Annotated in this window: 88 protein-coding genes, 1 tRNA gene, 1 rRNA gene, 1 other RNA gene and 4 pseudogenes (1 of these 95 running past the window's edge); 60 read left to right on the forward strand and 35 right to left on the reverse strand. The window is 70.7% G+C overall.

The window, feature by feature from the left end; all coding sequences use genetic code 11:
- Window positions 1–87, forward strand: a 5S ribosomal RNA gene (rrf, locus tag ABZT17_RS13815); the annotation flags it as partial.
- A gap of 103 nt (window positions 88–190) precedes the next feature.
- Here the strand turns inward: rrf and ABZT17_RS13820 are convergent.
- The 5 genes from ABZT17_RS13820 to ABZT17_RS13840 all read right to left on the reverse strand — a co-directional run bounded on the left by ABZT17_RS13820 (window position 191) and on the right by ABZT17_RS13840 (window position 5,825).
- On the reverse strand, window positions 191–1,501 hold the full coding sequence (locus ABZT17_RS13820) for a DUF58 domain-containing protein (RefSeq protein WP_356347883.1): 1,311 nt from the start codon (window positions 1,499–1,501) through the stop codon (window positions 191–193).
- Complete coding sequence (locus ABZT17_RS13825; RefSeq protein ID WP_356347885.1) at window positions 1,501–2,490, reverse strand: MoxR family ATPase; 990 nt, start codon at window positions 2,488–2,490, stop codon at window positions 1,501–1,503. Before ABZT17_RS13825 ends, ABZT17_RS13820 begins: the two co-directional genes overlap by 1 nt.
- Window positions 2,490–3,686 (reverse strand): DUF4350 domain-containing protein, encoded by a 1,197-nt coding sequence (locus ABZT17_RS13830; RefSeq protein WP_356347887.1) that lies wholly within the window; start codon window positions 3,684–3,686, stop codon window positions 2,490–2,492. Before ABZT17_RS13830 ends, ABZT17_RS13825 begins: the two co-directional genes overlap by 1 nt.
- On the reverse strand, window positions 3,683–4,393 hold the full coding sequence (locus ABZT17_RS13835; RefSeq protein ID WP_356348078.1) for a DUF4129 domain-containing protein: 711 nt from the start codon (window positions 4,391–4,393) through the stop codon (window positions 3,683–3,685). The genes ABZT17_RS13830 and ABZT17_RS13835 overlap by 4 nt, the downstream gene beginning before the upstream one ends.
- Window positions 4,394–4,469: 76 nt before the next feature.
- Window positions 4,470–5,825 (reverse strand): hypothetical protein, encoded by a 1,356-nt coding sequence (locus ABZT17_RS13840; RefSeq protein WP_356347889.1) that lies wholly within the window; start codon window positions 5,823–5,825, stop codon window positions 4,470–4,472.
- A gap of 140 nt (window positions 5,826–5,965) precedes the next feature.
- Here ABZT17_RS13840 and mtnA point away from each other — a divergent pair, with 140 nt between their 5' ends.
- Entirely contained in the window at window positions 5,966–7,114 is a 1,149-nt protein-coding gene (gene mtnA, locus ABZT17_RS13845; protein ID WP_356347892.1) for an S-methyl-5-thioribose-1-phosphate isomerase, read from the forward strand.
- Window positions 7,115–7,174: 60 nt separating this feature from the next.
- Here mtnA and ABZT17_RS13850 read toward each other — a convergent pair.
- Window positions 7,175–7,603 (reverse strand): annotated as a pseudogene (locus ABZT17_RS13850) (hypothetical protein); the annotation flags it as partial.
- A 358-nt stretch (window positions 7,604–7,961) separates the two neighbouring features.
- On the opposite strand from ABZT17_RS13850, the gene mtrA reads away from it, so the two are divergent.
- The 6 genes from mtrA to ABZT17_RS13880 all read left to right on the forward strand — a co-directional run bounded on the left by mtrA (window position 7,962) and on the right by ABZT17_RS13880 (window position 15,603).
- A complete protein-coding gene (mtrA, locus tag ABZT17_RS13855; RefSeq protein WP_187281934.1) occupies window positions 7,962–8,651 on the forward strand; it encodes a two-component system response regulator MtrA in 690 nt (229 codons plus the stop codon).
- Between the two features lies 1 nt (window position 8,652).
- A complete protein-coding gene (gene mtrB / locus ABZT17_RS13860) occupies window positions 8,653–10,716 on the forward strand; it encodes an MtrAB system histidine kinase MtrB (protein WP_356347894.1) in 2,064 nt (687 codons plus the stop codon).
- Entirely contained in the window at window positions 10,706–12,520 is a 1,815-nt protein-coding gene (locus ABZT17_RS13865) for an LpqB family beta-propeller domain-containing protein (RefSeq protein WP_356347897.1), read from the forward strand. The genes mtrB and ABZT17_RS13865 overlap by 11 nt, the downstream gene beginning before the upstream one ends.
- Window positions 12,521–12,659: 139 nt before the next feature.
- Window positions 12,660–13,649, forward strand: a complete 990-nt coding sequence (locus ABZT17_RS13870) for a ComF family protein (RefSeq protein WP_356347899.1) — start codon at window positions 12,660–12,662, stop codon at window positions 13,647–13,649.
- A 309-nt stretch (window positions 13,650–13,958) separates the two neighbouring features.
- Window positions 13,959–14,651, forward strand: coding sequence for a ribosome-associated translation inhibitor RaiA (gene raiA, locus ABZT17_RS13875; RefSeq protein WP_356347901.1), 693 nt, complete (start codon window positions 13,959–13,961; stop codon window positions 14,649–14,651).
- Between the two features lie 205 nt (window positions 14,652–14,856).
- The gene (locus tag ABZT17_RS13880) at window positions 14,857–15,603 is read left to right on the forward strand and encodes a response regulator transcription factor (protein WP_356347904.1); all 747 of its coding nucleotides are present in this window, start codon (window positions 14,857–14,859) and stop codon (window positions 15,601–15,603) included.
- 6 nt (window positions 15,604–15,609) lie between these two features.
- Here ABZT17_RS13880 and ABZT17_RS13885 read toward each other — a convergent pair whose 3' ends face one another.
- A complete protein-coding gene (locus ABZT17_RS13885; protein WP_356347906.1) occupies window positions 15,610–16,806 on the reverse strand; it encodes a crosslink repair DNA glycosylase YcaQ family protein in 1,197 nt (398 codons plus the stop codon).
- A gap of 86 nt (window positions 16,807–16,892) precedes the next feature.
- On the reverse strand, window positions 16,893–17,477 hold the full coding sequence (locus ABZT17_RS13890) for a GNAT family N-acetyltransferase (protein WP_356347909.1): 585 nt from the start codon (window positions 17,475–17,477) through the stop codon (window positions 16,893–16,895).
- Window positions 17,478–17,758: 281 nt separating this feature from the next.
- Here ABZT17_RS13890 and secA point away from each other — a divergent pair, with 281 nt between their 5' ends.
- Window positions 17,759–20,602, forward strand: coding sequence for a preprotein translocase subunit SecA (gene secA / locus ABZT17_RS13895; protein WP_356347911.1), 2,844 nt, complete (start codon window positions 17,759–17,761; stop codon window positions 20,600–20,602).
- A gap of 121 nt (window positions 20,603–20,723) precedes the next feature.
- On the opposite strand, the gene ABZT17_RS13900 is transcribed toward secA, so the two are convergent.
- Window positions 20,724–21,614 (reverse strand): Rv3235 family protein, encoded by an 891-nt coding sequence (locus tag ABZT17_RS13900; protein ID WP_356347914.1) that lies wholly within the window; start codon window positions 21,612–21,614, stop codon window positions 20,724–20,726.
- A 327-nt stretch (window positions 21,615–21,941) separates the two neighbouring features.
- Here ABZT17_RS13900 and ABZT17_RS13905 point away from each other — a divergent pair, with 327 nt between their 5' ends.
- The 3 genes from ABZT17_RS13905 (at window position 21,942) to ABZT17_RS13915 (ending at window position 28,628) form a co-directional block, all read left to right on the forward strand.
- Window positions 21,942–22,457: a hypothetical protein gene (locus ABZT17_RS13905; protein ID WP_356347916.1), complete on the forward strand. Its 516-nt coding sequence runs from the start codon at window positions 21,942–21,944 to the stop codon at window positions 22,455–22,457.
- A gap of 58 nt (window positions 22,458–22,515) precedes the next feature.
- Window positions 22,516–23,181 carry an HAD family hydrolase gene (locus ABZT17_RS13910; RefSeq protein ID WP_356347919.1) on the forward strand — a complete coding sequence of 222 codons (666 nt, stop codon included), beginning with the start codon at window positions 22,516–22,518 and terminating at the stop codon, window positions 23,179–23,181.
- A 506-nt stretch (window positions 23,182–23,687) separates the two neighbouring features.
- A complete protein-coding gene (locus ABZT17_RS13915; protein WP_356347922.1) occupies window positions 23,688–28,628 on the forward strand; it encodes an NAD-glutamate dehydrogenase in 4,941 nt (1,646 codons plus the stop codon).
- Between the two features lie 64 nt (window positions 28,629–28,692).
- Here the strand turns inward: ABZT17_RS13915 and ABZT17_RS13920 are convergent, their stop codons facing one another.
- Together ABZT17_RS13920 and ABZT17_RS13925 are read right to left on the reverse strand one after the other, a co-directional pair.
- Complete coding sequence (locus tag ABZT17_RS13920; RefSeq protein WP_356347925.1) at window positions 28,693–29,523, reverse strand: ABC transporter ATP-binding protein; 831 nt, start codon at window positions 29,521–29,523, stop codon at window positions 28,693–28,695.
- Window positions 29,516–30,433 carry an ABC transporter permease gene (locus ABZT17_RS13925; RefSeq protein ID WP_356347929.1) on the reverse strand — a complete coding sequence of 306 codons (918 nt, stop codon included), beginning with the start codon at window positions 30,431–30,433 and terminating at the stop codon, window positions 29,516–29,518. Before ABZT17_RS13925 ends, ABZT17_RS13920 begins: the two co-directional genes overlap by 8 nt.
- A gap of 278 nt (window positions 30,434–30,711) precedes the next feature.
- Here ABZT17_RS13925 and ABZT17_RS13930 point away from each other — a divergent pair, with 278 nt between their 5' ends.
- Both ABZT17_RS13930 and ABZT17_RS13935 read left to right on the forward strand, forming a co-directional pair.
- Window positions 30,712–31,338 carry a TetR/AcrR family transcriptional regulator gene (locus ABZT17_RS13930; protein WP_356347931.1) on the forward strand — a complete coding sequence of 209 codons (627 nt, stop codon included), beginning with the start codon at window positions 30,712–30,714 and terminating at the stop codon, window positions 31,336–31,338.
- A 78-nt stretch (window positions 31,339–31,416) separates the two neighbouring features.
- Entirely contained in the window at window positions 31,417–32,061 is a 645-nt protein-coding gene (locus ABZT17_RS13935; protein WP_356347933.1) for a response regulator transcription factor, read from the forward strand.
- A 50-nt stretch (window positions 32,062–32,111) separates the two neighbouring features.
- Here ABZT17_RS13935 and galE read toward each other — a convergent pair whose 3' ends face one another.
- Window positions 32,112–33,092, reverse strand: coding sequence for a UDP-glucose 4-epimerase GalE (gene galE / locus ABZT17_RS13940; RefSeq protein WP_356347935.1), 981 nt, complete (start codon window positions 33,090–33,092; stop codon window positions 32,112–32,114).
- 72 nt (window positions 33,093–33,164) lie between these two features.
- The gene (locus ABZT17_RS13945; RefSeq protein ID WP_356347938.1) at window positions 33,165–34,424 is read right to left on the reverse strand and encodes a glycosyltransferase family 87 protein; all 1,260 of its coding nucleotides are present in this window, start codon (window positions 34,422–34,424) and stop codon (window positions 33,165–33,167) included.
- Window positions 34,425–34,516: 92 nt separating this feature from the next.
- Here ABZT17_RS13945 and ABZT17_RS13950 point away from each other — a divergent pair, with 92 nt between their 5' ends.
- The gene (locus ABZT17_RS13950) at window positions 34,517–36,034 is read left to right on the forward strand and encodes a glycosyltransferase family 39 protein (RefSeq protein WP_356347940.1); all 1,518 of its coding nucleotides are present in this window, start codon (window positions 34,517–34,519) and stop codon (window positions 36,032–36,034) included.
- 32 nt (window positions 36,035–36,066) lie between these two features.
- Here ABZT17_RS13950 and ABZT17_RS13955 read toward each other — a convergent pair whose 3' ends face one another.
- Entirely contained in the window at window positions 36,067–36,576 is a 510-nt protein-coding gene (locus tag ABZT17_RS13955; RefSeq protein WP_356347943.1) for a MarR family transcriptional regulator, read from the reverse strand.
- Window positions 36,577–36,700: 124 nt separating this feature from the next.
- Here ABZT17_RS13955 and ABZT17_RS13960 point away from each other — a divergent pair, with 124 nt between their 5' ends.
- Window positions 36,701–37,114, forward strand: a complete 414-nt coding sequence (locus tag ABZT17_RS13960; RefSeq protein WP_356347946.1) for an organic hydroperoxide resistance protein — start codon at window positions 36,701–36,703, stop codon at window positions 37,112–37,114.
- 72 nt (window positions 37,115–37,186) lie between these two features.
- A complete protein-coding gene (locus ABZT17_RS13965) occupies window positions 37,187–38,491 on the forward strand; it encodes a hypothetical protein (protein WP_356347948.1) in 1,305 nt (434 codons plus the stop codon).
- Here the strand turns inward: ABZT17_RS13965 and ABZT17_RS13970 are convergent.
- The 7 genes from ABZT17_RS13970 to ABZT17_RS14000 form a co-directional block, all read right to left on the reverse strand.
- Entirely contained in the window at window positions 38,479–40,719 is a 2,241-nt protein-coding gene (locus tag ABZT17_RS13970; protein ID WP_356347950.1) for a bifunctional glycosyltransferase family 2 protein/CDP-glycerol:glycerophosphate glycerophosphotransferase, read from the reverse strand. The genes ABZT17_RS13965 and ABZT17_RS13970 overlap by 13 nt on opposite strands.
- Before the next feature lies 1 nt (window position 40,720).
- Window positions 40,721–42,922, reverse strand: coding sequence for a CDP-glycerol glycerophosphotransferase family protein (locus ABZT17_RS13975; RefSeq protein ID WP_356347952.1), 2,202 nt, complete (start codon window positions 42,920–42,922; stop codon window positions 40,721–40,723).
- 157 nt (window positions 42,923–43,079) lie between these two features.
- Complete coding sequence (locus tag ABZT17_RS13980) at window positions 43,080–45,263, reverse strand: bifunctional glycosyltransferase family 2 protein/CDP-glycerol:glycerophosphate glycerophosphotransferase (RefSeq protein ID WP_356347954.1); 2,184 nt, start codon at window positions 45,261–45,263, stop codon at window positions 43,080–43,082.
- A 134-nt stretch (window positions 45,264–45,397) separates the two neighbouring features.
- Complete coding sequence (locus ABZT17_RS13985) at window positions 45,398–46,279, reverse strand: carbohydrate ABC transporter permease (protein WP_356347957.1); 882 nt, start codon at window positions 46,277–46,279, stop codon at window positions 45,398–45,400.
- Window positions 46,276–47,628 carry a sugar ABC transporter permease gene (locus tag ABZT17_RS13990; RefSeq protein WP_356347960.1) on the reverse strand — a complete coding sequence of 451 codons (1,353 nt, stop codon included), beginning with the start codon at window positions 47,626–47,628 and terminating at the stop codon, window positions 46,276–46,278. The genes ABZT17_RS13985 and ABZT17_RS13990 overlap by 4 nt, the downstream gene beginning before the upstream one ends.
- Before the next feature lie 9 nt (window positions 47,629–47,637).
- Window positions 47,638–49,005 carry an ABC transporter substrate-binding protein gene (locus ABZT17_RS13995; RefSeq protein ID WP_356347962.1) on the reverse strand — a complete coding sequence of 456 codons (1,368 nt, stop codon included), beginning with the start codon at window positions 49,003–49,005 and terminating at the stop codon, window positions 47,638–47,640.
- A 220-nt stretch (window positions 49,006–49,225) separates the two neighbouring features.
- Entirely contained in the window at window positions 49,226–53,188 is a 3,963-nt protein-coding gene (locus ABZT17_RS14000) for an FHA domain-containing protein (RefSeq protein ID WP_356348081.1), read from the reverse strand.
- Window positions 53,189–53,607: 419 nt separating this feature from the next.
- Here ABZT17_RS14000 and ABZT17_RS14005 point away from each other — a divergent pair, with 419 nt between their 5' ends.
- The 4 genes from ABZT17_RS14005 (at window position 53,608) to ABZT17_RS14020 (ending at window position 58,763) form a co-directional block, all read left to right on the forward strand.
- Window positions 53,608–55,281: a serine/threonine-protein kinase gene (locus ABZT17_RS14005; protein WP_356347965.1), complete on the forward strand. Its 1,674-nt coding sequence runs from the start codon at window positions 53,608–53,610 to the stop codon at window positions 55,279–55,281.
- 121 nt (window positions 55,282–55,402) lie between these two features.
- Window positions 55,403–56,647 carry a serine/threonine-protein kinase gene (locus ABZT17_RS14010; RefSeq protein ID WP_356347967.1) on the forward strand — a complete coding sequence of 415 codons (1,245 nt, stop codon included), beginning with the start codon at window positions 55,403–55,405 and terminating at the stop codon, window positions 56,645–56,647.
- A 100-nt stretch (window positions 56,648–56,747) separates the two neighbouring features.
- Window positions 56,748–57,851 (forward strand): peptide chain release factor 2, encoded by a 1,104-nt coding sequence (gene prfB, locus ABZT17_RS14015; RefSeq protein ID WP_356347970.1) that lies wholly within the window; start codon window positions 56,748–56,750, stop codon window positions 57,849–57,851.
- Window positions 57,852–58,145: 294 nt separating this feature from the next.
- Window positions 58,146–58,763 carry a hypothetical protein gene (locus ABZT17_RS14020; protein WP_356347972.1) on the forward strand — a complete coding sequence of 206 codons (618 nt, stop codon included), beginning with the start codon at window positions 58,146–58,148 and terminating at the stop codon, window positions 58,761–58,763.
- A 114-nt stretch (window positions 58,764–58,877) separates the two neighbouring features.
- Here the strand turns inward: ABZT17_RS14020 and ABZT17_RS14025 are convergent, their stop codons facing one another.
- Window positions 58,878–59,069, reverse strand: coding sequence for a hypothetical protein (locus ABZT17_RS14025; protein WP_356347974.1), 192 nt, complete (start codon window positions 59,067–59,069; stop codon window positions 58,878–58,880).
- Window positions 59,070–59,310: 241 nt separating this feature from the next.
- Between ABZT17_RS14025 and ftsE the strand changes: the two genes are divergently transcribed.
- The 5 genes from ftsE (at window position 59,311) to ssrA (ending at window position 63,335) form a co-directional block, all read left to right on the forward strand.
- On the forward strand, window positions 59,311–60,000 hold the full coding sequence (gene ftsE, locus ABZT17_RS14030; protein ID WP_030943440.1) for a cell division ATP-binding protein FtsE: 690 nt from the start codon (window positions 59,311–59,313) through the stop codon (window positions 59,998–60,000).
- Between the two features lie 45 nt (window positions 60,001–60,045).
- Window positions 60,046–60,963, forward strand: coding sequence for a permease-like cell division protein FtsX (gene ftsX / locus ABZT17_RS14035; protein ID WP_356347978.1), 918 nt, complete (start codon window positions 60,046–60,048; stop codon window positions 60,961–60,963).
- 67 nt (window positions 60,964–61,030) lie between these two features.
- Window positions 61,031–62,221: a S41 family peptidase gene (locus ABZT17_RS14040; protein ID WP_356347980.1), complete on the forward strand. Its 1,191-nt coding sequence runs from the start codon at window positions 61,031–61,033 to the stop codon at window positions 62,219–62,221.
- Window positions 62,222–62,295: 74 nt separating this feature from the next.
- Window positions 62,296–62,838 (forward strand): SsrA-binding protein SmpB, encoded by a 543-nt coding sequence (smpB, locus tag ABZT17_RS14045; protein ID WP_356348083.1) that lies wholly within the window; start codon window positions 62,296–62,298, stop codon window positions 62,836–62,838.
- Window positions 62,839–62,940: 102 nt separating this feature from the next.
- Window positions 62,941–63,335: a transfer-messenger RNA gene (ssrA, locus tag ABZT17_RS14050) on the forward strand.
- A 66-nt stretch (window positions 63,336–63,401) separates the two neighbouring features.
- Here ssrA and ABZT17_RS14055 read toward each other — a convergent pair.
- The 5 genes from ABZT17_RS14055 to ABZT17_RS14075 are packed head-to-tail and all read right to left on the reverse strand — an operon-like array spanning window position 63,402 to window position 69,718.
- A complete protein-coding gene (locus ABZT17_RS14055; protein WP_356347982.1) occupies window positions 63,402–64,412 on the reverse strand; it encodes a LacI family DNA-binding transcriptional regulator in 1,011 nt (336 codons plus the stop codon).
- Window positions 64,406–66,661 (reverse strand): alpha-xylosidase, encoded by a 2,256-nt coding sequence (yicI, locus tag ABZT17_RS14060; RefSeq protein ID WP_356347985.1) that lies wholly within the window; start codon window positions 66,659–66,661, stop codon window positions 64,406–64,408. Before yicI ends, ABZT17_RS14055 begins: the two co-directional genes overlap by 7 nt.
- Window positions 66,662–66,672: 11 nt before the next feature.
- Window positions 66,673–67,497, reverse strand: coding sequence for a carbohydrate ABC transporter permease (locus ABZT17_RS14065; protein WP_356347987.1), 825 nt, complete (start codon window positions 67,495–67,497; stop codon window positions 66,673–66,675).
- On the reverse strand, window positions 67,494–68,447 hold the full coding sequence (locus ABZT17_RS14070; protein WP_356347990.1) for a sugar ABC transporter permease: 954 nt from the start codon (window positions 68,445–68,447) through the stop codon (window positions 67,494–67,496). The genes ABZT17_RS14065 and ABZT17_RS14070 overlap by 4 nt, the downstream gene beginning before the upstream one ends.
- Complete coding sequence (locus tag ABZT17_RS14075) at window positions 68,444–69,718, reverse strand: extracellular solute-binding protein (protein WP_356348086.1); 1,275 nt, start codon at window positions 69,716–69,718, stop codon at window positions 68,444–68,446. Before ABZT17_RS14075 ends, ABZT17_RS14070 begins: the two co-directional genes overlap by 4 nt.
- Before the next feature lie 283 nt (window positions 69,719–70,001).
- Here ABZT17_RS14075 and ABZT17_RS14080 point away from each other — a divergent pair, with 283 nt between their 5' ends.
- The 9 genes from ABZT17_RS14080 (at window position 70,002) to ABZT17_RS14120 (ending at window position 81,080) form a co-directional block, all read left to right on the forward strand.
- Window positions 70,002–70,616, forward strand: a complete 615-nt coding sequence (locus ABZT17_RS14080) for a Uma2 family endonuclease (protein ID WP_356347992.1) — start codon at window positions 70,002–70,004, stop codon at window positions 70,614–70,616.
- A 238-nt stretch (window positions 70,617–70,854) separates the two neighbouring features.
- The gene (locus ABZT17_RS14085) at window positions 70,855–72,207 is read left to right on the forward strand and encodes a nitrate/nitrite transporter (protein WP_356347994.1); all 1,353 of its coding nucleotides are present in this window, start codon (window positions 70,855–70,857) and stop codon (window positions 72,205–72,207) included.
- A 117-nt stretch (window positions 72,208–72,324) separates the two neighbouring features.
- Complete coding sequence (locus ABZT17_RS14090; RefSeq protein ID WP_356347997.1) at window positions 72,325–73,485, forward strand: uroporphyrinogen-III synthase; 1,161 nt, start codon at window positions 72,325–72,327, stop codon at window positions 73,483–73,485.
- Window positions 73,486–73,780: 295 nt separating this feature from the next.
- Window positions 73,781–74,380: an ABATE domain-containing protein gene (locus ABZT17_RS14095; protein WP_356347999.1), complete on the forward strand. Its 600-nt coding sequence runs from the start codon at window positions 73,781–73,783 to the stop codon at window positions 74,378–74,380.
- Window positions 74,381–74,719: 339 nt separating this feature from the next.
- Window positions 74,720–75,241 (forward strand): sigma-70 family RNA polymerase sigma factor, encoded by a 522-nt coding sequence (locus tag ABZT17_RS14100; RefSeq protein ID WP_010039908.1) that lies wholly within the window; start codon window positions 74,720–74,722, stop codon window positions 75,239–75,241.
- Between the two features lie 59 nt (window positions 75,242–75,300).
- Window positions 75,301–76,068: a zf-HC2 domain-containing protein gene (locus ABZT17_RS14105; RefSeq protein ID WP_356348002.1), complete on the forward strand. Its 768-nt coding sequence runs from the start codon at window positions 75,301–75,303 to the stop codon at window positions 76,066–76,068.
- 69 nt (window positions 76,069–76,137) lie between these two features.
- A complete protein-coding gene (locus ABZT17_RS14110; RefSeq protein ID WP_356348005.1) occupies window positions 76,138–78,762 on the forward strand; it encodes a UvrD-helicase domain-containing protein in 2,625 nt (874 codons plus the stop codon).
- Between the two features lie 303 nt (window positions 78,763–79,065).
- On the forward strand, window positions 79,066–80,478 hold the full coding sequence (locus ABZT17_RS14115; protein WP_356348007.1) for an NAD-dependent malic enzyme: 1,413 nt from the start codon (window positions 79,066–79,068) through the stop codon (window positions 80,476–80,478).
- 320 nt (window positions 80,479–80,798) lie between these two features.
- Complete coding sequence (locus ABZT17_RS14120; protein WP_004000874.1) at window positions 80,799–81,080, forward strand: HU family DNA-binding protein; 282 nt, start codon at window positions 80,799–80,801, stop codon at window positions 81,078–81,080.
- Window positions 81,081–81,635: 555 nt separating this feature from the next.
- Here ABZT17_RS14120 and murA read toward each other — a convergent pair.
- Window positions 81,636–82,982 carry a UDP-N-acetylglucosamine 1-carboxyvinyltransferase gene (gene murA, locus ABZT17_RS14125; RefSeq protein WP_356348011.1) on the reverse strand — a complete coding sequence of 449 codons (1,347 nt, stop codon included), beginning with the start codon at window positions 82,980–82,982 and terminating at the stop codon, window positions 81,636–81,638.
- 253 nt (window positions 82,983–83,235) lie between these two features.
- On the opposite strand from murA, the gene ABZT17_RS14130 reads away from it, so the two are divergent.
- From ABZT17_RS14130 to ABZT17_RS14175, 10 genes and pseudogenes are all read left to right on the forward strand, one after another.
- Window positions 83,236–83,808, forward strand: a complete 573-nt coding sequence (locus ABZT17_RS14130) for a YqgE/AlgH family protein (RefSeq protein ID WP_356348014.1) — start codon at window positions 83,236–83,238, stop codon at window positions 83,806–83,808.
- Window positions 83,809–83,837: 29 nt separating this feature from the next.
- Window positions 83,838–84,116: a DUF3039 domain-containing protein gene (locus tag ABZT17_RS14135; RefSeq protein WP_356348016.1), complete on the forward strand. Its 279-nt coding sequence runs from the start codon at window positions 83,838–83,840 to the stop codon at window positions 84,114–84,116.
- A complete protein-coding gene (locus ABZT17_RS14140) occupies window positions 84,091–84,696 on the forward strand; it encodes an RNA-guided endonuclease TnpB family protein (protein ID WP_356348019.1) in 606 nt (201 codons plus the stop codon). The genes ABZT17_RS14135 and ABZT17_RS14140 overlap by 26 nt, the downstream gene beginning before the upstream one ends.
- A 61-nt stretch (window positions 84,697–84,757) precedes the next feature.
- A pseudogene (locus tag ABZT17_RS14145) lies at window positions 84,758–84,962 on the forward strand (carbohydrate ABC transporter permease); the annotation flags it as partial.
- Between the two features lies 1 nt (window position 84,963).
- The gene (locus ABZT17_RS14150; protein WP_356348021.1) at window positions 84,964–86,604 is read left to right on the forward strand and encodes a beta-N-acetylhexosaminidase; all 1,641 of its coding nucleotides are present in this window, start codon (window positions 84,964–84,966) and stop codon (window positions 86,602–86,604) included.
- Window positions 86,605–86,894: 290 nt separating this feature from the next.
- The gene (locus tag ABZT17_RS14155; RefSeq protein ID WP_356348024.1) at window positions 86,895–87,788 is read left to right on the forward strand and encodes an FAD binding domain-containing protein; all 894 of its coding nucleotides are present in this window, start codon (window positions 86,895–86,897) and stop codon (window positions 87,786–87,788) included.
- Window positions 87,785–90,052, forward strand: a complete 2,268-nt coding sequence (locus tag ABZT17_RS14160) for a 2Fe-2S iron-sulfur cluster-binding protein (protein ID WP_356348026.1) — start codon at window positions 87,785–87,787, stop codon at window positions 90,050–90,052. Before ABZT17_RS14155 ends, ABZT17_RS14160 begins: the two co-directional genes overlap by 4 nt.
- The gene (locus tag ABZT17_RS14165) at window positions 90,049–92,361 is read left to right on the forward strand and encodes a molybdopterin cofactor-binding domain-containing protein (RefSeq protein ID WP_356348029.1); all 2,313 of its coding nucleotides are present in this window, start codon (window positions 90,049–90,051) and stop codon (window positions 92,359–92,361) included. The genes ABZT17_RS14160 and ABZT17_RS14165 overlap by 4 nt, the downstream gene beginning before the upstream one ends.
- Window positions 92,361–92,926, forward strand: a pseudogene (locus ABZT17_RS14170) (AAA family ATPase). Before ABZT17_RS14165 ends, ABZT17_RS14170 begins: the two are co-directional and overlap by 1 nt.
- A gap of 143 nt (window positions 92,927–93,069) precedes the next feature.
- Window positions 93,070–94,230 (forward strand): SUKH-4 family immunity protein, encoded by a 1,161-nt coding sequence (locus ABZT17_RS14175; RefSeq protein WP_356348032.1) that lies wholly within the window; start codon window positions 93,070–93,072, stop codon window positions 94,228–94,230.
- Between the two features lie 101 nt (window positions 94,231–94,331).
- Here ABZT17_RS14175 and ABZT17_RS14180 read toward each other — a convergent pair.
- Window positions 94,332–94,403, reverse strand: a tRNA-Cys gene (locus ABZT17_RS14180).
- Between the two features lie 216 nt (window positions 94,404–94,619).
- On the opposite strand from ABZT17_RS14180, the gene ABZT17_RS14185 reads away from it, so the two are divergent.
- The 6 genes from ABZT17_RS14185 (at window position 94,620) to ABZT17_RS14210 (ending at window position 101,081) form a co-directional block, all read left to right on the forward strand.
- Window positions 94,620–96,110, forward strand: a complete 1,491-nt coding sequence (locus tag ABZT17_RS14185; RefSeq protein WP_356348035.1) for an MFS transporter — start codon at window positions 94,620–94,622, stop codon at window positions 96,108–96,110.
- A 79-nt stretch (window positions 96,111–96,189) separates the two neighbouring features.
- Complete coding sequence (locus ABZT17_RS14190; RefSeq protein WP_356348037.1) at window positions 96,190–96,432, forward strand: hypothetical protein; 243 nt, start codon at window positions 96,190–96,192, stop codon at window positions 96,430–96,432.
- Between the two features lie 17 nt (window positions 96,433–96,449).
- Window positions 96,450–96,824, forward strand: a complete 375-nt coding sequence (locus tag ABZT17_RS14195; RefSeq protein WP_356348089.1) for a type II toxin-antitoxin system death-on-curing family toxin — start codon at window positions 96,450–96,452, stop codon at window positions 96,822–96,824.
- Between the two features lie 138 nt (window positions 96,825–96,962).
- Complete coding sequence (locus ABZT17_RS14200; protein WP_356348040.1) at window positions 96,963–98,762, forward strand: DEAD/DEAH box helicase; 1,800 nt, start codon at window positions 96,963–96,965, stop codon at window positions 98,760–98,762.
- 342 nt (window positions 98,763–99,104) lie between these two features.
- Window positions 99,105–99,746, forward strand: a complete 642-nt coding sequence (locus tag ABZT17_RS14205) for a helix-turn-helix domain-containing protein (protein WP_356348042.1) — start codon at window positions 99,105–99,107, stop codon at window positions 99,744–99,746.
- A 543-nt stretch (window positions 99,747–100,289) separates the two neighbouring features.
- Complete coding sequence (locus ABZT17_RS14210; RefSeq protein WP_356348044.1) at window positions 100,290–101,081, forward strand: S16 family serine protease; 792 nt, start codon at window positions 100,290–100,292, stop codon at window positions 101,079–101,081.
- A gap of 61 nt (window positions 101,082–101,142) precedes the next feature.
- Here ABZT17_RS14210 and ABZT17_RS14215 read toward each other — a convergent pair whose 3' ends face one another.
- The 6 genes and pseudogenes from ABZT17_RS14215 to ABZT17_RS14240 form a co-directional block, all read right to left on the reverse strand.
- Complete coding sequence (locus ABZT17_RS14215; protein ID WP_356348046.1) at window positions 101,143–102,087, reverse strand: ABC transporter permease; 945 nt, start codon at window positions 102,085–102,087, stop codon at window positions 101,143–101,145.
- Entirely contained in the window at window positions 102,084–103,325 is a 1,242-nt protein-coding gene (locus ABZT17_RS14220) for an ATP-binding cassette domain-containing protein (protein ID WP_356348091.1), read from the reverse strand. The genes ABZT17_RS14215 and ABZT17_RS14220 overlap by 4 nt, the downstream gene beginning before the upstream one ends.
- Window positions 103,326–103,341: 16 nt before the next feature.
- Window positions 103,342–103,719 (reverse strand): annotated as a pseudogene (locus ABZT17_RS14225) (ABC transporter permease subunit); the annotation flags it as partial.
- A gap of 21 nt (window positions 103,720–103,740) precedes the next feature.
- Window positions 103,741–105,195, reverse strand: a complete 1,455-nt coding sequence (locus ABZT17_RS14230) for an IS4 family transposase (protein ID WP_356348048.1) — start codon at window positions 105,193–105,195, stop codon at window positions 103,741–103,743.
- 330 nt (window positions 105,196–105,525) lie between these two features.
- On the reverse strand, window positions 105,526–106,137 hold the full coding sequence (locus tag ABZT17_RS14235; protein ID WP_356348050.1) for a TetR/AcrR family transcriptional regulator: 612 nt from the start codon (window positions 106,135–106,137) through the stop codon (window positions 105,526–105,528).
- A gap of 9 nt (window positions 106,138–106,146) precedes the next feature.
- Entirely contained in the window at window positions 106,147–106,956 is an 810-nt protein-coding gene (locus ABZT17_RS14240; RefSeq protein ID WP_356348052.1) for an IclR family transcriptional regulator, read from the reverse strand.
- 259 nt (window positions 106,957–107,215) lie between these two features.
- Here ABZT17_RS14240 and ABZT17_RS14245 point away from each other — a divergent pair, with 259 nt between their 5' ends.
- The 9 genes from ABZT17_RS14245 to ABZT17_RS14285 all read left to right on the forward strand — a co-directional run.
- Complete coding sequence (locus ABZT17_RS14245) at window positions 107,216–108,454, forward strand: FAD-dependent oxidoreductase (RefSeq protein ID WP_356348055.1); 1,239 nt, start codon at window positions 107,216–107,218, stop codon at window positions 108,452–108,454.
- Between the two features lie 93 nt (window positions 108,455–108,547).
- Window positions 108,548–109,396 (forward strand): alpha/beta hydrolase, encoded by an 849-nt coding sequence (locus ABZT17_RS14250; protein ID WP_356348057.1) that lies wholly within the window; start codon window positions 108,548–108,550, stop codon window positions 109,394–109,396.
- Window positions 109,397–109,411: 15 nt separating this feature from the next.
- Window positions 109,412–110,314 carry a VOC family protein gene (locus tag ABZT17_RS14255; protein ID WP_356348060.1) on the forward strand — a complete coding sequence of 301 codons (903 nt, stop codon included), beginning with the start codon at window positions 109,412–109,414 and terminating at the stop codon, window positions 110,312–110,314.
- An 18-nt stretch (window positions 110,315–110,332) separates the two neighbouring features.
- Window positions 110,333–111,661 (forward strand): aromatic ring-hydroxylating dioxygenase subunit alpha, encoded by a 1,329-nt coding sequence (locus tag ABZT17_RS14260; protein ID WP_356348062.1) that lies wholly within the window; start codon window positions 110,333–110,335, stop codon window positions 111,659–111,661.
- A complete protein-coding gene (locus ABZT17_RS14265; protein ID WP_356348065.1) occupies window positions 111,658–112,200 on the forward strand; it encodes an aromatic-ring-hydroxylating dioxygenase subunit beta in 543 nt (180 codons plus the stop codon). The genes ABZT17_RS14260 and ABZT17_RS14265 overlap by 4 nt, the downstream gene beginning before the upstream one ends.
- On the forward strand, window positions 112,197–112,568 hold the full coding sequence (locus ABZT17_RS14270; RefSeq protein WP_356348068.1) for a bifunctional 3-phenylpropionate/cinnamic acid dioxygenase ferredoxin subunit: 372 nt from the start codon (window positions 112,197–112,199) through the stop codon (window positions 112,566–112,568). The genes ABZT17_RS14265 and ABZT17_RS14270 overlap by 4 nt, the downstream gene beginning before the upstream one ends.
- Window positions 112,555–113,343 (forward strand): 3-(cis-5,6-dihydroxycyclohexa-1,3-dien-1-yl)propanoate dehydrogenase, encoded by a 789-nt coding sequence (gene hcaB, locus ABZT17_RS14275; RefSeq protein ID WP_356348070.1) that lies wholly within the window; start codon window positions 112,555–112,557, stop codon window positions 113,341–113,343. The genes ABZT17_RS14270 and hcaB overlap by 14 nt, the downstream gene beginning before the upstream one ends.
- A gap of 75 nt (window positions 113,344–113,418) precedes the next feature.
- A complete protein-coding gene (locus ABZT17_RS14280) occupies window positions 113,419–114,855 on the forward strand; it encodes an MFS transporter (RefSeq protein WP_356348073.1) in 1,437 nt (478 codons plus the stop codon).
- 432 nt (window positions 114,856–115,287) lie between these two features.
- Window positions 115,288–115,343 carry the beginning of a fumarylacetoacetate hydrolase family protein gene (locus ABZT17_RS14285; RefSeq protein WP_356348075.1) on the forward strand. It continues 748 nt past the right edge of the window, so the window shows 56 of its 804 coding nt (coding positions 1–56); it begins with the start codon at window positions 115,288–115,290; its stop codon lies beyond the right edge, outside the window.

Raw genomic sequence — 115,343 nt, forward strand, 5'->3', positions numbered from 1 at the left:
GGTTACATTCCGAACCCGGAAGCTAAGCCTTACAGCGCCGATGGTACTGCAGGGGGGACCCTGTGGGAGAGTAGGACGCCGCCGAACAATCATTGCGAAAACCCCCGGCCGGGGATACCGGTCGGGGGTTTTCTGCGTTTTAAGGGAGTGCGCTCAGGGGCCGCGTTGAAAGCCCCCTCGGGCCGCCTGATTACAGGCGGCCCGCCGTCTTGAGTGCCAGATAGGCGTCCGCCAGCGCCGGCGCCAGTTCGTCCGGGGTCTCGTCGACGACCGTAACCCCGTGTCGGCGGAGTTGATCCGCTGTGCGATGGCGTTCGTTCTGGGCCTGAGCGGCTGCCGCGGCCTCGTACACCGCGTCCGCGTTGCCGCGAGCGGTGGCCATGCGGGCGATGTAAGGGTCCGCCACCGAGGCCACGAGCACTGTGTGGCGCTGGGTGAGTTGGGAGAGGACGGGCAGCAGGCCTTCCTCCACAGGTGCCGCGTCGAGGCTGGTGAGCAGGACGATCAGGGAGCGGCGTGGTGCCGTACGGAGGGCTGTGGCTGTCAGGCCTCGGGCGTCCAGTTCCACCAGTTCGGGTTCGAGTGTTGCCATCGCGTTGACCAGGGAGGGGAGTACGTCGCGTGCGGTTCGGCCCTGGACCAGGGCGCGGACGCGGCGGTCGTATGCGAGAAGGTCCACGCGGTCGCCGGCGCGGGAAGCGAGGGCGGCCAGGAGCAGGGCCGCGTCCATGGAGGCGTCGAGGCGGGGCGCGTCGCCCACACGGCCTGCCGCGGTGCGCCCGGTGTCGAGGATGACGAGGATGTGACGGTCGCGTTCGGGACGCCAGGTGCGTACGGCGACGGCGGACTGGCGTGCGGTTGCCCGCCAGTCGATGGAGCGGGTGTCGTCCCCAGGGACGTACTCGCGCAGGCTGTCGAATTCTGTGCCCTCGCCGCGGATGAGGACGCTGGTGCGGCCGTCGAGTTCGCGCAGGCGGGCCAGTTTGGAGGGCAGGTGCTTGCGGCTGGTGAAGGGCGGCAGGACGCGGACCGTCCAGGGGACTCTGTGGGTGCCTTGGCGGGTGAACAGGCCGAGGGGGCCGTAGGAGCGGATCGTCACTCGGTCTGCCTGGCGGTCGCCTCGTCGGGTGGGGCGTAGGCGGGTGGTGAGGCGTCGGCGTTCGCCCGCGGGGACCGTGAGGTGGTGGCGTGAGGCTTCCACTTCCGTGCCGGGATGCCAGCTGCTGGGTGGCCAGGCGTCACGCAGACGGGCGCGGAGGGGGCGGCCCGACGGGTTGGTGACCGTGAGGATGACGTCGGCGGATTCGCCCAGGCGTACGGAGGTGTCGCCGGAGCGGGTCAGGCCGAGGCGTCGTACGGGAGCCGCGAGGGCGAAGTCGCAGGCGCAGGCCACGGCCAGGGGGGCGTTCACGGCGAGGATGCCCGTCCAGCCCGGGTCCCAGATACCGACGGGGAGGGAGCCGAGGGCCGCGAGGAGTGCGGCGCGTCCGGTGAGGGCCATCAGCGGGGGACGGGGACGTGGGCGAGGATCGCGTTGATGACGGAGTCGGCCGTCACGCCTTCCATTTCCGCCTCCGGGCGCAGCTGTACGCGGTGGCGGAGGGCGGGGAGGGCCAGGGCCTTGACGTCGTCGGGGATGACGTAGTCGCGGCCGGTGAGCCATGCCCACGCGCGTGAGGTGGCCAGGAGGGCTGTCGCGCCGCGCGGGGAGACGCCCAGGGTGAGGGACGGGGATTCGCGGGTGGCGCGGCAGATGTCGACGACGTAGGCCGTGATCTCGGGGGAGACCGTTGTCTTGGCGACTGCCGCGCGGGCCGCTTCGAGATCGGCGGGGCCCGCGACCGGGCGTACGCCGGCGGCGTGCAGGTCGCGAGGGTTGAAGCCTTCGGCGTGTCGGGTGAGGACGTCGATCTCGTCCTGCCGGGAGGGCAGAGGGATCGTCAGTTTGAGGAGGAAGCGGTCGAGTTGGGCTTCGGGGAGGGGGTACGTGCCCTCGTACTCGACCGGGTTCTGGGTCGCGGCGACCAGGAAGGGGTCGGGGAGGGCGCGGGGGGTGCCGTCGACCGTGACCTGGCGCTCCTCCATCGCTTCCAGGAGGGACGACTGGGTCTTCGGCGGGGTGCGGTTGATCTCGTCCGCGAGGAGGAGGTTGGTGAAGACCGGGCCGGGCTGGAAGCGGAACTCGGCGGTGCGGGTGTCGTAGACGAGGGAGCCCGTCACATCGCTCGGCATGAGGTCGGGGGTGAACTGGACGCGCTTGGTCTCCAGTTCGAGTGCGGATGCGAGGGCGCGGACGAGCAACGTTTTGGCGACCCCAGGGACTCCTTCCAGTAGTACGTGTCCGCGGCAGAGGAGGGCGACGACGAGGCCGGTCACGGCGGGGTCCTGGCCGACCACGGCTTTGGCGATCTCGGCGCGCAGGGCCTCCAGCGAGGCCCGGGCCTTGCCCGGGTCCCCGGTGTACCCGGCGTTGTCAGTGGTCGGGTCCATCATGGACGGCGTACCTCTCTTTCGAGGGCGTCGAGTTGGTCGGCGAGGCTGATGAGGGCCGCGTCGTCGCCGGGCGGCGGGCCGAAGAGGAGGGGTTGCAGGGCCTGGCCGTCGCCGTGGAGGTGGGCGGACAGGGCGGGGAGCAGGGCCTCGGGCGCGTGCGCCTGGGCTACGGGGACGCCTACGAGGGGGGCGAGGCGGGTGCGGGTGGTGGAGCGAAGAGCGGCGGCGGCGCGGTCGCGGGCGTTGGCCTTGCGGTAGAGGCGGGCGCGGCCTTCGACGGCTTCGGAGGCGCGGATCGCGACGGGGAGTCTTTCGGGCACGAGGGGGCCGAGTCGGCGTGCCCGCCAGAGGGCGGCGAGGGCCGCCGCGATGAAGAGCTGCAGCGTGCCCCAGCGCCAGCCGGACGGCAGCAGTTCGAAGAAGCCCTTCTTGCCGCTCGTGTCGGCGGCCGAGGAGTCGGAGAGCGAGGGGAGGTACCAGACCAGATGGGGGCGGGAGCCGAGGAGTTGGAGGGCGAGCGAGGCGTTGCCCTGCTTGTCGAGGCGCTTGTTGAAGAGGATGTCCGGCGCGCCGAGGACGATCGTGTCGCCGTCCCCGGAGGTCTCGGGGATGCGCAGCAGGGTGGCCAGGCGTTCGCTCGGGTAGCACTTGTCGGCGTCGAGGTGGGTGGTGGTGTAGCGGATGCCGCCGGTGTCCGCGGTCCCGGCGCGCCGGGCGGCTGGCAGTGCGCAGTCGGGGGCGAGGGTCGAGTCGAAGCTGGTGGCGGGGTCCGCGGTGACTCCGGGGGCGAGCTTCTCGACGGAGGAGCTGCCGGGGGCGACGAGGACGGTACGGCCCCCGGAGCGGGCGGTCGCCGTGTGCAGGCTGGACTGTTGACGGTCCGTCAACAGGTCTGGGACGGCGACCAGGAGAGTGGTGTCCGGGGCGGCCGCGGCGCGTGCCTCGCCGAGGGTGGTGACCACACGTGTGGACACGCCCCGGTCGGCGAGGAGCTCCGCGACGGCACGGCTGCCGTAGGGGTCGACGGAGCGCGGATCGAGTTCGCCGTGCCGGGTGTCCGAGCGGACCACCGCGATGGCGACGGCTGCCACCAGGAGGAGCACGAGAGCGAGGGCGATGCCGCGCGCGCGGGTCCACAGCTGGCGGGCGGTGGGCGAGGCCGAGGTGGACGGGAGCGTGGCCTCGGTGGTCATTCGGCGGCTCCCTGGCGGGCGGCGCGGGCCGTGCTGGGGGTGCTGTCCGCGAGTTGGGGCTTGGCCCGTTCCACGTCGCGGTCGAGTTCGGCGATGCGGTGGTACGACATCTCGCTCGCCCTGCGGCCGCCGTATGTGACGTCGTCGAAGTCCCGGGCGGCGGTGCGCAGTCGGTCCGTGTGGGAAGGCAGGGCGCGGCCGGCGTCCGCGGCCGCCTCGTCGGCGGTGCGGCCGGGGCGGACGTCGAGGAGCGCGCGTTCCTCCAGGGAGCGGACGATGGCGCGCATCCGTTCCTGGACGGCCTGGTTCCAGTGGCCCTGGGCGGCGTGTGCCTCGGCGGCGGCCCGGTGTTCCGCCGCGCTGCGAGGGCGGTCGTCGAACAGGGCGGCTGAGGAGACGGGTTGGCGGCGCGGGGAGCCCAGGCGCCACCACAGGGCGCCCAGGACGGCGAGGACCGCGACGAGGACGACCACCAGGCCGACCGTGCCTCCGGGGGTCGCGGAAGCCGCGGAGCTGAACAGCTTGTCGATCCAGTCCCAGAACGCGTTGAGAGCGCGCTGGAACCAACTGGGGTCGTTCTCGTGGTACATGCGCTTGGACAGCTCGCGCCGGGCGGCCTCCCGCGCGGGATCGCGCGGGATGGTCACCGGCGGTTCGTCGCCGGAGCGCGCCGTCGACAGTGCGGATGGGCCGTCGGCGCGCAGCAGGGCCCGTACGGCCGATTCGGTGGCGCGCGGGAGCGCCGGCACCGCTGTGAGAACTCCCCCCGTCGGACTCACGGCATCAGCCTCCGGAGCCGGTGTCGCTGCCGTAGCCCTGGACACCGGCGGCGCGGGCCAGGTCGAGGTCGAGGGCCTCGCGGCGGATGCGCTGGTCGATGTAGAGGAGCACGGTCACGCCGGCGGTGATCGGGAACGTGATCATGGAGCCGATCACCGAGCCGATGCCGCTGATGATGAGGAAGGCCCAGCCGACGTCGCCGCTCTCGGTGTTGAAGAGGCCGACGATGCCGTCGCCGCCGACCGCGGCGGCGATGAAGGTGAACGGGATCACGACGATGGACGCGACGATGTTCGCGATGACCGCGGCGAGCAGCTGGATGCCGAAGACCCTCCACCAGGAGCCGCGGACCAGCTTCGCGGAGCGGCTCATGGACTTGGTGATGCCCTGTTTCTCCAGCATCAGCGCGGGCGAGGCGAGGGAGAAGCGGACCATCAGCCATACGGCGAAGACGCCCGCGGCGGCACCTCCGAGGACACCGAGGGCGACTCCCCCCGTGGTGCTGCCGAAGACGCCCACCAGGATGCCGGGCGTCGCGCCGGCGAGGATGATCGCGGCGGCGATGAGCGGCAGCAGGCAGATCAGACCGAACAGCTTCAGGACCTGGGGGCGAGCGTCGCGCCAGGCCTCGCCCGCGGTGACCGGCTTGCCCAGGACGGCACGGCTGGTGACCGTGGTCAGCAGGGCGGTCGCGGCGACGCTGGCGATCAGTGTGATCAGGGCGACGGCACCCGAGCCGGCCATGACCTCGCCGAGGGCGCGGGTCACGTCGTCGAGGGAGGCGCTCGGGTCACCGAGGGCCGCGGTGCCGGTGTCGTTGAGGACGAGGCCCTGGAGCAGGACGACCAGAACCTGGGTGATCACGGCGACGGTCAGCGAGATGCCGAGGACCGTGCGCCAGTAGGTGCGCATGGTGGAGACCGCGCCGTCGAGGATCTCGCCGACGCCGAGGGGGCGCAGCGGGATCACGCCGGGCTTGGCCGCGGGCGGGGGGCCGCCCCAGGCGCCGCCACCCCAACCGCCGTAGGGACCGGGAGCGCCGTAACCGCCGGGTCCGCCCGGGCCGCCGTAGCCGCCGCCGGGGGGTCGGCCGCCCCAGCCGGGGCCGGGCGGTGGTGGGGGCGGTGGGGCCTGGCCGGGACTGGCGGGGCCGGTGGGCGCGGACCACTGGCCGGGCGCCGGCTGCTCCTTGGACCACTTCACGCCTGGGCCCTGCGGGTCGGTACCCGACTGGTTCGGCTGGTCGGCGGGCTCCGTGGTGCTCGGGCGGTCGGTGGGCTCGGCGGGGCCGGACGCGCCGGGCTCCTGCCCGTCGGACGGGGCAGATCCGGGCGAGGCCCAGCCCGGAGTGTCTTTCATCGTCGCTCCTTCACGGTGCCCGTCCGCGGTCGCGGCGGCAGGTTGGCAGCCATCGTGCCATGGGGTGGTCGCCCCGGTACCGGCCGCGGTATGGGCTGCGCACCTTCAATTGTCCGCGGAATAACGGGCAGACTGATCTCATGGCTGATCAGCACGCGCAATCCGGCGAGGACAGCAGGCCGACCGAGGTACCGGCGATCCGTTGGGAGGAGCCGCCCGAAGGTCCCGTACTGGTGCTTCTCGACCAGACGAGGCTGCCGGCCGAGGAGGTCGAACTGGTCTGTACGGACGCACCCGCGCTGGTGGAGGCGATCCGTTCGCTCGCCGTGCGCGGGGCACCGCTGCTCGGGATCGCGGGGGCGTACGGGGTCGCGCTCGCCGCCGCGCGCGGCTTCGACGTGGACGACGCCGCGGCGGCCCTGGCGGGCGCCCGTCCTACGGCGGTGAACCTTGCCGTCGGGGTGCGCAGGGCGCAGTCCGCCTACCGGGCCGCGTTCGCCAAGGGGGGCGGCGCGGTGCAGGCCGCGGCGGCTGCTCTGGCCGCCGCGCGGGCGCTGCACGAGGAAGACGCCGAGGCCAGTGCTCGGATGGCCGAGCGGGGGCTGGCGCTTCTGGACGAGTTGCTGCCCGGCGGTGGGTATCGGGTTCTGACGCACTGCAATACCGGTGCGCTGGTGTCGGGAGGGGAGGGGACGGCGTTCGCCGTGGCGCTCGCGGCGCATCGGAGCGGGCAGCTCCGGCGGCTCTGGGTGGACGAGACGCGTCCGTTGCTGCAGGGTGCCCGCCTCACGGCCTATGAGGCGGCGCGCAACGCGATGGCGTACACGCTGCTCACGGACAACGCGGCGGGCTCGCTCTTCGCGGCCGGTGAGGTGGACGCGGTGCTGATCGGGGCGGACCGGATCGCGGCCGACGGTTCGGTGGCGAACAAGGTGGGGAGCTATCCGCTCGCGGTGCTCGCGCGGTACCACCACGTGCCTTTCATCGTGGTGGCACCGCTGACGACGGTGGACCCCGACACCCCCGACGGGGCGTCCATCGAGGTCGAGCAGCGTCCCGGACATGAGGTGACCGAGGTCACGGCGCCTCAGGTGCCCGTGGTGGGAGCGGAAATGGGCGGCGGGGTACCGGTGGCTCCTCTGGGGACCCAGGCGTACAACCCGGCGTTCGATGTGACTCCGCCCGAGCTGGTGACCGCGATCGTCACGGAGGAGGGTGTCGTCTCGCCCGTGACCGCGGAGGCGCTCGCCGAGCTGTACGCCAAGTCCCGCCGGGTGGCGGCCGGTTGACGGGAGCTCGTGGGGGCGCCGGCCGGCCGGTGCTGGGCGGACCGTGTCGTCGGTGGCGGTCCGTGGACGGTTCCGTGCGAACACGACGAGGCGCAGCACCGCGAACCGGGCGACGCCGGCGAGTGCGGAGGCGAACAGGTAGACGGCCTGTTCCAGTGCCGCACCGGGCGCCGTGGCCAGTTGGTGCAGGGTCAGCATCGCGGCGCAGGTCGCCGCGTACGCGGCGACCGCGGACCCGGCCGACTGCGCGTGCTGACGCCAGGTCGCGTGGCCGCCCGCGCCGAAGGTGAAGCGGGCGTGCAGGTCGGTGGCGAGGAGCGTGGAGGCCACGGTGATCAGAGCGTTGGCCAGACCCCAGGGGATCCAGGAGGCGAGGGCCGCCACGGCGAAGCTGGAGACGACCCCCACTCCGCCGCCGCAGAGCACGAAGCGGGCGAAAGCGGCGAAGGCGCCGGGCCCTGCCTGCTGACGTTTCTCCGCCGACTCCATGATCAGGCCCCCCATTGACCCCCGCTTGTTTCTGATGGCGGAAACGCTACGTTGCGTTCATTGGTGAGGCAACTGATTTATTGCTGACTTCCAGTATTCGTGCACTTCAAGCCGTATAAATCGTTGCAATCGGATCTCGGATAACGCAATGATCGTGATCGAGGTCGTTGCAATTGAGTGAAGGTTAACGCACCGGGGCGGTGATCTGTGGTGTCAGGTGATCGACAACTTCGCCGACCTTCAGGTCGGTGGCCCCCTACTCTGGGTAGCTGGGGCAGACAGTGACGCCTCCGTACGACTATCGTCACGGCCCAGTGACGCTGCTCACCTGCACCTTCGCCACCGTTATGAGAATGGGATGATGTCGTTTATGAAGGGACGAGTCCTTGTCGTCGACGACGACACCGCACTGGCCGAGATGCTCGGCATCGTGCTGCGTGGTGAAGGTTTTGAGCCGTCTTTCGTAGCCGACGGGGACAAGGCGCTGGCCGCGTTTCGGGAGGCCAAGCCTGATCTCGTACTGCTCGATCTGATGCTTCCGGGGCGGGACGGCATCGAGGTGTGCCGGCTGATCAGGGCCGAGTCCGGTGTGCCGATCGTGATGCTCACGGCCAAGAGCGACACCGTCGACGTGGTGGTCGGGCTGGAGTCCGGGGCCGACGACTACATCGTGAAGCCGTTCAAGCCGAAGGAGCTCGTCGCGCGGATCCGGGCGCGGCTGAGGCGGTCGGAGGAGCCGGCGCCCGAGCAGCTCGCCATCGGTGACCTGGTCATCGACGTGGCGGGGCACTCCGTGAAGCGGGAGGGGCAGTCAATCGCCCTGACGCCGCTGGAGTTCGATCTGCTGGTGGCCCTCGCCCGCAAGCCGTGGCAGGTGTTCACGCGTGAGGTGCTCCTCGAGCAGGTCTGGGGCTACCGGCACGCCGCCGACACCCGGCTTGTGAATGTTCACGTGCAGCGGCTTCGTTCCAAGGTCGAGAAGGACCCCGAGCGCCCGGAGATCGTGGTGACCGTCCGGGGCGTGGGATACAAGGCGGGACCCAGCTGAGATGACCGGTGACAGTGCCGCTTCGGCGAACGGGTCGGCGGGGGCCCGTGCGGGGCGGCCTGTCGACCGGAAGACGGCGGGCTCCCGCTGGGGGCGCCTGCTGGAGGGCGGGCTGCTGCAGGGCGGAGTCCAGGGCAGCCCGGTGCTCCGGTTGTTCATGCGGTGGATACGACGGCCCGTGCTGCCCGTCATGCGGCTGTGGCGGCGGAACATCCAGCTGAAGGTCGTCGTCACGACCCTGCTGATGTCCCTGGGCGTCGTGCTGCTGCTCGGCTTCGTCGTCATCGGGCAGGTCCGCAACGGTCTGCTGGACGCCAAGGTGAAGGCCTCGCAGAGCCAGGCGACCGGCGGGTTCGCGGTCGCCAAGCAGACGGCCGACGAGGCCGCCGCCGGGACCGCGAACGACGGTACGTCGGCGGACGGCCGGCCCTCCCAGAACGCCAGCCAGTGGATGAGCGATCTGGTGTCGTCGCTGTCCAGCGGCGGCCAGGGCGCCTTCGACGTCGTGACACTGCCCGCCGGTGACGACGGCGGCGGTGTGCGCGGGTCGCGCGGCTCCGGATGGGTCGACCCCTCGGCGAGTGTGCCCGAGGACCTGCGCGCGAAGATCAGCGACAGCACGACGGCCGCCCAGAGCTACACCCGCATCATCTACAGCAACAACAAGGAGTCCCAGCCGGCCCTGGTCATCGGCAAGGAGATCAACGACCCGAACGGGGACCCGTACCAGCTCTACTACCTCTTCCCGCTCACCCAGGAGGAGAAGTCGCTCAGCCTCGTCAAGGGCACGCTGGCGACCGCCGGGCTGTTCGTCGTCGTCCTTCTCGGGGCCATCGCGTGGCTCGTGGTGCGGCAGGTCGTCACCCCCGTGCGGATGGCGGCCGGGATCGCCGAGCGGCTCTCCGCGGGCCGGCTGCAGGAGCGGATGAAGGTCACCGGCGAGGACGACATCGCGCGGCTCGGCGAGGCCTTCAACAAGATGGCGCAGAACCTCCAGTTGAAGATCCAGCAGCTGGAGGACCTCTCGCGGATGCAGCGGCGGTTCGTGTCCGACGTGTCGCACGAACTGCGGACACCGCTGACCACCGTGCGGATGGCCGCGGACGTCATCCACGAGGCGCGCGAGGACTTCGATCCGGTGACCGCGCGGTCGGCCGAGCTGCTCGCCGACCAGCTGGACCGGTTCGAGTCGCTCCTCGCCGACCTGCTGGAGATCAGCCGGTTCGACGCGGGCGCGGCGGCCCTGGAGGCGGAGCCGATAGACCTCCGGGAGGTCGTACGCCGGGTCGTGAGCGGCGCCGAGCCGCTCGCCGAGCGCAAGGGGACGACGATACGGGTCGTCGGCGACCAGCAGCCCGTCGTCGCCGAGGCGGACGCCCGGCGCGTGGAGCGGGTGCTGCGCAACCTCGTCGTCAACGCCGTCGAGCACGGCGAGGGCAAGGACGTCGTCGTCAAGCTCGCCGCGGCGGGCGGCGCGGTCGCCGTCGCGGTCCGCGACTACGGGGTCGGGCTCAAGCCCGGCGAGGCCACGCGCGTGTTCAGCCGCTTCTGGCGGGCCGACCCGGCACGGGCGCGTACCACGGGCGGCACCGGTCTCGGACTGTCGATCGCCCTGGAGGACGCCCGGCTGCACGGGGGCTGGCTGCAGGCCTGGGGAGAGCCGGGCGGCGGCTCGCAGTTCCGGCTGACACTCCCGCGGACCGCGGACGAGCCGTTGCGGGGTTCGCCGATACCGCTGGAACCGAAGGACTCGCGCCGTAACCGCGGTCTCGACGACGCCGGCCTGCCGCGTGGAGGGGGCGAGAAGGCCGCCACCGTGCCCGTACAGCCCGCCGGAGAGCAGATACCCCCCATTGCCCCGAGGCTGACCGGAGCGGCCCCCACGGCCGATCCGACGGCGCTTCCCGGCAACGGCGCGCGCGTGGTGCCCCGGCCCGCCTCCGGCGTACGGCGACAGCAGGACGAGACGCCCCCCGTGGACGGGGCACGGAGCGAGACCTCGCGCCACCCGGGTGCCGGGGCGGAGGACTCGAAGAAGCATGGGGAGGCATTCCGTGGGCGCTGACGGCGAGCGGGGCGCCCGGCGCGCACCGGCGCGCGCGCTGGCGTACGGCGCGCTGGGCGTCGTACTGCTGGCGGGGTGCGCGTCGATGCCCGACAGCGGGGATCTGAGCGGGGTCGACTCCACGCCGCAGCAGGACACCCAGGTACGGGTCTTCGCCATGCCGCCGCAGGAGGACGCGCAGCCCGTGGAGATCGTGTCGGGCTTCCTGGAGGCGCTGACCAGTGACGATCCCACCTACTCGACGGCCCGGCAGTATCTGACCGGCCAGGCGTCCAAGACCTGGGATCCGACGCTGTCCACCACGGTCCTCGCCAACGGGCCCGGCACCGAGCCGGTCCATTCGGGCGGTCGGGACAACAGCGACGACCAGTCGTTCACTCTCACCGGCGCCAGGGTCGCCAGGGTGGACTCGCAGCAGGCGTACTCGCCCGACAGCGGGTCCTACGACGCTCCCGTGCACCTCACCAAGGACAAGAAGACCCAGCAGTGGCGCATCGACCGGCTGCCGCAGGGCGTCGTCATGGGAAAGACCGACTTCCAGCGCAACTACATGTCCGTCAACAAGTACTACTTCGCCGTGGGGGCCGCGGCGGGGACGCCGACGGCCGTCGCCGACCCCGTGTACGTACGCCGGCGTGTGGACCCCATGACCCAGATGGTGCGGTCCCTGCTCAACGGCCCCACGAACTGGCTCAACCAGGTGGTGCGGACGAGTTTCCCCACCGGGACGGCGCTGCAGAAGGGCGTGGCCGCGCTGGCGCCCGACGACCAGAACAAACTGACGGTGCCCCTGAACAAGAGCGCCGCGCGGGTCGGGCCGACCAAGTGCAACGAGATGGCGGCGCAGCTGCTGTTCACCCTGCAGAACGTCACTCCGGCACTGGACGAGGTGGAGCTGCGCTCCGGCGGGAAGCAGTTGTGCTCACTGAACGAGGACCACGCGGTCGCCGCACGGGGCTCCGTGAACGCGCCCGGCTATGTGTACTTCATCGAGGGCAAGAGCCGGCTGGTACGGATCGCGGCCGACAACACCGGTACCAAGGCCGACCCGGTACCGGGGCCGCTCGGTGAGAACGACAAGGAACTGCGCTCGGTGGCCGTGTCGCGCGACGAGCACAGCGCGGCCGCCGTCAGCGCCGACGGCAGGAACCTCTACGTCGCGTCACTGGAGTCGGGCGATTCGCTCGGCACGCCCGTCCTGGTCAGTCACGGCAAGTCGGACAAGGACCGGCTGACCACGCCCAGCTGGGACCCGCAGGGCGACCTCTGGGTGGCCGACCGCGACCCCGACGACCCGCGGCTGCTCGTGCTGCAGCGGGGCAAGGGCGAGCCGCTGTCGGTGAAGATCCCGGCGCTGGACGGGCGGATCGAGGACGTCAAGGTGGCCGCCGACGGAGTGCGCGTCGCGCTCGTGGTGGCGAAGGGCACGCAGCGGTCACTGATCATCGGGCGGATCGAGCGCGGCAGCGAAGGGGACAAGCCGACGATCTCCGTGCTCGAACCGCGCTCCATCACACCGGACCTGGAGGACATCACGGCCATGTCGTGGGCCGGTGACAGCCGGCTCGTGGTGGTCGGGCGCGAGCAGGGCGGTGTTCAGACGCTGCTGTACGTCCAGGTCGACGGCTCCACGCCGGAGGGGCCCGCGCCCGCGGCACTCAGCGGCGTCAAGGAGATCACCGCGACCGACTCCGACCTGCTGCCGCTGGTGGCGTACTCGGAGGACGGGATCGTACGGCTGCAGTCCGGGGCGCAGTGGCAGAAGGTGGTCACCGACGGGATGGCGCCGGTCTACCCGGGGTGAGATGTCCCGGACGACGTCCGGCAGCCACGGACAGTCGTCCAGGGACAGCCATTCACAGCCGGCCATTGCCGGTCAGTCATCCACAGGCGGTTATCCACAGGGGTGGTGGGTCGGCTCCGGCGTTGGCACAGTGGTGGGCATGCGGGGGTGGTGGCAGGACCTCACCGACCTGGTGCTGCCGGCCGAGTGCGGAGGCTGCGGGAGGCCTCGCACGGTGCTCTGCCCTGAGTGCCGTGCGGCTCTGAGCGGGGTCGCGCCGAGCCGGGTGCGACCGGTGCCGGAACCGTCCGGGCTGCCCGTGGTGCACGCGGCCGCCCGGTACTCCGACGAGGTACGGGCCGTGTTGCTGGCCCACAAGGAACGGGGTGCGCTGGCCCTGGCGGCACCGCTGGGCGCGGCTTTGGCAGGGGCCGTGCGGGCGGGGTTGCGGCAGGGGGCGCGGGATGGGCTCGACCCGGTGACGGACCGGGCTGGGGCGCACCTCTTCGACGGCGTGCGACGGGGCGGGACCGGGAGCCTCGCCGAGCCCTTGCTGCTCGTCCCCGTGCCGTCCGCGCGGGCCGCCGTACGGGCGCGGGGGCATGATCCGGCCAAGCGGATCGCGCTGGCCGCGGCGGGCGAGTTGCGGCGGGGCGGGCTTGCGGCGCGGGTGGTCGGGGTGGTGCGGCAGGGGCGGAGCGTGGCCGATCAGGCCGGGCTCAACTCCCGTCAGCGGCTGGAGAATCTGGCCGGTGCACTCGCCGTGGCGCCGGGCGGGGCACGGCTGCTGCGGGCGGGACACGTCGTGCTCGTGGACGACCTGATGACGACCGGGGCCTCGCTCGCCGAGGCGGCGCGGGCCGTGCGGGCCGCGCTGGCCGTGCCGGCGGGGGACCGGGGGACGTGGGGCAGAAGCGCGGGCGCGTACGGGCGTGGTCCGGGGCCTGTTTCGTACGACGAAGGGGCAACGGCCGTGTATACGGCGGTGACTCGGGAAAGCAGAGGGGAACGGCGGTCCGGATCACGGGAGGTCGAGGCCGGTCGGCGGCCCGTCGGGCCGGGAGCGGCGGGCTCGGACCGCGCCGGTGACCCGGTCCGCGCGGCTGTGGTCGCGGCGTCGCCTGACTCTTTCGAAATAAACCGGAACTGACCGCGAACTTGCATCGTTGCAGGTTATGACAGGGCCTATTCACCTGAACGGAGGTACGCCGCAGTAGAGGGTGACGACATCCGTCCGGGCGAGATATGTTCGGTTGTGAGAGAAAGGCGCAGGCCACACCTCTCATACGCGAATACCGTGCTGCGGGTTTTCCACAAACACCCGCGTCGGTGGAGTGGAGATCTTGCCCGCGGGGGAGGAGGTGGAAGTCACCGAGTCCGAGGTTCCGGAGCACCGGAGCCTGGTGCAAAAGGGAGATGCTCCGCAGCGAGGCGGAGTGATCCGGGAACGGAGTTCTGCGTGGACATCGTCGTCAAGGGCCGCAAGACCGAGGTGCCCGAGCGGTTCCGGAAGCACGTGGCCGAGAAGCTGAAGCTGGAGAAGATCCAGAAGCTCGATGGCAAGGTGATCAGCCTCGACGTCGAGGTGTCCAAGGAGCCCAACCCCCGACAGGCCGACCGTTGCGACCGAGTGGAGATCACGCTCCGCTCCCGCGGTCCGGTGATCCGGGCGGAGGCAGCGGCCAGCGATCCGTACGCGGCGCTCGACCTGGCGGCGGAGAAGCTGGATGCCCGGCTGCGCAAGCAGCACGACAAGCGGTTCTCGCGCCGTGGCGCGCGCAGGATCTCGGCCGCCGAGGTCCCCGACCACGTCCCGGACGCGGCGACGCTCAACGGGAACGGCCACCCGGTCCACGAGGAAGAGCCGGACGGCGTCCCCACCAAGAAGATCGGCTCGCTGGAGGTCAAGGGCGAAGGCCCCCTCATCGTCCGCGAGAAGACCCACGTCGCCTCCCCGATGAGCCTCGACCAGGCCCTCTACGAGATGGAACTGGTCGGACACGACTTCTATCTGTTCGTCGACTCCGAGACCAAGGAACCGAGTGTCGTCTACCGGCGGCACGCCTACGACTACGGCGTCATCCACCTCAGCACGGACCCGATGGTCGCCCAGGCGCAGTCTCCCGCGCCCGGCGGCACGCTGGGCGGCTGACCCACGCGACTGACAGCTGAACCGGTGCCCCTGGAGCGCCTGTGCGCCCCCAGGGGCACCGGTGTGCGACCACTTCGAGCCCCGCTCTGTCACCGCGTTGTCGCCCGGGCATGGAATCATGGCCGCAATGGCCCAACCGATGGGCCGTTGCCTTGGGTTGGCGTTGGCACAGCACTTGAGGCCACAGCCTTCAGGGGGAGGAACGATGGCGGACAGCTTCGGACCGATGCATGACGAGGATGCCGACGGCGGCGTCGTCGGCATGGGGCCGGACGCGGGCCCCTCACGCAAGGAGCCGATCAGAGTCCTTGTCGTGGACGACCACGCCCTCTTCCGCCGTGGCCTGGAGATCGTGCTCGCGGCCGAGGAGGACATCCAGGTCGTCGGCGAGGCCGGGGACGGCGCCGAGGCCGTCGACAAGGCCGCCGACCTGCTGCCCGACATCGTTCTGATGGATGTGCGGATGCCCAAGCGGGGCGGGATCGAGGCATGCACCTCCATCAAGGAGGTCGCCCCCAGCGCCAAGATCATCATGTTGACGATCAGCGACGAGGAAGCCGACCTCTACGACGCGATCAAGGCGGGCGCGACCGGTTATCTCCTCAAGGAGATCTCCACCGACGAGGTGGCCACCGCAATTCGCGCCGTCGCCGACGGTCAGTCGCAGATCAGCCCGTCGATGGCGTCGAAACTCCTCACCGAGTTCAAGTCGATGATCCAGCGCACCGACGAGCGCCGACTGGTGCCGGCCCCGCGGCTGACCGACCGCGAGCTGGAAGTCCTCAAACTCGTCGCCACGGGAATGAACAACCGGGACATCGCCAAGGAGTTGTTCATCTCCGAGAACACCGTGAAGAACCATGTGCGCAACATCCTGGAGAAGCTGCAGCTGCACTCCAGGATGGAGGCCGTGGTCTACGCGATGCGGGAGAAGATCCTCGAGATCCGCTGAGTCCGGTCAGCGCAGGGCGGCGACAAGGGCCCGCGTCACCTCCTTGGTGAGCGGCTCGTGCAGCTCCGGCGCGTCCACGCGCTCCACGCGTACGCTCGTGCAGTTCACCCAGCTCGCCGCCTCCACCAGCGCCTCCGCCACCGCGGGCACGGCCTTGGCGATGTCCAGGGTGACCTGCCTGGCCACCAGGGTGGCGCCCTCACGCGCCGGGTCCACGCGGCCCACCAGGCGGCCGCCGGCGAGGACCGGCATCGCGAAGTAGCCGTAGACCCGCTTTGGCTTGGGCACGTAGGCCTCCAGGCGGTGGGTGAAGCCGAAGATCCGCTCCGTGCGCGCCCGCTCCCAGATCAGGGAGTCGAACGGGGACAGCAGGGTGGTGCGGTGACGGCCGCGCGGCGGGGTCCCAAGAGCCTCCGGGTCGGCCCAGGCGGGCTTGCCCCACCCCTCGACCGTGACCGGGACCAGACCCGAGTCGGCGATCACCGCGTCGACCTGCTCCGTCCTGAGCCGGTGGTAGTCGGCGATGTCCGCGCGCGTGCCGACACCGAGGGACTGGCCCGCGAGACGGACCAGACGGCGCAGGCACTCCGTGTCGTCCAGCTCGTCGTGCAGCAGCGCCTCGGGGATGGCGCGCTCGGCGAGGTCGTACACCCGCTTCCAGCCGCGGCGCTGGACGCACACCACCTCGCCGTACATCAGCGCGCGCTCCACGGCGACCTTCGCGCCGGACCAGTCCCACCACTCGCTGGTGCGCTTGGCGCCGCCCAACTCCGTGGCCGTGAGAGGGCCTTCGGTGCGCAGCTGTTTGATGACCTGGTCGTAGGCGCCGTCGGGGAGTTCGTGGTTCCAGTGCGGGCGGTTGCGGTAGGCGCGGCGGCGGAAGGCGAAGTGCGGCCACTCCTCGACGGGGAGGATGCACGCGGCGTGGGACCAGTACTCGAAGGCGTGGGGCTCGCCCGTCGACGTGGTGTTCCAGTACGCGTCCTCGACGGTCCTGCGGCCCACACTGCCCAGGCGGGCGTACGGGATGAGCTCGTGGGAGCGGGCCAGGACCGAGATCGTGTCCAGCTGGACCGCGCCCAGGTGGCGGAGGACGCCGCGGGCACCGCCCTTGCGGTCGGGAGCGCCCAGGAACCCCTGGGCGCGCAGGGCGATACGGCGGGCCTCGTCCGCCGAGAGGTCGCTGGGGCGCGGAGTCGTCATGGTCCGCACGATAGGGGGCGGCACTGACAATCGGCGTCGAGCTGCGAGTTCGTGGCCGGGAGGGCCATGGCGGGGAGGGAAGGGGGCTACTGCGCCGACGGGACCGGCGCCGGCAGGTACGGCGCTGTGGACGGCAGTCCCAGGTCCGACGGCAGCAGGGCGCCCACCCAGGAGTCCCGGCGCACGCCTCCATGGATGATCGCGGCGCGCAGGACCCCCTCCATGACGAAACCCGCGCGCTCCGCCACCGCCCGGGAAGCGTGGTTGCCGACCTCGGCCCGCCATTCCACCCGGTCGATCGACAGATCGGTGAAGGCCCAGCGGGAGATCCTCTCGGTCGCCTCGGTGACATAGCCGCGACCGCGGTGCTCCTTGGCGCACCAGAAGCCGATCTCGGCCGTGCTCAGAGAGCGCATCATCAGGTCCAGCATGCCCACCAGCACCTCCCCCTCGGGGAGGAAGAGACCGAACGTGAGCATCGAGCCGCTCGCCCAGCCGCCCGGCGCGATCTGCTCGGTGAAGCTGCGCGCGTGCTCCGGGAGATAGGGCGAGGGAATCATCGTCCAGCGCTGGATCTCGGGGTCCTGGGCGGCGGCGTGCACCGCGTCGGTGTCCTGGGAGCCGACCGGGCGCAGGAGAAGACGGTCGGTGTGGAGGGTCACGGGGTCCATCGGCCGATTCTGCTCGGAGGCCGCGCGCAGGCGCCATGTTTTTGCCGTGCGTGAGCGGGTGATCACAATTCGCGCAATTCGTCGGCGTGATCCGGCACCATCCGTGAGGGCCGCCCGTTGTGCCCTTTGAAGAAGATTTGAAACGGTGTGCAAAGCAGTGGGCGGTCGTCGTCACGGCAGGCCTCCCGGCCCGGGCAGGTCCTCGCATACGATGGCCGTTGCTCAGTAAGTCAAATGGAAACCGACCGTCCCAGGCCCGACCGGCAAGGAGACCAACCCCCGTGTCCGTCCTCTCGAAGATCATGCGTGCAGGCGAAGGCAAGATCCTGCGCAAGCTGCACCGCATTGCGGACCAGGTCAACTCCATCGAAGAGGACTTCGAAGGCCTCTCCGACGCCGAGCTGCGGGCCCTCACCGATGAGTACAAGCAGCGCTACGAAGACGGCGAGAGCCTGGACGACCTGCTCCCCGAGGCGTTCGCCACGGTCCGTGAGGCCGCCAAGCGCGTCCTCGGCCAGCGCCATTACGACGTGCAGATCATGGGCGGCGCGGCCCTGCACCTCGGCTATGTCGCCGAGATGAAGACCGGTGAGGGCAAGACGCTCGTCGGCACCCTGCCCGCTTATCTGAACGCGCTGTCCGGCAACGGCGTCCACCTCATCACGGTCAACGACTACCTGGCCGAGCGCGACTCCGAGATGATGGGCCGCGTCCACAAGTTCCTGGGCCTCGAAGTCGGCTGCATCCTCGCCAACATGACGCCGGCCCAGCGCCGCGAGCAGTACGCGTGCGACATCACCTACGGCACGAACAACGAGTTCGGCTTCGACTACCTCCGCGACAACATGGCGTGGGCCAAGGACGAGCTGGTCCAGCGCGGCCACAACTTCGCGATCGTCGACGAGGTCGACTCCATCCTCGTCGACGAGGCCCGTACGCCGCTGATCATCTCCGGCCCGGCCGACCAGGCCACCAAGTGGTACGGCGACTTCGCCAAGCTGGTCCTGCGCCTGAAGAAGGGCGAGGCGGGCAACCCCCTCAAGGGCGTCGAGGAGACCGGCGACTACGACGTCGACGAGAAGAAGCGCACCGTCGCCATCCACGAGTCCGGTGTCAGCAAGGTCGAGGACTGGCTGGGCATCGACAACCTCTACGAGTCGGTGAACACGCCTCTGGTGGGCTACCTGAACAACGCCATCAAGGCCAAGGAGCTCTTCAAGAAGGACAAGGACTACGTCGTCATCGACGGCGAGGTCATGATCGTCGACGAGCACACCGGCCGTATCCTCGCCGGCCGCCGCTACAACGAGGGCATGCACCAGGCGATCGAGGCGAAGGAAGGGGTGGACATCAAGGACGAGAACCAGACGCTCGCCACGATCACCCTCCAGAACTTCTTCCGCCTGTACAAGCGGCACGACCAGAACGGCAAGGAACTGCCCGGCCTGTCCGGCATGACCGGTACGGCGATGACCGAGGCCGCCGAGTTCCACCAGATCTACAAGCTGGGCGTCGTCCCGATCCCGACCAACAGGCCGATGATCCGCAAGGACCAGTCGGACCTGATCTACCGCACCGAGGTCGCGAAGTTCGAGGCGGTCGTCGACGACATCGTCGAGAAGCACGAGAAGGGCCAGCCGATCCTCGTCGGTACGACGTCGGTCGAGAAGTCCGAGTACCTCTCCCAGCAGCTGAGCAAGCGAGGCGTCCAGCACGAGGTGCTGAACGCCAAGCAGCACGACCGTGAGGCGATCATCGTCGCCCAGGCCGGCCGCAAGGGCGCCGTCACCGTCGCCACCAACATGGCCGGCCGTGGCACCGACATCAAGCTCGGCGGCAACCCCGACGACCTCGCCGAGGCGGAGCTGCGCCAGCGCGGCCTCGACCCCGAGGAGCACATCGAGGAGTGGGCCGCGGCGCTGCCGGCCGCCCTGGAGCGGGCAGAGAAGGCCGTGAAGGCGGAGTTCGAGGAGGTCAAGGAGCTCGGTGGGCTCTACGTCCTCGGCACCGAGCGGCACGAGTCGCGCCGTATCGACAACCAGCTGCGCGGTCGTAGCGGTCGTCAGGGCGACCCGGGCGAGTCCCGCTTCTACCTCTCCCTCGGGGACGACCTGATGCGCCTGTTCAAGGCCCAGATGGTCGAGCGCGTCATGTCGATGGCGAACGTCCCGGACGATGTGCCGATCGAGAACAAGATGGTCACGCGCGCGATCGCGTCCGCGCAGTCGCAGGTCGAGCAGCAGAACTTCGAGACCCGTAAGAACGTCCTGAAGTACGACGAGGTCCTCAACCGCCAGCGTGAGGTCATCTACGGCGAGCGGCGCCGGGTCCTGGAGGGCGAGGATCTGCAGGAGCAGATCGGCCACTTCATGGACGACACGATCGACGCCTACGTCGGCGCCGAGACCGCCGAGGGCTTCGCCGAGGACTGGGACCTGGACCGGCTGTGGGGCGCCTTCAAGCAGCTCTACCCGGTGCGGGTCACCGTCGAGGAGCTGGAGGAGGCGGCCGGCGACCGGGCGGGCCTCACCGCCGAGTTCATCTCCGAGTCCATCAAGGACGACATCCGCGAGCAGTACGAGGCGCGGGAGACGCAGCTCGGCTCCGAGATCATGCGTGAGCTGGAGCGCCGGGTCGTCCTGTCGGTCCTGGACCGCAAGTGGCGCGAGCACCTCTACGAGATGGACTACCTCCAGGAGGGCATCGGTCTGCGCGCGATGGCGCAGAAGGACCCGCTGGTCGAGTACCAGCGTGAGGGCTTCGACATGTTCACCGCGATGATGGAGGGCATCAAGGAGGAGTCCGTCGGCTATCTGTTCAACCTGGAGGTCCAGGTCGAGCAGCAGGTCGAGGAGGTCCCGGTCGAGGACGCCGAGCCGGTCGACATGGAGAAGCAGGACGTCGTTCCCGCGCAGGCCGGTGCCCGTCCGGAGATCCGCGCCAAGGGCCTGGACGCCCCGCAGCGCCGCAACCTCCACTTCTCCGCACCCACCGTGGACGGCGAGGGCGGCACCATCGAGGGTGACTTCGTCGGCGACGACGAGCCGGTCCGCTCCGAGGCCGACGGCCTCACCCGCGCGGAGCGCCGCAAGCAGTCGCGGGGCGGGCGCCGCCGTAAGAAGTAAGCGGGCCGTGTGCGGCACGTGACGGTGCCGGCGGCGCCGTAGCGGCTTGAAGGGCCGGGTCACCTCAGGGGGCCCGGCCCTTCGGCGTGTGTGCGGGGCCCGGTGGTGCGGGGGCCGGCCGTCAGTCGTCCGTCGGGCGGGGCGGGCGGATGCCGCCCAGCTCCACCGCCGTGCAGCGCCAGCGCAGGTCGGGGCCCTGCTCCAGACGGAAGGCCATGGCGCGCACCTGGCTGCCGGCGCCGATACGGGCGAAGGCCTCGATGGCGCCGGGGCGCGGGACGCAGTAGCCGATGTCGCGGACGACGGGACGGGTGCCGCGGGCGCGCAGGAGCCCCCGTTCGGCGAGCCAGGCCAGCTCGTCGTAGGCGCGGCCCGCGGTGTGCCGGAGCATCCAGTGGACGGGGCGCTCGCCGCTCAGCACGGCGAGGAGACGGTCGGCGAAGAGACCGGTGGGGTGCGGCTGCGGAAGGGCTGCGGGGACGGCCTGGGCGGGGACCCTGGGGAGCGCGGCGTGGCGGGTGCCTGTGCCTGGGTGGACGGCGGGGTGGGCGCCCGAGCTCGGAAGGGAAGCGGGGCGGATGGCGCCGGGCAGCGCGTCCGGTGAGTTCGGGACGGTGGTGGCGGGGGCGAAGGGCGCGCCCGTCCGGGCCGGGGAGACGTGGTTGTGGTCGGCGGCGGGGCTCGTGGTGGGGGCCGTGCGCGTGGCCATGCCCTTGGGGGAGGAGGACGTACCACTCGTGGCCGTCCCGGCGGGGCCCGGACCTCGGCCCAGACCCCGGCCGAGGTCCGTCCCGAGGCGCGGTCCGCGGTCGGGTCCGGACGCCGGGCGGTTGTCCGTGGGCCTCGTGTGGGAGGCGCTGCCCGCGCCCCGTGAGCCGGGCGGGCGGCCGCCTCCCGGTGCCGTGCGGGTCGGGGTGCCGCCCGGAGTGCGGGGCGGGTTGCCGCCGGGACGGCGCGAGTCGTTGCGGGTCGGCGGGCGGGTGCCGGACCGGTGCTGCGCTGACCTCGACATGACGTACATGGGAGTCCCCGTTCTGCCGGCCCGGCCGATACCGGGCGGTAACTTCGCCTTGGGGATCTTGTACGGGGCATCGGGCGACGGCTGCAAGGAAGGCGAGGTCCGCGTCGGGGCGGTCGGAGGGTTCACCTATCAGGGTGATGGGGAGGGGCGGGGGCCCGTACGCGCAAGGGGGGTGCGGGTGAATCGCGGGCCGGAAGGTGACGGGTCCGACGGGGTTGGCGGGGACTCGAAAGGGGACCCCCGCACGTATCCTGAAGGCCCGCCGGACTGCCGATCAGCCCGCCGGGCCCAGCCCTCCGACCACGAAAGCGGCCAGCCATGCGCGTCTACGTCCCCCTGACCCTCCCCGGGCTCGCCGAGGCGTACAAGACGGGTGAGTTGGGGAGCGGGTCGTTCGTCGCCTACGCCGTCACGCCCGCGCTGCGCGAGTGGTATCTCTCCGACGACATCGAGGAGTTGGAGTACGCGGCACTGAACCGCGCCGCCCTCGCCTCGCTGCGTCTGCTGGCCGCCGATGCCGAGGCCCCGCGCCGCCGGGTGGTGGTGGCCGTGGACGTGGCCGACGGCGCCGCGTCCGCCGACCCCGACCGGGGACTGGACCCGGCCGCGCTCGGCGAGGTGCGGGTCAAGGGCACCGTGGCGCTGGCCAAGGCGGCCGCCGTCCATGTCGATCTCGGTGACGCGGAGGCGGACGTGGCCGCGGCGGCCGAGGCGCTGGAGGCCGCCGACCGCGGGGACGACGACGCCCAGTTCGTGGTGGACGGGGCCGAGGATCACGAACTGCTCTGGTACGCCACGCAGGAGATCCCGAACCTGGTGGGGCTCGGCGACTGATGTCGCTCGCTGACCTGCGGTTCTCTTGATTGTCAGTGGCGGCGGGTACGTTTTTGGCATGGGGAAGCAAGCAGGAGCGCACATTGTGTGGGACTGGAACGGGACGCTGTTCCACGACAATGACGCGATCATCGGGGCGACGAACGCGGCGTTCGGCGAGCTGGGGCTCGAGCCGATCACGATGGAGCAGTACCGGGCGCTGTACTGCGTACCGGTGCCGAAGTTCTACGAGCGGCTGCTGGGACGGCTGCCGACGGACGCCGAGTGGGAGGTCATGGACGTGACCTTCCACCGGTACTACGCCGAGCACCGGGTCGGCTGCCGGCTCACCGACGGGGCGGCCGAGCTGCTCGCCGGGTGGCGGTCGGCGGGGTGCAGCCAGTCGATCCTCAGCATGTACGTGCATGACGAACTCGTGCCGCTGGTGCGCGGGTTCGGGATAGAGGCGCACTTCATACGGGTCGACGGGCGGGTCGGGCCGTCCGGGGGCAGCAAGGCGGAGCACATGGTGCGCCACCTCGCCTCGCTCAACGGTGTGGACCCGGCTCGTACGGTGGTGATAGGCGACGCGGCCGACGACGCGGTGGCGGCGCTGCACGCGGGGGCGCGGGCCGTGCTCTACACCGGGGGTTCGCACGGCCGGGCCAGCCTGGAGGAGGCAGGGGTGCCGGTGGTCGACACCCTGGCGGAAGCGGTCGCGGAGGCGGAACGACTGGCGGCCTGACCGACCTGCCCGGCAGGGGGCCGGGGCAGATCCGGGCGACAGGAAGTGTGCCGAATACGCCCTCGACGCGTACTTCGCCCCTGTGCAGAACGTCAAAGTTCTACCCCTGGTTTTGTACACATACGGCTCATGACGGGCCCCCTGTAGAGAGCGATAGCCTTGTGGCGTGATCAGCGCGATAGTTCGCGGGGGCACTGTCGCCCCTGCCCTGCGCCCGGCGAGCACGGAACATCTCCGTGACCGGGCGGCGGTCGCTGGTCCTCGCGGGCGGGACGGGATCGCAAGGGTCCCCAGGACGCCGTACACACTCCCGGATCAGGCGACGCAGAGATCAGCGTCACACCCTGCGGGCGCGTCGAAAATGGCTGATAACCCACCGCTCATCTCACCTTGCGGCATAGCGTCGGAGCAGACCGGAGAACCCGGGCCGTGGCGACGAGCCGCAGGGGAAGAGACCGTACTTCCTTCTACGTCACGCAACGGCGCGCGACAGGAGCCAGAGGACAATGCAGACCAAGCTGGACGAAGCCAAGGCCGAGCTGCTGGAGAGGGCCGCTCGGGTAGCTGAGAACAGCCCGGTCGGGGGGCACCTACCGACCGGGACGACGGACGGGAGCACTCCTGACCGGGAGACCGTGCTCGCGTTCCTCCAGCGCTACTACCTGCACACCGCCCCGGAGGACCTCAGCGGCCGTGACCCGGTCGATGTCTTCGGAGCCGCGCTGTCGCACTACCGGCTGGCCGAGAACCGCCCCCAGGGCACGGCCAGTATCAGAGTGCACACGCCGACCGTCGAGGAGAACGGGTGGATGTGCAGCCACTCGGTCGTGGAGGTCGTCACCGACGACATGCCCTTCCTCGTGGACTCCGTGACGAACGAGCTGACCCGGCAGGGGCGCGGCATCCACGTCGTGATCCACCCGCAGATCACCGTGCGCCGCGATGTGACCGGCAAACTGATCGAGGTGCTGCCCGCGCAGACGGGCGGCGAGCCGGCGCACGACGCCCATGTCGAGTCGTGGATCCATGTCGAGATCGACCGTGAGACCGACCGCGGTGATCTGAAGCAGATCACCGCCGATCTGCTGCGCGTCCTGTCCGACGTCCGCGAGGCCGTCGAGGACTGGGACAAGATGCGGGACGCGGCCGTCCGCATGGCCGACGAGCTGCCCACCGAGCCGACCGCGGGCGATCTGCCCTCCCATGACGTGGAGGAGGCCCGCGAGCTGCTGCGCTGGCTGGCCGCCGACCACTTCACCTTCCTCGGCTACCGCGAGTACCGCCTGCGTGACGACGACTCGCTGGCCGCCGTCCCCGGCACCGGCCTCGGCATCCTGCGCTCCGACCCGCACCACGCCGGCGACGAGGGCCACCCGGTCAGCCCGTCCTTCGAGCGGCTGCCCGCCGACGCCCGCGCCAAGGCCCGTGAGCACAAGCTCCTCGTGCTGACCAAGGCGAACAGCCGGGCCACCGTGCACCGGCCGTCGTACCTGGACTACATCGGCGTCAAGAAGTTCGACGAGCAGGGCAACGTCGTCGGTGAGCGCCGCTTCCTCGGGCTGTTCTCCTCCGCCGCCTACACCGAGTCGGTGCGCCGGGTTCCCGTCATCCGCCGCAAGGTCGACGAGGTCCTGGAGCGCGCCGGGTTCTCGCCCAACAGCCATGACGGGCGCGACCTGCTGCAGATCCTGGAGACGTACCCGCGCGACGAGCTCTTCCAGACGCCCGCCGACGAGCTGGAGTCCATCGCCACCTCCGTGCTGTACCTGCAGGAGCGCAGGCGGCTCAGGCTCTACCTGCGCCAGGACGAGTACGGCCGCTACTACTCGGCCCTCGTGTACCTGCCCCGCGACCGCTACACCACCGGTGTCCGCCTCAGGATCATCGACATCCTGAAGGAGGAACTCGACGGCATCAGCGTCGACTTCACGGCCTGGAACACCGAGTCGATCCTCTCCCGGCTGCACTTCGTGGTCCGTGTCCCGCAGGGCACCGAGCTGCCGCAGCTGTCCGACGCCGACAAGGAGCGCATCGAGGCGCGCCTGGTGGAGGCCGCCCGCTCCTGGGCCGACGGTTTCGCGGAGGCGCTGAACGCGGAGTGCGGCGAGGAGCGCGCCGCCGAACTGCTGCGCCGCTACGCCAACGCCTTCCAGGAGGGCTACAAGGCCGACCACACCCCGCGTGCCGCGGTCGCCGACCTCATCCACCTGGAACAGCTCAGCGACGCCCAGGAGAAGAGCGGCAAGGACTTCGCCCTCAGCCTCTACGAGCCGGTCGGCGCCGCCCCCGGGGAGCGCCGCTTCAAGATCTACCGCAAGGGTGCCGCCGTCTCCCTGTCCGCGGTGCTGCCGGTGCTCAGCCGCCTCGGCGTCGAGGTCACGGACGAGCGGCCGTACGAGCTGCGCTGCGCGGACCGGACCACCGCCTGGATCTACGACTTCGGTCTGCGCCTGCCCCAGGCGCAGAACGGCGACTACCTCGGTGACGACGCCCGTGAGCGCGTCCAGGACGCCTTCGCCGCCACCTGGACCGGCAAGGCGGAGAACGACGGCTTCAACGCGCTGGTGCTCAGCGCCGGTCTGACCTGGCGTCAGGCGATGGTGCTGCGGGCGTACGCCAAGTACCTGCGGCAGGCGGGCTCCACGTTCTCGCAGGACTACATGGAGGACACCCTCCGCAACAACGTCCACACCACCCGGCTGCTCGTCTCCCTGTTCGAGGCGCGGATGTCGCCGGACCGGCAGCGGGCCGGGCTCGAGATCATCGACGCCCTGCTCGAAGAGGTCGACGCGGCCCTCGACCAGGTGGCCTCGCTCGACGAGGACCGTATCCTGCGGTCCTTCCTGACCGTCATCAAGGCGACGCTGCGGACGAACTTCTTCCAGGAGGCGGAGGGCGGCAAGCCGCACGAGTACGTCTCCATGAAGTTCGACCCGCAGGCGATCCCCGATCTGCCCGCGCCGCGTCCGGCGTTCGAGATCTGGGTCTACTCGCCGCGCGTCGAGGGCGTGCACCTGCGCTTCGGCAAGGTCGCGCGCGGCGGTCTGCGCTGGTCCGACCGGCGTGAGGACTTCCGTACCGAGATCCTCGGCCTGGTGAAGGCGCAGATGGTGAAGAACACCGTCATCGTGCCGGTCGGCGCCAAGGGCGGCTTCGTCGCCAAGCAGCTGCCGGACCCGAGCGTGGACCGGGACGCCTGGCTGGCCGAGGGCATCGCCAGCTACAAGACGTTCATCTCGGCGCTGCTCGACATCACCGACAACATGGTCGCCGGCGAGGTCGTGCCCCCGGCCGACGTGGTCCGCCACGACGAGGACGACACCTACCTGGTCGTCGCCGCCGACAAGGGCACCGCGACCTTCTCCGACATCGCCAACGGGGTCGCCGAGAACTACAACTTCTGGCTCGGCGACGCCTTCGCCTCCGGTGGCTCGGCCGGCTACGACCACAAGGGCATGGGCATCACCGCCCGCGGCGCCTGGGAGTCCGTCAAGCGGCACTTCCGCGAACTCGGCGTGGACACCCAGTCCGAGGACTTCACGGTCGTCGGCATCGGCGACATGTCCGGTGACGTGTTCGGCAACGGCATGCTGCTGTCCGAGCACATCCGTCTGGTCGCCGCCTTCGACCACCGGCACATCTTCATCGACCCGAACCCGGTCGCGGACACCTCGTACGCGGAGCGCCGGCGCGTCTTCGAGCTCCCGCGCTCCAGCTGGGCCGACTACGACACCGGGCTCATCTCCACCGGCGGCGGCGTCTTCCCCCGTACCGCCAAGGCGATCCAGCTCAACTCGCACATCCGCGAGGCCCTCGGGATCGAGGGCAAGGTCTCCAAGATGACGCCGGCCGACCTGATGAAGGCCATCCTCCAGGCGCCGGTGGACCTGCTGTGGAACGGCGGCATCGGTACGTACGTCAAGGCCTCCACGGAGTCCCACGCGGACGTCGGCGACAAGGCCAACGACGCGATCCGCGTCGACGGCGCCGACCTGCGCGTCCGGGTCGTCGGCGAGGGCGGCAACCTCGGTCTGACCCAGCTCGGCCGGATCGAGTTCGCACTGCACGGCGGCAAGATCAACACCGACGCCATCGACAACAGCGCGGGCGTGGACACCTCCGACCACGAGGTGAACATCAAGATCCTGCTCAACGGACTGGTCGCGGACGGCGATCTGACCGTCAAGCAGCGCAACAAGGTTCTCGCAGAGATGACCGACGAGGTCGGCCACCTGGTCCTGCGCAACAACTACGCGCAGAACACGGCGATCGCCAACGCGCTGACCCAGTCCAAGGACATGCTCCACGCCCAGCAGCGCTTCATGAAGCACCTGGTGCGCGAGGGCCACCTCGACCGTGCGCTGGAGTTCCTGCCGACCGACCGGCAGATCCGTGAACGCCTCGCGCAGGGCCAGGGCCTGACCGGCCCGGAGACGGCCGTCCTGATGGCGTACACGAAGATCACGGTCTCCGACGAGCTGCTGCACACCTCGCTCCCGGACGACCCGTATCTGCGCGGTCTGCTGCACGCGTACTTCCCGACGGCGCTGCGCGATCAGTTCCCGCAGTACATGGACAACCACCCGCTGCGCCGCGAGATCGTCACGACGGTCCTGGTCAACGACACGGTCAACACGGGTGGTACGACGTATCTGCACCGTCTGCGCGAGGAGACCGGGGCCTCCCTGGAGGAGATCGTGCGGGCGCAGACCGCGGCGCGCGCGATCTTCCGCTCGGCGCCGGTGTGGGACGCGGTGGAGGCCCTGGACAACCAGGTCGAGGCCGCCGTGCAGACCCGTATCCGTCTGCACTCGCGGCGGCTGGTCGAGCGCGGCACACGCTGGCTGCTCAACAACCGGCCGCAGCCGCTTCAGCTGGCCGAGACGGTCGACTTCTTCGCCGAGCGCGTCGAGCAGGTCTGGCAGCAGCTGACCAAGCTGCTGCGCGGCGCGGACCTCGAGTGGTGGCAGCAGATCTACGACGAGCTGACCGGCGCCGGCGTCCCGGACGAGATCGCCACGCGCGTGGCCGGGTTCTCCTCCGCCTTCCCGGCGCTGGACATCGTGTCGGTGGCCGACCGCATGGGCAAGGAGCCGCTGGACGTCGCCGAGGTCTACTACGACCTCGCCGACCGGCTGCGGATCACCCAGCTCATGGACCGCATCATCGAGCTGCCCCGCGCCGACCGCTGGCAGTCCATGGCCCGCGCCTCCATCCGTGAGGACCTGTACGCGGCCCACTCGGCCCTGACCGCGGACGTCCTCGCGGTCGGCAACGGCACCTCGACCCCCGAGCAGCGCTTCAAGGCCTGGGAGGACAGGAACGCGCCGATCCTGGGCCGGGCGCGCACGACCCTGGAGGAGATCCAGAGCTCGGAGACGTTCGACCTCGCCAACCTGTCGGTGGCGATGCGGACGATGCGCACCCTGCTGCGGCAGCATTCGTAGGCACTACGACGACGAGGGCGCCCCGGGCCGACCGGCCCGGGGCGCCCTCGTTCCGTGCGGGGGTTCAGGCCGCCTTGGGCTTGTCGGCGCCGCCGGTGAACTCCTCGTAGGCCGCCATGACATCCTCGGTCGGGCCGTCCATGCGCAGCTCGCCGCGCTCCAGCCACAGGACCCGCTCGCAGGTGTCGCGGATCGACTTGTTGTTGTGGCTGACCAGGAACACCGTGCCCGCGCGCTGGCGCAGTTCGCGGATGCGCTCCTCCGAGCGGCGCTGGAAGGAGCGGTCGCCGGTGGCGAGCGCCTCGTCGATGAGGAGCACGTCGTGGTCCTTGGCGGCGGCGATGGAGAAGCGCAGCCGGGCGCCCATGCCGGAGGAGTAGGTGCGCATGGGCAGGGTGATGAAGTCGCCCTTCTCGTTGATGCCGGAGAAGTCGACGATGTCCTGGTAGCGCTCCTTGACCTCCTCGCGGGACATGCCCATGGCGAGGCCGCCGAGGTAGACGTTCTTCTCGCCGGTGAGGTCGCCCATCAGGGCCGCGTTGACGCCGAGGAGGGAGGGCTGGCCGTCGGTGTAGATGCTGCCGTTCTCCACCGGCAGCAGGCCGGCGACGGCCTTGAGCAGGGTCGACTTGCCAGAACCGTTGGTGCCGATCAGGCCGATCGCCTCGCCCTTGTACGAGACGAAGGAGACGTTCTTGACCGCGTGCACCGTGCGCACCCCGGCCGCCTTCTCGGCCTGCTCGCGGCGGAGCATGCGGTTGAGGGCGGCGGTCGCGGAGCCGCGCCCCGCGCCGGTGCCGTTGACCCGGTAGACGATGTCGACGCCGTCGCAGACGACGGTGGGGATGGTGCTGTCCGCGGGCACAGGGGTCCGCTCGGTGATGTGCTCAGCCACGGCCGTACGTCTCCTCAGCCTTCCAGAAGTAGATGAAGCCGCCGACGCCCGCGAGCACGGCCCAGCCGGTCGCGGCCGCCCACACGTGCGGGGGCAGCTGGCTGGCGTGGAAGCTGTCGATCAGGGCGTAGCGCATCAGGTCGATGTAGACGGCGGCCGGGTTGGTCTCCAGCGCGAGCGTCACATAGTGCGGGAGGTGGTCGCCCTTGGTCAGCTTGTCGATGCTCCACATGACGCCGGAGACATACATCCAGGTGCGCAGGATGAACGGCATCAGCTGGGCGATGTCCGGGGTCTTCGCGCCCATCCGGGCCATGATCAGCGCGACGCCGGTGTTGAAGGTGAACTGCAGCACCAGGGCCGGGACCGCGAGCACCCAGGAGAAGGCGATGGGCACGCCGAAGCAGAGCAGGATGACGACCAGCGCGGCCATCGAGAACAGCAGCTGCTGGAGCTGCTGGAGGGCGAAGGAGATCGGCAGCGCGGCCCGCGGGAAGTGCAGGGCCCGCACCAGGCCGAGGTTGCCGGAGATGGCCCGGGTGCCCGCCATGATCGAGCTCTGGGTGAACGTCCAGATGAACACGCCGGTCACGAGGAACGGGATGTAGTCCGGCACATGCCGCTTGGTGCCCAGCAGGACACCGAAGATGAAGTAGTACACCGCCGCGTTCAGCAGCGGTGTCATGACCTGCCAGATCTGGCCGAGCTTCGCCTGGCTGTACTGCGCGGTGAGCTTGGCGGTGGCGAAGGCGGTGATGAAGTGGCGCCGGGCCCACAGCTGACGGACGTACTCGGGCAGGCTGGGGCGGGCACCGCTGACCGACAGGCCGTGGCGGGCGGCGAGCGCCGCGAGGTCGTCGTCGTCGGCCGGGACCGGTGCCTGGGGCGGTGTGTGGAGGACCTGGCTCACATCCGCTGCTTTCGCTCGGGGGGAGGGGGTGCGGGCGTCGTCCGGCCCGTCGGCCGGCCGGTCCTTTGCCCCACGTTTCCTTACGCTTCTCTTCACGTTCTCTTACGTCGGGACGGGACCGTATCGTCGCAACGTGAGCGTAGGCCCAATCGGCGTCGGAACGCAACCGTTTCGTCGTGACGGATCGCGTCGGGACGGAACCGTTTCGTCGCGACGCGCCGGATGGTCACTTGCGTGGGGACGGGACCGTATCGTCGCAACGCCCTATGCTGGGCCGTATGACGACGAACGCCGAGGAGCCCCAGACGCGTCCGCGCCGCCGGACCCCCGCCGGAGCGGCGGTGCTCCGGGAGGATGTGACCGAAGCCATCCGTGCGGCCGTCTTCGAGGAGCTCGCGTCCGTCGGCTACGCGCGGATGTCCATCGAGGGGATCGCGCGCAGGGCGGGCGTCGGCAAGACCGCGGTGTACCGGCGCTGGAAGTCCAAGCTGCACCTGGTCCTCGACGTCGTCTCGGCGCTCGCGGTGATGGGCCTGCCGACGCCCGACACCGGTTCCCTGGAGGGCGATCTGCGGCTGCTCTACGAGGTGACCTCGCGGGCCCTGCGGCACCCGGTGGCCTCGCAGATCATCCCGGATCTGCAGGCCGAGGCGGCCCGGAACCCCGAGATGGCCGAGGCCGTGCAGAAGACCCTGCGCGAGGGCCAGGAGGGCGTGGCGCTCAAGATCCTGCTGGCGGCGGAGCAGCGCGGCGAGATCCGCGCCGGCTTCGACGGCGAGCTGGCGCTCGACCTGATCGCGGGGCCGCTGTACTGGCGCTCCGTGGTGATCCGCAGCCCGAAGCTGCCCAAGGAGTATCTGGCGGTCCTGACCAGGGCCACCGCCCAGGCTCTCAGGGCGCTGTGAGTATGCTGCGGTCCCCGGCCGCCGGCGGCCGAAAGGTGCGTCGCCGCCCGCGGTGACCGGAGTTGAGGCGGAACTGCCGTGAGAGTCGTGATCGCCGAGGACAACGCCCTGTTGCGCGAGGGACTCGTCCTGCTGCTGACGTCGGCCGGACACGAGGTGGTGGCCGTCGCCGGCACCGGTCCCGAGGTGCTTCCCGCGCTCCTGGAGCACCGTCCCGACGCGGCCGTCCTGGATGTGCGGATGCCGCCGGGCTTCCGCGACGAGGGCCTGCGGGCCGCCCTGGAGGCCCGCGCGCGGATCCCCGGCCTGCCGGTGCTGGTCCTCTCCCAGTACGTCGAGGAGTCGTACGCCGCCGAACTGCTCACCGGTGGCGCCAACGGGCTCGGCTATCTCCTCAAGGACCGGGTCGGCCGGGTCGACGAGTTCCTCGACGCGCTGGAGCGGGTCGCCGCCGGCGGTACGGCCCTCGACCCCGAGGTCGTCACCGAACTCCTCACCCGCCGCAAGGACTCACCCCTCGACTCCCTCACGCCCCGCGAACGCGAGGTACTGGCCCTCATGGCCGAGGGGCACGACAACGCGACCATCGCCAAGACCCTGGTCGTCACCGAACGCGCGGTCCACAAGCACATCGGCAACGTCTTCCTGAAGCTGGGCCTGCCGCCGAGCGACAGCGGGCACCGGCGGGTGCTGGCGGTACTGGCGTATCTGAACAACCAGTAGCGGCGCGCCGGTTCCGGTGTCCGTCCACGCCCAGGGCCCTCAGAAGGGTCCTAGTCCCGCGCCGCCCCCGGGTACCTCCGCACCCACCCCGCCCAGGCCGAGGTGATCATGTCCTGGACGTCGTGTTTGGCCCTCCAGGCCAGTTCGGTGGCGGCGAGGTCGGCGGAGGCCACGACCCGGGCCGGGTCGCCGGGGCGGCGCGGGGTGACCGTCGGGGGACGGTCGTAGCCGGTGAGCGCGTTGATGTGGTCGATCATCTCGCGCACCGAGACGCCCTCGCCGCGGCCGATGTTGACGGTGAGGTCGCGGCCTGGGGCGGAGCGCAGGGTGCGGGCGGCGGCCACATGGGCCTCCGCCAGGTCCACGACGTGGATGTAGTCCCGTACACAGGTGCCGTCGGGCGTCGCGTAGTCGTCGCCGAAGATGCGCGGGGGCGCGTTCTCCGTGAGTCTCTCGAAGACCATCGGGATGAGGTTGAAGACGCCCACGTCGGCCAGTTCCGGGCCCGCCGCGCCCGCCACGTTGAAGTAGCGAAGGGAGGCCGTGGCCAGGCCGGTCGCCCGGCCCGTCGCGCGTACCAGCCACTCGCCGGCCAGCTTGGTCTCGCCGTAGGGGGACATGGGGACACAGGGGGTGTCCTCCGTGACCAGGTCGACGTCCGGCATGCCGTACACCGCAGCGGAGGACGAGAACACGAAGGACGGCACCCCGGCCGCCGTCACCGCCTCCAGGAGGACACGCAGCCCCTCGACGTTCTCCCGGTAGTAGCGCAGGGGCAGGTCCACCGACTCGCCCACCTGCTTCTTCGCCGCCAGGTGGACCACCCCCCGCACCCCGTGCTCGGCCAGGGCCCGCGCCACGCGCTCGCCGTCCAGGGTCGAGCCCACCACCAGCGGCACCCCGTCCGGCACGCGCTCGGCGAAGCCGGTCGACAGGTCGTCGTACACGACGGCCCCCTCGCCGGACTCCGTCATCGCCCGTACGACGTGCGCCCCGATGTAACCGGCGCCGCCGGTGATCAGCCAGGTCATGTGCGGCCGTCCCCTCGGTCCCGTGATCTCCGTGTTCTCCGTGTGCGCGTATCAGTGAAGCAGGCGGCAGCGTCAGACGGGGACGGGCGGGGTGACGCCCCTGCTGTCGGGGGACACACGCGGTACGCGGGCGGGCGCCGCGGGCCGGGTCGAGCGCCACACGCGCGTGAACGACCAGACCGCGGCCGTCAGCAGCAAGCCGTTGCGGACCAGCATCAGGACGCAGCCCGTCCAGGTGCAGGCCATGACCTGGCCGTAGAGACCCGGATAGACGACCGCGCTGACCGCGGTCGCCGCCAGGATCAGCACCGCCACCGGGCGCTGGACGGTCTGGCGCGCCGTGAGGCAGACGGCGGCCAGGCCGACCAGCCAGATCATGTACTGGGGGCTGATCACCCGGCTGGTGACGGTGAAGAGCAGAACGGCGCTCAGGGCGGCGTCGTACGGCGTCGCGGGCGTCCAGCGGCGGGCGCGCAGCCGCCACAGGAGCAGCAGGCCGAAGGCGACCGCGCTGAGGGCGAGACAGACATGGGCGACGGTCCTGACGTGCGGGCCGGCGAACTCGAAGGAGCCGTACTGGTAGCGCACCTTCCCCGGCCAGCCGGCGTGGGTCGCGAACGCGAGCACGGTGCCGCCCAGCGACTCGATCTGCACGCCCCGGCCACCCTGTTGACGCAGGAAGGAGAAGGGGTGGGCGAACAGGGCCGCCAGTACGCCGAGGACGACGGCCGCCGCACCGGCCGCCCAGCTCCACGCCGAGCGGGTCGCCCGGCCCCTCGGCACGCCCAGCAGCACCAGCACCGGCCACACCTTCACCAGCGCGCCCAGTGCCGCGAACACCCCGCACGCGCGCGTGGAGCGCGGCAACGTCAACAGGGAGATGACGGCCAGGGCCGTGACCTGGACGTCGTAGCGGGCGAGCGGGGTGTGCAGAAGCAGGGGCAGACCGCCCACCCACACCCAGGCGCCGAGGAGGGAGCGCCAGGGGCGGCCGCCGACGACGGTCAGTGCCGAGGCGATCGCCGCGTCGGCGGCGAGGGTGAGGACGACGAACGCCTGAAAGTACGTCAGACCCGGCAGCAGCGCGGGCGAGAGCAGGACCGCGCCCGCTCCCGGCGGGTACTGCCAGAGCGGGTCGTGGGCCGGGAAGGTGCCGTGCGCGAGGACGCCGTACCAGTGGTGGTACAGCCGCCACACCTCCCGCGCTACCGAGCCGTTGCCGAGCAGGGGCACGGCGTCATGGGTGAGCAGCCACAGCATCAGGGCACGGGTGGCGAGCCAGGCGGTGGCGAGGGCGAGACGCGCTTTGAGGGTGTTCGACGCGGCGTTCATCACGGCGGATCGTAAGCCGGGCGAATGGTGTGTGATTGCTAATACACCGTCAATCGTCGGTAAGAGCTCGCTAACGGCCCAAACCCAGCGGCGTGACGAGCGTTATCCAGGGCGTGGAGAACGACGCTTCGAGGCGGGCTCAGGTCATTGCCGTGGCGGTGCCGGCCGCCGTCATGCTCGGGCTGGGGCTGTGGGGCCTGGACCGCGGCGGAATGTGGGGCGACGAGAGCGTCAGCTATCTGGTCGCGCGGCGCACGGTGCCCCAGATCTGGCGGCTGCTGCACACCGTGGACGCCGTGCACGGCCTGTACTACCTGGGCATGCACTACGTCCTCGCCCTCCACCCCGGCGAGGTCGTGCTCCGTCTCCCGTCCGTCCTCGGCGCCGCGCTGGCCGCCGGCCTGATCGCCGCCCTGGGCAGCCGCCTGGCCCGCCCGCGCGTCGGCCTGTGGGCCGGCCTGCTCTACGCGATCACCCCGATGACCGGCCACTACGCGCAGGAAGGGCGGTCGTACGCGCTCGTCTCGGCCGGCGTGGCGGGCACCACGCTGCTCCTGGTCCGCGCCCTGCGCGAGCGCCGCACGCGCGCGTGGTGGGCGTACGGCGGCCTGCTCGCGCTCACATCCGTCCTGCACGAGCTGGCGGTCCTGGTGCTCCTCGCCCACGCGACGACACTCGCCCTCGCGCGCGTGCCGCGCGCGGTGTGGTTCGGCTGGGCGCGCGGGGCGGGCGCGGCGGTGGTCGTGCTGCTGCCGCTGGTGTGGGTGTCCGAGGGGCAGTCGGGGCAGGTCGCGTGGCTGCGCAGGCCCGGCCGGCCCCAGGTGGAGGAGCTGGTGCGCTCGTTCGCCGTCGGCGGGGCGGGGGCCGTGTTCTGGGCCTACGTCCTTCTCGTGGCCGTCGGCGTGTGGGCCGGCCGGCGCCTCACGGCGGTCGCGCTGCCGCTGCTGGTGCTGCCCCCGGCGACCCTCCTGCTCGCCTCACAGATCCAGCCGCTCTACGACGACCGGTATGTGCTGTACGCCCTCGCCGGCGCGCCCCTGCTCGCCGCGGCCGGCGCCGACCGGCTGCTGACGGCCGCCGTGGGCCTGCTGCCGGGTGCGTCGCCCAGGCCGCACCCCCACCCCCTGGTCGCGCTCGCCGGTGTGCTGGCCGTGGCGCTCGCCTTCGTCGACGGTCTGCCCCAGCAGCGCGCCGACCGGAAGGCCGACCACCGCCCCGAGAACTTCGCCGCCGTCTCCGCCGTCGTCGCCCGGCAGGCCCGGCCCGGTGACGCGGTGCTGTTCCTGCCCGCCTTCTGGCGGGTCGGTGCGCTGGCGTATCCGCAGGGCTACCGGGAGGCACGCGATGTGGCGCTCACCGAGTCCGGGCCCCGGTCGGGGACGCTGAGCGGTCTGGAGGCGCCGCCCGCCGAACTGCGGCGCAGGCTCGCGTCGGTGAACCGGGTCTGGGTCGTCGCCCCGGCGTATGTGCTGAAGTCGCGCCGGTATCCGAGCGATCCGACCGAGCGCCTCAAACTCGCCCTCGTGGAGGAGCACTTCACCCCCGTCGAGGACTACGGCAGCGGCCGCCGGATGACCCTCGGCCTGTACGTCCGCCGCTCATCGCTGTGAACCGGCCCAGCCGGCCGCCGCAGGCCGGCGGCTCACTGCTGTGAGCCCGCCTCCGACAGGGCCGCCGCGTCCAGGGCGACGGTGAGTTCGTCGAGGGTGGCGCGCAGGGCGCGGATCTCGTCGACGTCGAAGGTGGTGGCGGTAACGATCCGCCGCGGCACCTCCAGGGCGCGCTCGCGCATGGCCGAGCCCTCCTCGGTGAGCCCCACCTCGACCGAGCGCTCGTCGCGCGCGCTGCGCTCGCGCCGGACCAGACCGGCCGCCTCCAGCCGCTTGAGCAGCGGGGAGAGGGTGCCGGAGTCGAGGCGCAGGTGTTCCCCCAGCCTCTTGACCGGCAGCTCGCCGTGCTCCCACAGCACCAGCATCACCAGGTACTGCGGATAGGTGAGCCCGAGGTCCTTCAGGAGCACGCGGTACAGGCCGCCGAAGGCGCGCGAGGCGGCGTTCAGGGAGAAGCAGATCTGCTGGTCGAGTCGGAGCCAGTCGGCCGTGGGCGCCGGGGCCGGTGCGGGGGCGGGGGTCGGGGTCGGCGGGGTGTTCATGCCTCCAGGATAGCTCTTGTTCGCCATTTAGTTGTGCACAATTAAATTGTGTGGTCTACTTGTGGTCGTGAGGCGGCCGCGACAGAGCCGCCGAAGCACTGTGACTCGAGAGGGATGGTTTTCCATGGAAGCGCTCTACACCGCTGTCGCCACCGCCACCCACGGCCGTGACGGTCGCGCCGTCTCCAACGACGGCAGGATCGACCTGAAGCTGGCCCCGCCGGTGGAGCTGGGCGGCAACGGGGAGGGCACCAACCCCGAGCAGCTGTTCGCCGCCGGTTACGCGGCCTGCTTCGGCAGCGCCCTCGGCCTCGTGGGCCGTCAGGCGAAGGTCGATGTCACCGACGCCGCCGTCACCGCCGAGGTCGGCATAGGCAAGGAGGGCGAGGGCTTCGGTCTCAAGGTGACGCTGCGCGTCGAGCTGCCGGACACCGTGGACCAGGAGACCGGCCGCAAGCTGGTCGAGACGGCCCACCAGGTCTGCCCGTACTCCAACGCGACCCGCGGCAACATCGAGGTCGACCTCGTCATCGAGTAATTCCCCTGCGGTTTCCCGTCGACCCGCGCCGATATCCCGGCGCGGGTCGATTCCGTGATAGGCCATTCCACCATGTGGAGGCTTCCGTTCTGGTTCGCTGTCATCGCCCTGGCGTTCACCGTCGCGCAGTCGGCCGAAATCCAGGGCCGTGCCCGTATGGACACCCGCCAATACATCGCCCACAGCTACATGTTGCAGGGGATCGGCCGGGAAGAGGCCTCCCGGCGGGCGATGGAGTACTACTGCGACAGCGCGCGCGTGGGAACCGCCCGGCGTGACAGCGCCGATCTGGCCAACTACCGCAATCACCACGGCGGAGCGGCCACCTACCGAAGCTGCCGGACCCGCATGGAACGCGGTATCGAGAACGCCGCCCGGCGCACGGACATCACCGGCTACAAAGCCCTGTTCAGCGACCCGCGGGTCGCCGAGATCTTCGCTACCCGCCCCGGTTATCCGGCGTTCATCATCCCCTTCGTCAAGGCCTTCGGCCTGGTGCGCGGCCTGTGGCTGGCGGCGATCGTGGTGACCGTCGCGGCGAGTGGATTCGTGGTGCTGATCCTGCGCCGGCTGGGCGTCTGTGTCCCCCTCGCCCTGCTCGGCCAGATCCTCTACTACGCCCTCCAGACCGGCACGGATTCCATGCAGCCCATGTGCGAGGGACTGCTGCTCTGCCTCCTACTCGCCGGAATCCTCGGCTGCGTCCGAATCCTCCAGGGGCACATTCGCTCCGGTACGGCGATTTCCCTCACCGCGTTCACCGGGGCCGCCTGTGTGAAATACGCGCAGACCCTGCTGGCCGTCGCCGGAATCGCGGGTATGACGGCCCTGTTCCTGGGCGGACGGTGGCTGCGGCACCGGGAATTCCCCCGGCCGGAACGGCTGCTTCTCGCCACGACGGGCGCCTTCGTGACGGCACTTCAACTCGTCATCGTCGCCTTCGGACTGCCCAGCACCCGGGCCAGCCTCCATGAGCTGATGGCCGTCCACTACAGCAGACCCCTTCCCCCGCACCTGCTGCACCACTTCATCCGTCTGAGCGTCGGCTTCTGGCGGGAATGGCTGCGCGGCGGACTCGTCGAGCCCCTCGGTCTGCTGCTGCTCGCGGCCGGGGCGTGGGGCGCGCTGCGCCGGCACCGCTCGTTCGGGTTCCTGATCACCGGAGTCGCCGTCGCGGGATTCGTGAACCAGGCCGGACATCCCGAGACGGCCATGGGGCCGAGGCTGCTGGTGATGGCGACCCTCCTCCCCGTCTGCGGCATCCCGCTCCTCATCGAGAGCCACACCGGACGCCGGCACGAGAACGGGCCGGACCCGATGGTCCGGCCCTCCCGTCCGGGACCGCGAGTCCCGGCACCGCAAGGTCAGTTGTACTGAGGCAGCCGGGCCGATCCGTCGGCGGCCCGGGGGATGCTCACGGCCGCCCCCGCACCCGGACCCCGCGTCTCACCCAGCAGCACCTGTCGTACGACCCGCTCCGCCGCCCGTCCGTCGTCGAACTCGCAGAACCGCTCCCGGAAGAGGGACCGCAACGCCGTCGACTCCTCGTCCCGCCAGGTCCCCGAGGCGAACAGCCACGCCAACTCCCGGTAGGAGCGCGACACATGGCCCGGCGCCTCGGCGGTGATGTCGAAGTAGGCGCCCCGGCTGGCCGTGTACGCGCCCCAGTCGTCGGCGTGGACGACGATCGGCCGGTCCAGGTTGGCGTAGTCGAACATCAGGGCCGAGTAGTCGGTGACCAGCACGTCCGAGGCGAGCATCAGATCCTCGACGTGCGGCTCGTCCGTCGCGTCGACCAGGACGCCCCGCGCGTGCAGATCCGCGAGGCCGAGCCCGCGCGCCGTACCGGTCGCCAGCGTGGGGTGCAGCCGTACGACGAGGGTGTGGCCGGCACCCAGGTCCGCGGCGAACCGCGCCAGGTCGATCCGGTCCACGTGCCCGCCGCGCCGGTACTCGCGGCGGGTCGGCGCGTACAGCACCACGGTGTGGTCGGCGGGGATGCCGAGCCGCTCACGCACCGAGGCGCCGTGCCCGGCCGGCGGGGCGACGAGGATGTCGTTGCGCGGGCTGCCGGTCCGCAGCGACGCGAAGTGACAGGGATACGCCCGCTCCCACACCAGCTCCGAGTGCCGGTTGGCGACCAGGCTCAGATCCCAGCGGTCGGCCCGGTGCAGCAGCTTCGGCACGCTGTAGCCGTGCCGGGCACCGGGCTTGGCGAGCAGATCGGCACCCATGTACTTCAGCGGGGTGCCCTGGTGGGTCTGGATCAGGATCTGGCCCGGTCGTTTGACCAGACTGCCCGGCCAGTTGACGTTGTTCACCCAGTACGTGGCCCGCGCCATGACCGAGTGGTAGCGCCGCGAGCCGGGCAGGACGTGCTCGACGCCCTCCGGCACCGCGTCCACGTCCTCCTCGCGCACCACCCACACACCCCGCAACTGCGGCGCGATCTCACGGGCCTTGGCGTGAATGGCCCACGGGTCGCCCGAGACGCCCGCGTGATGGGAGGAGGAGTAGACGACCAGACGCGGATCGAGGGGGAGCCTCGACTGCGCCGCGTACCACGCACTCCGCCCGGACGCCGACGCCCTCGCCCCGACACGCCGCTTGCCCGCCCCCGCCAGCCCGCGCACCCCGCGCACACCCCGCAGGGCCGCGAAGGAGGCGTACGGCGCACTCGCCAACAGCCGCATCTCGGTGCCCCGTTCACCCTCCGGCACGGTGAAGCCCGCGGGGCGGTGACGGCGGTGGAAGGAGCGGATCTCGCGGTAGAAGTCGGCGCGGTCCGCCGGCCGCACCCGGTCCTGGCGGGCGATGACGTACAGCATGTGGTCCAAGGCCCGTTCGAACAGCAGCGGGCGCGCCCAGGCGAGGTCCTCGCGCTCCTCCAGGAACGTGAACAGGCCCTCGTACTGCGGAAAGATGTCGAAGTGCCTGCGCCCCGGCGTCCTGGTGATCGCGCCCTGCCGCCGCTGCCGGTACTCGACGCCGATCCGGTTCAGACAGACGATGCGCTCGGCCAGCACCATCGAGCGGTAGGTGACGGGCGCGTCCTCGTAGAGGCCGGGCGCGTACCGCAGGCCGTGCTCCTGGAAGAAGGCCCTGCGGTACGCCTTGTTCCAGGCGACCAGGAACAGATGGACGTACTGCGGGCTCTGACGCAGGTCGAAGGCGTCCTGGCCGGCCGCGGCGAGCAGGGCGGAGGCGTCGCTGGGGCCGCCGCGGCCCCACCAGTGGGTGCGGATGTGGTCGAAGACCAGGATGTCCGGATCCTCGGCCGACTTCAGCCGGTCGGCCACGGCGGCCAGCAGGCCCGGCGTGTAGAAGTCGTCACTGTCGAGGAAGAGGACGTAGTCGCCGCGCGCCTGCTCCAGACCGGCGTTGCGGGCGCCGCCGAGGCCGACGTTCTCGGGCAGGTGCAATACCCGCACCCGCTCGTCGCGCGCCGCGTACTCGTCGAGGATCTCGCCACAGCCGTCCGGCGAGCGGTCGTCGACGGCGATCACCTCGAAGTCGGGATACGACTGCCCGAGCACCGAGTCGAGACACTCGTGCAGATAGCCCTGCACCTTGAAGACGGGGACGATGATGCTGAAGCGGGGCACGTCAGCTCCTTGCGAGGGTCGTCGCGGCGGGGGCGGGCAGGCGCTCGGCGAGCGGGATCACCGGCGGGATCGCCTCGGGTGGCTCGCCCAGCAGCACCCGGCGTACGACGCGTTCGGCGGCGCGTCCGTCGTCGAACCCGCAGAACCGCTCCCGGAACGCGGCCCGCGCGGCCCGGGACTCCGGTCCGGCCCAGGAGCCGTCGCGGAAGACCCGCGCCAGCTCCTCGGGCGTCCGGGCCACCGGCCCCGGCGGCAGCTCCATCAGGTCGAAGTAGACGCCTCGCGTCTCCCGGTAGACGTCCCAGTCGTCGGCGTAGACGACCATCGGCCGGTCCAGGTTGGCGTAGTCGAACATGATCGAGGAGTAGTCGGTGATCAGCGCGTCGGCGGCCAGGCACACGTCCTCGGAGGAGCGGTGCGCGGTGACGTCGATGATCCGGCCGGTGTTCTTCGAGGCGCCCCGGTCGTAGAAGTAGTGCGCGCGCAGAAGCACCACCACGTCGTCGCCGGCCTCCTCGCAGAACGCCTCCAGGTCCAGGCCGGCCTCGAAGCCGGTGTGGTAGTCGCGGTGGGTGGGGGCGTACAGGACGGCGGTGCTGCCCTCGGGGACCCCCAGCTCCCGCCGGACACGGGCCACGTCGTCCGCGGTCGCCGTGTAGTAGACGTCGTTGCGCGGATAGCCGTATTCCAGGGTCTCGTGCGCGGCCGGGAAGGCGCGTTCCCACATCCGGGTGGAGTGGGCGTTGGAGGTGAGGTTGTAGTCCCAGCGGTCCACGCGGGCCAGCAGCCCCGCGAAGCTGCCGGTCGCGGCGGCGACCACGGGGTAGGCGGCCTGGTCGACGCCCATCTTCTTCAGCGGGGTGCCGTGCTGGGTGGAGAGGTGGACACTGCCCTCGCGCTTGACCACGGCGTCCGCGAAGTTCGCGTTGTTGATCAGGTACTTGGCGCGGGCGAGGACGTCCCAGTACTTCGCGCTGCCCATCACCGCGTACTCGATGTCCTTCGGCACGGTGTGCGCCTGGTCCGGCTCGACCAGGAACACCGCGCGCAGCTGCGGGGCGAGTTCGCGGGCCTTGGCGTGGATCGCGGCCGGGTTGCAGGCGTAGCCGCGGCCCCAATAGGCCGAGTACACCACCAGATCGGGGTCGATCGGGCGGCGCAGGGCCAGACGGTAGCGAAGGCGGGTGCGCAGGCCCTTGGGACGGGGAAGGGCTTCGAGGACCCGGACCGCCGACTGGTTGACACCGCGCAGGGCGCGGAAGGCCGCGTACGAGTTGGCCGCCAGCAGCCGGTGCTGTACGCCGAGACTGCCCGGCGGGGTGCGGAAGCCGGCCGGGCGGTGATGGCGGTAGAGCCGGTTCGCCCGGCGGAAGAAGGCGCGGCGCCCGGCGGTGAGACGGCCGGGATGGGCCGCCGTTTTCAGGACGGCGGCGAAGAGGTGGTCGAAGAGGGGGACCAGTCGCTCCTCGTGCAGGGCGAGTTCGGCCGCACGGGTCAGCACCAGCTCGACGTGGTCGAGGAGTTCGAGGTGGTGCTCGCCGGGCAGGCTCAGCCGGTTGCCCTGCCGGCGCGCCAGATGCCGTACGACGACCTGACGCAGCACCGCGGCCTTCTCCGCCCGCAGCGCGACCAGACCGGCGAAGCCGACGTCGGTGAAGTGGCCGTCCGGGAAGGCCAGTCGGTGATCGCTCAGGAAGGCACGGCGGTAGAGCGCGCTCCATGCCGGGAGCTGCACACCGGTCAGTTGGGGGACCTGGTCCGGTGAGAAGGCGCCGTCCGGGGTCTTCGGCAGGAGCTGGGCGGCCGGGTTGGTTGGCTCGCCCTCCCACCAGGGGACGCGCTCGTGCTCGACGTACAGGACGTCCACGTCGCCGGTGTCGGTGAGGCGTGCGTCCAGTGCCGCGAGCGCGCCCGGCACCAGGGTGTCGTCGCCGTCGAGGAACAGCAGATACGCGCCTTTCGCCGCCCGCGCCCCCGTGTTGCGCGCTCCGGCGAGACCGGCCGAGGGCGGTGAGTGCACGGGGCTCACACGGGCGTCCCGCTCGGCGTACCCGGCGGCGACGTCCGCCGCGGGGGCGTCGGGGGCGTCGCAGACCGGGATCAGCTCGAAGTCGCCGTAGGACTGCGCGAGGACGGAGTCCAGCGCCTGGGACAGACGGCCGGCCACCCCATGGGACGGGACGATGATGCTGAAGCGGGGCATTCTGCTCTTTCTCTCGTGGTTCGTGAGGAGTACCGGGGGCCGTTCAGAAGAGGCCCCGGCGCCCCGGCCGCCCTGTGGGACGCCAGGTGGACGGCCGGGTCGGTGTGGGCCGGGACGGGCTGGAGGGCATACGGACTCCCCGGTGTGAGAACGGCGTTCAGAGGCTGTCGGTGACGGTCAGGGGTCCGCCGGGCTGGGGCACGGTGGTCTGCGGGGCGCGCGTGAGGCTCGCCGCGGTCGAGGGGACGGGGTGGCGGTCGGCGAGCGGGACGACCGGCGGGAGACCGGTCTCGCCCGACACCACATGGCGTACGACCCGTTCGGCGGCGCGTCCGTCGTCGTACGGGCAGAAGCGCTCGCGGAACGCGGTGCGCAGCTGGGTGGAGCGGGAGCCGCGCCAGTGGCCGGTGGCGAAGATGTCGATCAGCTCGTCCTCGCTGCGCGCGACCGCGCCCGGCGGGCAGGAGCGCAGATCGAAATAGGTGCCGCGGGCCGCCTCGTACGCCTCCCAGTCGGCCGTGTGGATCACGATCGGGCGGTCCAGGTTGGCGTAGTCGAACATCAGGGACGCGTAGTCGGTGAGCAGGGCGTCCGAGGCGAGGCAGAGGTCCTCGACGCCCGGATGCCCGGTGACGTCGATGATCCGCGCGCTGTGCGGGACGGGGCCGTGGGTGCGCGCCAGGACGACGAAACGGGGGCCCAGACGGCGCAGGACGCGCTCCAGGTCCAGGGGGCAGAACTGGGTGCGGCGGTAGTCACGGGGGGTCGGGGCGTAGAGGATCGCGACCGTGTCGTCGGGGATGCCGAGCGCGGCGCGGACGCGGGCCACGTCGGCCGAAGTGGCCTTCTGGAACACGTCGTTGCGGGGGCTGCCGTATTCGAGGGTGGTGTAGCCGCCCGGGTGGACGCGCTCCCCGACGAGGGTGGAGTGACGGTTGGCCGACAGGACGTAGTCCCACTGGTCGACGCCGCGCAGAAGCTTCTCGAAGTCCAGGTCGCGCGCGGCGGCCGGGCGTTCCTGGAGGTCGAGGCCCGTATGGCCCAGGGGTGTGCCCTGCCCGCTCTGGACGAGGATCTGGCCCCGGCGCTTGACCAGGCGGGACGCGAAGCCGGTGTCGCCGACCAGGTACTTGGAGCGGGCCAGCGCGGTCCAGTGGGCGGCGGTGTCCGGGTGGGCGAGCCAGGCCGTACGGATGTGTGGGGCGAGGGCGCGGAAGGCCTCCTCGAGGGCGGCCGGGGTGCCGCCGCGGCCGTCGGCCGAGGTGAACACGGCCCGGTCGGCGCGCAACGGGAGGCGGAGCTGGACGCGGTAGTGGGCGCGCAGGGCCAACGCCCGTGCCGTGCGCAGGAGTCCGACGGCCAGTTTGGTGGTACGACGGCGGGTGGCCGCCGCCCGTTGCAGGGCGCGGTAGGTGCGGTGCAGACCCCAGCGGATCAGGGCGTGGCGCGGGGGGACGCGGACACCGGGGACGCGGTGGCGTCGGTAGTGGGCGCGGGCCCTGCGCAGGAACTCGGCGCGGGTGCCGCGCGGCAGACGGTCGCGGCGGGCCAGGATCTTCGTCAGGTGGTCGACCATGCGGCGGAACAACACCGGGCGCCAGCGCGCGAGTTCGGGGCGCCGGGCGACGTAAGCGAAGACCCGGTCGTACTGCTCGAAGACGTCGAAGTGCCTGCGGCTGGTGGTGGAGAGGATGTTGCCCTGGCGGCGCTGGCGGTAGTGGACGCAGACCCGGTCGAGCGTCGAGATCGAGCCGGCGGTCATCAGGACCGGGAACGTCCACGGGGTGTCCTCGTAGAAGCCGGGCGGGAACGCGAAGTGCTCGCGCTCGACGAACTCCCGCTTGTACGCCTTGTTCCAGGCCACCATCAGCAGATGCAGCAGCCCCGGGCGGTCCTCCAGCCGGAAGGGGGTCGGGCCCTGCTCGGTGAGTTGCACGGAGACGACGTTGCGGACCGTCTCGCCCGTCCAGAACGTGCGGGCGTAGTCGTAGACCAGCACGTCCGGCTCGCCGGTCTCCTTCAGCCGGTCGGCGATCGCGAGGAGGGCGTGCGGGGTGAGGGTGTCGTCGCCGTCGAGGAAGAGCAGGTAGTCGCCGGTCGCATGCCGGATGCCGGCGTTGCGGGCGCCGCCCAGGCCCTGGTTCTCGGGCAGGTGCAGGGGGCGTACGCGCGGGTCGCGGGCCGCGAACTCGTCGATGATCGCGCCGGATCCGTCGGGTGAGCGGTCGTCGACCGCGATCAGCTCCAGATCGGGGTACGACTGCGTCAGCACCGATTCCAGGCATTCGTGCAGATACGCCTGAACCTTGTACGCGGGGACGATGACACTGAACCTGGGCAAGGCACATCCATGGGGTCGGCGCGGACGACGGGGCCTTGCCCGGGAACGGCCGATGGAGTGACTTGGTTACGGTTTCGTACGTCATAAGGGGGACGCCGGGTGAACGGCGTCCCCCTTTTCCGGTTCGCTGCGGGCTACTTGACCGCGCCCGCCATCACGCCCGAGACGAACTGCCGCTGGAACGCGAAGAACACGGCCAGCGGGATCACCATGGAGATGAACGCGCCGGGTGCCAGGACGTCGATGTTGTTGCCGAACTGCCGTACCTGCTGCTGGAGTGCGACCGTCAGGGGCTGTGACTCGGAGTCCGAGAACACCAGCGCCACCAGCATGTCGTTCCACACCCAAAGGAACTGGAAGATGCCGAGCGAGGCGATCGCCGGGGCGCCCAGGGGCAGGACGACGGTCAGGAACAGCCGGGTCTCGCCGGCACCGTCCAGCCGTGCCGCCTCCAGGAGTTCGCGCGGGATCTCCGCGAAGAAGTTCCTCAGCAGGAAGATGGCGAACGGCAGTCCGAAGCCGACGTGGAAGAGGACCACGCCGATGATGTCGCCGAAGATCCCGATCCTGCCGAACAGGTCGGCGAGCGGGATCAGGGCGATCTGGACGGGGACCACGAGCAGCGCCACCACGACCAGGAACCACCAGTCACGGCCCTTGAAGTCCATCCAGGCGAAGGCGTATCCGGCCATCGCGCCCAGGAACACCACGAGCAGGGTGGCCGGGACCGTGATCCAGACGGTGTTGAACAGGGAGTGGGTGATCGCGTCGTTCTCCAGCAGCGACCTGTAGCTCTTGGCGGTGAGCTGACCCGGCGCGGTGAACACCTTCCACCAGCCCGAGGCGGCGATGTCGGTCGGGTCGCGGAACGACGACACCAGCAGACCGAAGGTCGGCACCAGCCAGAACACGGCCACCAGGATCAGGAAGACGCGCAGCACCCCGCCGCTCGCGCCGCTCGCCACCTTGGCGGCCAGCGAGCGCTTGGCGCGTACGCCCGTGTCGAGGGTGGTCACCGCTGACGCTCCCTTCGCAGACGCCGGATGTTCACGAACATCACCGGCAGCACGAGCAGCAGCAGGATCACACCGATCGCACTGCCCACGCCCTCGTTGCCCCCGCCGCCGAACGACGACAGGAACAGCTGCAGCGCGAGGACGTTGGCGTCGTCCTGACTGGGCTGCGGGGCGATGATGTACACCAGGTCGAAGACCTTCATCACGTTGATCATCAGCGTGATGAGGACGACGACCAGGACGGGGGAGAGCAGGGGGACGGTGACCCGCCGGAACACCTGCCACTCGTTCGCCCCGTCCACGCGGGCCGCCTCCAGCAGATTGCGGTCGACTCCCGCGAGGCCCGCCGCGATCAGCACCATCGCGAAGCCCGCCCACATCCAGACGTACGCCCCGATGATCGCCGGGGTGACGAGGGTCGGCCCGAGCCAGTCGATGCCGTTGTACGGCGCCGAGAAGTTCGAGGCCGGCAGCCGGAGCCGGGCCCCGTCGGCCTCGGCCGGGAGGGTGAAGGTGCCGTCCGCGCCGCTCTTGGCGGAGGCGACCACCTTGCCGTCCTTGACGGCCTCCACCTTGACGCCCTTGAGCGCCTTCTCACCGGGGTCGACCCTGCCCTTCGTGCCCCCGCCACCGAGCTTGAAGTCCAGCCAGACGGTGCCGGTGACACCGGAGCCGCTCGCCGCCTTCGCGTTCTCGGGGTTGCCGGGAAGCTTGTTGGGCGCGATGCCCACCAGCGGAAGCAGCGCGGGAGTACCCGCGTGCACGGTGCCGGTGGTGGTGAACGAGCCGCCGCCGGAGGGCCTCAGATCACTCGCCGTCGCGTTCGGACGGGCGTCCGGATAGACGGACGGCGACACGAAGGTGTCGTGGATCGACTTCGCCACCGCGTTGGCGGCGCCCAGGTTGGGGTCCTGCTCGTAGACCAGCCGGAAGATGATCCCGGCCGCGAGCATCGAGATCGCCATCGGCATGAAGACGATCAGCTTGAACGCCGTTCCCCAGCGCACCCGTTCGGTCAGCACCGCGAAGATCAGACCCAGCGCGGTGACGATCGCCGGCGCCACCGCGACCCAGATGGCCGTGTTGCGTACGGCGGTCAGCGTCGCGTCGTCGGAGAAGATGTCGCCGTAGTTCTTCAGCCCGACGAAGCCCGAGCCGTCGGCGTCGTAGAGGCTGCGCCAGATCGAGTACCCGATCGGGTAGACCACGAGCGCCCCGAGAAGCACGAACGCGGGCAGCAGGAACAGCACCGCCACCCACAGCCGCGTCCCCGTGACGCTCTTGCCCGGTTCGGCGGCGGGCGTCGGCAGTGCGCCGGCGCCCCCCGTCGAGTTCGCCACAGATGTCATCGCCGGCCGTCAGCCCGCGCCGTACGCCTTGGCCGCGTCGGCCTCCAGCTTCTGCTGGGTGCCCGCGATGTCCTTCGGGTCGCGCAGGAAGTCCTGCAGGTCCTTCCACTCGCCGACACCGGCCGTGCCGCCGAAGGCCGCCGGGGCCTGGTCGGACATGTCGAAGCGGAAACTGTCACCGGCCGCGAGCAGTTGCTGCGCGATCTGCTTGGTGATGGCGTCCTTGTACGACGACATGTCCATCTCCTTGTTCGGGGAGAGGATGCCGCCCTGCGCCGCCCAGATCTGGGCCGCGTCGGTGGAGGCCAGGAACGTCAGCAGGGCCTGGGCGCCCTGGCCGCTCTTCAGCGCCACGGCGACGTCACCGCCACTGACCACGGGCGCCTGCGAGCCGACCGCCGGGAACGGGAACACCTTCGCGTCCGTGCCCAGCTTCGCCTTGGTGTCGCCGTTGATGTTCGCGGCGACGAAGTCACCCTCGAAGACCATCGCCGCCGGCGTGGACCCCGAGAAGGTCTGGGTGACCGACTTCGGGAACTCCGTGTTCAGCGCGCCCTTGGTGCCGCCCGCGATCAGGTCGTTCTTGCCCCAGAGCTGGGCGAGCGTGGTGAGGGCGTCCTTGACGGAGGGGTCGGTCCACTTGATCTTGTGGGCGGCCAGCTGGTCGTACTTCTCCGGACCCGCCTGTGACAGATAGACGTTCTCGAACCAGTCGGTCAGGGTCCAGCCGTCCGCGCCGCCGATCGAGACGGCCGGTGAACCGGCGTCCGAGAGGGTCTGCGCGGTCTGCAGGAAGTCCTTCCAGGTCTTGGGCGCGGTCTTGATGCCGGCCGCGTCGAAGGCCTGGGTGTTGTACCAGACCAGGGACTTGTTGGCGGCCTTGGCGTACACGCCGTACTGGGTGCCCTTCCAGGCGCCCAGATCCACCCATCCCTTGCTGAAGTTCTTCGTCAGCTGGGCCTTGGCGTCCGCGCCGAGCGGCTTCAGCCAGCCCTTGTCCGCGAACTGGTGCAACACCCCGACCTGCGGCAGGAACGCGACGTCCGGCGGCTTGCCGCCCTGGATCTTGGTACCGAGGAACGTGGACGTGTTGTTGCCCGTCGGAACGAAGTTGATCTTCGCGCCGGTCCGCTTCTTGAACTCGTCCATCACCTTCATGAAGTTGGCCTGCTCGGCACCCGTCCAGACGGCGGCGACCTCCAGCGTCTGGCCGTTCAGCTTCGGAAGCTTCAGCCCGCTGCTGCTCTCCGAGCCGCCTGTGCCGCCGCTCTTGTCCTTGTCGCTGCCTCCGCAGCCGCTCAGTACGAGGGCTCCCGCCAGAAAGGCGGTTGCGATCGCGGCGGCCCTGCGATTCCGGTTGTTGCTGCTCGTGCGCATCACTGCCCCGTTCATCGTTACTCGTCGAACGTCGAGCGCTGTCCCGTGCGAACTGGTCTACGCCGACGGGTGGGGGGCGGCAAGAGTGCGTCCCGTGTCAACCTGGAGATCGTGACCGGCCTGTAATTAGGTGCCCCTTGAACGCCGGACGGGCCAACGCCGCCCGGCGCCCACAGGAGTGACGGAACCTCACGTCCACGGAAGTGACGGAACCTCACGTCTACAGAAGTGACGGGACCTCAGCCGCCGCGACCTCGCGGGCCGCCCGCTCCAGGGCGCTCGCCAGCAGGGCGAGGTCCGTCGGACCGTTGCCCAGTTCCCGTACGGGTCTGCGGGTGGGCGGATCGCCCATGCGCTGCCAGTCGAGGGGGACGACCGTCGGGCGCAGGGTGGCCGTTCTCGGGATGCGGCCCGTGACCCGGCCGCCCTGGAACGGAGTCGAGCGGCCGTCGGCCCAGGTGAGGCGGCCGCGGCCGGGAGCCGGCTCGTCGGGTCCGGAACCCGGGGTCTCCAGCGTCACCCGCAGGGTCGCCCTCCGGGCCGGCTCCGTCTCCGAGGTACGGCCGCCCGGGCCCGCCGCGGCGACCAGATGGACGCCCAGCCGGGCGCCGTCCCTCGCCACGGCCTCCAGCGCGCGTATGACCGAGCCCGCCGCCGGACGGCCCGGAGAGCCGAGGGCGGGGGAGACCAGGGCGTCCAGGTCGTCCACGACCACGACCAGACGGGGCAACGGCGGGGCGGCCTCCGTCCGCTGACGTGCCGCCGCCGGGCGCAGCCGCATGGTCGAGCTGGGCGGGGTGTCCAGATCGCCGGTGGCGGTCGTGCCGGGGGCCGGGGTGGCGCGGGCCGGGGTGCGCTCCGGGGTGGCGCGCTGGGCGACCATCCGGCCCGTGAGCTCCCGGCCCGTGTGCCACTCGGCGAAGTCGGAGCGGCCCAGGAGCTCGGCCCGCCGCTTCAGCTCCGCGCTCAGGGACTGCGCGAACTCCCGCATGCGGACGGGGTCGTTGGCGGTGAGATGGGTCGTCACATGCGGAACGTCGGTACACACGCGCAGACCGTCGCCGTGTCCGCCGCCCGCGCTCACACTGTCCCTGCCGTCCATCAGGACGATGCCGAGCCGGTCGGGGCGCTCGGCGGCGGCGAGCGAGGCGACCACGGCCCGCAGCAGCTCCGTACGGCCGCTGCCCGCCGGGCCCTCGACCAGCAGATGCGGCCCGTCGGCCGGCAGGTCCGCGGCGACCGGGCCGCGGGGACCGGCCCCGAGCACGGCCCACGCGCGCCCGCCGAGCGACTCCGTGTCGTCCGCGGCGTCCGCCCAACGCGCCATCAGCGACGCCGGGGTGGCCCGGGCCAGCCCCAACTCGTCCAGCAGCCTGGCCGACTGGGGAAGCGGCACGGACACCCGCGTGTGCCGCTCGCCGCCCGCCCCGTCCCGCCGCAGCGGCGCGAGGGCCCGCGCGAACCGCTCGGCCCAGGGGAGCGAGACGGCGTCCACGGTGGCCATGGTGCCGGGGGCGATGAGAGCGGGGCCGGGATGGGCGGGGGAGTCGAAGGCGCGGGCGCGTCCGCCTGCGGGGGGGCCGGAGACGCCGGTGCGAGTGCTGGGAGCCGAGGGTGCGCCGGTGCCGGTCCTGGGGGCCGGGGGTGTGTCGGTGGAGTCGTGAGGTGTGCTCGCGCCCGCTCCGTGGGCCGGGGATGAGCCGGCCGGCTGGGAAGCGGCGGTGTTTCGGGTGCCCCGGGCGCCGGTGTCCCAGGCGGCCTCATGGCTTCCGGTTCCTCGGCCTCCCGCCTCTCCCCGCGCTGCCGTCCCGGCGGGGTCGGCGACACGTCCGGACGCTCCGGGTCGTCCCGGTCCTGCGAACGCTTCGGGCCCTCCAGGTCCTACGAGCGCTTCCGACACTCCGGAGGCCTGCGGTCGGCCCGGCACACCGGGTGCACCCGGTGCACCCGGTCCCGGCGCCGCACCGGATGCCCGCGTCGCTCCCGCCGCCACCCCCGGGCCGCTCGGGCCCGCTCCGTCGCCGGAAGCCGTCACGCCACCCCCGGCCGGTGCCCCCGCCCCGCCCCGGGCCACCCGCATCAGCCGCAGTGCCGTCGCCACATCGCCGCTCAGCAGCGCCACCGCGCCGCACTCGCGGAACGCGGGGGCGACCTCGCAGGCCGCCTCGTACGTCTCCGACACCGGTGAGGAGGGTGACGCGGAGACCGTCTCGGCGAGGCAGACGACGTGGATACCGGCCTTCGGGCCGTCCAGTGCCAGCCGCGCGACCGCCTCCCGCACGGCCGCGCCGCCGGGGTCACCGTCCACGACGACCACGGTGTACGGGCCGGCGAAGCCCGGCGTCTCGTCGGCGCCGTCGTCGGCGAGGGCCCAGGAGGGGCGCCGGACGGCTGCCCGGGTCTCGCCCTGGCGGGACGGAGCGCGGGACGCGGGAGCCGGGATCGGGCCCGACTCCGCCAACTGGTCCTCCAGGCGCCGTAGCAGCTCGTCCGTGCGGGCCGTGGCCTGTTCGCGGTCGTAGGCGAGCAGGAGACGGCAGTCCTGGCCGTGGGCCGGGCGGAGGTGGGGGAGCCAGCCGAGCCAGGACCACTCCGCCGTGCGCTCCTCCAGGGGGCGGGAGCGGTCCGCGCTGATCAGGACCAGCTCCAGCGCCTCCGGCGAGTGCAGCGCGGCCAGTTGGGCCACCACCGCGCGGCCCAGTCCGGCCAGGCGGGTGCGGGGGCCGGCGAGGCCCAGCGCACCGACCTCGCGCAGATCCGTGGTCACCGGGACCGCGGGCAGCAGACCGGAGCCGTCGGGTGCCGCCCGGTCGGCGGTGCCGAGCCGCACGGTGAGCGCCTCCGGGTGCCCGGGGCCGCGCTCCCACAGCCGGGGGCCGGGGCCGAGCGCCGTCAGCAGCAGCGTCGCGGGGTCCGGCCAGATCTCCGGGAGTTGAGGTCCGCCGGCCGGCGCGGGGCCCGCGGCCGGCGCCGGGGCGTCCTCGGCGCCGTACGCCTCACTCTCGGGCGCGGTCTGCTCCCCGCGCCCGCCGGCGAGTTTCCGCGCCCAGGCGGAGAGGCCGCCCCGCTTGCGCAGGCCCTCGGGGAGGTCGGTGCCGCGCAGGGGTGTGCCCTTGCGGCGGCCGGTGTCGGAAACGGCCCCGGTGTCGGTGCGGTCGGCCTCGTCCCCGGTGGCTCCACGCGTGCGCGTACCCGAGGGTTCGCCGTCGGGTGCCGGGTCGTGGGCGGCCGTCGGAGCGGCAGGTGTGTTCCGGGTGAGGGCGCCGAACCGTCCCGCGTGGGTGTCACCGGCTCCCGTCTCGCGCCGCTCGATGCGCGGCGCTCCGCCCTGCCCCGGCACGATCGGTGCCTCGACCGAGCCGTGCCCCTGGGGCGCACGCACCCCGTGCGAGGGGGTCGCCGGGCCGCCGCCGTCGGCCACGCGCGCGTGGGGCGCGGTGTCGCCGCTCCTCGGGGCTGGCGGAGCGTCGGCTCGCGCGCCCCCGGTCTCCACGACGGCCCCGGCCTCGTCCCCGCAGGGGACCCGTACGCACCCCTCCCCGTCCGCCACCGTCCGCACCCGCGCCCCCGGCCCCCCGGCCGGTGTCAGGCGCAGGGCCGACTCGCCGATCCTCAGGAGGGCGCCCGGCGCGAAGCGCACCGCGCGGGGGCCCACCCGGGTGCCGTCCAGCGTGGTGCCGTTGGTGGAGTCGAGGTCGGCGACCGAGACATGGCCGTCGGCGGCGACCGTGACGGCGCAGTGGAAGCGGGAGACGTCCGGGTCGTCCAGCGGGACATCGGCGTCGGCGGAGCGGCCGATGCGGATCTCGCCGCCGTGCAGCAGGTGGACACCGCCCGCGTCCGGGCCCGCCACGACGTGCAGCTGGGTCGGCGCGTCGTCCAGCTCGGGATGGGCCTCGGGCTCCGCCGGGGCGCCCAGGGACAGCACCGCGCCGTCGATCAGCGGGGGCTCGCCGAGGGTGCTGCGGCGGTCGTCCAGCCGCTCCGCGCCCGCGTAGAGCACCACCGCCCCGCTTCCGGGGGCGCCGCCGCCCTCGCCGGAGACCGCCGAGGCCAGTGCCGACGCCACCGCGGCCAGGGCCGTACCCGCGGGGGCCGTGACCAGCACGTCACAGCTCGCGGTGCGGCCCCGCGCCCGCTCGGGCGGGCCCAGCGGGTCTACGACGGTCAGCCGGATCTGCATCGCCGTCAGCGGTCCCTTCTGCGCGGGCGGCGCGGAATCCCCCCACCCCACACGAGCATTGCGGCCAGTACGGAAAGCATCCTCGCACCTGCCACTGACAACACACCCCCGCCCCGGTCCCAAGTGATCTTGATTGGTCAGCTCTGCCCCCAAAAGTGCCTGACCAGTGATGCGCGGGTGATCACTTGAGATCGGTCACGTCCGCGCTCGGGCAACCGGCCGACCGGAGCGAGCGTCTTTTCTTCGAACAAGGATGGGAAGCGGAACGTAAGAGGCACAGAAAGATGACCGCGCGGAAGATCGGCCGGAAGGCAGCGCGGATGACAGTGCGGGAGGCATGGAAAGCGGACAGGATGCCGCCCCGGGCGGCGGCACTACAGTGGACCGGAACACAGGCAAGCAAGCAGGGAGCGCATGACGTGCGGCCGGTAGGCAGCAAGTATTTGCTCGAGGAGCCGCTCGGACGCGGCGCCACGGGCACCGTCTGGCGAGCCCGCCAGCGGGAGACCGCGGGCGCCGAGGCAGCCGTGCCCGGCCAGCCCGGCGAGATGGTCGCGATCAAGGTCCTCAAGGAGGAGCTCGCGAGCGACCCCGACATCGTGATGCGGTTCCTGCGCGAGCGTTCCGTCCTGCTGCGCCTGACCCACCCGAACATCGTGCGGGTCCGCGACCTGGTGGTGGAGGGCGATCTGCTGGCGCTGGTCATGGACCTCGTCGACGGCCCCGACCTGCACCGCTATCTGCGCGAGAACGGCCCCTTCAGCCCCGTCGGCGCGGCCCTGCTCACCGCCCAGATCGCCGACGCGCTCGCCGCCAGCCACGCCGACGGGGTCGTCCACCGCGACCTGAAGCCGGCCAACGTCCTGCTCGCGCAGAACGGCGGCCAGATGCACCCGATGCTCACCGACTTCGGCATCGCCCGGCTGGCCGACTCCCCGGGGCTGACCCGCACCCACGAGTTCGTCGGCACGCCCGCGTATGTGGCGCCGGAGTCCGCCGAGGGCCGCCCGCAGACCTCCGCCGTCGATGTCTACGGCGCGGGCATCCTGATGTACGAGCTGGTCACCGGCCGTCCCCCGTTCGGCGGAGGGTCGGCCCTGGAAGTCCTGCACCAGCACCTGAGCGCCGAGCCGCGCCGTCCCTCCACCGTCCCGGACCCGCTCTGGACGGTCATCGAGCGCTGTCTGCGCAAGAACCCGGACGACCGCCCCAGCGCCGAGAACCTCGCGCGCGGGCTGCGCGTCGTCGCCGAGGGCATCGGTGTGCACGCGAACTCCGCGCAGATCGCCGCCGCGGAGGCCGTCGGCTCACTGCTCGGCCCCGATCTGGCGCCGGCCGCCGTCCCCGGCTCCGCCGACCCCACCCAGGTCCTCCAGCACGGCGCGGGCGCCTACGACCCGAACGCCGCCACCAACGTCCTGCCCACCACCGGCCGGCCCGGTCCCGTCGGTGCCGCCGACCCGACGGCCGTACTCCCCAACACCGGGGCGGCCGACCCCACCGCCGTCATGCCGCCGATGCCCCAGGGGCAGCCGGGACAGCAGGGGCAGCAGCCCGAGCAGCCGCACCCCTGGCAGAACCAGCTGCGCGCGGCCCGCGACCGCAACGAGCAGACGCAGGTCCAGTACCTCGACCCGAACGAGGACCCGCTGCGCCGCCGCCCCCAGCGCCAGGTGGCCCGCCCGCAGCAGCCGCCGCAGCGCCCCCAGCAGCAGCGGCCGCAGCAACGGCCCCCGCAGGGCGGACAGCAGGGTTACGGCTATCCGCAGCAGCAGCCCCAGCAGTACGCCCCGCCGCAGCACCGGCAGCCGCAGCGGTACGCGCCTCCGCCGGAGCAGCAGCGGCCCACGCGTGAGCCCCGCCAGCCGCGGCAGCCCAGCCCCAACCGGATGAAGATCCCCGGTCTCGGCTGCCTCAAGGGCTGCCTGTTCATGGTCGTCATCCTGTTCGTGGCCGGATGGCTGGTCTGGGAGCTGACCCCGCTGCAGGACTGGATCGGCACGGGCCGGGGCTACTTCTCCGAGCTCAAGCACTGGTACGACAACGTCAGCGGCTGGATCGGCGATCTGAGCAACTCGTCCGGCGGCAACTGAGCGGCGCGACCGCTGGTTTGGGGTTTTGTCGACACCTGGCGGGTGATTTCCGTCTCCGGAGTGAAGGTTGGCTCTTCGGACGCGTACTTTTATCGGCAACACGCGTCGGTAGGAGCATGTCTTGGGACGGAAGATCGGCAGCCGGTACACCGCGAACCAGATCCTGGGGCGGGGCAGCGCCGGCACGGTGTGGCTGGGCGAGGGGCCGCAGGGGCCCGTCGCCATCAAGCTGCTGCGCGAGGATCTCGCGTCCGACCAGGAACTCGTCGGGCGCTTCGTGCAGGAGCGCACGGCGCTGCTCGGTCTGGAGCACCCGCACGTCGTCTCGGTCCGCGACCTCGTCGTGGACGGCAACGACCTCGCCCTGGTCATGGACCTGGTCCGCGGCACCGATCTGCGCACCCGCCTCGACCGCGACCGGCGGCTCGCCCCCGAGGCGGCGGTCGCGATAGTCGCCGATGTCGCGGACGGCCTGGCGGCCGCGCATGCCGCCGGGGTCGTGCACCGTGACGTCAAGCCGGAGAACGTGCTCCTCGACATGCAGGGCCCCCTCGGCCCCGGCGGCTCCCACCCCGCCCTGCTGACCGACTTCGGCGTGGCGAAGCTGATCGACACGCCCCGCCGGACCCGTGCCACGAAGATCATCGGCACACCGGACTATCTGGCCCCGGAGATCGTGGAGGGCCTGCCGCCCAGGGCGGCGGTCGACATCTACGCGCTCGCGACGGTCCTCTACGAGCTCCTGGCGGGCTTCACCCCCTTCGGCGGCGGCCACCCCGGCGCGGTGCTCCGCCGCCATGTCACGGAGACGGTGGCCCCGCTGCCCGGTATCCCCGACGAGCTCTGGCAGCTGATCGTCCAGTGCCTGGCCAAGGCCCCGGCCTCCCGGCTGCGCGCGTCCGAGCTGGGGGTACGGCTCCGGGAGCTGCTGCCGCTGGTCGCGGGCATGCCCCCGCTGGACGTGGACGAGCCCGACGCGGAGCCGGAGGAGGAGGCCGAGGAGGCGTCCGGCGCGGGCCTCGCGGCGGCGGGGGAGCCGGTGCGGCGGCGGGGCGCGGTTCCGCTGGTGCCCGGCGCGAAGCCGGCCGACTCCAACCGGGACACCCATACGTCGATGAGGGTGCCGGCACCCGACGAGCTGGCGGGGGGCGCGCGGGGGACGGCGCGTGTCCCGCGGGCCGCGGGCGCGCCGAGGCCGGGTTCCGCCCGGCACCGGGCCGTGACACGGCGGCGTCGGATCGCGCTCGGGGCCGGGGTACTGGTGCTGGTGGTCGGCGCCGGGGTGGGCACATGGGTGGCGACCTCGGGCGACGACGCCGGCGCGACGCCCCAGGACACCAACCATTCGGCACCGGCTTCACCGTGAGGCCCGGTGGGGCGCCCGGGACCACGGGGCCAGGAGCCCCGGTGGAGCCCGGCGCGCTGGTCCGGCGTTGCTCGCTTGGTGGAGCCGTTAGGCTGGAGGCGTGGCAGTCGTCGATGTATCCGAAGAGCTCAAGTCCCTCTCCTCGACCATGGAGTCGATCGAGGCCGTTCTGGACCTCGACAAGCTGAGGGCAGACATCGCCGTGCTCGAGGAGCAGGCGGCCGCGCCGTCCCTGTGGGACAACCCGGACGAGGCGCAGAAGATCACCAGCAAGCTGAGCCACCTGCAGGCCGAGGTCAGGAAGGCCGAGGCGCTGCGCGGGCGGATCGACGATCTCGCCGTGCTCTTCGAGATGGCCGAGGAGGAGGACGACCCGGACACCCGAGCCGAGGCCGAGTCCGAGCTCGCCGCCGTCAAGAAGGCGCTGGACGAGATGGAGGTCCGGACGCTGCTCAGCGGTGAGTACGACTCCCGCGAGGCACTCGTCAACATCCGCGCCGAGGCGGGTGGCGTCGACGCCGCCGACTTCGCCGAGAAGCTGCAGCGCATGTATCTGCGCTGGGCCGAGGGCAAGGGCTACAAGACGGAGCTCATCGAGACGTCGTACGCGGAAGAGGCCGGCATCAAGTCGACCACCTTCGCCGTCCAGGCGCCGTACGCCTACGGGACGCTCTCCGTGGAGCAGGGCACGCACCGGCTGGTGCGTATCTCGCCCTTCGACAACCAGGGGCGCCGGCAGACCTCCTTCGCCGGTGTCGAGGTCCTGCCCGTGGTCGAGCAGACCGACCACATCGAGATCGACGAGTCCGAACTGCGGGTCGACGTCTACCGGTCCTCCGGTCCCGGCGGCCAGGGCGTGAACACCACCGACTCCGCGGTGCGCCTGACCCACCTCCCCACCGGCATCGTCGTCTCCTGTCAGAACGAGCGGTCGCAGATCCAGAACAAGGCGACCGCGATGAACGTCCTCCAGGCCAAGCTGCTGGAGCGGCAGCGCCAGGAGGAGCGGGCCAAGATGGACGCCCTCAAGGACGGCGGCAGCTCCTGGGGCAACCAGATGCGTTCGTACGTCCTGCACCCGTACCAGATGGTCAAGGACCTGCGCACCGAATTCGAGGTCGGCAACCCCGAGGCCGTGTTCAACGGGGAGATCGACGGCTTCATCGAGGCCGGAATTCGCTGGCGCAAGCAGCAGGAGAAGTAACCGGCACGAGTTCCTTTGTCGACTTGGCAACTGCCGCCCCCTGGGCGGCAGTTCGCGTATGTCTGGGTTTTACATCACACTCACAGGTTCCAACTGCGAGTAAACGAGACGCAAGTGGACATTGCGCACGCAACGGCCTTGACGTTGCTTTGAAAAATGGGAAGGGTGAAGCGTGGCATGCGTATCTCTGGGGCGCATGTGAACCGGGGGACTTTGCAGCGCAGCCACCCTCCGTCGATCACTGCCCCCTGAGCGCCGCCTCAATGACAATGAGCTACTGGGGGTAGCAACCATATGACGAAGAAGACGCGGATCCGGATCGCGCGGATAGCCGCGGGTGCCGTGATCGCCGCGGGCGCCTCGCTGACCGCAGCCGGTGCCGCTTCCGCCCTCGACATCACCGTGAGCGTGGACGAGAGCGGTGTGGGCGTCAACGCCGACACCGGCCTCGGCGACGACCCGACGGACCCGCCCACCGGTCTCCCGACGGACACCCCGCCGACCGACACGCCGCCGACGAACACCCCGCCGACCGACACCCCTCCCACATCGCAGGACCCGACCGAGCCCACCCAGGAGCCCACGGAGCCCACCGAGGACCCGACCGACCCGGGCAACGGGAACGGCAATGGGAACGGCAACGGCAGCGGTAGTGGCAGCGGGAACAACGGCGGGGGCAACAGCAACACCAACCCCGACGGCGGTTCCAACACCTCCGCGCAGGAGGAGGGCTCCTCCGCCCTCACGGACACCGGCTCCAACACCTCGGCCCAGGGCGGCGCCCAGCTCGCCGAGACCGGTGCCGGCCAGACCGCGTTCCTGCTCGTCGGCGCGGCCACGATGATCGCCGGCGGCGTCGGCTTCCGTCTGCTGCCGCGTCTCATGGGCGGCCGTGGCGGTGCGGCCGCCTGACGGTGGCCGACCGTAACCGTCCGCGTGCGCCGAGTGCGCGACGACGTACGACGAAGGGCCCGGAGCGTCATCGCTCCGGGCCCTTCGGGCGTCTGTACGAGGCGCTGCGCCTGCTTACGCGGTCTGGTGCGCCAGCAGTGCCACCGCGGCGATGAACACCGCCAGGAGCGCGATCAGTGCCATGGGGTTCAGCCCCGCGAAGAAGTTCTCCTGCTGCAGCCGCTCGCGGTTCGCGCGGCACACGGGGCACCGGCCCTCGCTCACGGGCGCCGCGCAGTTTGCGCACACCAGCCGGTCGTACGTCATGCGCTCGCCCTCCTTGACCTACGGTTTCATCAAGAGAACGTCCAGAGGTCGACGAACGTTCCCCTCTCTACTCTGCCAGGTTCCTCTCGGGGCCGCTCGGTTCGCTCCGAAGGGGGGTGCGTGGGGTTCGTCTCGCGCACAAAACGTACAACTATGACGCAACCCCTACCTGCGCCTGCGGTCGCACACCTGACTCGCGTATGGTCACGCTCATCTACCCCCGGCCAACCGTGGTGCATCCGTGATCCGATTCGACAACGTCTCCAAGGTCTACCCCAAGCAGACCCGCCCCGCACTCAGGGATGTGTCCCTGGAAGTGGAGAAGGGCGAGTTCGTGTTCCTCGTGGGGTCCTCCGGCTCCGGAAAGTCCACTTTTCTGCGGCTGATCCTCCGCGAGGAGCGGTGCAGCCACGGACAGGTGCACGTCCTGGGCAAGGACCTCGCGCGCCTCTCCAACTGGAAGGTGCCGCAGATGCGGCGCCAGCTGGGGACGGTGTTCCAGGACTTCCGGCTGCTGCCGAACAAGACCGTCGCCGAGAACGTGGCCTTCGCCCAGGAGGTCATCGGCAAGTCGAAGGGCGAGATCCGCAAGTCCGTCCCCCAGGTGCTCGACCTCGTCGGGCTGGGCGGGAAGGAGGACCGGATGCCCGGTGAGCTCTCGGGTGGTGAGCAGCAGCGCGTGGCCATCGCGCGCGCCTTCGTGAACCGGCCCAAGCTGCTCATCGCCGACGAGCCCACCGGCAACCTCGACCCGCAGACCTCGGTCGGCATCATGAAGCTGCTCGACCGGATCAACCGCACCGGTACGACGGTGGTCATGGCCACGCACGACCAGAACATCGTGGACCAGATGCGCAAGCGCGTCATCGAGCTGGAGAAGGGCCGCCTCGTCCGCGACCAGGCCCGCGGCGTCTACGGCTACCAGCACTGACGCACCTGACGACGACTGTCCACGGAAAGGCCTGAACCCCACGCCATGCGCGCCCAGTTCGTACTGTCGGAGATCGGTGTCGGTCTCCGCCGCAACCTGACGATGACGTTCGCCGTCGTCGTCTCCGTCGCCCTGTCGCTCGCCCTGTTCGGCGGGTCGCTCCTGATGAGCGACCAGGTCACCACGATGAAGGGCTACTGGTACGACAAGGTCAACGTCTCGATCTTCCTCTGCAACAAGAGCGACGCCGAGTCGGACCCGCACTGCGCCAAGGGCGCGGTGACCGACGACCAGAAGAAGTCGATCCTCGCCGACCTGCAGAAGATGGACGTCGTCGAGAAGGTCACGTACGAGTCGCAGGACGAGGCGTACAAGCACTACAAGCAGCAGTTCGGCGACTCCCCGCTGGCCAGCTCCCTCACGCCGGACCAGATGCAGGAGTCGTACCGGATCAAGCTGAAGAACCCGCAGAAGTACCAGGTCATCGCCACGGCCTTCGACGGGCGTGACGGGGTGCAGTCCGTGCAGGACCAGAAGGGGATCCTGGACAACCTCTTCGGACTGCTCAACGGCATGAACTGGGCCGCCCGGGCCGTGATGGCGCTCATGCTCGTCGTGGCGCTGATGCTGATCGTCAACACCGTGCGGGTGTCGGCCTTCAGCCGACGGCGTGAGACGGGGATCATGCGCCTCGTCGGTGCCTCGGGCTTCTACATCCAGGCGCCGTTCATCGCCGAGGCCGCGGTCGCCGGGCTCATCGGCGGGACGGTCGCGTGCGGATTCCTGGTGGTCGCGCGCTACTTCATCATCGACCACGGTCTGGCCCTGTCCCAGAAGCTGAATCTGATCAACTTCATCGGCTGGGACGCGGTCCTCACGAAGCTTCCGCTCATCCTCGCCACGAGTCTGCTGATGCCCGCGCTGGCCGCGTTCTTCGCGCTGCGCAAGTACCTGAAGGTGTGACGCATGCCAAGAGGGCCGAACGGGCAACCGCCCGTGCGGCCCTTCGGCTTGTCCTAGACTCACCGGCATGTCAGGCCGCGACCTGTTCTGTCAGCCCCGCCGCTTCGGCCGCGGGGCCGCCCTGACATTGGTGTTCGCGAGTGTGCTCGTCGCCGGCGCGGCCACCAGCTCCTTCCCCGACCTCGACCGGAAGTCGGCGGCGGGGCAGGCCCGTTCGGCGGTCCCCGCGGGGCGGCACGACGGCAAGGCTGCGGTGGCCGAGGCGGCCCAGGAGGCGCTGGCCGACGGCAAGTCGCCCATGGAGGCGGCCGAGCGGGCCGTCAGCCGCAGCGGGGACCGGTGGGGCGCCGTCTACTCGCAGGGCGAGTACCAGGAGTTCCAGGAGGCCCTCGACGGTGAGTACACCGGCGTAGGGCTGTGGGCGCGGCGCGAGCGGGACGGACGTATCGAGGTGACCAAGGTGGCCTCCGGGTCGCCCGCGGCCGCCGCCGGGATCCGCAAGGGCGACCGGCTGCGCAGCGTCGACGGCGAGGACGTCGACGGACAGCCCGTCACCGAGGTCGTCTCCTTACTGCGCGGCGACGCGACCGACGCCCCCGCCGGCACGGTGGTACGGCTCGGCCTGCAGCGCGGCACGCGCGCGTGGACCGAGACCGTGCGGCGCGCCCGGCTGTCCACCGACTCGGTCACCGTTCGAAAACTCGCCGGGGACATCACGGTCATCAAGATCGCCGCGTTCACCAAGGGAGTCGGCGACGCCGTCCGCAGCGCCGTACGGGGCGCCCCGGCCGACGGTGGCTTCATCCTCGATCTGCGCGGCAACTCCGGCGGTCTGGTCACCGAGGCCGTCACCACCGCCTCCGCCTTCCTCGACGGCGGGCTCGTCGCCACCTACGACGTCGACGGCGAGCAGCAGGCACTGCACGCCGACACCGGCGGCGACACCACCAGACCCCTGGTCGCGCTCGTCGACGGCGGCACGATGAGCGCGGCCGAGTTGCTTACCGGGGCCCTGCAGGACCGGGGGCGTGCGGTGGTCGTGGGCTCCCGGACCTTCGGCAAGGGCTCGGTGCAGATGCCCAGCCCGCTCCCCGGCGGGTCGGTCGCCGAGCTGACCGTCGGGCACTACCGGACTCCGTCGGGCCGCAGTGTGGACGGGCGGGGGATCACTCCCGACCTGGACGTGCAGCAGGCGGACTCGTCGGCGGCCGTGCGCAGAGCGGAGACCGTACTGAGCGGCCTGGGAGACGCCGACTGAGCCGGCGTGAGCTTTAAGGGCTGGCCCCCGCCCCCCTCCGTAGTGCGAAAATGGACGGCACTATGAGCAAGGGAATGTACGTACCGAAGGAGTCCCAGCCCAAGCAGGGCGGGGCGGCTGCCAAGGCCAGGGATGGCGAGAAGGGCGGCAAGCGCAAGATCGTCGCGCAGAACAAGAAGGCCCGGCACGACTACGCGATCATCGACACCTACGAGGCGGGGCTCGTCCTCACCGGCACCGAGGTGAAGTCGCTGCGTCAGGGGCGGGCCTCGCTGGTCGACGGGTTCGTCCAGGTCGACGGGGGCGAGGCGTGGCTGCACAACGCGCACATCCCCGAGTACGCCCAGGGCACCTGGACCAACCACTCCGCCCGCCGCAAGCGCAAGCTGCTGCTGCACCGCGAGGAGATCGACAAGCTCTCCGTCAAGGCGGACGAGACGGGTCACACGATCGTGCCGCTCGCCCTGTACTTCAAGGACGGCCGGGCGAAGGCCGAGATCGCGCTCGCGCGAGGCAAGAAGGAGTACGACAAGCGGCAGACGCTGCGCGAGCAGCAGGACCGGCGTGAGTCGGACCGGGCGATCGCGGCGGCGAAGCGGCGGCAGCGGGGGGCCTGACCGGGCGGGAATACGGTGGCATCGGCGCGCGTTGGTCACGTACGATGGCACTGCACCTCACAGCGGGTGCGAGCCCCTCAGGGGTGGTTGAAAACACAACATGGGGATGATCGGTTTCGACAGCGGCTGTCGAAGCAGGGGAAGCGTGTCGAGGAAGCGGCCATGATCTCGTAAACCACAGGCCGAAACCAATAATCGCCAATTCCAAGAGCGATTCTCCCGAGCTTTTCGCTCTCGCTGCCTGATCAGGTAGTGATCGAATAGCTCCTTGATGGGAGTGTCAGCCCGGGGGTGTTCCCGACCCGGATCCTGGCATCAGCTAGGGGACTAAACCTCCATCCCGGTCACGGGGTGAAGAGGGAAATCAAACAGTGACTGGGCCCGTCGGCGACTTGTTCGCGTGATCGCCGGGGCCGAGAAAATCACAGCGAACTGCACACGGAGAAGCCCTGATTCCGCACCGTTGGACGCGGGTTCGATTCCCGCCATCTCCACCGACCCCTCCGGGGGTACCCCATGTGGGCGAAGGCCCCGTCGCTTCCGAGCGGCGGGGCCTTCGCCGTTCACCCCACCGTGCGAGGCACCGTGCTCGCCCGCTGCGTCATGGCCGGAGCCAGCAGCGTCGACTCCGGTACGGTGCCGCCGTCCAGCTTCTTCATCAGCAGGTGCACCGCACGCTCGCCCACCTCGGCCGAGGGAAGGGCGACCGAGGTGATCGGGACGCGGGCGGACTCGGCGAGCTCGTCCGGGCAGATCGCGGTGAGCGACAGATCGGTGGGGACGCGGAGGCCGAGATCCTCGAAGGCGTCGGCCAGCGGTTCCAGAATCGCCTCGTTGTGGACGACCACCCCCGTCAACGCCGGTTGTTCGCGCAGGAGTTGCTCCGCGACCAGGCGCGCCGCCGCCGGGGACGCCTCGCAGGGGTGGACCGAGGACACGAGACCGCCCCGGTCGGCCGCGGCCGTGAAGCCCTGCACGACCCGCTGGGCGAAGGCCGTCTCGCGGACGTACACCTCCGGCGGGGAGCCCACCAGTGCCACCACCCGGTGCCCCAGTCGCGCCAGATGCTCCACACACGCCTCACCGGCCGCCCTGAAATCGAGGTCGATGCAGGTCAGGCCCTCCGGGTCGGACGGGAAGCCGATCAGCACCGACGGTGTGTCCAACGACCGCAGCAACCGCAGGCGCGGATCGTGGAGCTGGACGTCCATCACGATCAGCGCGTCGACGAGCGCCGTGTCCGCGACCCGCCGCAGCCCGTACTCGCCCTCCTCCTGGGTCAGCAGCAGCACATCGTGGTCGTAGCGCCGGGCCGTCGTCACCACCGACACCGCGAACTGCATCACCACCGGCACATGGATGCCGGCCCGTAACGGGACGACCAGCGCGAGGACGTTCGAGCGGCTGCTCGCGAGGGCCCGGGCGCCGGCGTGCGGGCGGTACCCCAGCTCGCGGGCGGCCGCCTCGACCCGCTGCCGGGTCTCCTCGGAGATCGGGCGCTTGCCGCTGAGGGCGTAGGAGACCGTGCTGGCGGAGACCCCGGCCCGGCGCGCCACATCGGTGATCTTCACCATCGGCCCAGCTCCACCGTGAGGAACCCGGTCCCGGCCGGCGCCCGGACGACCCGCTCCCCGGCCGCCAGCGCCCACGGCGCCACCGGGTCGGCGCACGACGCCCGCAGCGTGTCCCCTTCCCGTACGACGGTGAAGGTGACGTCCCCGACGGCCACCGTCACCTGTGCGCCCCGCTCCAGGCCGTACGCCCGCAGCGTCACCCCGTCGGCGAAGTCGTAGTCGGGCCGGTCGTCCACCGCTCCGACCGGGATCACCGCACCGGGCCTGACCAGCAGCGGCACGCTCAGGAAGCCATGGCGTTCGCGCACCCAGCGCGGGCCGGTCACCGTCCGTCCGCTCGTGAAGTGGGTCCAGGTCCCCTCGGGGACGTAGTACGAGACGTCTCCCTCGTCGCTGAACACCGGCGCCACCAGCAGATCCGGTCCCAGCATGTACTGCCGTTCCAGATGCGTGCACCCGGGGTCGTCCGGGAACTCCAGCACCATCGCCCGCATCATCGGCACGCCCTCGGCGTGGGCGGTGCGTGCGGCCTCGTGGAGATAGGGCATGAGACCGAGCTTGAGGCGGGTGAACTGCCGCAGCACGTCCACCGATTCCTCGTCGAAGAGCCAGGGGACCCGGTAGGAGGAGCTGCCGTGCAGCCGGCTGTGGGAGGACAGCAGTCCGAACGCCAGCCACCGCTTGAACAGGGCGGGGGTCGGGGTGCCCTCGAAGCCGCCGATGTCATGGCTCCAGTAGCCGAAGCCGGACAGGCCGAGCGAGAGGCCGCCCCGCAGCGACTCCGCCATCGACTCGTAGGTCGCCTCGCAGTCGCCGCCCCAGTGCACCGGGAACTTCTGGCTGCCGGTCGTCGCCGAGCGGGCGAAGAGCACGGCCTCGCCCTCGCCGCGGTGCTTGCGCAGCACATCGAAGACGGTGCGGTTGTAGAGGTACGTGTAGTAGTTGTGCATCCGCTCCGGATCGGAGCCGTCGGACCAGGCCACGTCGAGCGGGACCCGCTCGCCGAAGTCGGTCTTGAAGCAGTCGACGCCCTGCGCGAGCAGTGCCTCCAGCTTGGACGCGTACCAGTCGCGGGCGGCGGGGCTGGTGAAGTCGACGAGCGCCATGCCCGGTTGCCACATGTCCCACTGCCAGACACTGCCGTCGGGGCGTCTGAGGAGATGCCCCAGCGCCTTGCCCTCCGCGAACAGCGGGGAGCGCTGGGCTATGTACGGGTTGATCCAGACGCTGATGTGCAGGTCGCGGGCGTGCAGACGGGCCAGCATGCCCTCCGGGTCGGGGAAGACCCGAGGGTCCCACTGGAAGTCGCACCAGTTGAACTCGCGCATCCAGAAACAGTCGAAGTGGAACACGGACAGCGGCAGTTCACGCTCCCGCATGCCCTCGATGAAGGACGTCACCGTCTCCTCGTCGTACGAGGTCGTGAAGGACGTCGACAGCCACAGGCCGAACGACCAGGCGGGAGGCAGGGCCGGGCGGCCGGTGAGGGCCGTGTACTTGCGCAGGATGTCCTTGGGGCTCGGGCCGTAGATGACGTAGTACGTCAGCTCCTGTGTCTCCGCGCTGAACTGGACCCGGGACACCGCCTCCGAGCCGACCTCGAAGCTGACCTTCCCCGGATGGTCGACGAAGACGCCGTAGCCCGCGTCCGTCAGATAGAACGGGACGTTCTTGTAGGCCTGTTCGGTGGCCGTGCCGCCGTCGGCGTTCCAGATGTCGACGACCTGGCCGTTCTTCACCAGCGGGCCGAACCGCTCACCGAGGCCGTACACGCTGGTGCCCACACCCAGGTCGAGCTGCTCGCGCAGATAGTGCGCGCCCGACGCGTCCCGCATGATGCCGATGCCCTTGGGGCCGCTGGAGGTCAGCGTGCGGCCCCGGGCGAGGAAGTCGACGTGCCAGGTGCCGGTGCGGGCCACCCGGACCGACAGCGCGCCGGAGGTCAGCGTCGCGTGCTCCTCGTCGTAGGAGACCTGCGGGCTGAACTCCGCGCACCGCAGCTCGAACTCGGGGGCGCGCGGCTGCTCGCCCTCGAAGTGGGTGAAGGTGACGCCGATGACGTCGGGCAGCGGGGTGTGCGCGCTGATCGTCACGACCGGTCCCTTCAGCAGGTCGCCGCGGTGGCGGATGGGCTGGGTCGGCGCGTGGATCTCCAGCACGCCGTCCGACTCCTCGACATCGAGGACCTCGGCCGGATGGGCGGCGGTGACGCCCTCGCGGAGCAGCCAGTAACCGTCGGTGAACTTCATGTGGGGGGTCCTTACTTCACGGCACCCACGGCGATGCCGCGGGTGAGGGTCCGCTGGAAGACGAGGAAGAACACGAGCGCGGGGAGCACGCCGAGCAGGGCCGCCGCGTTGGTCATCGTGGCGTCCATCAGGCGCTGGCCCTGGAGGACGCCGAGGGCCACCGACACGGTCTGGTTGTCGTTGGAGATCAGCATGACCAGGGGGAGCAGGAACTCGTTCCAGGTCCAGATGAAGAAGAAGACGAGGAGGACGCCGATCGTGGGGCGGCTCACCGGGACGACGATCCGCCACAGCACCTGCCACTTGTTGGCGCCGTCGATACGGGCCGCCTCGATGATCTCCCGGGGGAACTGCCCGAGGACGGACGAGAGGAGATAGGTGCCGAAGGCCGCCTGGATCACCGTGAAGACGATGATCACGCTCAACCTCGTGTCGTACAGGCCGAGTTGCTTGCTCAGGTAGTAGACCGGGTAGACCAGCGCCTCCTGCGGGAGCATGTTGGCCAGGACGAAGAAGGCCAGGACCCAGGTGCGGCCCCGGATCCTCCCGATGCCGATCGCATAGGCGTTGAGGACGGAGAGGACGGCCGCCAGGACGGCCACCGACCCGCTGATCAGGGCCGAGTTGAAGAGCTTCCGCCCGTAGTCGACGCGCTGCCAGAAGTTCTTCAGACCGTCCAGATAGAGGCCCTCGGGGAGGCTGAGAGGGCCGTGTTCGGAGTACTCCGCCGGGGACTTCACCGCGTTCACGGCGACGATCAGGAACGGGACGACCATGAAGAGGGCCGCGATGCACAGGGCGATCAGCACCGGGTAGCGGCGCAGGGCGGACGTCATGGGCGGTCCCCGTCCTCTGCTCTCGTCTGGAGTCTCAGCAGGATCAGGGTGAGCGCGAGGATGATGACGGTCAGGACGGTGGAGATCGCGGCGCCGTAGCCGACCTGGGTCTTCTCGAAGAAGGTGGTGAAGGAGAAGTAGGACGGCACATCGGTCGCCCCGCCCGGCCCGCCCTTCGTCAGGACGTACACCGCGCCGAACACCTTCAGCGCGGCGATCGTGCACCAGGTCAGGACGACGTAGATCTCCGGGCGGATCTGCGGCAGCGTGATGTGCCAGAAGCGGCGCCACCAGCCGGCCCCGTCCAGTTCGGCGGCCTCGTGGAGCTGGGGGTCGACGCGTTGCAGCCCCGCCATGAAGACGACCAGCGGGAAGCCGAGCTGGACCCAGACCATCACGCCCATGACGCTGTACAGGGCGATGTCGGGGTCACCCAGCCAGTCCTGCTGCCAGCGGCCGAGTCCCACGGCCTTCAGCACCGAGTTCAGTGACCCGTTGTCGGGAGCCAGGATCCAGCTCCAGACGATGCCGGCGACGGCGATCGGCAGTACCTGCGGAAGATAGAAGCAGGCGCGCAGGACCGAGGCCCACCGGCCGCCGAAGTGTCTGCCGACGAAGTCGAACAGGGCGGCGGCCAGGACGAGTCCGAGCATCGTCGGTACGGCCGCCATGGCGACGACCATGAACAGGCTGTGCCGGAACGACGCCCAGAACTCCGCATCGTCCATCAGCTCGCGGTAGTTCGCGAGCCCGGTCCACTTCGGGCCGCCGATGCCCTGCCACTCGGTGAAGCTCACGCCCGTGTTCATCAGGAACGGGACGACGATGACCGCCGTGAACGCGAGGATGCCGGGGAGGAGGAACAGGGCGTACGAGTCGTGGGAGTGGGAGTGGGAGTGGGAGTGGGAGTGGGAGTGGGAGCGGAGGCGGGAGCGGGTGGCGGCCCTCACCGCTTCGGGGCGCCCTTGTCGTACGCCTGCTGCAGTGCGCCGAGGTAGGCGTCCGGTTTCTCGCTTCCGGTCATCAGCTTCTGGGTCTCGGAGACGAGGACGTCGTAGAAGCCGTTCACCGGCCAGTCCGGGTAGAAGGCGAGGCCGTCACGCCGGCTGACCGTGTTGAAGTCGCCGATGAGCTTCTTGGACCTGGGGTCGGTGATGGCGCCCGCGTCGGCCGCGACCGGGATGCCGCCCTTGTTGCCGAGCAGGTTCTGGATCTTCTTCGACATGGTGATGTCGATGAAGTCGTAGGCGAGCTCCTTGTTTTTGGCGTTCTTCGGGACGACCCAGAGGTTGCCGCCGGAGCCGAGGGTGAGGTTCGAGCCGGGCCACAGGGTGGTGTCCCAGTCGAACTTGGCCTCGGACTGGAAGCGGCCGTACCACCAGCTGCCGGAGAACAGGATCGGCGCCTTGCCCTGGATCCAGGAGACACCGGCGTCCTCGGCCTTGGTGCTGGTCGTCTTCCTGCTGAGGTAGCCCTTCTTCACCCAGTCGGCGAAGGTGGTGGCGCCGTAGGTCCAGGCGGCGTCATGGAAGTCGGTCTTCCCCCGGTACAGCTCGTAGCTGTCGACCCAGGAGCGGTCGGCCTTCGACAGGGCGAGCTGGTACAGATACTGCTGGGCCATGTACTCGGCACCGGCGTTGGCGAGCGGGGTGACGCCCTTGGCGACGAACTTGTCCATGGCGGCGGTCAGTTCGTCGAAGGTGGTGGGCTCGGCGATGCCGTACTTCTTGAACAGGTCCTTGTTGAAGTAGACCATCGTGTACTCGGCGTAGTTGGGCACGCCGTACCACTTGCCGGAACCCATCACGCCGTTGGTGTCGTACCTGCTGGTCGTGGCGACGCCGGCGCTCAGTTTCCTGTCCCAGCCGCGCTTGGCCGCCTCGGCGGTGAGATCGGTGAGCAGGCCCTGCTTCGACAGCTGGCCGGCGGTGGCGTTGCCCTTGTTGTACTCCATGAGGTCGGGCGCGTCGGAGGAGTTGAGGATCATCGGCGCGGTCTTCTGGATCTGCTCGAAGCCCTTCTCCTCGAACTTCACCTTCACTCCGGGATGCCGGGCCTCGAACTCCTTGATCGCCTCGTTCCAGGCCACGCCCATCGCGCTGTCGGAGCCCTCGTAGTGCCAGAGCTTGAGCGTGCCGGCGTCGGAGGAGCCGCTGTCCGAGCCGCCGCAGGAGCTCAGCAGCAGCGATCCGCCGAAGACCGCTGCCGCGACCGTCGTCATCCGCCTTCGTGCCGTCACGCGCCTTCGTGCCGTCGACATCCGCGCCTCCGGGGGAGAGAAAGATGTGGCGATGTGTCGAAACGGTTCGACGATGTCCGTCGAAGCGCTTCGACGGAGGACGGTAGGTGCGGACTTTCGGGCGCGTCAATGCATCGGACACGAATCGCCGATCGCGGAGGGTGTCGTACCGGCCTCCGGTGGATCACTCGTTGAGGTGAGGCCGCCGCCGTTCCCCCTGGGTACGCTGAACCGACAGGCGAGACTCCGTCCCATGGGAGCACCGATGAGCGCCGCATCCGACGAAGGGCCGGACGAGGAACCGGCGTACCGCTGGCCCATCCCGCCCGCGGGGGGTTGGACCGCGGACGACCTCGACCGGATTCCCGGCCTCCCGCCGCACACGGAGTTGATCGACGGGAGTCTCGTCTTCATGAGTCCGCAGACCCGATTCCACAGCCGGACCATGCGCCTGCTGGACAACGCTCTCCTGGACCAGGCTCCGGAGTACCTGGACGTCGACCGAGAGATGACGGTCAAGCTGGACCCGAAGAATCGTCCGGAGCCGGACATCGTGGTCTTCCCCGTGGGTGCGGTGACCGGCCCGAACCAGACCTGGTACAAGCCCGAGGACATCCTCCTCGCCGTCGAGGTCGTGTCCGACGACTCCCGTGAGCGCGACCGTGAGGTCAAGCCCCGCAAGTACGCGGCAGCCGGGGTGCCGCACTTCTGGCGGGTCGAGAAGGACGACGACAAGGGACAGCCCGTCGTGTACGTCTACGAACTCGACCCGGCGACCAGGTCCTACGGCCTCACCGGCATCTTCCACGACCGGCTCAAGCTCTCCGTCCCCTACGACATCGAGATCGATCTGACCGCCGGCGACCGCCGCGCCCGGTGAGGGCGCCCGCCGGACAGGCCGTTCTGCTCGTCGTCCTCACCGTGGCCCCCACCCGACGCGGGAGCTGTTCGTAACGTACCGGCGCAGTACCTCTCATCCCGCCCCCGCCCGGGGTGAGAGCAAAGTTCCTTCGCGGTCACTCAGTGCCACAGCGCGGAAACGCCGTCTCCCTACCTTCGGGACTCATACCGCTCAGCACCCCGAGTACCACCGAGCCCCGGAGCACCGTGGAGGCGTCATGACAGCCGCTGGCAAGTGGATCGAGCAGTGGGATCCCGAGGACGAGACCTTCTGGAAGGAGACCGGAGAGAAGATCGCCAAGCGCAACCTCGTCTTCTCCGTTCTCTCCGAGCACATCGGGTTCTCGATCTGGACCGTCTGGTCCGTGCTGGTGCTCTTCATGGGCCCGGAGTACGGACTCACCCCGGCCGACAAGTTCCTGCTGACGTCCATGGTGACGCTGGTCGGCGCCGTCGTCCGCGTCCCCTACACCTTCGCCGTCGCCATCTTCGGCGGGCGCAACTGGACGATCATCTCGGCCAGTCTGCTCCTCATCCCGACCGTCGCCGCCTTCGCGGTGATGAAGCCGGGGACGTCCTTCGACACCTTCCTGTGGATCGGCCTGCTGGCCGGCATCGGCGGCGGCAACTTCGCCTCCTCCATGACCAACATCAACGCCTTCTTCCCGCTGAGGAAGAAGGGATGGGCCCTCGGGCTGAACGCCGGCGGCGGCAACATCGGTGTGCCGGTCATCCAGCTGGTCGCCCTCGCCGTCATCGGGGCCAGCGGCGGACCGCGCGTGCTGCTCGGCATCTACATCCCGCTCATCCTGGTCGCCGCCGTCCTCGCCGCGCTCTACATGGACAACCTCTCCTCGGTGAAGAACGACACCGGCGCCGCCAAGGACGCCGCGAAGGACCCGCACACCTGGATCATGTCCTTCCTCTACGTCGGCACCTTCGGGTCCTTCATCGGATACGCCTTCGCCTTCGGGCAGGTGCTCCAGGTGCAGTTCGGCCGTACGCCGCTGCAGGCCGCATACCTCACCTTCATCGGCCCGCTGCTGGGCTCGCTGATCCGGCCCGTCGGCGGCTGGCTCGCCGACAAGTACGGCGGCGCGAAGATCACCCTCTACAACTACGTCGGCATGGCCGCGGCGACCGGCGTACTGATCATCGCCAGCATGCAGAAGTCGCTGCCGCTGTTCGTGGCCGTCTTCGTGGTGCTGTTCGTGCTCAGCGGCCTCGGCAACGGGTCGACGTACAAGATGATCCCCGGCATCTTCCAGGCGAAGGCGCTCGCCAAGGGGCTGGAGGGCGAGGAGGCCGCCGCCTACGGACGCCGGCTCTCCGGGGCCTCCATGGGGCTCATCGGGGCGGTGGGCGCGCTCGGCGGCGTCGGCATCAACCTCGCCTTCCGGCAGTCCTTCCTCTCCAACGGCTCCGGCACCGGCGCCTTCGTGGTCTTCCTCGCCTTCTACGCGCTCTGCTTCGTGGTGACCTGGGCCGTATACCTTCGGCGTACGGCCCCGGCGACCATGGCCGCGGCAGCCGCAGAGGCGAAGCCCCAGCTCAGCTACGCCGAGGTGTGACGTAACACCGGCGACATCAAGCCGAACCGAGCCTGTCACGGACCGTTGACAGGCTCGTTCGGCATGTGGGTACCGCCGTACCCGCATGTACAACGACTCGAGTTCGGGACGAGAGCCATGTACGACGAACAGCAGCGACCGGAGACGGGGGAGCACGGGCCCCTCGCCGGTTTCACCGTGGGCGTGACGGCCGCACGCCGCGCCGACGAGCTGGGCGCGCTGCTGCAGCGACGGGGAGCCGCCGTCCTGCACGCACCCGCCCTGCGTATCGTGCCGCTCGCCGACGACAGCGAACTGCTCGCGGCGACGAAGGATCTGATCGACCAGGTGCCTGACGTGGTGGTCGCGACCACGGCCATCGGGTTCCGCGGATGGGTCGAGGCCGCCGACGGCTGGGGGCTCGGGGAGCAGCTGCTGGAACGGCTCAGGGGGGTGGAGCTGCTCGCCCGCGGACCCAAGGTGAAGGGGGCGATCCGTGCCGCCGGGCTCACCGAGGACTGGTCGCCGTCGAGCGAGTCCATGGCGGAGGTGCTGGACCGGCTGCTGGAGGAGGGGGTCGACGGGCGCCGTATCGCCATCCAGCTGCACGGCGAGCCGCTGCCGGGGTTCGTGGAGGCGCTGCGGGTGGCCGGGGCCGAGGTCGTCGGGGTGCCGGTGTACCGCTGGATGCCGCCGGAGGACATCGCGCCGGTGGACCGGCTGCTGGACGCGGCGGTCTCGCGGGGCCTGGACGCGATCACCTTCACCAGCGCGCCCGCCGCCGTGTCCCTGCTGAGCCGGGCGGAGGAGCGGGGACTGCTGCCCGAGCTGCTCGCCGCCCTCCACCATGACGTGTTGCCCGCGTGTGTCGGACCGGTCACCGCGCTGCCGCTCCAGGCACGGGGCGTCGACACGGTCCAGCCGGAGCGCTTCCGGCTCGGCCCGCTCGTCCAGCTGCTGTGCCAGGAGCTTCCGGGGCGGGCGCGTTCTCTTCCGATCGCCGGGCACCGGGTGGAGATCCGGGGGCACGCGGTCCTCGTCGACGGCGAGCTCAAGCCGGTACCGCCGGCCGGGATGTCCCTGCTGCGGGCGCTGTCCCGGCGTCCGGGATGGGTGGTGGCCCGCGCGGAGCTGCTGCGCGCGCTGCCCGGCGCCGGGCGCGACGAACACGCCGTGGAGACGGCGATGGCCCGGCTGCGGACGGCGCTCGGTGCGCCGAAGCTGATCCAGACGGTGGTGAAGCGGGGGTATCGGCTGGCGTTGGATCCGGCGGCGGACGCGAAGTACGCGGACGTGTGAGCCAGGCACCCGGCGTTGTGATGTGCGCGGTGTCGGGGTGGGCGTATCCGGGGGGGCTGCCGCCCCCCAGGCCCCCCGCTTTCGGCCTGAACGGCCTCGTCCTCAAGCTCCCCCAGAGGGGGCACCCCCAGACGGGCTGAATTGTCCGGACCGGCGTCGAGATGCGCCGGCCGGTGTGGGCCGTGCGGTCGGGCAAGTGTGGGTCCGACGAGGTCTTCCGGCCGCACCAGTGGGAAGGCACTGTTAGAGGGAACGGTTCCCCTGCCCCTGGTAACCCCTAGGCGGTGACAGGCACATGGCACTGGGTACGGCCACGGTCCCGTACGAGCTGCGGTTCGACGCCGGACGGATCTGCCTCGATCTCCTCGCGACCACCCACCCCGAGGAACGCTTCGACTCCGTCGAGGTGTTGTGCGCGTGGGTGAGGGGGGCCGGCCTGGTGCCGCCGGACACCCCGCTGGCGCACGCCGACGGATCGTGGCTGGTCGGCTTCCGTGAACTGCGGGGACAGGTCGGGCAGTTGGTGCGGGGCGGGCTCATGTCCGCCGTACCCAGGCCGTCGTACGACCTGGCGCTCGCCCGGGTGAACCTGCTCGCCCTCGTCGCGCCGCCGGCGCCCCGGGCCGTCCGGGGTGAGGACGGGGCGCTGGTACGGGAGTTGGACGGGCCGCCCGAGTGCGCCGCGCTGCTCGGCGCCATCGCCAGGGACGCCGTGGAACTGCTCACCGATCCCGTCGCCAGAGCGGGGCTGCGGCAGTGCGAGGGGGACAACTGCCCGATCGTCTACGTCGATTCGTCCCGGGGGCGCAGGAGGCGCTGGTGCTCCAGTGAGGTCTGCGGGAACCGGGAAAGGGTCGCCCGACACCGTCGTAGAGCCGCTCTCACCCGCGCCTAGCTGTCCGGTATGTATCTTCTGTGAGGTCTGGGACGGTGTGGTGTCTTAAGATGTTGAAGTGATTTCGGCAACACTCCGTTTGGCACCGTCAACCCTCGGGCAGCTGGCCTGATCTTGCCGATGTGGCGGATATGTAAAGATCGCGCGGGGGGAATGTGCTCTCATGTCCCTCTCGTCACGACACCCCGAAGAAAACTGTCGTCGCGCTTTGAACATGACGCGCACCACATCCGTACCTGTGCACGAGCGACCGAACGGGGGAACCCCCGGACATCGGAGGTGGGCGTGCGCAAGGATTCCGTCGTGGCCAATGAACGTGGATCGAGGGCCCGACATCGCATGTCCCAGCCCTCGGAACCTGATGAGGAGCTGATGCGTGCCCTGTACCGGGAGCACGCCGGACCTCTCCTTGCTTATGTACTGCGCCTGGTCGCCGGAGACCGGCAGCGCGCCGAGGACGTGGTCCAGGAAACGCTCATCCGTGCCTGGAAGAACGCCGGTCAGCTCAATCGAGCGACCGGATCGGTACGCCCCTGGCTGGTGACGGTCGCTCGGCGCATCGTCATCGACGGCCACCGCAGCCGGCAGGCCCGGCCGCAGGAGGTCGATCCGTCGCCGCTGGAGGTCATCCCCGCGGAGGACGAGATCGACAAGGCGCTGTGGTTGATGACGCTGTCGGACGCGCTGGACGACCTGACCCCGGCCCACCGGGAGGTGCTCGTCGAGACGTATTTCAAGGGGCGTACGGTCAATGAAGCGGCCGAGACGCTGGGCATTCCCAGCGGCACGGTGCGCTCGCGGGTCTTCTATGCCCTGCGGTCGATGAAGCTCGCACTGGAGGAGCGGGGGGTGACGGCGTGATGAGTGTTTACGGGGGAAACCAGGGATTCGGCACAGGTGGTTCGGGTATGTCTGGCTCCATGATGGGATCTCCGGGCCCGAGCGAACACGAAACGGTCGGTGCCTACGCCCTCGGCATTCTCGACGACGCCGAGGCAACCGCTTTCGAAGCACACCTCGCGACCTGCGAGTGGTGTGCCCGGCAGCTCGACGAGCTCGCCGGGATGGAGCCCATGCTGGCCGCCCTCGCCGACCTGCCCGGAGCCGGTACGCCCGCCATCGGTGAGTCCCTCTCCGCACGGCCCAGCCCACGGCTCGCGGAGAAGCTCGTGGACGAGGTCGCCGAACGCCGGGCCGTGAAGCGCCGCAAGGGCTTCTATCTGGTCGCCGCCGCGGCCGCACTGATCATCGGCGGACCGCTGACGGTGATGGCCGTGAACGGAGGCGACTCCGGCACCACCAACAACACCGCCACACCGCAGACCACCGGGGCAAAGGCGGCCTTCGGCACCCTGAGCGACAAGGTCTCGGCGACGGACCCCTCCACCAAGGTCAAGGCGACCGTGGCGATGGAGCAGAAGGACTGGGGCACCTGGGGTGTCGTGGAACTCAGCAACGTCAAGGGTCCGCTGAAGTGCTCCCTCATCGCCGTCGGCAAGAACGGCGAGCGCGAGACGATGTCCACCTGGGCGGTCCCGAAGTGGGGCTACGGCATCCCGAACGCCAAGACCGTAGAGGCCAAGGCACCCCTGTACGCGCAGGGTGGCGCCGCCTTCAAGCCCAATGAGATCGACCATTTCGAGATCATGACCTTCGACGGCAAGAAGCTCGTCCAGGTCGACGCGTAGCTTTCGTAGCTATACCGGGTCCCCTTCGCGTACGGTTGACGGCTGCCCAGCACGTCAGAAGGGGGCCCGGTGGCCGCTCAGGCTCAGCAGGAAACCGCGGTCGGCTCGGATCACGACTCCGTACGGGACCGAGAGATCAGCGTCGAACAGGAACATCTCGACCGGGTGTACCGGCGCCTCGAGGAGAAGATCCACGAGGCCGAGTTCCTGATGAACGACGCGGCCAAACGGGGCCAGGTCGGCACGCCCGGCGCGCTCGCGGAGCGGGACGCCCAGGTCTTCCGGGCCGGCGTCCACCTCAACCGCCTCAACAACGAGTTCGAGGACTTCCTCTTCGGCCGGATCGACCTGCTCCTCGGCAGGGACGGCAAGAAGGGGCCCGACGGCGCCTACACCGCCGTGGAACCGGCCGAAGGGGCCGTCCGTGAGGACGGTACGGCCGATATCGCCGAGACCCTGCACATCGGCCGCATCGGTGTCCTGGACGCCGAGTACGCGCCGCTGGTGATCGACTGGCGGGCGCCCGCGGCCGCCCCCTTCTACCGCTCCACCCCCGTCGACCCCGGCCGGGTCGTGCGCCGCCGGGTCATCCGCTCCAAGGGCCGCCGGGTCCTCGGCGTCGAGGACGACCTGATGCGGCCCGAGCTCACGGCCCTCCTCGACGGCCACGAGCTGCCCGCCGTCGGCGACGGCGCCCTGATGGCCGCGCTCGGCCAGGCCCGCAGCCACACCATGCGGGACATCGTGGCGTCCATCCAGGCGGAGCAGGACCTGGTCATCCGAGCCCCCGCCGCGTCGGTGACGTACGTCGAGGGCGGCCCGGGCACCGGCAAGACGGCCGTCGCGCTGCACCGCGCCGCGTACCTCCTCTACCAGGACCGTCGCCGGTACTCCGGAGGCATCCTCATCGTCTCCCCGACCCCCCTGCTCGTCGCGTACACCGAGGGCGTCCTGCCGTCGCTGGGCGAGGAGGGCCAGGTCGCCATCCGCGCGATCGGCTCCCTGGTCGACGGCGCGGAGGCCACGCTCTACGACTCCCCGGCCACGGCCCGCGCCAAGGGCTCGTACCGCATGCTCAGGGTGCTGCGGAAGGCGGCGCGGGGCGCGCTGGAGCTGGGGGCGGGCGGGGCAGGCACGCAGGCCGGTGCAGGCAGGGCGGGCGCGCCAGGCGGTGCAGGCAGGGCCGGCGCGCCAGGCGGGGCAGGCGGTGCAGGCAGGTCGGGCGCGCCGGGAAGGGTCGGCGGGGCAGACGGGACGGACGGGGGTGCTGCGACGGCAGAGCGGCCCGACGCTTCCGCGGCTTCAGCCCGGACCGACGCCGACGCGGCGAGAGAGGCCGGTGCGGTCAGGGACGCCCGCCCGGCCGCGGACGACTCCGGGGCCGCGAAGGCTCCCGCCTCCCGGCAGCTCGCCTTCGGGGAGGACGAGGGTCCGGCCGCTCCCTCCGGCCCGCCCACCCGTCTGCGTGTCGTCGCCTTCGGCCGCCGGCTGGAGCTGGAGGCGGACGCGCTGGAACGTGTCCGCCGTACCGCCCTGGGCGGAACCGCCCCGGTCAACCTGCTGCGTCCGCGTGCGCGCAAGTTGCTCCTCGACGCGCTGTGGGAGCGGTCCGGTGCCGCCGGCCGGCACACCGACCCGGAGCTGGCCGCGGAACTGCGCTCCTCCTTCGACGAGGACATCGTGTCGGAGGACTCCTTCATCGAGTTCCTGAACGCCTGGTGGCCCGAGCTGACGCCGAAGGCCGTGCTCGACGCGATGGCCGACGAGCGGCGGCTCGGCAGATGGGCCCGGCGGATCCTCAATCCGGGTGAGGTGCGGCGGGTGGCCCGTTCCCTGCGGCGCGACGGGTACTCCGTGCACGACATCGCCATGCTCGACGAGCTCCAGGCCGTCCTCGGCGCCCCCGCCCGCCCCAGGAAGCGGCGCGAGCTGGACCCGCTGGACCAGCTGACCGGCCTCGAAGAGCTGATGCCGGTGCGCGAGGAGTCACAGCGCGAGCGCGCCGAGCGGCTGGCGCAGGAGCGCACCGAGTACGCGCATGTGATCGTGGACGAGGCCCAGGACCTCACGCCGATGCAGTGGCGCATGGTCGGCAGGCGCGGGCGGCACGCCACCTGGACGGTGGTCGGCGACCCCGCCCAGTCGTCGTGGTCGGATCCGGAGGAGGCGGCCGAGGCCCGCGACGAGGCGCTCGGCACCCGCCCCCGCCGCCGCTTCGAGCTGACGGTGAACTACCGCAACCCCGCCGAGATCGCCGAACTCGCCGCCAAGGTGCTCGCCCTCGCCATGCCCGGCTCCAAGTCCCCCTCGGCCGTACGGTCCACCGGCGTGGAACCCCGCTTCGCCTCCGTACACGACTCCCTCGCCCAGACCGTCCGCCAGGAGGCCGCCCGGCTGCTCGACCGGGTCGACGGCACCGTCGGCGTCGTCGTCGCCATGCAGCGGCGCGAGGAGGCCGCGCGGTGGCTGGCCGGGCTCGGGGACCGTGTGGTGGCGCTCGGCAGCCTGGAGGCGAAGGGCCTGGAGTACGACGCCACGGTCGTCGTCTCGCCCGCGGAGATCGCCGACGAGTCCCCGGCCGGACTCCGTGTGCTGTACGTCGCCCTCACCCGGGCGACCCAGCAGCTCACGATCGTCTCGGGCGAGCGGGACCAGCCGGACGGCGACGGTGTGCCGGATCTGCTCAGAGATTAGAAGGAGATGAACTCTCGTGACGGGAATGGTCTGACGGGATCCGTTTGTTAGCCTGGGTGTGACACCGGCCCGATCCAAGCCCCCGGGCCCAACCTTCGTCCCTCAGAGGGACCACTTGCCGCGAGGCGAGCATGGCGGGTCGGTGTCACTGACCGTGTGGGAGGCCCGCGTCACCGAGAGGTGGCGCGGGCCTCTTCGCGCTGTGAACAAAAAGTCCGCAATCCGGCGCGGCTAACGCCTACTCGACAGTAGGTGCGACCATCGGACGGCACACAGCGTCAAAGGCGAAAGAGGAAGTCGGCCATGGCAACGGCGCCCAGCGTCTCCTACTCGATGACGGTCCGGCTGGAGGTGCCCGCGAGCGGAACCGCAGTCTCGCAGCTCACCACCGCCGTGGAGTCCTCCGGAGGCTCGGTGACCGGCCTCGACGTCACCGCTTCCGGGCACGAGAAGCTCCGGATCGATGTCACCATCGCGGCCACCTCGACCGCGCACGCCGACGAGATCGTCACCGAACTGCGCGGCATCGAGGGCGTCACCCTCGGCAAGGTCTCCGACCGTACGTTCCTGATGCACCTCGGCGGCAAGATCGAGATGGCGTCGAAGCACCCCATCCGCAACCGTGACGACCTGTCCATGATCTACACGCCGGGCGTGGCCCGCGTCTGCATGGCGATCGCCGAGAACCCCGAGGACGCCCGCCGCCTCACCATCAAGCGCAACTCCGTTGCGGTCGTGACGGACGGCTCCGCCGTGCTGGGCCTCGGCAACATCGGCCCGAAGGCCGCCCTCCCGGTCATGGAGGGCAAGGCGGCCCTGTTCAAGCGGTTCGCCGGCATCGACGCCTGGCCGCTGTGCCTCGACACCCAGGACACCGACGCGATCGTCGAGATCGTGAAGGCGATCGCCCCCGGGTTCGCCGGCATCAACCTGGAGGACATCTCCGCGCCGCGCTGCTTCGAGATCGAGGCGCGGCTGCGCGAGGCCCTCGACATCCCCGTCTTCCACGACGACCAGCACGGCACCGCGATCGTCGTCCTGGCCGCCCTGAAGAACGCACTTCGCGTCACCGGCAAGGCGATTGAGAACATCCGGGTCGTCATGTCCGGTGCCGGCGCGGCCGGTACGGCCATCCTCAAGCTGCTGCTCGCCGCGGGGGTGAAGAACGCGGTCGTCGCCGACATCCACGGTGTCGTGCACTCCGGCCGCGACGATCTGCGCGAGGCCGCCGTCGACTCGCCGCTGCGCTGGATCGCCGACAACACCAACCCCGAGGGGCTCACCGGCACGCTGAAGGAAGCCGTTCGCGGAGCCGATGTGTTCATCGGCGTCTCCGCCCCGAACGTCCTGGACGGCACGGACGTGGCCGCCATGGCGGAGGGCGCCATCGTGTTCGCGCTCGCGAACCCGGACCCCGAGGTCGACCCCGCGATCGCCCGGGAGACGGCGGCCGTGGTGGCCACCGGCCGCTCCGACTTCCCGAACCAGATCAACAACGTGCTGGTCTTCCCGGGTGTCTTCCGCGGTCTGCTGGACGCCCAGTCCCGCACCGTCAACACGGACATGATGCTCGCCGCCGCGACCGCCCTCTCGGACGTGGTGACCGAGGACGAGCTCAACCCGAACTACATCATCCCCAGCGTCTTCAACGACAAGGTCGCGGGCGCGGTGGCCGGCGCGGTGCGCGAGGCGGCGAAGGCGGCGACGGTCTCCTAGTCGGTCTCCCCGGGCCTTCCGGTGGACGCGCCGCGCGGTATGCGTAGGCTGTGAGGATCGCCACGGCAAGGCCTTGCACCGGCGCGTCGTGGAACCCGGCCCTCCTGGCCGACGTTTATCGTGTCGGCCAGGCTCGGGACCTCTCTTCGTGTGACACCCAAGGGTGTTCTCACGACTCCAGCGGGTGCCGGATTGGCTTTCCCGCAGCAGGTAGGGGCAGGATGCGTCCCTGGGCGCGAGCGCATCGGCTTCGCTGTGCCTCGCGTGCGGCTTAGCCGCGTGGCACACCCCAACGGCAAGAAGAACACGGGAGTAACAACATGAACCGCAGTGAGCTGGTGGCCGCGCTGGCCGACCGCGCCGAGGTGACCCGCAAGGACGCCGACGCCGTGCTGGCCGCGTTCGCCGAGGTTGTGGGCGACATCGTCTCCAAGGGCGACGAGAAGGTCACCATCCCCGGCTTCCTGACCTTCGAGCGCACCCACCGTGCCGCTCGCACCGCGCGCAACCCGCAGACCGGCGACCCGATCCAGATCCCGGCCGGCTACAGCGTCAAGGTTTCCGCGGGCAGCAAGCTGAAGGAAGCGGCGAAGGGCAAGTGACCTTGCCGTCTGCACCTCACGGGACGGTGTAGGCACGTAGGCAGTGCGATGGGGCGGCACCCGAACTCTCTTCGGGCACCGCCCCATCGTCGTACCCCCACGAACACCCCAGACCACCCCCCAGCCCGGGCTCGGCCCGAGGCACACCGGGGCCCGATCTTGGGGCGTGCTGTCCTGAGCCGGGGGCTGGCTGATGTCATGAGCCGACGTCCACCCGAGGACGTTGCCGGCGATCCCGCCAGCGCACGAAGTTCCACGGGCATGTTCATGCTGCGTCTGTTCAGGGTGTGACCCCTGGGACCCCGCTCCGGGCGCGTGCTGCCCTGAGCCGGAGCCGGGAGTCATGAGGCGGGGGCCGGCCCAGGGTGTTGCCCGGAAGTTCCGCCTTCGCGCCGGGGGGGCGTGGGCTTGTTCGTGCTGCGTCTGTTCGGGGGCCCGGCCCGGGGTTCCGATCTTGGGGTGTGCCGCTCTATGGGCTCTGTCCGGGGGATGGCCCCGGGGCCCCGGCCCGGGGTGTGTTGTTCTGGGCCGGGGGCTGGAGTTTTGAAGGGGCGGTCAGCCGAGGGCTTTGCCAGGGAGTTCGACCTTTGCGCCGAGTTCCACGAGTTTCTCCATGAAGTTCTCGTAGCCGCGGTTGATGAGGTCGATGCCGTGGACGCGGGACGTGCCCTGGGCCGCGAGGGCGGCGATGAGGTACGAGAAGCCGCCGCGGAGGTCGGGGATGACCAGGTCGGCGCCCTGGAGCTTGGTGGGTCCGGAGACGACGGCCGAGTGGAGGAAGTTGCGCTGGCCGAAGCGGCAGTCGGAGCCGCCCAGGCACTCGCGGTACAGCTGGATGTGAGCACCCATTTGGTTCAGCGCGGAGGTGAAGCCGAGGCGGGACTCGTACACCGTCTCGTGGATGATGGACAGGCCCGTGGCCTGGGTGAGGGCGACGACGAGCGGCTGCTGCCAGTCCGTCTGGAAGCCCGGGTGGACGTCCGTCTCGAGCGCGATGGACTTCAACTGGCCGCCGGGGTGCCAGAACCGGATGCCCTGGTCGTCGATCTCGAACGCCCCGCCCACCTTCCGGTAGGTGTTCAGGAACGTCATCATCGAGCGCTGCTGGGCGCCGCGGACGTAGATGTTGCCCTCGGTCGCCAGCGCCGCGGACGCCCAGGAGGCGGCCTCAAGACGGTCCGGCAGGGCGCGGTGGTTGTAGCCGCCGAGGCTGTCCACACCGGTGATGCGGATGGTGCGGTCGGTGTCCATCGCGATGATGGCGCCCATCTTCTGCAGCACGCAGATGAGATCCTCGATCTCCGGCTCCACGGCCGCGTTCGAGAGCTCGGTGACACCTTCGGCGAGTACGGCCGTCAGCAGCACCTGCTCGGTCGCGCCGACGGACGGGTAAGGCAGCCGGATCTTCGTGCCGCGCAGCCGCTGCGGCGCCTCCAGGTACTGCCCGTCCGCGCGCTTCTCGATCCGCGCGCCGAACTGCCTGAGCACCTCGAAGTGGAAGTCGATCGGCCGGCCGCCGATGTCACAGCCGCCGAGACCGGGGATGAAGGCGTGCCCGAGACGGTGCAGCAGCGGGCCGCAGAACAGGATGGGGATGCGCGAAGAACCCGCGTGGGCATCGATGTCGGCGACGTTCGCGCTCTCGACGTGCGAGGGGTCCATCACCAGTTCGCCCGGCTCCTCACCCGGACGGACCGTCACCCCGTGCAGCTGCAGCAGGCCGCGTACGACACGCACGTCTCGGATGTCCGGAACGTTGCGCAGTCGACTCGGCGAGCTGCCCAGCAGGGCGGCGACCATGGCCTTCGGTACGAGGTTCTTCGCACCGCGGACACGGATCTCACCCTCCAGCGGGGTTCCGCCGTGGACAAGCAGGACGTCGTCAGTGCCGTTGACGGTCATGTATCTCGCGTTCCGATGAGTCGGGCAGGGCCAGAAGGGAAAGGGTAATCGCCGCCCACCCCTCTTCCGTAAGCCCGAGTACCCCTCAGCTCCGTCATAGCTCTGTCACAACACGAACGGTTCCCCGCCGGGCACATGAAGTCACCGGCGGCCCCGCGTGCGCCCGGGGTGCTCCCGTCCGCCTGAGCTGCGTTCACCCCCCTTCCTCCCATTGCCTCCCCACACCGAGCGCGGATGCGGGATCATGTCTGGCATGACCGAGGTGTCCTCGCTCACAGGGCGGTTGCTCGTGGCAACGCCCGCCCTGGCGGACCCGAACTTCGACCGTGCGGTGGTGCTCCTTCTCGACCACGACGAGGAGGGCTCCCTCGGTGTCGTCCTCAACCGTCCCACCCCGGTGGACGTCGGCGACATCCTGGAGGGCTGGGCGGACCTGGCGGGCGAGCCCGGCGTGGTCTTCCAGGGCGGCCCGGTCTCCCTGGACTCGGCCCTCGGGGTCGCCGTCATCCCGGGCGGCTCCGCCGTCGACGGGGCTCCCCTCGGCTGGCGCCGGGTCCACGGCGCGATCGGACTGGTCGACCTGGAGGCCCCGCCCGAACTGCTCGCCTCGGCCGTCGGCTCCCTGAGGATCTTCGCGGGATACGCGGGCTGGGGCCCGGGCCAGCTGGAGGACGAGCTGACCGAGGGCGCCTGGTACGTCGTCGAGTCCGAGCCCGGCGACGTCTCCTCCCCGTCCCCGGAGAGACTCTGGCGCGAGGTCCTGCGCCGCCAGCGCAACGAGCTCGCGATGGTGGCCACCTACCCGGACGACCCTTCGCTCAACTGATGGCTGTGAGCTTCAGTACCCTTGGCGATATGAGCACTCTTGAGCCCGAGCGCGGGACTGGTACGGGGACCCTCGTAGAGCCGACGCCACAGGTGTCCCACGGCGACGGCGACCACGAGCGCTTCGCCCACTACGTCCAGAAGGACAAGATCATGGCGAGCGCCCTCGACGGCACCCCCGTCGTCGCGCTCTGCGGCAAGGTCTGGGTGCCGGGCCGCGACCCGAAGAAGTACCCCGTGTGTCCCATGTGCAAGGAGATCTACGAGTCCATGGGCGCCGGCGGTGGCGACAAGGGCGGCGACAAGTAGACCTGCTGTCCGACTGAGGTTCGAGAGGCCCCTGAGGCGCGTTCTGCGTGCCTCAGCCGACCGTAGGCGGGACGCACTGCACAAGATCACCACTCGACTCGTCCGTGACAACCAAGTGGTCGTGATCGAGGACCTGGCCGTTCGCAACCTGCTGCGGAACGGCAGATCGGCCCGCGCCATCTCCGATGCCGCGTGGTCGGAGTTCCGGAGCATGCTGGAGTACAAGGCCGAGTGGTACGGCCGTGAAGTGATCGCGGTCGACCGCTGGTTTCCCTCCTCTCGGTTGTGCTCCCACTGCGGCGCGCCCGCCGGGCGAATGCCGCTCAACGTCCGCACGTGGACGTGCGAGAGCTGCGGTACGACCCACGATCGGGACGTGAACGCGGCATGCAACCTTCTGGCCGCCGGGCTGGCGGTGTCGGCCTGTGGAGCCGGTGTAAGACCTCAACGGAGCACTCCGGGCGGGCGGTCGGCTGTGAAGCAGGAAACCCACGGTGCGACCCGTGGAACCTCGGTCCTTGGGAGCGGGGAGAAGCCAACTGGGACTTCAAGGTCTCGCAGTACAGCTCAAGCTCGGTGATCGGCACTTCGTGCGTGGATACCGTTCCCAGCACGATTTTGGTCGGTATTTCGTCAACAGGCCAGTTGTCGCGGGCAGTTTGGCGATCATTTCGATCTTGATGCTGCGGGGGTTTGTGAAGGCGGTGCCCCAGGCGCTGGAGGAGGCGGCTCGTGGCCACGAGCGTGTTCTCCTTCATATCGGCCTGGAACGACTTCCTGCTGGTCTTCTTCGTACTCGTACAGCGACGGCTGGTCTCGGGGCTGGGCGGAGCGGTCAAGGAGTGACATGGTTGAGCTGATTCCGCTGCCCCGCAGCGTCGTAGCAGGATCCGGTGAGACGCGGCTGACCGCTCGCTCCCGGCTGTATGCCGGCCAGGGCACCGAGGGGGTCGGGAACTGGCTGCGCGGCGTCCTGTGGCAGGCGACCGGTCTGCCTCTGCGCGAGGGGCGGGAACTCGACGACATCGAGCCCGACGGCATCGGTCTGCGACTCGATCCGGCACTGGACCCGGAGGAGTACCGGCTCGTCAGCGACCACGACGGTGTCCTCATCGACGGGGGCAGTGCCGCGGGTGTCTTCCTCGGCGCCCAGACGCTGCGGCAACTCCTCGGCCCCGACGCCTATCGCCGGGCACCGCTCGACCGCGACCGGACCTGGGCCGTACCCCATGTCACGGTCGAGGACGCGCCCCGCTTCCGCTGGCGCGGCCTCATGCTCGACGTGGCCCGGCACTTCACGTCCAAGGAAGGCGTCCTGCGCCATCTCGACCTGATGGCCGCGCACAAACTCAACGTCTTCCACTTCCACCTGACGGACGACCAGGGCTGGCGAATCGAGATCAAGCGGTACCCCCGCCTCACCGAGATCGGCTCATGGCGGCCGCGTACCAAATTCGGCCACCGGGCCTCACCGCTGTGGGAGGAGAAGCCGCACGGTGGCTTCTACACCCAGGACGACATCCGGGAGATCGTCGCCTACGCCGCCGAGCGGCATATCACCGTCGTCCCGGAAATCGACGTACCGGGACACTCGCAGGCCGCCATCGCCGCGTACCCGGAACTCGGCAACACCGACGTCATCACCGCGTCCAATGAAGGGGGCACCTCCCTCTCCGTCTGGGACAACTGGGGGATCTCCGCAAACGTACTCGCCCCCACTGACAACACCCTGCGCTTCTACGAGGGGGTCTTCGAGGAACTGCTCGATCTCTTCCCCTCGGAGTTCCTTCATGTCGGGGGTGACGAATGCCTCAAGGACCAGTGGAAGCAGTCGCCCACCGCGCAGGCCCGTATCGAGGAACTCGGGCTCGCCGGCGAGGACGGGCTGCAGGCGTGGTTCATCGGCCACTTCGACAAGTGGCTGACCGCGCGCGGGCGTCGGCTCATCGGCTGGGACGAGATTCTCGAGGGCGGCCTGGCGGAGGGCGCCGCCGTCTCCTCGTGGCGCGGCTACGGCGGCGGGGTGGCCGCCGCCCGGGCCGGCCACGACGTCGTCATGTGCCCCGAGCAGTACGTGTACTTGGACCACCGCCAGGCCGCGGGCCCCGACGAGCCGGTCCCCATCGGGTACGTCCGCACCCTGGAGGACGTCTACCGCTTCGAGCCCGTCCCGGCGGAACTGACGCCGGATGAGGCGGCCCACGTCCTCGGTACGCAGGCCAATGTGTGGACCGAGGTGACGGAGGACCAGGCGCGCGTGGACTACCAGACCTTCCCCAGGCTCGCCGCGTTCGCGGAGGTGGCGTGGAGCTCCCTGCCCGCCCCCGGGGAGCGGGACTTCGCCGGCTTCGAGCGCCGGATGGAGGTCCACTACCGGCGGCTCGACGCCATGGGCGTCGGGTACCGGCCACCGGCCGGACCGCACCCGTGGCAGCGGCGGCCCGGCGTGGCGGGCCGCCCGATCGAGGGCACGCCCCCGAACAGGTAGGGCACGAACGGACGGGGCACGAACGAGCAGCCCGCGAACAGGCGACCGGCCGTCCCGAACGAGCGGTGGAAAAACGTCGTAAGCATCACCGAAGAGTGGCAAATCGCGCGCACCGGTGATGCCGTACGAAAACGGACCATCTCCCTGGTGGCGGGGGCGAATGCCTCGTAGCGGACCCCCGTCTTCGGGTGCCCCGAAGATGTGCCAGAGTTGCCACGTCCGCCCTGTCAGCACGTACCGTACGGCAACACAGGTGGGACCAGGTGGGGCAGCGGGAAGGGGCAGCCGGTTTGACCACGCACGCACCGCAGGCGGCGCAGTCCGTCACGCTGCCCACGACGCTGGACGAGGCCGTGGCGGCGCTCGCCGCCGTGCCCGCCGCCGTGCCCGTGGCGGGCGGCACCGACCTCATGGCCGCCGTCAACTCGGGACAGCTCAGGCCCGCCGCACTGGTCGGGCTCGGGCGGATCAGCGAGATCCGCGGCTGGCAGTACCAGGACGGTCACGCCCTGCTCGGCGCGGGCCTCACCCACGCGCGCATGGGCCGCCCCGACTTCGCGGCACTCATCCCGGCGCTCGCCGCCGCCGCGCGCGCCGCGGGCCCGCCGCAGATCCGCAACGCGGGCACCCTGGGCGGCAACATCGCCACGGCGGCACCCACCGGGGACGCGCTTCCCGTGCTGGCCGCACTGGAGGCGACACTGATCATCGCGGGCCCGGGCGGAGCCCGCCGGGAGATCCCGGTGTCGCATCTGCTGGCCGGTGTGGACATGCTGCGCGGCGGCGAACTCATCGGCTTCGTGCGCGTGCCGCTGCTGCACGCCCCGCAGGTCTTCCTGAAGGCGACCGGCCGCACCGGACCGGGCCGCGCGATGGCCTCCGTCGCGCTGGTCCTCGACCCGGCGCGGCGCGGAGTGCGCTGCGCCGTCGGTGCCATAGCGCCGATGCCGCTGCGCCCCCTGGACGCCGAGCAGTGGGTCGCCCGGCTCATCGACTGGGACAACAACCGCGCGATCGTCCCCGAGGCGCTGCACGCCTTCGGGGAGTACGTCGCCGCGGCCTGCATCCCCGATCCGGCCCCGGAGCCGGACGGCACCGTACCGACGCTTCCGCCCGCCGTACTGCACCTGCGGCGCACCGTCGCCGCGCTGGCCCGACGAGCACTGGGGAGGGCGCTGTCGTGACCGACGAACAGCACGGAGAGGGCACCACGCCCCAGAGCGGCGGCCGCTGGGACCCGCTGCCCCAGGGTGACTACGACGACGGCGCGACCGCCTTCGTGAAGCTCCCCGAGGGCGGCATCGACGCGCTGCTCGCCTCCACCGACAGTCCGCTGGCCGCGCGCGGGCACGGCTATGTCCCGCCGCAGATAACGCCCACCCCGGGCGCCGATCCCGCGGCCCCCGGCGCCTGGGCGGCCCCCGCCGACGCCGGCCAGTGGCCCGACCCCGGAGCCGTGCCCCAGGGCGCCGGGAACGACCAGTTCACGTACAACCCCGCGGCCACCCAGCACTGGACCTACGAGGAGCCGCGCGCCCCCGAGGCCGCCCCGGCACCGGGCCACGACGTGACCGGCCAGTGGTCGATCCCCGTGGCCGACGGCGACCTCCCGGACGAATCGGGTGAGTTCACCACGTCGTCCCTGGTCCAGCAGTGGGGCGGCACCCCTCCGGCGACCCTCCCGGGCGGTGCTTCCGCCCCTTGGGCGACGGGGGCCGCCGGGCAGCCGTGGGGACAGCAGGACACCGAGGGCGAGGCCGGGCAGCCCCATGAGGCGGCCGCGGGGGCCGGGATCGCCCCTGGGCAGACGTTCGGGGGCCAGGCCGGCGTCGGGCACACGCACGGGGCGGGACCCGCGACCGAGGCCGAGCGGCCGCACGAGACACGGCCCGGCACCGGCCACGCGCACGTGCCCGCCCCGGAGACCGGACAGGCCCACGGGCACACCGGTGAGTTCACGGTGGGCGCCGGGCACGCTCACGAGGCCACGTCCGGCGCCGGGCACCCGCGCGCCGGCGCGACGCCCGGACGGCCCACGCCGGACACCGGCACCGAGCACGCCACGCCGGACCACACGCCCGCGCACGGCACCGGCTACGCGCCGGGGCACCAGGCCGAGCGGTCACGGACCCCCCAGTCCCCGACGGCCGACCACACCGGACGGCCCGGCACCGCAGGCCACACGACCGCCGCCCCCCGCCGCCCCCTGGGCGACGGCCCCTCCACCGACGGCGCGGGCACGGCCTTCACGGGCGAGCACGCGACGGACGGCGCGGGTACGGCCTTCAGGGAAAGCCGCGCCACCGAAGCCACGGGTGGGCCTCTCACGGGCGAACCGGGCAGCGGGAACGCCGCCCAGGCGCACACGGCCGAGCACGTCACCGGGGGCACTGCCGAAGCGCACACGGCCGACCCCTCCGCCCCCTTCCGCGCCGCCGAGCACACCGGCTCCCACGCCTCCGCGTCCGACGCGGCCGTAGCCGCCTCGCAGGCCGCCCACGAGGCCCGTGAGGCCGCCGGGGTGGCGGCGGGCGCCCAGGGGGCCGCAGAGGCCGCCGAGAGGGCCGTAGAGGCGCTTGCGGGGGCCTCGGAGGGCGTGGGCGGCGGGTCGGGTGCGCGGGACGCCGAGGAGTCCGCTGACCCGCAGACCGGTCCCGCCGCCGTCGGATCCGGGTCCGCCGGCCCCGACGGCAGTGATTCCGCCGCCACCTCGGCCCGCCCGGACTCCGACGCCGGCCAGGACGGCTCCACCGCCGCCGACACCCCCGACACCGCCGAGGACCAGGGCCCCCCGCCCTCCGGCGAAGAACACCCCCTCGCCTCCTACGTCCTGCGCGTCAACGGTGTCGAACGCCCCGTCTCCGACGCCTGGATCGGCGAGTCGCTGCTCTACGTCCTGCGGGAGCGCCTGGGTCTCGCGGGCGCCAAGGACGGCTGCTCACAGGGCGAGTGCGGGGCCTGCAACGTCCAGGTCGACGGACGCCTCGTCGCCTCCTGCCTCGTACCCGCCGTGACCGCCGCCGGCAGTGAGGTCCGTACCGTCGAAGGGCTCGCCGAGGACGGCAGGCCCTCCGACGTGCAGCGCGCCCTCGCCCGCTGCGGAGCCGTCCAGTGCGGCTTCTGCGTGCCCGGCATGGCGATGACCGTGCACGACCTGCTGGAGGGCAACCCGGCGCCGACCGAACTGGAGACCCGGCAGGCCCTGTGCGGCAACCTGTGCCGCTGCTCCGGCTACCGGGGCGTCGTCGACGCCGTCCAGGAAGTCGTCGCCGAACGCGAGGCGCACGCCGACGCCGAACACGACGGCGACGAGGCGCGTATTCCTCACCAGGCGGGTCCGGGAGCCGGCGGGGTCCACGCGTCGGCGTTCGAGGCACCCGGAGCCATGAACCCCGGCCCCGCGGGCCGGCACGACCAGGCGTACGGACAGGACGGAGGCCAGGCGTGAGCAACGAAGCCGCCACCGCGACCACCGCCGCGGAGGCAGCACCCGCCCCCGAGCCACTGCCGCACGGCCTCGGCGCGTCCCTGCCGGCCGCCGACGCCCGCGCCAAGACCGAGGGCACCTTCCCGTACGCGGCCGACCTGTGGGCCGAGGGCCTGCTGTGGGCCGCCGTACTGCGCTCCCCGCACCCGCACGCGCGCATCCTGGACATCGACACGTCCCACGCGCGCGAGATGCCCGGCGTCCGGGCCGTCGTCACCCACGAGGACGTCCCGGGCGTGGACCGGCACGGCCGAGGCAGGGCCGACCGCCCGGTCTTCGCGTCCGAGGTCGTACGCCACCACGGCGAGCCCATCGCCGCCGTCGCCGCCGACCACCCCGACACCGCGCGCATGGCCGCCGCGGCCATCATGGTCGAGTACGAGATCCTCGACCCGGTGACCGACCCCGAGCAGGCGTTCGAGGCCGAGCCGCTGCACCCCGACGGCAACCTGATCCGGCACATCCCGCTGCGCCACGGCGACCCGGACGCGGTCGGCGAGATCGTCGTCGAGGGCCTCTACCGCATCGGCCGCCAGGACCCCGCCCCCATCGGCGCCGAGGCCGGCCTCGCCGTCCCGCGCCCCGACGGCGGGGTGGAGCTCTACCTGGCCTCCACCGACCCGCACACCGACCGTGACACGGCGGCCGCCTGCTACGGACTGGAACCCGAGCGCGTCAAGATCGTCGTCACCGGTGTGCCCGGCGCCACCGCCGACCGCGAGGACCAGGGCTTCCAACTCCCGCTCGGGCTCCTGGCGCTGAAGACCCAGTGCCCGGTCAAGCTCACCGCGACGCGCGAAGAGTCCTTCCTGGGACACGCGCACCGGCATCCCACCCTGCTGAGATACCGCCACCACGCCGACGCCGAGGGCAAGCTGGTGAAGGTCGAGGCACAGATCCTGCTGGACGCGGGCGCGTACGCCGACACCTCCTCCGAGGCCCTCGCCGCGGCCGTCGGCTTCGCCTGCGGCCCCTATATCGTCCCCAACGCCTTCATCGAGGGCTGGGCCGTACGCACCAACAACCCGCCCTCCGGGCACGTACGCGGCGAGGGCGCCATGCAGGTGTGCGCCGCCTACGAGGCCCAGATGGACAAGCTGGCCAAGAAGCTGGGCGCCGACCCCGCCGAACTGCGCCTGCGCAACGCCCTGGCCACCGGTGACGTACTCCCGACCGGCCAGACCGTGACCTGCCCCGCGCCCGTCGCCGAACTGCTGCAGGCGGTACGGGACTTCCCGCTGCCCGCGCTGCCCAAGGACACCCCCGAGGACGAGTGGCTGCTGCCCGGCGGCCCCGAGGGCGCGGGCGAACCGGGCGCGGTGCGCCGGGGCGTCGGCTACGGCCTGGGCATGGTGCACATGCTCGGCGCGGAGGGCGCGGACGAGGTCTCCACGGCGACCGTGAAGGTCCAGGACGGCGTGGCGACCGTGCTCTGCGCGGCCGTGGAGACCGGCCAGGGCTTCACCACCCTCGCCCGCCAGATCGTCCAGGAGACCCTCGGCATCGACGAGGTCCACGTCGCCCCCGTCGACACCGACCAGCCCCCGGCCGGCGCGGGCAACCGCAGCCGCCACACCTGGGTGTCCGGCGGCGCGGTGGAACGCGCGGCCAAGATGGTCCGCACCCAGCTGCTGCAGCCCCTGGCGCACAAGTTCGGTATGTCGACCGAGCTGCTCCAGATCACCGACGGCAAGATCACCTCGTACGACGGCGTCCTGTCGACCACCGTCACCGAGGCGATGGACGGCAAGGAGCTGTGGGCGACCGCCCAGTGCCGCCCGCACCCCACCGAGCCGCTCGACGAACACGGCCAGGGCGACGCCTTCGTGGGCATGGCCTTCTGCGCGATCCGCGCGGTCGTCGACGTCGACATCGAGCTCGGTTCGGTACGGGTGGTGGAGCTGGCGCTCGCCCAGGACGTCGGCCGTGTGCTCAACCCGGCCCAGCTGGCCGCCCGTATCGAGGCGGGTGTCACCCAGGGCGTGGGCATCGCGTTGACGGAGAACCTGCGCACCGCGCGCGGGCTGATCCGCCACCCGGACCTCACCGGCTACTCGCTGCCGACGGCCCTGGACGCGCCCGACATCCGGATCGTCAAGCTCGTCGAGGAGCGGGACGTCGTCGCGCCCTTCGGGGCGAAGGCGGTCAGCGCCGTGCCCGTGGTCACCTCCCCGGCGGCCATCGCCTCCGCGGTACGCGCCGCGACCGGCCGCCCCGTGAACCGCCTGCCGATCCGCCCGCAGGCGGCGGTGGTGACGGACCGCTCCTGATGGACGGTGTGGTCGTCGTCACGGGTGTGATGGCGTCCGGGAAGTCGACGGTGGCGCAGGCTCTGGCGATGGGGGTCCCCCCACGCCTTTAAGGCAGTGGGGGAGGCTGCCGCGAGCGGCACACGTGCGGGGGGACGTCTTCCGCAGGATGATCGTGTCGGGTCGGCGGGAGTACGTCCCCGGGGCCGCCGCCGGCGGGGCGGCCGAAACCCAGCTCCGGCTGAGGTACCGGCTGTCGGCGGCGACCGCGGACGCGTACGCGCGGGCCGGTTTCACGGCGGTCGTCCAGGACGTGGTGCTCGGCGAGGAGCTGACGGCCTACGTCGACCTGATCCGCACCAGCCCGCTGTACGTCGTGGTCCTGGCGCCGGGGCCGGAGACGGTCGCGGCGCGGGAGGCGGGGCGGGCGAAGTCGGGATACGGCGCTTGGACGGTGACGGAACTCGACGCGGAGCTGCGGGCCCGGACCCCTCGCCTCGGTCTGTGGCTGGACAGCTCGGAGCTGACCGTGGGGGAGACGGTCGAGGCGATCCTCGCGGGAAGGCAACGGGCGAGGGTGCGTTGAGCGTCCTGTGATGAGGGGCCGTTGTCAGTGGCGAGGCGTAGTGTTCTGGTCAGTGGGGACGGCCGCCGGGCCCGCACGGGAGACGGCAGGCGGTGAGCCGCGCCCCGCACGGGGTCTGTGGGCAGGAACATCCGGGGGAACAGATGAGCACGACCGACATCGCCGACATGGCGATCACCTTCACCGAGGACCAACTCGATCCGTACGTCACGCACGCGCCGACCAGGGACTGGCTGACCGGGCCCGGACTGCCCGGCGACGGCGCGCTGCTGACGTTCGCGGCGCTGCGCACCGACGGCCTGCGCACCCTGGCCGAGGCCGTCGACGGCGGTCCGGACCTGGCGCGGGAGCTGCGGGACCGGCTGGTGATAGGGGAGTTGCTCGCGCCGGCCGGCATGGCCGCGGAGTCGATCCTCCTCGACGGTGGCACGGGCGAGATCAGCACGGCCTATCTGTTCGAGCTGATGGAGAACCGCCCGCTCGCTCCCTCGCTGGAGGTGCTGGTGCGGTTCGCCCGGGTCACCGAGGAACTGGCGGATCTACGGGGGCAGTTCGCGTCCTTCGCCGGCCGGCACGGCACGGAGGCGGCCGCCGAGGCGTCCCGCCGTCTGCTGGCCCTGTTCGAGCGGGACACGGACGGCGAGGTCCCGCCGTACTGGAAGGCCGCCGCCCTGATCCGCCCCCTGGCCCTGGCCACCACCCCCGGCACGACCTCCGGTCTCGCCCTGGACATCCCCGCCCGCGTCCTGGACCAGGAGTTCGGGCACGCCCGCGTGGCCCGCTTCGAGGACGTCGACTTCCCGTCCGCGCTCACCCACGAGCCGACCCGCCGCTTCCTGCGCCAGACGGGCCTGCCGGAGACCACGATCCTCTTCCAGATGGACACCGACGTCCCGCTCCAGCCCCTCTCCGAGTACGCGGCGGACGACCGCGGCGCCACCACCTCGCCCTTCGAACTCCCGCCCCGCGCCGACCACTTGATCCGCCTGGGCCACCTGGTCGAGGACAACAGCCTGGTGGTGGACGGCGCGACCGGCGAGGTCCTGAACTGGCACGAGCCCGAGGCGAAGCTGTACCCGTTGAACACGGACGTCTCCACCCTCGCCTTCACCCTCTGGCTCCACCACCGAGAGCGCGAGATAGACAAGTACCTCTCCCACGAACTCACCACCCACGCCTACGACCAACTGGCCGCGACCATGCTCCAGGTCCTCTCCTCGGTCGACCCCACGGCCACGACGACCCCGGCCGACTGGCACTACTGGACCGAGAGGTTCAGGGACGAGCCGGGCGGAGCACTGTAACCGCCCCGCCCCCCTCGCACTCCCCACCACAGCCCCGCACGCCGAAAGGGGCCACCCCCACTGAGGGGATGGCCCTTCACCGCGCCGGCACAGCCAGCCAGAGGCCGTGGCGGGAATCGAACCCACGTAACTCGCTTTGCAGGCGAGTCCCTAAACCACTCGGGCACACGGCCGGGTCGGGGTGGAGGGTCGGTCTCCGGTCCGAACTCGGTGAGATGACGGTATGGCGGGGTGGGGGAGGGGTTCAAGGGGATCCCGGGGGCTGCAACGGGACTGCCATACGCCGTTCATGAAAGGTGGCCGGCGGTGCCGATGTAGGGCCAAGGTCGCAGGTCAGGCGGGGCTTCGGACGGGGGGCGGTTGCCGGGGTGCGGCTTACGCTGGCGGGCATGACCGTTTCTCAGCCGCGCGATGCCGCCGTCGAACAGGAGAGCGCGGGCAGCGCTGATCAGGGGGTGCTGGGGCGGGGGTATCGGGCGCTCAGTGTCGGGATCGTCTCCGTCGTCCTGCTGATCGCCTTCGAGGCGACCGCCGTGGGGACCGCGATGCCTGTGGCGGCACGGGAGTTGGACGGGTTGTCGCTGTGCGCGTTCGCCTTCTCCGGGTACTTCACCACCAGTCTGTTCGGGATGGTGCTCGCGGGGCAGTGGGCGGATCGGCGGGGGCCGGTCGGGGCGCTGACGGCGGGCATCGGATGTTTCGCGGCGGGGCTGCTGCTGGCCGGGACGGCGTCCGCGATGTGGCTGTTCATCCTGGGGCGGGCCGTGCAGGGGCTCGGCGGTGGGCTGGTGATCGTCGCTTTGTACGTCGTGGTCGGGCGGGCCTACCCCGAGCGGTTGCGGCCGGCCGTCATGGCGGCGTTCGCCGCGAGCTGGGTCGTACCGTCGATCGTGGGGCCGCTCGCGTCCGGGGCGGTGACCGAGCATCTCGGGTGGCGGTGGGTGTTCGTCGGGATTCCGGTGCTCGTCGTGTTTCCGCTCGCGATCGCCCTTCCCCAGATACGACGGCGGGCCGGCGGACCGCTGATCGCTGCCGCAGCCGACCGGTCAGGCGCCGGGACATCCAGCGCCGCCGCCTCGCCCACCGACCGCCCCTCCTTCGACCGGCGTCGTATCCGGCTCGCTCTCGGTGTCTCCCTCGGCGCCGGGCTCCTCCAGTACGCCGCTCAGGACCTGCGTCGGCTCTCCCTCGTCCCCGGCGTCGCCGGCGCCGCGCTGCTCGTGCCCGCCGTGCTCGGGCTGCTGCCGCGCGGCACCTACCGGGCGGCGCGTGGGCTGCCGTCCGTCGTGCTGTTGCGTGGTGTCGCCGCGGGGTCGTTCATCGCCGCCGAGTCGTTCGTGCCACTGATGCTGGTCACCGAGCGGGGGCTGACGCCGACGCTGGCCGGGTTCTCGCTCGCGGCCGGGGGCGTGACCTGGGCGGTGGGCTCATGGGTGCAGTCGCGGACGCGGGTGGAGCCGTACCGGGAACGTCTGATGACACTGGGGATGGTTCTGGTGGCCGCCGCCATCGCCGCCGCGCCCAGTGTGCTGATCGACTCCGTGCCCGCCTGGACCCTCGCCGTCGTCTGGGCGTTCGGCTGCTTCGGCATGGGCCTGGTGATCTCCTCCTCCAGCGTCCTCCTGCTGCATCTCTCCGCCCCCGAGGAGGCCGGCACCAACTCCGCCGCCCTCCAGATCTCCGACGCGCTCTCCAACGTCGTCCTCCTGGCAGCGGGCGGCGCGGCCTTCGCGGCTCTCGGCGGCGGCACGGTGACACACACGGCGACCGAGGCGTCCGGCACCGCCTCCCACCCGGCCGCCTTCACCGCCGTCTTCCTGCCGATGGCCGGGGTGGCGCTGTTCGGAGCGTGGGTGACGACGCGGTTGCGGGAGCGGTGAGATGGGTAGCGCGGTCGCCTGGGGCCGGCGGCCGTAATGCGGTCGCCTGGAGGCCGGGCCCGCTCCTACCCTCGTCGACATGTCCCAGATCCCCCTCCCGCCGGCCCTGCCGCCCGCCGTCCCGCCTGCACTCTCCCTTCAGCTCCCGTCCGACCTCCGCCACCGGCTCGACGACCTCGCGGACGCCACCGGTCGGCTTCCCGAGGACATCGTGGTGGACGCCGTGGAGCAGCTGTTGGCGCGGGAGTCGGCCGCGGTGCGGGGGGTGGCGGAGCTGCTCGCCGGGGCGCATGCCGAGCTGTTGCGGAGGCTCGGCGAATGAGCGGAACGCCCTCGCACATGACCCGTCACCTCACCGTCGCCGAGGTCACGCACATCGCGCGGATCGCCTTCGGCGGACGTGACCCCGAGGTGCGCGAGGGCGGGCTTCTCGTGTCCGCCGTGCATCGGCCGCGCGCACGGATGTTCGGTACGGCGGCCTACGAGGACCCCTATGAGCAGGCCGCCGCGCTGTTGCACGCTCTCGCGACGAATCATCCGCTCGTCGACGGCAACAAGCGCACCGCATGGCTCGCCGCCGCGACCTTTCTCGGGGTCAACGGGGTCGACTTGGCGGACTGCGACCAGGTTGCCGCGTACGACCTGGTCATCGATGTCGCCTCGGGGGAGGAGAGCGACATCTCGGTCATCGCCGGGCGGCTGCGGCGGTTGTGACGTGGGTCCCACCCTCGGGCGACCCGGCCTCGTCCGCACATTGACGGGGCCGGGCCGCCGGTAGGGTGGCCCGGTTGTCATACGTAGCCCTGCTCACCTGTTCCAACCGCCGAGCCGCCCGACCCACCCTCGGAGACCGTGACTGCCACCGCCGCCTCTGCCGCGCACTCCCACCACCTCTCTCCCGCCTTCCCCGGCCGTGCCCCCTGGGGCACCGCCAGCAAGCTGCGTGCCTGGCAGCAGGGGGCCATGGAGAAGTACGTCCAGGAGCAGCCGCGTGACTTTCTCGCCGTCGCCACCCCCGGCGCCGGCAAGACGACGTTCGCGCTGACCCTGGCGTCCTGGCTGCTGCACCACCATGTCGTGCAGCAGGTGACCGTGGTCGCGCCGACCGAGCATCTGAAGAAGCAGTGGGCGGAGGCCGCGGCCCGGATAGGGATCAAGCTGGACCCCGAGTACAGCGCGGGCCCGCTCGGCAAGGACTACCACGGGGTCGCCGTGACGTACGCCGGTGTCGGCGTACGCCCCATGCTGCACCGCAACCGCGTCGAGCAGCGCAAGACGCTCGTCATCCTCGACGAGATCCACCACGCCGGTGACTCGAAGTCGTGGGGCGAGGCCTGTCTCGAAGCCTTCGAGCCGGCCACCCGCCGCCTCGCGCTCACCGGCACCCCCTTCCGGTCCGACACCAACCCCATCCCCTTCGTCACGTACGAGGAGGGGAACGACGGCATCCGGCGGTCCGCCGCCGACTACACCTACGGCTACGGCAACGCCCTCGCCGACCATGTCGTGAGGCCCGTCATCTTCCTCTCCTACAGCGGCAACATGCGCTGGCGCACCAAGGCGGGCGACGAGATCGCCGCGCGGCTCGGCGAGCCCATGACCAAGGACGCCGTGAGCCAGGCCTGGCGCACCGCCCTCGATCCGCGCGGTGAGTGGATGCCCAGCGTGCTGCGCGCCGCCGACCAGCGGCTGACCGAGGTCAGGAAGGCCATCCCGGACGCCGGCGCCCTCGTCATCGCCTCCGACCAGGACTCCGCCCGCGCCTACGCCAAGCTCATCCGTGAGATCACCGGCAGCAAGGCGACGCTCGTCCTGTCCGACGACGCGGGCGCGTCCAAGCGGATCGACGACTTCAGCGAGAGCAACGACCGGTGGATGGTCGCCGTACGGATGGTGTCCGAGGGCGTCGACGTGCCGCGGCTCGCGGTAGGCGTGTACGCCACCACCATCTCCACGCCCCTCTTCTTCGCGCAGGCCGTCGGGCGTTTCGTGCGGTCGAGGCGCCGTGGCGAGACCGCGTCCGTCTTCCTCCCGACCGTCCCGGACCTGCTCACCTTCGCCAACGAGATGGAGGTCGAGCGCGACCACGCCCTCGACAAGCCCAAGAAGGAGGGCGAGGAGGACCCGTACGCCGAGTCCGAGAAGGAGATGGAGGAGGCGAACAAGGAGCAGGACGAGGACACCGGCGAGCAGGAGCAGTTCGCCTTCGAGGCGCTGGAGTCCGAGGCCGTGTTCGACCGGGTCCTCTACGACGGCGCCGAGTTCGGCATGCAGGCGCACCCGGGGAGCGAGGAGGAGCAGGACTACCTCGGGATTCCCGGGCTGCTGGAGCCGGACCAGGTGCAGTTGCTGCTGCAGAAGCGGCAGGCCCGGCAGATCGCGCACAGCCGCAAGAAACCGGACGGTGAGGCGGACCTGCTGGAGCTGCCGGCCGAGCGGCGGCCCGTCGTCTCGCACAAGGAGATGATGGAGCTGCGCAAGCAGCTGAACACCATGGTCAGCGCGTACGTCCACCAGAGCGGCAAGCCGCACGGTGTCATCCACACCGAGCTGCGGCGGGTGTGCGGCGGTCCGCCGAGCGCCGAGGCGACGGCCGGGCAGCTGAAGCAGCGGATCGCCAAGGTGCAGGAGTGGGCGACCCGGATGCGGTGACCTGGTGGTCCAGTGGTGCGGGGCGGTTATGGCAGGGGGCCCTAAAGCTGCTGACGGCATTTGTTGCACCCCGTATGAATCAGGACAAACGGAGCTAATCCCTCCTTACCCATGCCCGGATTCTGGACGGAGGCTTCCGCTCAGCGAACCCCCTTCGCTAATGTCCCGCTACGCACACGCCCCGTGGCAGCGCCGCCGCGGAGCGCAGCCGTGAAGCGACGCGGCCCGGCAGCGGCCGGGTCGCCGGCCGATCGGCGGCCTCTGTTGCGCGTCAACGACGGGACTCGGTGACGCACCGCCGCGCGGAGGTCGTCGACCTCACCACTTGGAGGAGTGGGCGTCGTGACCGCGGAGACCTCTCAGACGCTGGACAGAGGACTGCGTGTCCTCAAGCTGCTGGCCGATACGGACCATGGGCTGACCGTCACCGAGCTTTCCAACAAACTGGGCGTGAACCGGACCGTCGTATACCGGTTGCTCGCGACACTCGAACAACACGCGCTCGTACGACGTGATCTGGGCGGTCGTGCCCGGGTCGGGCTGGGCGTGCTGAGGCTGGGGCGGCAGGTGCATCCGCTGGTACGGGAGGCAGCGCTGCCGGCGCTCAGGTCGCTCGCCGAGGACATCGGGGCGACCGCGCATCTGACCCTGGTGGACGGGGCGGACGCGCTGGCCGTGGCCGTCGTGGAGCCGTCCTGGACGGACTATCACGTGGCGTACCGGGCCGGGTTTCGGCATCCACTGGACCGTGGGGCGGCCGGCCGGGCGATTCTCGCGGCGCGGGCCAGGCCGGTGAACGAGCCCGGATACACCCTGACCCATGGGGAGCTGGAGGCGGGGGCGAGCGGGGCGGCCGCCCCGCTGATCGGGGTCACGGGCGTCGAGGGCAGCGTCGGGGTCGTGATGCTGGCGGACGCCGTGCCGGAACGCGTGGGACCACGGGTCGTCGACGCGGCGAGGGAGGTCGCGGAAGCGTTGCGCTGAGCCGCGGGCGGACTCGGCGCGGGCAGCGGCGTTGCACGCGGGTTCGTGGCGCGCAGGCTCCTGGGGCGTGGGTTCGTCGTCGGACACGGGCTCGCTGTGCTCAGGGGCGTCGTGCTCAGGGGCGCCGTGGGCAGGTTCGTTGCGTGCGGGTTCGCTGCGCGCAGGGTCGTTGCGTGCGGGTTCGCTGCGCGCAGGGTCTTTGCGTGCGAGGTCGTGGTGGGCAGAGGCGTTTGCGCGGTCCGTGGCGCACGGGTTCGCTGTGCGCGGTCCGTGGCGCACGGGTTCGCTGTGCGTGGTTTCGTGACGGGCCGGGTTCGTTGTGCATGCGCTTCCGGTGCGCCGGGCCGTGGCGCGCGGGGTCGTTCTGCATGCGTTTCCGGTGCGCGGGGTCGTTGCGCGGCGGGCGTCTGGGCGCGGGTTTCTTGCGTACGTGTGCCTCGTGGGTGGGGTGGTGTGCAGCCCGGTGCTGGTGGGGCCGTGGGGGCGGTGCCGTCCGGGCTGACCGGCGGTGGCCGGAAGTCGTCGTCACGTTAGATTGATCCCGTGCTCTCTCGTCTCACGCGCCCCCGGGCCGTCGCCGTCGCCGCCGTACCCGTCGTGGCGTTGCTCGCCACGGCGGTCCTCGCGCCGCTGCCGTTCTCGCTGGCGCAGCCCGGGATGACGGCGAACGTGCTCGGCAAGAACCAGGGCACACCGGTGATCACGGTCTCGGGGGCGAAGACGCGGCAGACCAGCGGGCAGCTGCGGATGACGACGATCGAGGCGACCAACCCGGACACCCGTGTCTCCCTGTCCGACGTGCTCTCCGCGTGGTTCGCCACCGACAGGGCCGTCATGCCGCGTGACTCCGTCTACCCCAGCGGGCAGAGCACCAAGGAGATCGAGCAGCACAACACCGCGCAGATGAAGGAGTCGCAGGACGCGGCGACCCAGGCCGCGCTGAAGTACCTCGACCTCAGCGCGGACAACGTCAAGGTCACGCTGAAGCTCGCCGACGTCGGCGGACCGAGTGCCGGGCTGCTGTTCACCCTGGGCATCATCGACAAGCTCGACGGCGACGGGAGCGGGGGCGATCTCACCGGGGGTCGGACCATCGCCGGCACGGGGACCATCGACGGCGCCGGGAAGGTCGGCGCGGTGGGAGGCGTGGCCCTGAAGACACAGGCGGCTCGGCGGGACGGGGCGACGGTGTTCCTGGTGCCGAGGGACGAGTGCACCGACGCGAAGTCGGAACTGCCGAAGGGGCTCCGACTGATTCCGGTGACGACCCTGAAGGGCGCTGTGAATTCCCTGGTGGCGCTGGAGACGGGGAAGGGGTCCGTGCCCCGCTGCTGAGTGCGGCAGGGCCGCCCAACTCCACCCGGAGGTGCCGGTCGGACCGGCGCCCTTGAACGCCTCACCCGTGCTCCGGCCGGCTGGACACACCCGCCCCGCGTCCCGCATCCAACCCCCTTGGCCGCAGCAGCAGTTCGGCCAGTGAGGCCAGCCAGTCGACGAGCAGGGCCAGGACGACCGTGAGGATCGAGCCCAGCATCAGCACCGGCATCCGCTGGGTCCTGATGCCGGTCTGGATCAGTACGCCCAGGCCGCCACCGCCGCCGAAGGCCGCCAGGGTCGCCGTGCCGACGTCGAGCACCAGGGCCGTACGGACGCCCGCGAGGATCAGGGGGACGGCGAGCGGCAGCTCCACGCGCGACAGCACGCCCAGCGGGGACATCCCGATGCCGCGGGCCGCCTCCAGCAGGGTCGAGTCGTTGGCCTTCAGACCCGCGACGGTGTTCGACAGCACCGGCAGGACCGCGTAGACGGTGATGCCGATCACGGCCGACCTCATACCGGTGCCGAGCCAGATCACCAGCAGGGCGAGGAGGCCGATCGCCGGGGTGGCCCGTCCCATGTAGGCGACTGTCATCGCCGCCCGGGTCACTCTCCGGAACGCCTTGCGGGTCAGCAGGATGCCCAGGGGGATCGCGATGACCACCACGAAGGAGGTGGAGATCGCGGTCAGTTCGATGTGCTGCCAGAGAGCTCTGGAGACCTTGCCGTCCGACAGCGCGTTCCTGGAGATCGCGTCCAGGTCCGTCTGTCGGAACCACAGCCAGGTCGCCAGCAGGACGGCGACCAGCACGCCCGGCAGAAAGGTCAGCTTCTGCCAGGCGACGCGCGCCCTGGGAGAACCCGAAGGCGCCGCGACCCCGGCTCGGGTCCCGGACCCGGTCTCGTCCCCGGCTCGGGTCCCGGACCCGGTCTCGTCCCCCGCTCGGGTCCCGGCCCCGGTCTCGTCCCCCGCTCGGGTCCCGGCCCGGGGTCCAGTCCCCGTCTCGACCCCGGCCCCGGTCATGACCGTGTCTCCGCTCCGGCGCCGCCCTCCTGCCAGGCGGGCGTCTGCGGGGTGCGGGTCTTTTCCAGGGCGTGCTGGTGTTCGATCGCCGTCAGGCGGTCGGCCTCCAGAAGGTCGTGCACCCGGTGCTTGAGCGTCTCCATGTCGACGACACCCTCGTACTCCCCGCGCCGCCCGGTCACCGGCACCCGCCCCGCGTTGTCGGTCAGCACCGCCTCCAGCGCGTCCCGGAGGGTGGCGTCCCGGGTCACCGTGGCGGTCACCGGTGTGCCCGCACGCGTCAGCGAACCGCGCGCCCGCATGAGGTCGCCGCGGCGCAGCCACCTGTAGGGGCGGCGGTGCTCGTCGAGGAGGAGGATCTCGTTCGTACCGCTGGCGCGAAGCCCGTTGAAGATCTCCTGGAGCGGGTCGTCGACGGTCGCCGTCGGGCAGGCGGTGATCTCCACGTCCCGTACGCGGGAGAGGTTCAGCCGCTTCAGGGCCGCGCCCGCGCCGACGACGCCCGAGACGAAGTCGTCCGCCGGGTGGGTGAGGATCGCCTCCGGGGTGTCGAACTGGGCGATGTGCGAGCGTTCGCGCAGCACGGCGACACGGTCGCCGAGCTTGATCGCCTCGTCGAAGTCGTCCGTGACGAACACGATCGTCTTGCGCAGCTCGCGTTGCAGCCTGATCAGCCCCTCCTGGAGATGATCACGGGTGACCGGGTCGACCGCGCCGAACGGCTCGTCCATCAGCAGTACGGGCGGATCGGCGGCCAACGCCCGTGCCACACCGACACGTTGCTGCTGATCGCGGGAGAGCTGGCGCGGATGGCGGCCGTGGAACTCGCCGGGGTCCAGACCCACCAGGTGGAGCAGTTCCTCGACCCGTGACCGGATGCGCGCCTTGGACCAGCCGATCATCCTCGGTACGAGGGAGATGTTCTGGGCGACCGTCATGTGCGGGAAGAGACCGGACGACTGGATCGCATAGCCCACCTCGCGGCGCAGCTTGACCGGATCCATGTGGGTCACGTCCTCGCCGTTGATCCGGACGCGACCACCCGACGACTCGATCAACCTGTTGATCATCTTGAGCGTGGTCGACTTGCCGCATCCGGACGGCCCTACGAAGACGACGGTCTCGCCCGCCTTGATCTCCATGGTGACGTTGTCGACGGAGGGGTGAGGGTTGCCGGGATACCTCTTGGTCAGGTTCTCCAGCTCGATGGACGCACCCGATGCGCCGGACTCGGCCACGGGCTCGGCCACGGACTCAGCCACGGATCCCCCTCGGAATGGTCAGCCGTCCGATCAGGACGAACACGGCGTCGAAGAGCAGGGTGAGGGCGATGATCCCGAGCGTGCCGGCGAGGACCTCGTTGAGCGCGTTCCCGCTCCCCGGCGAGCCGATGCCGCGGAAGATCTCGTTGCCGAGGCCCGGACCGGAGGCGTACGCGGCGATCGCTGCGATGCCCATCAGCATCCGCGTGGAGGCCCGGATCCCGGTCAGGATCGGCGGCCAGGCCAGCGGCAGCTCGACCCGGGCCAGCCGCGTCAGCCGCGACATCCCGATCCCTCTCGCCGCGTCCACCAGCGGCGGATCGACCCCGCGCAGTCCGACGACGGCGTTGCGCACGATCGGCAGCAGCCCGCAGAGGCAACACCGTTGCCTTTAGCCCAAGTTGGTGTTGTCAAGCCCACCTTCCTTGATCATCTCGAAGTGGAGGGCGTACGGCTGGGCTGTCCTTGGGTGCTTGCCAGCAGTGAAGGTGTACTTGCTGTTGCGCTTGCGGACGCGTGCTTTCAGCCGCTGACGTGGCCCCTTGGGCAGGAGGCCGGCCAGGACGGCCCGGCCGATCGCCCCGACGAGGGTCACCGGGTTGGGCGGGGCGATGCCGCGGGCGGCCACGATCTGGTCGGCGGCCGCATTGAGCAGCACGGTCATGCTGACGCGTTCCGCCGACAGGCCCGGCTGGGCGGTGACCAGGTCGCCCGCGACGCGCACCAGGGCCTGGTAGGCCGTCAGCAGTGCGTAGACCTCCTGCTCGATGCCGGGGACCGTCCGCGAGCGCAACACCCGCCCGTCGAGGATGGTCGACTTCAACGAGAAGTAACAGGTCTCCGCCTGCCACCTGCGGTGATACAACGTGATCAGCTCGTGGGCGGGGTAGCGCTCGGCATCCAGCAGACTGGTCATCAGCCGCCACAACTCGGTGCGGCGAGTGCCGTCGGCCAGCGTGACAGTCATCCAGGCTTCCACGATCCGGACTTCGAGTCGCCCGTAACCGCGCCCCGCCTTGTATTTACCGGCACAGACAGCGGTCAGGTACGAACCGTCCGGCAACGGGCGGCGCACCGTCGGACGCCGTTTGCGGGTTGAGCGCAGGAGGAAGGACGCCCCGGTGCCCGTCACCGCCTCCAGGAAGTCGAACGCGTCGTAATAGGCGTCGGCCAGCAGCACCATCGAGGCGTCCAGATGGTCCAGCAGGCGGCGGGCGTAGCCGAGCTCACCGATCGTGTCCGGGCCGAAGGCCGCGCCGAGGAGGGCGCGGGTCCCGCACTCGACGAGGGCGACCATGCGCAGGAGGGGGTAGCCGAACTCCAGCACCGGGCCGCCGTGCTTGGGGAAGCACCAGGTCACCGCCTCCTCGTCGGGAATGCTCAGGGTGGTGCCGTCCACCGCGACCACCCGCAAACCCCGCCAGAAGGTACCGCCCTGTCCCCGGGTGGCCACCGGTCCGGCGAGGACCTCGAACAGGCGGCGCAGCGGAGCACTGCCCAGTCGGCAGCGGGCCCGCGACAAGGAAGACGCACACGGCCGGGTTGCCACGATCCCACGCAGTCCCGCCCCGAGCTTCCCCCACACCGCCTGGTAGGACGAGCGCTCGAAGAAGACGAGGGCAAGGACGAAATACACCACTACTCGCGCCGGCAGCAGCCGCACACGCCGCTCACGCGAGCCAGTCTCCTCAAGGACCGCGTCGACCAGCTGCGGGTCGACGACTTGCGTCAACTCCCCCAGGTGGCCGGGGGCGTACACATCATGAGCCGACGCCAGAAGCGGCGGGGTGGCAGAATGACGCGGCAACGGGACCTCCGGTACGACGATCTCTGGGCTCGACACCACAGGGATCTACCAGGGGTCCCGTCCTCTCGTTCATCGACTTGACAAAGCGCCGGACGTCATAAAGCAACGGTGTTGCACGTCAAGGGACACGACCCCCGATGAGCAGCAGGAGCTCATCGAACCGTCCCCGCCCCGTGGTGCCGTAGGTCCAGCCCAACTCCGAGGCGCTGCCGAAGCTTTACGTGCACGGTCTGTCCCACCGCGACTTCGTCCACGTGCGGACGGACGGCCTGGCAACGAAACTCTGGCTGGGGCGGGCGCATCGCGCGTCCTGGACCTGCTCGCGCCGGTCGACGCTTCCGATCTTCGGACGCTATGGGGTCTCGGTGATCAGTTGGGGACGGGTGAGCGCGTGGTGCGCTGGAGGATCACTCCCCGAACGAGCCGGTGCAGGGTGTCCACTTCGGCCCGGATGCGGTCCTCGTCGTCACCGGCGACGGACACGGCGCCGGAGGTGTAGGTCATGGTGATCGTCGTGAGTTCTCTCGCGCAGGCGGCGGGGTCGGGAACGCCATAACCGCGGGCAATCGGTTCGAGGTATGCGGTCATGTGCGCTGCGGCGCGGTGCTCCATGACGTCCATGATCTCCTGGGTCTCCCTGTTGCCGGCTTCGTGCAAGCGCAGAGAGGTGTACAGCCGGAACAGCTGCCGCTGCTTCGTGATGAGATCAGCTGCCCGCTCGTAGTAGACGGCCAGGCGCTCTTCGGGGGAGCCGGCTGAGTCGTCGACTTTAGGCAGGTTGGCGAAGAACTCGGTCGACCCTCGCTCGAGAACAGCCCTCAGGACGCCGGCCTTGCTACCGAAGTGGTGGTAGACCGAGCCGACCGGAAACCCGGATTCCTCGCAGATCTGGTTGATCGAGACGCTGCCGTACCCCTTGGACCCGAACAGGCACTCGGCCGCATCGATGATCTGATTGCGGGTATCGCGTGCGGTAACCATGCGGGGAGCCTATCCGGTGGTCGCTGTGAGGGCTGATGCGGCGAAATCCCGCATCGCGGGCGCCTTGGAGATCGCCGTGGCGGCTTGCCGGAGCGGGTTGAGGAGTACCTCACCGCTGCCGGCAGAGGACTGGAACGCCACGGACAGCGCCGCGACGGCACGGTCGCCGACCAGCACGGGCACCGCCACGCACGCCAGTCCGGGAGCGGTCTCTTCGCGGTCGGTCGCATGTCCGGCCGCTTTGACGGAGGCCAGCTGGCGGCGTATCTCGTCGGGCGTGGTCAGGGAATGGGCCGTCCTGCGCCGGAGCGGCCCGTCGAGTGCGTAGGCCGTGCTCTTCTCGTCGGAGAAGGCCAGCAGCGCCTTGCCCACCGCAGTGCAGTTCGCGGGCAGCCGGTCGCCGACCGTGGCGGGCGTGGAGACGGAACGCCGGCTGGGCAGCTTCTCCAGGTACACGACATCGGCATCGCGCAAGATCGCGAAATGCAGGGTCTGGCCGGTGAACCGGTGCAACTCCTCCAGATGCACCAACGCGGCCTCGCGCAACGCCGCCTCGGGTGGCAGCGCGCCAAGGGAGAACATCCGAAGGCCGATGCGGTATCCCTCGCGGGTCTGCTCGACCGCACCGAGGTCGACGAGCATCGACAACACCCGGTGCGCGGTCGACTTCGACAGGCCGCTGATGCGGACGACCTGGGCGAGGGTCAGAACTCTGTGCCTGTGGCTGAACGCGTTCAGAACATCGAAGGCCTTCCACAGCACGGACGGTGCGGCTGCGCCGGAGGGCGTCGTGACGCCGGATGCTGACTCATCGATCACAGCGGCTCCCTGCCATCGCTTAGAGCAAGCGCTCTAGAGTGAACGTTCTAGAGCGATTGCTCGGATGTTACGTCCGCATGAACCGCCGCGCAATGTGCCCGCTGAAGATTGTTTTGCGCGGATCAAGCGCCTCGGGTCACGGCCGTCTGATCAAGGCGCAGGGAATTGGCGTTCCGGCCGCCGGGACGGTTCTGCAACAGGGCTTCCGGCCCGGACCTATCGTCCGGGCACAACCCGCCCCCCTACTCACGGAGCAACCATGGCCCGAGTCGGACACCATGTGATCGTCGGTGGCAGCGCGGCCGGGGTCGCGGCCGCCCTGGCTCTGCGGCGCACCGGTTTCGACGGCGCGGTGACGATCGTCGACGCGAGCCCGAGGCTGCCCTACGAGCGCCCCGTCCTGTCGAAAGGCCTCAGCGGCGACGAGGAGGCGATGTTCCGCCCGATCGTCCCCGCCAAGGACTACCGGGCCGCCGAGATCGAACTTCGTCTCGGCTGCGAAGTGGACACGCTCGATCCGGAAGCCGGCCTGGTCAGGCTTTCGGACGGTGAGGCGATGAACGCCGACCGGGTCCTGCTGACGACCGGGGTGTCGGCCCGGCGCCTGTCCGTCCCGGGCAGCGGTCTGCGCAACGTGCTGACCCTGCGGGACTTCGACGACGCCCGCAAGCTCGCCGCCGTGATCGCTTCGGGCGGTCCGCTGGTGATCGTGGGCGGCGGTTTCATCGGGATGGAGGTCGCCGCGGCAGCGCGGACCGCCGGCTGCGCCGTGACCGTCGTGGAGGCGGCGCCGATGCCGCTGCTCCCGCTTGGGCGTCCCCTGGCCCGGTTGGTCACCGAACTGCACCGCCAAGAAGGGGTGCGGGTCCTGACCGGAGCGAAGATCGAGGCGTTCCTCGGCACCGAAGAGGTGCAGGAAGTACTGCTGTCCGATGGAGAGCGGCTGCCCGCGGCCGCCGTGGTCGTCGGTGTCGGGGTCGTTCCCAACGACGAGTTGGCGGCGGCCGCCGGCGCCGAGGTCCGGAACGGGCAGGGGATCGTCGTCGACGCCTGCGGCCGGAGCACACATCCCTGGATTCTGGCGGCGGGCGATGTGACCGTGCAGTCGCACCCCCGTCTGGCCGAGCCCGGCCGCATCGAGCACTGGGACAACGCCCAGCAGCAGGGGGCCGCCGTCGGCGCCACCATGGCGGGCGACCCCCGGGTCCACGACGCCGTTCCCTACTTCTGGTCGGAGCAGTACGGCCTCACCCTGCAGATGGTCGGCCGCCCCTGGGCGGATGACCGGCTCGTCGTGCGCCCTGGCGCCGACCCCCGACACTTCACCGCCTTCTGGCTCAGGGACGGCTTGGTCGTCGCCGCCGCCGGCCTGGACGCCGTTCGCGACCTCGCCATGGCCAAGAAGCTGGTCGAACGCACGGCACCGGTGTCGGCAGAGGTCCTCGCCGACGCTTCTGTCGGACTCCGCGCCCTGGTCAAGGAGACGGCACGCCGCTGAGGGCCGAGGCCGTTCCGGCCGCCGGAACGAATCGCCGTCCAGGGCACGGACCTGGCCGACACTCCACACACCATTCCACCGAAAGGAGGCGCTGTGAGCGTCTCGATCACGACCTCGGACGTCAAGGCCGGCGAATACAGCGTGCGACTCAACCGCGCGGGCGAGGGGAATCGCGAAGCCATCCTCTTCCTGCACGGATCAGGCCCCGGCGCGACCGGCCTGTCCAACTTCGGCGGCACCATCGAGGCCTTCGCCGAGGACTACGACTGTCTGGTGATCGACCAGGTCGGCTGGGGCGACTCCAGCCACCCGGAGGACACCCCGCCCGGCGCCAGGCTGCGGCAGAACGCCGAGACCTGCCTGGCCCTGATCGACGAACTCGGCCTCGACAAGGTCCACCTGGTGGGCAACTCGATGGGTGGTTCGCTCGCGCTGAACCTGCTGACCCGCGCCCCTGAGCGCTTCGGCAAGGCCATCACCATGGGGACGGCGGGCGCCGGGAACATGGGGGCTCCCAGCCCGGCGATGTGGCGCCTGATCACCTTCTACGACGACCCCACCCCTCGGGCCATGGCCGAGCTGATCTCCTACATGCTGTACGACCCGACCCTGTTCGGGGACCGGCTCGCCGCCATCGCGGAGGAGCGGGTCGCCATGGCGACACGGCCCGAGGTGCGGCGTTCCCACCTGCAGACCTTCGCCCCGAGGCCCGCCAACCCCCTCGTCCTCCCGGAGGTCGCGCTCAAGCGCATCCCGAACGAGGTCCTGTTCGTCCACGGCAGGGAGGACGTCATCGTCCCGCCCGAGGGCAGTGAGTGGTTCGCCCGGCGCGTCCCGAACTCGCGGCTCCATCTGATGCCGCACTGCGGTCACTGGGCGCAGATCGAGCAGGCGGACAGGTTCAACAACGTCACCCGCGCCTTCCTCGCGGGTCAGATCTGAAGTGGAGTCATGCACATGAGCTTCGTCAGCGCTCTGGGCTACATCGTCTTCCGCGGTCCGCTCGAGGCCTGGAGGACGTTCGGAACCGACGTGCTGGGCCTCCAGCTCGCGGCTTCGGACGACCCTGACACCTTGCTGTTCAAGAATGACGAGAGGGCATGGCGTATCGCCGTGGAGGCCGGGGAACCGGCCGGCCCGAAATCGGTGGTCGCGCTCGGTATGGAGGTCAGGTCCCCCAGGGATCTGGAGGTCCTGGCCGGGAATCTGCGTTCGCTCGGCGTCGACTTCCGGGAGGACGAGAAGCTCGCCGCCCGCCGCGGCGTCCGGAGGCTGATCAGCTTCGCCGACGTCGCCGGGAACACGGTCGAGGCCTATTACGGCGCGACGCAGGCCAAGGAGCGATTCGTCTCTCCGCGCGGCCTCACCTTCGTCGCCGGCGACATGGGCCAGGGCGACTTCGGCGTCGGTCATGCCTTCATGTTCGTCCCCGACCCGGCGAAGACCGCGAAGTTCTACCAGGACGCTCTCGGGTTCCGGCTCAGCGACACGATCGACCTCGGGCCTCAGGCGGCCCAGTTCCTGCACTGCAATCCCCGGCACCACTCGATGGCGTTCGGTGCCATCCCCGGAGTCCCGCCCGGCATCGGTCACCTGATGCTGGAGGTGACGAGCCTGGAGGACGTCGGACGGGCCATGGACCTCGTGCAGAAGCAGGGCATCCCGATGCGGATGTCGATCGGCGAGCACACCAACGACCGGATGACCTCCTTCTATGTCGTGACGCCCTCCGGTTTCGACATCGAGTACGGCTTCAACGGCCGCGTCATCGACGACGACGCGTGGACGGTCGGCCACTACGACGCCGTGAGCATCTGGGGCCATCACTTCCTGGCGGCCTCTTCGGCTCCCGGCGCCTGAGAACGAAAGGAGCGGGACATGTTCGACATCGCCGACCTGGTCCAGCCCGACAAGGGGCTCATCGACCCAAGCATCTACACCGATCCCGAGATCTACCAGGCCGAGCTGGCGAACGTCTTCGCCCGGAGCTGGCTCTTCCTGGCCCACGACAGCCAGTTGCCCAAGAAGGGCAGCTTCCTGCAGACCTACATGGCCGAGGACCCGGTCCTGGTGGTCCGTCAGCGGGACGGCTCGGTCAAGGCGTTCCTCAACCAGTGCCGGCATCGGGGCATGCGCATCTGCCGTGCCGACGAGGGTGTGGCCAAGGCATTCACCTGCAGCTATCACGGCTGGGCGTACAACATCGCCGGTGAGCTGGTCAGCGTGCCGATGGAGGACCGCGCTTACCACAACGAGATCGACAAGTCCCAGTGGGGACCGCGGCAGGTGCCGCGCATCCACAACTACAAGGGCTTCTACTTCGGCACCTGGGATGACGAAGCCCCCTCCTTCGAGGAGTACCTGGGCGACATGGCGTGGTACTTCGACGCCATGGCCGACCGCTACGACGACGGTCTCGAACTCGTCCCGGGCGCGACCAAGTGGGTCATCGACGCCAACTGGAAGTTCGCCGCCGAGCAGTTCGCCAGCGACATGTACCACGTTCCGATCTCCCATTCCTCGGGGTTCGTCGCGCTGTTCGAGGACCCCGAGATCCGGGCGCTGGCGGCGGGGGCCCTGGCAGCCCCGGGCCGTCAGTTCAGCGGGAACGGCCACGGTTCGGGGTCCGGTCTCCGGCCCGACCTCGTGCCCGACCCGGCCGGCCCGGCCTTCGACGCCTTTCTCATCGAGCGCCGGGAGGAGATCTACCGCCGCCTCGGCGAGCAGCGCGCCCTGGCGGTGTACGGGCACAACACCGTGTTCCCCAACTTCTCCTGGCTGGCGACCAACAACACGATGCGGGTGTGGCACCCGCGCGGACCGGGCCGTATCGAGGTGTGGTCCTGGGCCTACCTGCCCAAGAACGCTCCCGAAGAGGCCAAGCGGGCGTCACGCCTCAACACCGTCCGCACCTTTTCGCCGGCCGGAGTGTTCGAGACCGACGACGGCGAGAACTGGACCGAGGTCCAGCAGGTCCTGCGCGGCCACATCGCGCGGCAGACCACCTTCAACGCGCAGATGGGACTCGGTCACGAGCAGCGCGACCTGGACGGCATGCCAGGCCGGACGGCCGGTGACATGTTCACCGAGATGGCCGGCCGCGGCATGTACCAGCGCTGGGCCGACCTGATGTCCGGCCTGTCCTGGCAGGAGATCGCCGAACTGGACAAGCGGCGGCGTGAGCAGGAGGAGGCGAAGCAGTCATGACGACGGAGACAATCCGCGTCCCCGCGCTCGTCGGCGTGGAGACCCAGCACCGGATCGAACAGTTCCTCTACGCCGAGGCCGCCCTCCTGGACGACCACCGGTTCACCGAGTGGCTGGAGTTGTTCACCGACGACGTCCACTACTGGTTGCCGACCCGCGTGACGCGCACCGTCCGTGAACGTGACATCGAGATCGCCGGGCCCGACGGCGCGGCGTTCTTCGACGACGACAAGGCGTTCCTCGCGGGCCGGGTACGCCGTCTCACCTCCGGCCAGGCCTGGTCGGAGGAGCCGCCGTCGCGGACCCGGCGGCTGCTGACCAACGTCCGTGTGACGGAACTGGACTCCGGCGAGTTCGAGGTGCGGGTCAACTTCCATGTGCTGCGCAGCCGCCTGGAACTCCACCAGGACAGCTTCTCCGGCGAGCGCACCGACCTCCTGCGTCCGGCCGACACCTCAGCGGGATTCCAGATCGCCCGCCGCAAGATCGTCCTGGACACCACGACCCTGCCCGCCCCGAGCATCAGCGTCTTCCTATGAGTACCTCCTGGATCCGCGCCTGCGGCATCGACGACATCGACGACGGAGAAGCCTTCCGCCTGGACACCGTGCCCCCGGTCTCTGTGTTCCGTTCCGGGGACGAGTTCTTCTGCCTCGACGACACCTGCACCCACGAGGACTACTCGCTGGCCGACTCCTGGGTCGAGGACTGCACCGTGGAGTGCCCCCTCCACCAGGCCAAGTTCTGTCTGCGCACCGGCGCCGTCCTGGCACAGCCGGCGACCCGGCCGCTGGTCACCCACGAGATCAAGGTCGAAGGCACCGACATCTACGTCCGTATCGATCGCGAGCGCGCAGAGCACAGGGAAGAAGAGCACAGGGAAGGAGCGCACCATGGGGCGGCTTGACGGCACGTCCGCGGTGGTCACCGGTGGTGCCTCCGGGCTCGGCCGCGCGATCGTCGAGCGCTTCGTGGCGGAGGGGGCGCGGGTCGTCGTCCTCGACCGCTCGAAGGTGCGGCTGGAGGAGCTCTCCGAAGAGCTCGGCGACGCGGTACGCACCATCGCCGGTGACGTGCGGTCGTTCGAGGACAACAGCCGAGCCTGCACTGTCGCCGAACGCGAGTTCGGCGGACTGGACGCCTTCATCGGCAACGCGGGCATCTGGGACTTCGGCAGGTCTCTGATCGACACCCCCGCCCACGTCCTTGCCGACGCCTTCGACGAACTGTTCGCCGTCAACGTCAAGGGCTACCTGCTCGGTGCCAAGGCGGCGGCCGAGCCGTTGCGGAAGACGAACGGAACGCTCATCCTGACCCTCTCCAACGCGGCGTTCTTCCCGGCCGGCGGCGGGCCGCTCTACACGGCCAGCAAGCACGCCGCTCTCGGACTGGTCCGCCAGCTCGCCTACGAGCTGGCCCCGGAGGTCCGTGTCAACGCCGTCGCCCCCGGCGGGCTGGCCACCGATCTGCGAGGGCCCGGAGCTCTGGGGCTGGCCGACACGTCGATCACGGAGGAACTCCCCATCGACACCATCCTCCGCGAGCACTCGGCCCTGCGCACCGCGCCGGAACCCGCCGACTGCACCGGCCCGTACGTGCTGCTGGCCTCCAAGGAGGCCCGGACGTTCACCGGCACGGTGATCGACATCAGCACCTTCGGCACCCCGCCCCGCCGACAGTAGGCGTTCACCTTGCCCGCCCGGGCCGCCCGGGCGGGCTCCGTATGCCCTTGGCCGGGCCGTCCTCCGGGAACACAGTTGACCAGTACTTCCTCCCAACAGGCGGCGGACTCGACCGTCGACCAGCGCTCCTCCCGCCTGATCCTTGCCGCTCTCGCGGTGGCGGGGTCACTGGTGGCCGTCCACCAGACGACCGTGACCCCGCTGCTGCCCGACCTCGCCCGCCACTTCGACACCTCGTTGACGGCCGTCTCCTGGGTCTTCACCGCGCCGCTCCTGACCGGAGCGGTCGCCACCCCACTGCTGTCGCGTCTGGGCGACATGTACGGGAAGAGACCCTTGATCCAGCTGACTCTCAGTCTGCTCCTGACGGGCTCGGTCGTGTGCGCGTTCGCCCCCTCACTGGGCGTCCTCATCGCCGGACGGGCGCTCCAAGGCGTCAGCGTGGCGCTGTTCCCGCTGGCCATCGGCCTGATCCGGGAGGTGCTGCCACCCGACCGTGTCATGAACGGCATCGGTGCCGTCAGCGCCACCATGGGAGTCGGCGGCACCCTGGGAATGATCATCACAGGACTGGTCACCGCGGTGACGGACGGTTTCCGCCCCGTGTTCTGGGTGGCGATCATCCTCAGCGTGACCGCCCTGACGCTCATCGCCCGATGGGTGCCGTCCGGCGGCGCCCGGCATGGCGGCAAGCCGGACTATCCGGGTGCCGCCCTCCTCGCCCTGACCCTGGTCTGCCTGCTCCTGGCCATCAGCAAGGGCAACACCTGGGGATGGACATCCGGCCGGGTACTCACCCTGTTCGGCGCCGCTGTCCTCCTGGGCGGAGCGTGGACGCTGACCGAACTGAGAGTCACCCAGCCGCTGGTGAAACTGTCCCTGCTCGTCGGTCACCGCTCCCTGTCAGCCAACACTCTGTCGCTTCTGCTGGGCTTCTCGATGTACGCCTCCTTCACCTTGGTCGCGAACCTGGTGCAGACGCCTCGAAGCGCCGGATACGGCCTGGGAGGCTCCATCCTGGATGTCGGCCTGTACTCGCTGCCGATGATGGTGACGACGCTGTCGGCCGCGGGCCTGGCGAGTCGTCTCGCACGCCGGATCGGCCAGGCGTTCACCATCGCCGTGGGCGCGGTGATCTCCGGATGTTCTTTCCTCTGGCTCGCGCTGTCGAACACCCATGGCTACGACTTCCTCGGGCAGGGGGCCCTCCAGGGGCTCGGTCTCGGGATCTCCCAAGCGGCCCTCGGTGTCCTGGCCGTCGAGCATGTTCCCCTGGCCCAGAGCGGAATCGCCAGCGGGATCAACTCCCTGGTGCGCACGGCGGGAGGAGCGATCTCCGGCGCGGCGGTCGGGGCTGTTCTGGGTGGAAGCGCGGCGACTCTGCACGACTATGTTCTGTGCTTCTTCTTCATCGCAGGCACTTCCTGGCTCGCGGGCCTGATCGCCGTGGCCCACAGGTTCGCCTACAACGGCGACCCGGCAAGGCCACTGCCGTCAGCCCGCACGCCGTAAGGCCCTGGACGGCGTCGCCATCCGGCGCCTTGAGGGGGCCGGCTTCGCGCAACGCGTTCCGCACGACGGCTCGGCGGTGAAGGTGCAGCACCCCGCGGGGTGCGCGACCGTGTCGCTCAGCACCCGCCGCACCTCCGTGGAGCGGGCCGCGAGGCCACCGTCGCGACGCGCGTACTGGCCAGCGGAACACCCGCTAGGACGGAAGGCGGTTCAGGGGCGAACGTGCTCTTGTGCTTGCTGCTCTCGCCATTGCTGGACCGCCGAGGGGATGGTCCAAGTGGCTCCGCCCACGAGGTCCGCACCTGGATCGCCGCCTGTGCCCCCGCGGCCGCGACGTCCGGACCGTACGAGATGACCTCCCGTTTCCACGAGGCGATCCCCGCGCGGATCGCCGGATGGCGACAACTACCGCGAAAGGACTGTGAAACCGGCATGGCAGTGGACTCGAAAGTGATCGCGCAGGCCGCCGCGCGACTGACCGGCGCCAT

Source organism: Streptomyces sp. NPDC005648 (assembly GCF_040605395.1).
Classification (GTDB): domain Bacteria; phylum Actinomycetota; class Actinomycetes; order Streptomycetales; family Streptomycetaceae; genus Streptomyces.

Excerpts from the sequence above, each read along its gene's own strand:
- ABZT17_RS13820 (WP_356347883.1), bottom strand. The coding sequence starts at position 1,501 with ATGGCCCTCACCGGACGCGCCGCACTCCTCGCGGCCCTCGGCTCCCTC.
- ABZT17_RS13825 (WP_356347885.1), bottom strand. The coding sequence starts at position 2,490 with ATGGACCCGACCACTGACAACGCCGGGTACACCGGGGACCCGGGCAAG.
- ABZT17_RS13830 (WP_356347887.1), bottom strand. The coding sequence starts at position 3,686 with ATGACCACCGAGGCCACGCTCCCGTCCACCTCGGCCTCGCCCACCGCC.
- ABZT17_RS13840 (WP_356347889.1), bottom strand. The coding sequence starts at position 5,825 with ATGAAAGACACTCCGGGCTGGGCCTCGCCCGGATCTGCCCCGTCCGAC.
- mtnA (WP_356347892.1), top strand. The coding sequence starts at position 5,966 with ATGGCTGATCAGCACGCGCAATCCGGCGAGGACAGCAGGCCGACCGAG.
- mtrA (WP_187281934.1), top strand. The coding sequence starts at position 7,962 with ATGATGTCGTTTATGAAGGGACGAGTCCTTGTCGTCGACGACGACACC.
- mtrB (WP_356347894.1), top strand. The coding sequence starts at position 8,653 with ATGACCGGTGACAGTGCCGCTTCGGCGAACGGGTCGGCGGGGGCCCGT.
- ABZT17_RS13870 (WP_356347899.1), top strand. The coding sequence starts at position 12,660 with ATGCGGGGGTGGTGGCAGGACCTCACCGACCTGGTGCTGCCGGCCGAG.
- ABZT17_RS13880 (WP_356347904.1), top strand. The coding sequence starts at position 14,857 with ATGGCGGACAGCTTCGGACCGATGCATGACGAGGATGCCGACGGCGGC.
- ABZT17_RS13885 (WP_356347906.1), bottom strand. The coding sequence starts at position 16,806 with ATGACGACTCCGCGCCCCAGCGACCTCTCGGCGGACGAGGCCCGCCGT.
- ABZT17_RS13890 (WP_356347909.1), bottom strand. The coding sequence starts at position 17,477 with ATGGACCCCGTGACCCTCCACACCGACCGTCTTCTCCTGCGCCCGGTC.
- ABZT17_RS13900 (WP_356347914.1), bottom strand. The coding sequence starts at position 21,614 with ATGTCGAGGTCAGCGCAGCACCGGTCCGGCACCCGCCCGCCGACCCGC.
- ABZT17_RS13905 (WP_356347916.1), top strand. The coding sequence starts at position 21,942 with ATGCGCGTCTACGTCCCCCTGACCCTCCCCGGGCTCGCCGAGGCGTAC.
- ABZT17_RS13910 (WP_356347919.1), top strand. The coding sequence starts at position 22,516 with ATGGGGAAGCAAGCAGGAGCGCACATTGTGTGGGACTGGAACGGGACG.
- ABZT17_RS13915 (WP_356347922.1), top strand. The coding sequence starts at position 23,688 with ATGCAGACCAAGCTGGACGAAGCCAAGGCCGAGCTGCTGGAGAGGGCC.
- ABZT17_RS13930 (WP_356347931.1), top strand. The coding sequence starts at position 30,712 with ATGACGACGAACGCCGAGGAGCCCCAGACGCGTCCGCGCCGCCGGACC.
- galE (WP_356347935.1), bottom strand. The coding sequence starts at position 33,092 with ATGACCTGGCTGATCACCGGCGGCGCCGGTTACATCGGGGCGCACGTC.
- ABZT17_RS13945 (WP_356347938.1), bottom strand. The coding sequence starts at position 34,424 with ATGAACGCCGCGTCGAACACCCTCAAAGCGCGTCTCGCCCTCGCCACC.
- ABZT17_RS13955 (WP_356347943.1), bottom strand. The coding sequence starts at position 36,576 with ATGAACACCCCGCCGACCCCGACCCCCGCCCCCGCACCGGCCCCGGCG.
- ABZT17_RS13960 (WP_356347946.1), top strand. The coding sequence starts at position 36,701 with ATGGAAGCGCTCTACACCGCTGTCGCCACCGCCACCCACGGCCGTGAC.
- ABZT17_RS13965 (WP_356347948.1), top strand. The coding sequence starts at position 37,187 with ATGTGGAGGCTTCCGTTCTGGTTCGCTGTCATCGCCCTGGCGTTCACC.
- ABZT17_RS13975 (WP_356347952.1), bottom strand. The coding sequence starts at position 42,922 with ATGCCCCGCTTCAGCATCATCGTCCCGTCCCATGGGGTGGCCGGCCGT.
- ABZT17_RS13990 (WP_356347960.1), bottom strand. The coding sequence starts at position 47,628 with ATGACATCTGTGGCGAACTCGACGGGGGGCGCCGGCGCACTGCCGACG.
- ABZT17_RS13995 (WP_356347962.1), bottom strand. The coding sequence starts at position 49,005 with ATGCGCACGAGCAGCAACAACCGGAATCGCAGGGCCGCCGCGATCGCA.
- ABZT17_RS14000 (WP_356348081.1), bottom strand. The coding sequence starts at position 53,188 with ATGCAGATCCGGCTGACCGTCGTAGACCCGCTGGGCCCGCCCGAGCGG.
- ABZT17_RS14020 (WP_356347972.1), top strand. The coding sequence starts at position 58,146 with ATGACGAAGAAGACGCGGATCCGGATCGCGCGGATAGCCGCGGGTGCC.
- ABZT17_RS14025 (WP_356347974.1), bottom strand. The coding sequence starts at position 59,069 with ATGACGTACGACCGGCTGGTGTGCGCAAACTGCGCGGCGCCCGTGAGC.
- ftsX (WP_356347978.1), top strand. The coding sequence starts at position 60,046 with ATGCGCGCCCAGTTCGTACTGTCGGAGATCGGTGTCGGTCTCCGCCGC.
- ABZT17_RS14040 (WP_356347980.1), top strand. The coding sequence starts at position 61,031 with ATGTCAGGCCGCGACCTGTTCTGTCAGCCCCGCCGCTTCGGCCGCGGG.
- smpB (WP_356348083.1), top strand. The coding sequence starts at position 62,296 with ATGTACGTACCGAAGGAGTCCCAGCCCAAGCAGGGCGGGGCGGCTGCC.
- ABZT17_RS14055 (WP_356347982.1), bottom strand. The coding sequence starts at position 64,412 with ATGGTGAAGATCACCGATGTGGCGCGCCGGGCCGGGGTCTCCGCCAGC.
- yicI (WP_356347985.1), bottom strand. The coding sequence starts at position 66,661 with ATGAAGTTCACCGACGGTTACTGGCTGCTCCGCGAGGGCGTCACCGCC.
- ABZT17_RS14065 (WP_356347987.1), bottom strand. The coding sequence starts at position 67,497 with ATGACGTCCGCCCTGCGCCGCTACCCGGTGCTGATCGCCCTGTGCATC.
- ABZT17_RS14075 (WP_356348086.1), bottom strand. The coding sequence starts at position 69,718 with ATGACGACGGTCGCGGCAGCGGTCTTCGGCGGATCGCTGCTGCTGAGC.
- ABZT17_RS14080 (WP_356347992.1), top strand. The coding sequence starts at position 70,002 with ATGAGCGCCGCATCCGACGAAGGGCCGGACGAGGAACCGGCGTACCGC.
- ABZT17_RS14085 (WP_356347994.1), top strand. The coding sequence starts at position 70,855 with ATGACAGCCGCTGGCAAGTGGATCGAGCAGTGGGATCCCGAGGACGAG.
- ABZT17_RS14090 (WP_356347997.1), top strand. The coding sequence starts at position 72,325 with ATGTACGACGAACAGCAGCGACCGGAGACGGGGGAGCACGGGCCCCTC.
- ABZT17_RS14095 (WP_356347999.1), top strand. The coding sequence starts at position 73,781 with ATGGCACTGGGTACGGCCACGGTCCCGTACGAGCTGCGGTTCGACGCC.
- ABZT17_RS14100 (WP_010039908.1), top strand. The coding sequence starts at position 74,720 with ATGTCCCAGCCCTCGGAACCTGATGAGGAGCTGATGCGTGCCCTGTAC.
- ABZT17_RS14105 (WP_356348002.1), top strand. The coding sequence starts at position 75,301 with ATGATGGGATCTCCGGGCCCGAGCGAACACGAAACGGTCGGTGCCTAC.
- ABZT17_RS14115 (WP_356348007.1), top strand. The coding sequence starts at position 79,066 with ATGGCAACGGCGCCCAGCGTCTCCTACTCGATGACGGTCCGGCTGGAG.
- ABZT17_RS14120 (WP_004000874.1), top strand. The coding sequence starts at position 80,799 with ATGAACCGCAGTGAGCTGGTGGCCGCGCTGGCCGACCGCGCCGAGGTG.
- murA (WP_356348011.1), bottom strand. The coding sequence starts at position 82,982 with ATGACCGTCAACGGCACTGACGACGTCCTGCTTGTCCACGGCGGAACC.
- ABZT17_RS14130 (WP_356348014.1), top strand. The coding sequence starts at position 83,236 with ATGACCGAGGTGTCCTCGCTCACAGGGCGGTTGCTCGTGGCAACGCCC.
- ABZT17_RS14135 (WP_356348016.1), top strand. The coding sequence starts at position 83,838 with ATGAGCACTCTTGAGCCCGAGCGCGGGACTGGTACGGGGACCCTCGTA.
- ABZT17_RS14150 (WP_356348021.1), top strand. The coding sequence starts at position 84,964 with ATGGTTGAGCTGATTCCGCTGCCCCGCAGCGTCGTAGCAGGATCCGGT.
- ABZT17_RS14175 (WP_356348032.1), top strand. The coding sequence starts at position 93,070 with ATGAGCACGACCGACATCGCCGACATGGCGATCACCTTCACCGAGGAC.
- ABZT17_RS14185 (WP_356348035.1), top strand. The coding sequence starts at position 94,620 with ATGACCGTTTCTCAGCCGCGCGATGCCGCCGTCGAACAGGAGAGCGCG.
- ABZT17_RS14190 (WP_356348037.1), top strand. The coding sequence starts at position 96,190 with ATGTCCCAGATCCCCCTCCCGCCGGCCCTGCCGCCCGCCGTCCCGCCT.
- ABZT17_RS14195 (WP_356348089.1), top strand. The coding sequence starts at position 96,450 with ATGACCCGTCACCTCACCGTCGCCGAGGTCACGCACATCGCGCGGATC.
- ABZT17_RS14215 (WP_356348046.1), bottom strand. The coding sequence starts at position 102,087 with ATGACCGGGGCCGGGGTCGAGACGGGGACTGGACCCCGGGCCGGGACC.
- ABZT17_RS14235 (WP_356348050.1), bottom strand. The coding sequence starts at position 106,137 with ATGGTTACCGCACGCGATACCCGCAATCAGATCATCGATGCGGCCGAG.
- ABZT17_RS14245 (WP_356348055.1), top strand. The coding sequence starts at position 107,216 with ATGGCCCGAGTCGGACACCATGTGATCGTCGGTGGCAGCGCGGCCGGG.
- ABZT17_RS14255 (WP_356348060.1), top strand. The coding sequence starts at position 109,412 with ATGAGCTTCGTCAGCGCTCTGGGCTACATCGTCTTCCGCGGTCCGCTC.
- ABZT17_RS14260 (WP_356348062.1), top strand. The coding sequence starts at position 110,333 with ATGTTCGACATCGCCGACCTGGTCCAGCCCGACAAGGGGCTCATCGAC.
- ABZT17_RS14265 (WP_356348065.1), top strand. The coding sequence starts at position 111,658 with ATGACGACGGAGACAATCCGCGTCCCCGCGCTCGTCGGCGTGGAGACC.
- ABZT17_RS14270 (WP_356348068.1), top strand. The coding sequence starts at position 112,197 with ATGAGTACCTCCTGGATCCGCGCCTGCGGCATCGACGACATCGACGAC.
- hcaB (WP_356348070.1), top strand. The coding sequence starts at position 112,555 with ATGGGGCGGCTTGACGGCACGTCCGCGGTGGTCACCGGTGGTGCCTCC.